Raw genomic sequence first — 89,577 nt, 5'->3', positions numbered from 1 at the left:
CCCCGCTCCCGCACCGCCTCTCCCCACCAACCCCCCACCCCCCCCCCCCCCCCCCCCCCCCCCCCCCCCCCCCCCCCCCCCCCCCCCCCCCCGCCCGCCCCCCCCCCCCCCCCCCCCCCCCCCCCCCCCCCCCCCCCCCGCCCGCTCTCAGCCGCCGAAGACCGAGCGGCGCTGCACCAGCAGCTTGTACAGGGTGTGCTGGATGGTCTCGCGGACCTGGTCGGTGAGGTCGAACACCAGCATCGGGTCCTCGGCGGCGTCCTTCGGGTACCGGTCGGTCGGGATCGGCTCGCCGAACTGGATGGTCCACTTGGTGGGCAGCGGGATCGCGCCGAGCGGGCCGAGCCAGGGGAAGGTCGGGGTGACCGGCAGGTAGGGCAGGCCGAGCAGCCGGGCCAGCGCCTTGAAGTTGCCGATCATCGGGTAGGTCTCCTCGGCCCCGACGATCGAGCAGGGCACGATCGGCACCCCGGCCCGCAGCGCGGAGGCGACGAAGCCGCCGCGGCCGAAGCGCTGGAGCTTGTAGCGGTCCGCGAACGGCTTGCCGATGCCCTTGAAGCCCTCCGGCCAGACGCCGACCACCTCGCCGCGCTCCAGCAGGGTCTGCGCGTCCTCGTTGCAGGCCAGCGTGTGCCCGGCCTTCCGGGCCAGCTCGTTGACCACCGGCAGGACGAAGACCAGGTCGGCGGCGAGCATCCGCAGGTGCCGGTCGGCGTGGTCGTGCACGGCGACCTGGGTCATCAGGGCGTCCAGCGGGACGGTGCCGGAGTGGTTGGCGACGATCAGCACGCCGCCCTCGGCCGGGACGTGCTCGGCGCCGCGGACCTCGACCCGGAAGTACTTCTCGGCGAGCGGCCGGAGCAGGGCGAGGAACACCTCCTCGGTGAGCTCCCGGTCGAAGCCGAAGTCGTCGACCTCGTAGTCGCCGGTGAGCCGGCGGCGCAGGAAGCCCAGGCCCTCGGTGGCGCGCTGCTCCCAGCCCTTGCCGAGCAGCCGGGTCGCGGTGGCGCCGAGCTGTCCGGCGAGCGCGGTGCCGACGCCGTCGGCGAGCCGGTCGGCCAGCCCGGGCCGGGGCTCGGGGGCGCTCCAGCTGGGGGCGGACTCGATCGGGATGACCTTGGCCGCCGGGTCGGCGGGCTCCCGGACGGCTGTCATTGCGGCCTCAACTCCTCGGTGTCGGTGGGGCGGTGGTCGCCGAGCAGGGCGGTCAGCCGGTCGGTGACGGCGGTCAGCCGGTCGGCGGGCAGCAGGCCGGGCGACTCGTGGGCGGCGAAGTCGGCGAAGGCTTCGGCGGTGGTCCAGCGCGGGGTGAAGCCGAAGCTGTCGCGCAGCCGGGCGGTGTCCACCACCCGTCCGTGGGTGAGCAGTTGGAGCTGCTCGGCGGAGAACGCGCGGTCCGCGGGGGCGGTCAGCCGCCGGGCCAGCTGGGCGACCGCGCCGAGCGCGGGCCGCAGCAGCGGGACGGTCGGCCGGCCGAGCCGCCGGGCGCACTGGGAGAGCAGCAGGACGCCGTCCCCGGCGACGTTGTAGGTGCCGGTGGGCGCGCCGAGCGCGGCCAGCCGGAGCACCTCCAGCGCGTCGTCCTCGTGGACGAACTGCAGCCGGGGGTCGTGGCCGAGCGCGGTGGGCAGCAGCGGCAGGCGGAAGTACGCGGCGAGCGGGGTGTCGCCGTCCCGGCCGAGGATGTTGGCGAACCGGAGCACCGTGACGTCGACGTCGGGGCGGCGGCGGGCGAAGCCGCGGGCGTAGCCCTCGACCTCGGCGGCGTCCCGGGCGAAGCCGCCGTCGGGCAGCGCCTTGGGCTGCATCCGCTCGCCGAACACGGCGGGGTCGCGGGGCGCGGAGCCGTAGACGGCGGTGGTGGACTTCACCACCAGCCGGCGCAGGCCGGGCGCCTTCTGGCAGGCACCGAGCAGCTGCATGGTGCCGATGACGTTGCTCTCCTTCACCGCGGCGCGGCCGCCGTGGCCGAGCGCGGTGACGTTCAGGTGCACGACGGTGTCGACCTCGTGCTCGGCGATCACCCGGGCGATCACCGGGCGGCGCGGGTCGACCTGGACGAACCGCACGCCGAGCGGGAGTTCGCGGGGCGGCGGCCCGGCGTCCACCCCCACCACCCGGTCCACCCCGGGCTGTTCGGCGATCTGCCCGGCGAACCGCGCGCCGAGCCGGCGCGCCACGCCGGTGACGAGCACGACCTTGCCCACGTTGCCCCGACCTCCCTGGAAGCCCGCCCTGGTCTGCACCGTACCGCGCGGACCGGTCGGACGCGGAAACGCCACTGCCCGCCCCGGGAACGAACCCGGGGCGGGCAGGACGGAAACCTGGAGGCGCGAGGCGACCGCAGGCGGTGTTACTTCTTGTTGCGACGCTGGACGCGAGTCCGCTTCAGAAGCTTGCGGTGCTTCTTCTTGGCCATACGCTTGCGACGCTTCTTGATGACAGAGCCCACGGAAATTCCTCGCTCACTCGGACCCGCGCCCGTGAGAGAACGGGAGTCCATACGACTGACGGAGGGCCTAGCCTACCGTCCGCGTCGCGTTTGCCGTAATCGGTGCCCCGTGGAAGGTTTCGACGCGGTGAAACCTACGCGCTCTGGAGGCGCACGTAGGACTCCTGGAGATACTCGTGCACCTTCTGCTCGGGCACCCGGAAGGAACGTCCGACCCTGATGGCCGGAAGCTCCCCGCTGTGCACGAGGCGGTAGACCGTCATCTTCGAGACCCGCATCACCGAGGCGACCTCGGCCACGGTCAGGAAGACGACATCCTGCAGGGGGCGCTCACCGGAACTCATGACCCATCACCCGACCCTTACCCGTGTGCAAGGCACCGGCTTCCCCTCCGGTGACTCCACCGGCACACGTGTATCCCCAGAGTAGTTATGCGTGGTACGGGTGGGAAGAGGGGGGGCCTCAGCTGTTGTACGGTGCGAGGTCCGCCCGTTGCAGTACGTAGTCACTCAGCGGTCTGTAGCAGTCCGGAGCCGAACCGTCCTCCAGCGGGACGACCACCTCGACCAGGCCGTCGGCCTCGGCGGCGAACGGGGCGACGTCGTTGCAGTCGGCGATGCCGCCCGCCGGGATGCCGAGCCGCCCGGCCCCGCAGAGCCAGCCGTGGTCGCCCAGCACCAGGTCGGGCGGGCGGTGGCCGGCGTCGGCGAGCGCGGTCAGGGCGAGCCGGACGGGCAGCGGGGAGTGGGTGTGCGCGAGGTCGCCGGGGCCGGGTCGGCCGGGGCGGTCCGGGCCGTCCAGGGCGCGCATCACCACGACCCGGTCGACCAGGTCCAGGTAGCGGGGCCGCTCCCCCTCGGGGGTGGGCTCGCGGAAGCGCACGCCCCGCGCGGGGGTGTGCACGGTGCAGCCCGCCGCCTCCAGCGCGCCCGCCAGCGCGTCGTGGAAGCCCGCGAGCTTGTGGGGGTGCCCGGTCCCGGCCAGCACGCTGCCGCGCTGGTCGGCGGTGCGGCGGACCAGCAGTGCCAGGCGGTCCAGCGCGGCGATCACCAGCTCCGGGTCGATCGAATCGGGGCCCTCCAGGTACGCCGGGTCCGGGTTCACGCCGACCCGCTCGACCATCAGCCGCAGCACCTCGGCCTCGTCCCGGCGGGGCTCCGGGGCCAGCCCCATCAGCGACCTGGGGTCGGCCTGCGCGAACAGCCGGTAGTGCCGCAGGTTGTTCTGCCGGGGCGTGGGGACCTCGGGCCCGGCCAGCCGGTGCTTCAGCAGATGGGCGCGGAGCCGGTCGCGGGCGCTCACGGGATCAGCCCGTGGTGCGGGAGGACGGCCCGGCGGGTGGCCAGGATCGCCTGGTCGAGCCGGTCGGCCGGGTCGTAGCCCCCGTCCTGGAAGTCCGACCAGCGCGGGTCGGCGCCGTCCGTCATCCGCTGCGGGGCGGGTCGGCGGGTCAGCCGGTACACCTCGGCCCGCCAGTCCTCCGGGGTCTCGGTGGCCGGGTCGACCGGCCGCCCGGCGGCGGTGGCCACCAGGTGCGTCCAGGCCCGGGGCACCACGTCCACCACCGCGTACCCGCCGCCGCCGGTGGCCACCCAGCGGCCGCCGGCGTGCTCGTGGGCCAGCCGGTGCACCGCCTCGGCGACGATCCGCTGCGCGTCCACCGTGACGGCGAGGTGCGCGAGCGGGTCCTCCACGTGGGTGTCGGCGCCGTGCTGACTGACGATCACCTGCGGGCGGAACGCCGCCACCAGCTCCGGGACCAGCGCGTGGAAGGCGCGCAGCCAGCCCGCGTCGCCGGTGCCGGCCGGGAGCGCCAGGTTGGCGGCGGTGCCCTCGGCGTCCGGGCCGCCGGTCTCGGTCGGCCAGCCGGTCTGCGGGAACAGCGTGGACGGGCTCTCGTGCAGCGAGACCGTCAGCACCCGGGGGTCGTTCCAGAACGCCTGCTGCACGCCGTCGCCGTGGTGCACGTCCACGTCGATGTAGGCCACCCGCTCGGCGCCCAGCTCCAGCAGCCGGGCGACGGCCAGCGCCGGGTCGTTGTACACGCAGAACCCGGACGCCTGTCCGGGCATCGCGTGGTGCAGCCCGCCCGCGAAGTTCACCGCGTGCGGGGCCTCGCCGCGCCAGACCGCCTCGGCGGCGGCCACCGACTGGCCGGCGATCAGCGCGGACGCCGAGTGCAGCCCCGGGAACGCCCAGTTGTCGTCCGTCCCCAGCCCGTGCGCCGGGTCGACGGTGGCCGGGTCGGCGGCGGCCCGCTTCACCGCCTCAATGTACTCCCCGGTGTGCACCAGCCGCAGCGTCGACTCCCCCGCCGCCGGGGCCGCCCGGACCCGCACCGAGGGCTGCTTCGTCAGCTCCAGCGACTCGATCAGACGCATCGTCAGCGCGAGCCGGGTCGGGTCCATCGGATGCCCGGGCCCGAAGTCGTAGCCGGTCTCGGCCTCGTCCCAGAACAACTGCAGTCCGCAGGTGGTTTCCGCCATGGCCCCCACCGTATCGGGAACGGCCCCGCGGACCGCCACGGACAGCTCGGACGGCCGACCGCTCCGGACCCCAACTGATCGAATGCGCACCGCATTTCGACCGCTTCGCCGGGCGGGTCACCGACGTGTTACGTTCCGCGACGACACGACGAAAAAGTTTTGCCCCGGCGGTGCTGGAACACCCCGGGGCACGGCTCAGGAGAGAACGCTCCCTTGCACATTCATCGTAGCGCCCACGCGCGCCACTTCACCGTGCTGCCCAACGAAATGCTGCAGCGCGCCGACCTCTCGCTCGCCGCCCGGGGCCTGCTCGGGTACCTGCTCTCCCGGCCCGACGGCTGGCGGGAGACCGCCGAGGAACTCGCCAAGCGCTTCGGCGCCAGCCTCGGATCGATCCGGCGGGCCCTGCGCGAACTGACCGCCACCGGGTACTACCAGGTCGTCAAGACCCGGCTGCCGCAGGGCCGGATCGTCTCCGTGCAGCACGTCCACGACGTCCCGCGACCGGCCCGCGCACCGGGTGGCGACTTTCCGGCCCCCGGTGCGCCGGACCCCGGTGGGCCGGACTCCGGTGCGCCCGCGCCCTCCAGGACAAAGGAACGGGAGAAAGAAACCACCCTCCCTCCCCGCCCCGCACCGGCTCCCCGCCCCGCACCGGCTCCCCGTCCTCCGCTGGACGACCGGACCCGCGACGCGGCCGCCGTCCTGCTCCGGGTCGTCCGCCCCGAACGACGCCTCCGGATCGGCCAGGCCGAGGCCGAACGCCTCGCCCCCCTGGTCGCCCGCTGGCTCGATCACGGCAGCACCCCGAGCGACCTCGCCGCCGCCCTCCTCCCCGGCCTCCCCGACCGGGTCCACTCCCCCGCCGCGCTCCTGCGCCGCCGCCTCACCGACAAACTCCCCCCGGCCCCCGTCCCCCGCACCGCACCGCCCGTCTGCCCCACCTGCCGCAACCCCGTCCCCCGCCCCGGCCCCTGCACCCCCTGCGCCCACACCCCGCCCACCCCCCACCTCCCCCCGGGCACCGGCCCCACCCACGCCCGCGAAGCCCTCCGCCTCACCCGCGAGGCCCTCCGCCACCGCCCCGCCGCCTGACGGAAGGTCACATACGAACAAGCTCAAGACAGTAAACCCGGGCAACTGCTACCTCGCTTGAACAGAAGCCAGTCTCGTGAAGCTCCGTCACATCGAGCTCGAAGGAACACCGGAGGAGCTGGACTCCTCCGAACTGGGCCGTGCCCTGCTGGCAGCCATCGGCGGCGGCACACGGACCCACTCCGCACCGGTGCCAACGGGGAAATGGCGGCTGGGCGATCCGGTCCACGGCGTCAAGCGGCAGAACCGGGACGCCGACGAGCCCTTGGACTACATCGCCGCAGCTGTGATCGCACCGGGTGCCGAGGCCGACGCCCGTGCTGCGCTGCGGGCCCTCCACGACAAGGACGGGCGTACGAACCGCAAGCTGCACTGGACGGAGATGGACCACCGGCAACGGACGGACGCAGCAGAGACGGTGGCAGCCCTGGGCGGGCTGCACGTGGTGGCGTTCGGCACACCGGTTCCGGCGAGACGGCAGGAACGGGCCCGGGCGAAGTGCCTCGGTGAGCTGGTCCGCGAACTGCACGGGTTCGGAGTGGACCGGCTGCACCTGGAGGCTCGGCAGTCGGCACTCAACGGCCGTGACGTGAAGACGGTCGCCGCCGCCCGTCGCTTCGAGCAGCTGGGCCGCAGTGCCTACTGGTGGCGGCTCAAGGACTGCGTGGTGGAACTCGACGTCGTTACGGAGTGCTGAGCCTCCCGGAAAAGCGCCGAGCCAGGCTCCCGGTCTGCCCCAGGTCACCTGGCTCCACGACTTCCGAAGGTCCGCGACCCTCGACGTCCCCTTCACTGTACCCAATCGAGCGGCGGAGACACCGGATGTCAGGCCGGGGTCCCGGCGAGGTCCGGGTGCCCGGTCGGGGCCGGGGCGAAGTGCGGGGCGAGGGGGATGATCGCGAGGATCAGGAGCATCGGGGCGCAGAGGGCCCAGCGGTAGGAGGAGGTCTGGGCGAGGGCGCCGACCAGGGGGGAGCCGACCAGGAAGCCGACGTAGTTGAAGAGGTTGAGGCGGGCCACGGCGGCGTCGCTGGCGTGCGGGAGGAGGCGGCCGCCGGCGGCGAAGACCTGCGGGATGATCGAGGAGATGCCGAGGCCGAGGACGGTGAAGCCGAGGATGCCGGCCCAGGTGCCGGGGGCCAGGGCCGCGATCAGGAAGCCCGCGCCGGCCACCGCGGCGCCGGTGCGGACCACCGGGATCGCGCCGAAGCGCTGCACGGCGCGGTCGCCGACGGTGCGGCCGAGCAGCATGGCGACCATGTAGCCGAGGTAGGAGAGCTTGGCCAGGTCCTCGCGGCTGTGCAGGCCGTCGGTGAGGTACTTGACGCTGTAGTTGGAGACCGAGGCGTCGGCGATGTAGGCGAAGGCCATCGCCGCGCACAGCGGCAGCAGCGGCCGCCACGGGATGCGGCGGGCGGCCAGCTCGGCGGCCTCCCGGACGGCGTCGCCGAGTTCGGCGGGCCCGGCGAACCGGCGGCCGACCAGCAGCGCGGCGGGGACCAGCAGCACGGCCGCGCCGCCGAACAGGACGGGGAGCCCGGCGTCCCAGTGCGCGCCGAGCCCGGCGATCGCGGCGCCGAGGATGCCGCCGAGGCTGAACGCGGCGTGGAAGCCGATCATGATGCTGCGCCCGTAGCGGTGCTGGAGGCCGACCCCGAGCATGTTCATCGAGGCGTCCAGCGCGCCGACCAGCAGGCCGAACAGGCCGAGCGTGAGGGCGAGTTGCCACAGCTGCGAGCCGAGGCCGGTGAGGGCGAGGGTGAGGCAGAGCGCGGGCTGGACGACCCGCAGGACGCCGCGCGCGGTGGTCCGCTTCACCAGCGTCTCGGAGCCGATCGAGCCCGCGCCGGCCAGGATCGGGACGGCGGCGAGGAAGACCGGCAGCAGCGAGTCGCTCAGGCCGTAGCGCTTCTGGAGCTCCGGGATGCAGGTGACCAGCAGCGCGAAGGTGGTGCCCTGGAGGAAGAAGGAGACCGCGAGCGCGACCCGGGCCTGCCGGAGTCGCGCCGTGGGTTCGGCCGCGGCCGTGACCAGCATCGGGACCTCGCTCACCACCGACGCTACCGGCCGGTACGAAGATGTTGGGCAGAGCGTAGGCGGTCGGCGGCGTCGGCGGGAGGGGTCCGACGGGATCAGTTCGGCAGCAGCGCGACCGCCTCGTCGAGGGCGCCGAGCAGGCCGGTCGCCCCGGCCGAGGTGAGCTTGGCCGGGTCGGTGAGCGCGGCGTACCCGTACACGTCCATGCCGGCGGCCCGGGCGGCCAGCACGCCGTTGCGGCTGTCCTCCAGGACCAGGCAGCGGGCCGGGTCGGCGCCCATGGTGCGGGCGGCGTGCAGGAACAGGTCGGGGGCGGGCTTGCCGACGCCGACGTCCTGGGCGGAGAACAGCAGCTCGTCGGTGAAGTAGCCGGACAGGCCGGTGAGGCGGTGCGCGGTGCGGATCCAGGAGTGGTGCGCGGAGGAGGCCACGCAGTACCGCAGGCCGCGCTCCCTCAGGTGCGTCAGCAGCTCCTCCGCCCCGGCCACCGGCCGGAGCTCGGCCTCGAAGGCGGCGAACACCCGGTCGTGGAACAGGTCGTCGAAGCCCTCCGGGAGGGTGGCCCCGTACCGCTCGGCGACCACGTCGTGCACGGTGTGCGCGGCGGTGCCCATGAAGTCGCGGTAGGAGTCCTCGACCGTGGTGGGGAAGCCCAGCTCGGTCAGGTACTCGGCGAGCACCCGGTTGGAGATCGGCTCGCTGTCCACCAGCACGCCGTCGTTGTCGAGGATCAGCAGGTCGTAGCTCACGTCGTCGCTCACGTGCACCGAGCCTACTTGCCGCCGCCGGCCAGCTCCCGGGAGCGGTCCCGGGCCGCCTCCAGGGCGCCCAGCATCGCGGCCCGGACGCCGTGGTTCTCCAGCTCGCGGATCGCGGCGATGGTGGTGCCGGCCGGCGAGGTGACGGCCTCGCGGAGCTTGACCGGGTGCTCGCCGGAGTCCCGCAGCATCACCGAGGCGCCGATCGCGGACTGCACGATCAGCTCGTGCGCGACCTGCCGGGGCAGGCCGAGCAGGATGCCCGCGTCGATCATCGCCTCGACCAGGAAGTAGAAGTACGCCGGGCCGGAGCCGGACAGCGCGGTGGCGGCGTCCTGCTGGCTCTCCGGGACGCGCAGCGCCTTGCCGACCGAGCGGAAGATCTCCTCGGTGCGGCGCAGGTGCGCCTCGGTGGCGTGCGAGCCGCCGGAGATCACGCTCATGCCCTCGTCGACCAGGACGGGCGTGTTCGGCATCACCCGGACCACGGGGGTGCCGGGGGCGAGCCGCTCCTCGAACCAGGCGGTCGGGATGCCCGCCGCGGCCGAGACCACCAGCTTGTCGGCGGCCACGTGCTCGGCCAGCTCCTCCAGCAGGACGCCCATGTCCTGCGGCTTGACGGCCAGGATCAGGGTGTCGGCGAGCTTCGCGGCCTCCGCGTTGGTCGCGGTGGCGACGCCGTACCGGTCGGCGAGTTCGGTGGCGCGCTCGGGGCGGCGGGCGGTGACCAGGACGTCCGCCGGGTCGGTGCCGGCCCGGAGCAGGCCGGAGAGCAGGGCCTCGCCGATCTTGCCCGTGCCGAGGAAGGCGATCCTCCGGCCGGCGGTGCTGCTGTCGCTCATGGTGCGTGCCTCCGTGCGCTGCGCGGTTCCTGACCGCCATCCTGCCCGGAACACCCCCGCCCCGGCACGGACGTCCACCCTGCGGGCGGCGCGGCGGGTCCCCGGCGACGTGCGCCGGTCCGACCGGACCCGGGAGAGAGGCCCTAGGGGGAATCTCAGGGGCCCCGGCACTGGATTCCGGCACCGGGCGGGGGCACCGTGGAGGCATGGGACACGGAGAGTTGTCAGGACGTGAGAGCCGCCAGGTCGCCGTCGCCGCGGCGACGCTCGGGCCGTGGCGGACGGCGACGGCGGTCGGCGCGGTGGTCGGCGGGGCCGCGCTCGGCGTGGACGTGATCACCGGCCACTGGTCGACGGACCTGCTGGCCGGGCCGGTCGGCCTGGGGCTGTTCTTCTTCTTCCTGGTCGGCACGGTCGGCGGTCGGCTGCGCGGGGGCGGCGACCGGCGGCTGCGCCGCTGGGCGGACGAGCACCCGTGGCAGTCGGCGCTGCCCGCGGCCGGGGCGCTGCTGGTGCTGAACACGGTGGCGCTCTGGTTCCTGAGCAGCGCGGGCCTGTTCGGGGCCTTCTTCACCTCGCTGCTGCCCGCCGGGCTGCTGCTGGTGGTCGCGGGCGTGGTCGGTTCGGTGAAGGCCGCCCGGCGGCGCTGACCGGACGTCAGCGGCTCTTCCGGCCCCCGGTGTCGGGCGTGTCGGTGATGGTCGGCATACTTCCGGCCGTGCCGACAATAGACGAGCCCGGACCGGGGACCGGCGGGCCGCAGGAACACGACCCCTTCGAGGGGCTGGTGCTGGACGAGGAGTTCGTCCGGGCCGCGGGAGTGAAGGAGCCGTCCGGACGGGCCCGGATGCTGGCGGCCCGCTGGAAGGACAACCCGCCGCCGGAGAACGCGGCCTGGCGGCCCGTCACCGAGGTCCGCCGCTCCCGCTGGCGGCGGCGGGCCCGCCGGGTCGGGGCCGCCGCGCCGCGCCGGCACGGGGTGCGCAACGCGCTGCTGGTGCTGCTGGTCCCGGTGCTGGTGCTGGTCGGGCTGGCGTTCACCGAGAAGCACAGCACCGGCGTGCCGGAGTCCGCCGCGCTGCCGACCCTCGGGGCCGCGACGGCGGTGCCGAGCAGCGCGCCGCCGGCCGTCGCGCCGGAGACCGCCACGCCGGAGCACCCGTGGGCGGGTTCGCCGGCCGACTCCTGGCCGGCCGGGCCGGACGGGCTGGCGCTGCCGACCGCGACCGCGGTCGGGGTGTTCGACCAGGACCGGGTGGCCAAGGACCTGGCACTGGCGAAGGCGTTCCTGGTGGCGGCCAACATGGACCCGAAGGTGATGGCGGGCGGGTATCCGCAGACCGCGGTGGACCTGACGGACCGCGGGACCGGCGACATCCTGACGAAGGAGCTGAGCCACCCGACCGAGGAGGACGACCCGGCGAGCTGGGCGAGCCGCTTCGACCCGGCTTTCGCCGTCCCGGTGACGGACGAGGTGAAGGTGCAGGGCCTGATCACCTTCGAGGGCGACGGCGAGCAGGGGATGCTGGTGCACGCCGACGTCACCTTCGTGTACGCGCTGCGGCCGGGCCCGCAGGTGGGGAGGGCGACGCCCTCGACCCCGGCGCCCGCGCAGCAGCAGCCGACCGGTGCCGGATCGGGCGCGAAGCCGGTGGGCCTGGTGCGGGCGGTTCCGGGCGCGGTGGACGTGCAGCGGGAGATCGTCCGCCGCAGGGTCGACTTCCGGTTCGCGGACCCGGCGCGCTACCAGGTGCAGAAGGACCGGCTCTGGCTGAAGCAGTGGTCCAGCGACCACGACAACACCCTCTGCGGGTTCAACGGCGGCTACCTGCGGCCGTCGTTCCTGGTCGAGCGGGGCGGCGCGAGCAGCGGCCCCTCGGGCGGGCCGACCATCGACCCGTACGACTGGAGCAAGCCGCTCGACGAGAACGGGGACCACAGGTGCGGGACCGTCAGCCGCAGCTGACGGACCGTCAGGCCCGCCGCCGGGCCGCCTTGCGGGCCTCCCGGTCCGCCCGGGCGGCCCGGCGGCGCTGCCAGGTGGCGGTCTCCTGGTCGAGGACGGCGCGCTTGAGGCCCTCGCCGGGGGCCTCGACCAGGCTGCGGGCGAAGTAGGCGGCGAGCGCCCCGGCGAAGCCGACCAGCCAGACCCCGGCCAGTGACTTCTCCTCGGCCATCCAGCCGGTCAGCGACTCCCGGCCCTCGGTGAGGATCTTCCAGTTCCGCAGCCCGGCCAGGGCGTTGCAGACGCCGATGGCGAGCATCAGCAGCAGCGAGAGCGGGGCGGCATCGGAGAGCTTCACGCCGGAGACGCCCAGCCGCAGGGCGAGCAGCCCGGCGGCGGTGGCCGCCAGCGCGCCGAGCGGGACCAGGGCGCGGCGCAGCCAGTAGGAGCCGTCGTGGTGCACCCAGGAGGTGCCGAAGAAGCGGATCGGAGCGGGGGCGGGGGCCCCGGTCGCGGTGGTCGCGGAGCCCGTCGTACGCGTCGTACTCACGGTCCGATTATCACCACGAGGGGCCGCCCGCCCCGGGACGGCGCGCGGGCGTCAGCCCAGCTTGGAGACGTCCCGGACGGCGCCCTTGTCGGCCGAGGTGGCCATCGCCGCGTACGCCTTGAGCGCGGCCGAGACGTGCCGCTCGCGGGTCTTCGGGCGGTAGCCGCCCTCGGACTCCAGCTTCAGCCGGCGCTCGTGCAGTTCCTCGAAGGAGACGTCCAGGCTGATGGTGCGGGCCGGGATGTCGATGGTGATCGAGTCGCCGTCCTCGACCAGGGCGATCGCGCCGCCGGAGGCGGCCTCCGGGGAGATGTGGCCGATGGAGAGGCCCGAGGTGCCGCCGGAGAACCGGCCGTCGGTGATCAGCGCGCAGGCCTTGCCCAGGCCGCGGCCCTTGAGGAAGGACGTCGGGTAGAGCATCTCCTGCATGCCGGGGCCGCCCTTGGGGCCCTCGTAGCGGATCACCACCACGTCGCCCTCGGCGATCTCCTTGCGGAGGATCTTGTCGACCGCCTCGTCCTGGGACTCGCAGACCACGGCCTTGCCCCGGAAGCGCCAGATCGACTCGTCCACGCCCGCGGTCTTCACCACGCAGCCGTCCTCGGCGATGTTGCCGTACAGCACCGCGAGGCCGCCCTCGACCGAGTAGGCGTGCTCGACGCTGCGGATGCAGCCATTGGCGGCGTCGGTGTCCAGGGTGTCCCAGCGCTCGGACTGGCTGAACGCCTCGGCGGAGCGCACGCAGCCGGGGGCCGCGTACCAGAGGTCGACGGCCTCGTCGGAGGCCGAGCCGCCGCGGATGTCCCAGGTCTTCATCCACTCGGCGAGCGAGTCGGAGTGCACGGTGTGCACGTCCTCGTGCAGCAGGCCGCCGCGGTACAGCTCGCCCAGGATGGCGGGGATGCCGCCGGCCCGGTGCACGTCCTCCATGTAGTAGGAGCCGTTCGGGGCGACCTTGGACAGGCAGGGCACCCGGCGGGAGACGCTGTCGATCACCCGCATGTCGAAGTCGACCTCGGCCTCCTGGGCGGCGGCCAGCAGGTGCAGGATCGTGTTGGTGGAGCCGCCCATCGCGATGTCCAGCGCCATCGCGTTCTCGAACGCGGCCCGGGTGGCGATGTTGCGCGGCAGCACCGACTCGTCGTCGCCGCCGTAGTAGCGGTTGGTGATCTCGACCACGGTGCGGCCCGCCTGCTCGTACAGGGCGCGGCGGCCGGTGTGGGTGGCCAGCAGCGAGCCGTTGCCGGGCAGCGAGAGGCCGATCGCCTCGGTCAGGCAGTTCATCGAGTTGGCGGTGAACATGCCCGAACAGGAGCCGCAGGTCGGGCAGGCGTTCTCCTCGATGATCGAGATGTCCGCGTCGGAGACGTTCTCGTTCACCGCCTGGGAGATCGCGTCCACCAGGTCCAGCTTGCGGACGGTGCCGTCGACCAGGGTGGCCTGGCCGGCCTCCATCGGGCCGCCGGAGACGAAGACCGTCGGGATGTTCAGGCGCAGCGCGGCCATCAGCATGCCGGGGGTGATCTTGTCGCAGTTGGAGATGCAGATCAGCGCGTCCGCGCAGTGCGCGTTCACCATGTACTCGACCGAGTCGGCGATCAGGTCGCGCGAGGGCAGCGAGTACAGCATGCCGTCGTGGCCCATCGCGATGCCGTCGTCGACCGCGATGGTGTTGAACTCGCGCGGGATGCCGCCCGCCTGCTTGATCGCCTCGGAGACGATCCGGCCGACCGGCTGCAGGTGGGTGTGGCCCGGGACGAACTCGGTGAAGGAGTTGGCGACCGCGATGATCGGCTTGCCGAAGTCCTCGCGGGCTACGCCCGCGGCGCGCAGAAGGGCGCGCGCGCCCGCCATGTTGCGACCTTGGGTGACCGTGTTGGACCTCAGCTGGGGCATCGTTGCCGCTCCTTCGGAGACTTTGCGGGGTCTGTCGAGCCTACGCCCGCACCGACCGCTTCCGGACACGGTGTCCGCGATGCGGTCAGCGCGAGCGGGGCCGGCCCGCTACGGGCGGCGGGCCGTGAACAGGTCGAGGTCGTACGGCTCGGGGATCAGCCCGTCCGGGAACTCGGCCAGCAGCGCGGCCCGCTCGGCGGCCAGCACCGGGGCCCGGCGCTCCTCGTCCAGCACCGCGAAGTAGGAGCGCGAGGTGAGGTCGGCGAGGTGGCTGTCCAGCGTCACCTGCCGCTCCCAGTGCAGCCGGGCGTGGCCGACCTCCAAGCCCGCGGCCGTCAACTCCTCGGCCCCCGCGATCACTCCCCCGTAGTAGTGGTAGCTGGGCAGCGCGGCGGACAGCCGCTCCTCCTGGGCCTTCACCCACGGGGCCCCGCGGTCCTTCACGTTCCACCACAGCGCCAGCGTGCCGCCCGGGCGGAGCACCCGCAGCGCCTCCGGGACCGACTTCTCCGGGTCGGTCCAGTGGAACGCCTGCGCGTACGTGACGAAGTCCGCCGAGGCGTCGTGGAACGGCAGTTCGTCGCCGCCGGCCTTCACCACCGGCGTCCCCGGCCCGGCCTCGCGGAGCACGGCCGCCATCTCGCCGCTCGGCTCCACCGCCACCACCCGGGCGCCGCGCCCGACCAGCAGCCGGGTCGCGATGCCGGTGCCCGCGCCGACGTCCAGCACGTCCGCGCCGCGCAGCGAACGGCCCGCCAGCCGCTCCAGCTCGTCGAACAGCCCGTCCGGGTAGGACGGCCGGGCCGCGTTGTACAGGGCCGCCACCGGCCCGAAGGACAGGGCGTGCGCCCGCAGTTGGTCCGTCATCGGATCTCCCTCTCAGCCCCAGGTCCGCGAGCTCAGCACCAGCCGGTACCCGTCCGGGTCCTCGACCGTGACGCCGAACTCGTCCCAGTACGGATTGTGCGCCGGCACCCGGCGGCCGCCCGCCGCCACCAGGCGGTCCACCAGGTCCCCGGGCACCGGCCCGCCGAGGTACAGCACGAACAGGTCGTCGACGGTCGGCGTCGGCTCCAGCGGGCGCTCCGGGTCACGGGTCAGCTCGAAGTGCCAGCCGCCGCCCGGGAATCCGACCATCACCAGGTCGTGCTCGCCCGGCACCCGCTCGGTGGTGCGCCACAGCACCGACAGGCCCAGGCCCTCGACCCAGAACCGCTCGGCGGCCGCCAGGTCCCGGGACGGACGGGCGTGCCGGACGTGCGCCGCCGGGCCGACCACGCCGCCGCCGGTCACGCCGTCGCCGGTCACGCCAGCTCCGCCCGCCACACCGGGCTGTCCACGTAGTGGTTGTCGTAGCGCTCGGCGGACTCCCGGATCTCCGCCGGGTCGGCCTCGCCGCGCATCACCCGGCCGAGCAGCCGCAGGTAGTCGAAGCGGCCGAGGCCCGGGGTGAAGGTGAACAGCACGTCCGCGGTGCGGCCCGGCGCGGCCGCGAAGGCGTGCGGGGTGCGCGGCGGCACGGCCAGGAAGTCGCCCTGCTCCAGCACCACCACCCGGTCGTCGACCAGCACCCGCAGCGCGCCGTCCAGCACGAAGAACAGCTCGCTGGCGCGGGTGTGGAAGTGCGCGGGGGCGCCGACCGCGCCCTCGGCGAAGCTCGAACGGTAGGTGGTGTGGTCCGCGTTCTCCGCGAGCAGCGTCATCACGCTGCTCGGGTCCGCGCAGGTCTCGGCCTCGTGGGCGCGCACCGGCTCGACCGGGCTCTCGTTGATCATGACCACGACTGTAGGCGCGGCCCCACGAACTGTCAGGCGATTTGCGGACGGACGGTCCGTCAACCGCCGGGCGCCGGACGGTCCGTCAACCGCCGGGCGCCGGGCGGACCGCGGCCAGGTGCAGCCGGGTGAAGGCGAGCGCCTCGGCGAGGTCGGCCTCGCGCTCCGCCGGGGAGCCGGACCGGCGGGTGTTGACCTCCAGCACCACGTGGCCGTCGAAGCCGCTGCCGGCCAGCCGCTCCAGCAGCTCCGCGCACGGCTGCTTGCCCCGGCCGGGGATCAGGTGCTCGTCCTTGCCGGAGCCGGAGCCGTCCGCCAGGTGCACGTGCGCCAGCCGGTCGCCCATCCGGTCCACCAGCTCCAGCGCGTCCAGCCGGGAGGTCGAGGCGTGCGACAGGTCGACGGTGAAGTGCCGGTACTCCTCCTCGGTGACGTCCCAGCCCGGGGCGTACGCCAGCACCTCGCGGTCCCGGTACCGCCACGGGTACATGTTCTCCACCGCGAACCGGACGTCGGTCTCCCCCGCCATCCGGCCGATGCCGGTCACGAAGTCCTTGGCGTACTGCCGCTGCCAGCGGAACGGCGGGTGCACCACCACGGTGTCCGCGCCCAGCCGCTCGGCGGCCTGCCGGGCCCGGACCAGCTTCGTCCACGGGTCGGTGGTCCACACCCGCTGGGTGATCAGCAGGCAGGGCGCGTGCACCGCCAGGATCGGCATCGCGTACTGGTCGGAGAGCCGCCGCAGCGCCTCCACGTCCTGGCTCACCGGGTCGTTCCAGACCATCACCTCGACGCCGTCGTAGCCCAGCCGGGCCGCCAGCTCGAACGCCGTCTCGGTGGTCGACGGGTACACCGACGCGGTGGACAGCGCGACCTTGGTGTCCGGCACGTGCAGGGCCGGGTGCGGCGGCAGCACCAGCCGGTCCGTGGTCCGCAGCAGCGGCGGCCGCTCCAGCTTGCGCCGCGCCGCCCGGGCGGCCCGGGCCGCCTTCAAGGGCAGCGGACGACGCCCCGCCCGCCGACCGTCCGCTGAATCCGCCACGCCTACCAGACTAAGCGCACCGCGCCGCGGGCCACTCCGTCCGGCGGTGTGCGCCGGGGCACTCACGCCGGGGGTCCACCGGGGGAGCCCCGTCAGACCTCGATCGCCACCCGGGGCTCGTGGCCGGTCAGCGCGTCGAGGCGGCGGAGGATGATGCCCTCGCGCAGCGCCCACGGGCAGATGTCCAGTTCCTCCAGGCCGAACAGGTCCATCGCCGCGTCGGCGACCAGCGCGCCGGCCAGCAGCTGGCGGGCCCGGCCGAGCGAGACGCCGGGGATCTGGGCCCGCTCGGCGGGCGTCATCGCGGCCAGCCGGGGCAGCCAGGCGGACAGGCCCGCCCTGGTCAGCTTGCGCGGGACGCGCACGCCCGCGCCCTCGGGGGCGGCGCCGGTCATCCGGGCCAGCTGCTTGAAGGTCTTCGAGGTGGCGACGGCGTGGTCCGGCGGCCCGAGCCGGGCGAAGTCGCCGACCACGCCGGCGATCTCGGCCCGGATGTGCCGCCGCAGCTCGCGCAGGTCCCCGGCGTCGGCGACCTCGCCGGGCAGCCGGGCGGTGAGGCGGCCCGCGCCGAGCGGCAGCGAGGTCGCCACGTCGGGCTGCTCGTCGATGCCGCAGGCGATCTCCAGCGAGCCGCCGCCGATGTCCAGGTCGAGCAGCCGGCCGGAGGACCAGCCGAACCAGCGCCGGACCGCGAGGAAGGTCAGCCGGGCCTCGTCCTGCCCGGAGAGCACGGTGAGCGCGACCCCGGTCTCGTCCTCGACCCGGCGCAGCACCTCCTCGCCGTTGGCGGCCTCCCGGACGGCGGAGGTGGCGAACGGCAGCAGGTCCACGACGCCCTTGTCCTCGGCCACCCGGATCGAGGAGGCGACCATCGACACCAGCCGCTCGACCCCGACCTCGCTGATCGCGCCGTGCTCGTCCAGCAGCTCGGCGAGGCGCAGCTCGGCCTTGTGGGAGTAGGCGGGCAGCGGGGCCGCGCCGGGGTGGGCGTCCACCACGAGGAAGTGGACGGTGTTGGAGCCTACGTCGAGCACACCGAGTCGCATAACCGTCCAACTTAGCCCAACCCGGTGACCACCGGGGATACGAACGACAGCCTGATCGCGGTCAGAGCAGCCCGGCCCAGAGCTGCTCGACCAGGACGGCCCACCAGTTCTCCGGGTCGCGCAGCGCCGTCCGGTCGAGTGCGGCGAGCGCCCACTGGAGCTCGGCGACGGCCGGGCCGGCCTGCTCCGGCGGGAGGTCTAGCAGGCGCGGGCGGCGTTCGGCGAACAGCGCCAGCGAACGGGTGAAGGCCGTCAGGTCGGCGTTGCAGTGCCGGGCCTCGCAGGTGTCGGGGTCGATCGCCCGGACCCGGCCCTGCGCGGTGTCGACGCTGATCAGCGCCCAGCCGTCGGTGCCGAGCAGGCGCTGCCCGAGCAGCGCGGTGCGGGCGGCGGCGGTGGCCCGGCGGCCCCGGCCGAGGGCGGCGAGCTGCTCGACGAGGTCGGGCAGCACCGGGTCGACCTGGTCGGTGATGCCGTCGCTCTCGGGGTGGTGCAGCGCGAACAGTCCGGGGACGACGCGCGGCAGGCCGGTCTGCCGGAGCGCCCGGGCGGCGGGCTCCGGCAGGTCGGCGGCGAGCACCGCGCCCTGCTCGAAGCGGCGGACGCCGTCCTCGCCGAACAGCGCGGCCAGCCGCTTGCCGAGCAGGGCCGGGTCCTCGGGCTGGGCGGGCGGCACGGCGAGCGGGAACGGCATCCGGTTGAACCGGCTGCCGGTGCGGGCCGCCAGGGCCCGCAGGGCGGCCGCCCGGTGGTCGTGGCGCGGACCGTAGGGCAGCTCGAACTCCAGCCGGACGGCCGGGAGTTCGGCGGCCACGGTGTGCTCGCTGTAGCTGCCGGGGAGCATCGAGAGCCGCAGGTCGGTGCGGAGCGCCACCAGGTCGGCGTCGGCGACGCCCTGCGCGGCGAGCTGCCGCCGGGCGAGCAGCGCGGGGTGCGGGCGGCCGTGCGCGGACTGCACGGTCAGCGACCGGACCTCGCCCGCGGCGTCCCGGTAACTGAGGGTGGCCCGGGTGCCGGGGCCGGTGACGGGCGGCAGCGCCGGGTTGTGGTGGCCCGCGCCGAGCCGGTCCCGGTACAGGCTCTCCACCACCGGGACCGGGACGGACGGGAAGACGGTCAGCTCGCCGCTGGCCCGGTCGACCACGGCGCAGGCCGCGCCGATCTCCTCGGGGGCGCGCCGGACGCCGGTGAGCGGGTCGGTGAGGACCGGCGCCGGCTCCGGCCAGAGCACCCAGCCGAGGTCGAACTCGTGGCACCTGACAGGCCGTGAACCCTCCTGCGGGAGGTCGCCGTTGACCCAGCGGTGGGCGAGGGCGAGGGCCTGTTCGCGGGTGATCATCGGCTGGTGCTCCCGGTGGTGCGGTGGATGGTGAGCCGGGAGCGCGGGGGCACCGCCGGGGCGTCGGCGGCCGGTTCCCCGGCCTCCGGGGCCCCGGCGGGCGCGCCGACCAGCGCGGGCTCCGGCTCCGGCTCCGGCTCCGGTGCCGGCGCGGCGGCCGGGACGGGGACGGTGGCGGGCAGCGGCGCGGTCAGGTCGATCGGCCGGTCCGCGGCGTCCACCGCGATCGCCCACAGGCCGTGGTCGGCCGGGTAGAGCGGGCCGGGCGCGGCGTAGCCGGTCTGGTGGTCCAGGTAGCTGAGCACGCCCTTGTGGTTGACGGCGTTCCAGGTGTGCGAGCGGCCGAAGGCGTCGACGGTGAGCAGCACCGCGCGGGTGCCGGTGCCGTGCGCGAGCAGCGCCCGGCCCAACTTGCCGTGCGCGTCGTCGCCGTCGCCGAGGTCGAGGAAGCGGGTGCCGAGTTCGAGTTCGGCGCGGTCGCGGCCGCCGCGCTCGCCGGCCGGGCCGTCGGGCAGCCGGGGCGCGGCGCAGGTCGGCACGCCGCCCAGGGTGTCGACGGCGGACAGCGCCACGTCCACGCAGTTGTTGGCGCGGCCGGTCTCGGCGTGGCCGCCGCCGTTCAGCACCTCGGTCCACTCGCCGACCATCGGGTCGGGCGCGGGCACGGGGGTGCGGCGGACCGCCTCCGCCTGGTGCGCGGGGTCGACCGGGCCGAGGCCGCCGGGCAGGCCGTAGGGGCGGCTGTCGGCGAGGGTGCGCTCGCGCTCGGCGGCGGGCAGCGGGCCGGTCGCGCCGAGCCGCCGCCCGTTGGCGATCACCAGCCAGGCCGCGGACGCCTGCCCGGGGTTGACCGGCAGGCCGGACTCGTCGAGCAGGTCGCGCCGCCGGACGTCCACGACCGGGTCGTAGCGGCCGGGGGCGCCGGGGGCGTGCTGGCCGAGGCCGCCGCCGCCCGCGGGCGGGACGGGGCCCGCCACCGGGCGGCCGGGGGCCGCCGGGTGCTGGCCGCCGACGCCGATCACGGCGGCCGAACCGCCGGGCGCACCGGGGGCGCCGGGAGCGCCGGGGGCGACCACGGCGCCGGCCGCGGAGCCCGCCACCGCGCCGGGCGACCCGGCGGGGGCGCCGGGCGCGCCCGGGGCACCGACCGGACCGGCCACCGGGGCCGCGCCGCCGACCGGGGCGGCCCCGACCGGACCGCCGCCCACCGGGGCGCCGCCGCCCATCGGCACGCCACCGCCCATCGGCCCCCCGCCGCCGGGCGCGGCCGGGCCGCCGACCGGGCCGAGCTGGATCGAGGAGCCGCCACCGCCGCCGCCCGAGCCGCCGAAGGCGGAGCCCAGGTCGGGGGCCCGGTGGCCGCCCCCACCGCCACCGCCACCGCCGGACCAGATGTCGCCGTTGCCGACCACCGGCGCGGCGCTCGGCGCGGGCGGGGCGTACACCGAGTCGACGTGCACCGAGACCGGGACGTGCGGGGAGGACGGCGGGGTGTAGCCGCCGCCACCACTGCCGCCACTGCCGCCACCGCCGGACCAGCCGCCCGAGCCGCCAGAACCCCCGTAGGAGGCACCGGAGTTGCCCGAGTAGCCGGAGCCGCCGTGCGAACCGCCGTACGAGGAGCCGGAGTTGTTCTGGTAGCCGCCGCCGCGGTGGCCGTTGTCCACCGGGGCGTGCTGCGGCTGGACGTCCTGGTCGCCGCCGAGCTGCACCTGCACGTCCAGCGGCAGGCCGGGGGCGGAGGCGGACAGCACCACCGGGCTCGCGCCGCCCGGGCCGTGCCCGTTGCCGTGGCCTTGACCGCCGGGGAAGCCCTGACCGCCGGGGAAGCCCTGGCCGTTGCCGTTCCCGCCCGGACCGCCGTGGCCGTGCTGGTAGTCGCCCGCGAACGGGCCGGTCTGCTGCTGGGCGCCGGCCACCGGGACCGGCCGGCCGTCCTGGCCGAACAGGTCGAGCGGGCGGCCGTCCGCGCCGAACTGGACGACCTGCCCGTTCGGGCCGACCGCCCGCAGGTTGGCGTCCACCGTAACGGGCTGGCCGCCGGCCCCGGCCAGCAGGTGGCCCTGCCGGTCCGCGACCAGGCCGGCCACCTGGCTGCCGTCGGCGCCCAGCATCACCGGGTGGCCGTCCGCGCCGAGCTTCGGGTGCCCGTCCCCGCCCAGCGCCAGCGTCAGGCCGGTGCCGATCAGCGCGCCGGTCAGGCCGACCAGCACCGGCTTCCCGGTGGTGCCGAGCAGCGGCTTGCCGTCCTCGCCGAGCGCCACGCCGGACACCGGGTTGCCCGCGGCGTCCAGCAACTGCTGCGAGCCGTCCGGACCCTGACCGACCGTCAGTCCCTCGACGCCCTTCACCCGCTGGCCGTCGGCGCCGACCAGCACCGGGTTGCCGTGCCGGTCGGTGCGGACCGTGCCGTCCGCCTTCACGTCCGCGTGCAGGGCCGTCACCCCGGCGACCTCCACCGAGCGGGCCACCCCGGACTTCGCCAGCGCCCCGGTGACCTGGCCCGAGCGGGCCGCCATCGAGGACTCCCGGCCCTCGCCGTGCAGGCCCCGGCCGTCCGCCTGGGCGATCCGCTCCAGCGCCACCACCGGCGGCTCGGCGGCCAGCGACTTCGCCGCCTCGCCCATGTCCCGGCCGAGCTGCTCCAGCAGGTGGCCGATCTTCAGCTTCGCCTGCTCGACGGCCGCGGCCTCGCCGACCTCGGCCGCCGCCTCCTTGACCGCGCCGACCGCCGCCCCGACCGCGCCGGTGACCAGGCCGCCGAGGCCGGTGGTCATCTCCTTGCCGGCCTGCGCCATGTCCGCCTTGGCCTTCGCCTCGGCCGCGTCCGCCGCCCGGATCTTCTCGGTCAGCTCGGTCAGCACCGCGACGATCTCCGCCTTGGCGTGGTCCACCGCCCCGGCCGCCTTGTCCAGCGCGCCCGCCATCAGGCCGGCCGCCGCCGAGGCGTCGTCCAACTGCCCGCGGCCCCCGCCGCTGAACTGCCGCCAGTGCTCCGAGAACGCGTCCACCGCCGGGCCGGAGTTCTCCCCCGCCACCCGCTGCGCGGACCCGGAACCGCGGCGCACCAGGGCGTCCGCCTCCGACCCGAACTCCCGCCACAGGCCCGCGGCCGACCGCAGCCCGTCCTCGTCCGCCTGCGGCCACGCATGGCCGGTCCGCGCCAGCGCGGGGGCGAGTTCCTCCGGCAGGTTCCTGGACACGTGCTCCCCCTTCGGGTGGTGCGGTGCGCGACGGCCGGGCGGAAACACCCGTCCGTGCTCTGACTCCGGTTCGGGCCCCGCCGGTTGCGGTCCGGCGGCCCGACGGCGGAACGGTTCAGGCCCGGCCGGGACCGGCCGGGTGGTTCAGCGAAGGCGCGTTGAAGTCCGCGCTGATGTCCTGATCGGTGCGGACCGTGTTGTCCGCCATCGTGTGCAGGCCCGCGCCGATCCGGCCCAGCCGCTCGGCCAGCCCCTGCAACCCGGCCAGCACGCCCTCCCGGGCCTCGCCGTACGAGGCACCGAACGGCTGCCCCGGGGCGTCCGAGCCCCACGGCGCGCCCAGCGCCGCCAGACCGCTCTCCAACTGCTTCGCCGCACCACCGAAATCGTTCGAGACACTCTCGAACTCCCGCCCCTCGCCGTGGAGTTCCCACGACCGGACGACGATCTGCTCGCCCATCTGCACTCCCCCGTGCCAGGACGCCGAAGCGCCCAACCTTCCCTCGGCTGGGCCATCCTAGGCCCGCACACCGCTCCGACCGCCCGGGCTGCGGCGCTTTTCACAGCCGTTTCACCCCGCACCACCACCGGCTACCCCCGGAAAACCGCCCCAACCGCCACGAACCACCGGCAAAGCCGCGCCGCCGCGCCCGTTCCCGCCCCCTCCAGGCCATACGCTTGCCGGGTGGCACCAGCTGAGAGCACCAAGAGCAAGAAGAAGAACGACAAGAAGCCCGGCAAGGCCGAGAAGTCCGGGAAGCCCGGGAAGAAGGGCACCGCCGTCGACCTGGCGATGCCCACCGTCCGCGAGGTCGCGCTCGACTTCCCGCGCGTCTGGGTCGAGTTCACCGACCCCGCCGACGAGGACCAGGTCTTCCGCTGCGACCTCACCTGGCTCACCTCCAACTGGGGCTGCATCTTCGGCAAGGGCTGCCACGGCATCCAGCCCGGCCGCGGCGCCTCCGACGGCTGCTGCACCCTCGGCGCGCACTACTCCGACGAGGACGACGAGCAGCGCGTCACCGAGCACGCCGCCCGGCTCACCCCCGACATCTGGGAGCACCACGCCGAGGGCACCGACGCCAAGGGCCGCATCCGCCGCGACGGCGGCATCACCATGTTCGACGAGGACGGCGACCGGCAGACCCGCCGCGTCAACGGCGCCTGCCTCTTCCTCAACAGCCCCGGCTTCCCCGGCGGCGCGGGCTGCGCCCTGCACGTGCTCGCCCTCCGCGAGGGCCTGGAGCCGCTGGAGACCAAGCCGGACGTCTGCTGGCAGCTCCCGATCCGCCGCACCTACGACTGGATCGACCGCCCCGACGACACCCGCTACCTCCAGGTCTCCATCGGCGAGTACGACCGCCGCGGCTGGGGCCCGGGCGGCCACGACCTCCACTGGTGGTGCACCAGCTCCCCCGAGGCCCACAAGGCCGCCACCCCGGTCTACGTCTCCTACCGCCCCGAACTCACCGAACTCATGGGCCCCGCCGCCTACGACCGGCTCGTCACCCTCTGCGAGGCCCACAACCCCCGCCTGGCCCCGCACCCGGCCGACCTGGCGTAGCGGTCAGCCCCCGTCAGGGGGTTTCGCCGGCCCGGGCGAGGCCGTTCTCGTAGGCGAGGACGACGGCCTGGACGCGGTCGCGGAGGCCGAGCTTGGCGAGGATGCGGCCGACGTGGGTCTTGACGGTTGCCTCGGAGAGGGTGAGGCGGGCGGCGATCTCACCGTTGGAGAGGCCCTGGGAGACCAGCAGGAAGACCTCGCGCTCGCGCTCGGTGAGCGGGGCGAGGACGGCGGCGCCGGGGGCGGCGGAGGGGGTGGGGAGGACCTCCGCGAAGCGGTCGATCATGCGGCGGGTGGTGGTGGGGGCGACCACCGCGTCGCCGCCGTGGACGGAGCGGATCGCGGCGACCAGTTCGGTCGGCGGCACGTCCTTGAGCAGGAAGCCGGACGCCCCGGCCTTGAGCGCGGCGAAGGCGTACTCGTCGAGGTCGAAGGTGGTCAGGATGAGCACCTTGGGCGCGCCCTCGACCGGGGCGCCGCGCTCGTCGAGGCAGATCCGGCGGGTGGCCTGGACGCCGTCGAGGCGGGGCATCCGGACGTCCATCAGGATGACGTCGACCTCGGCGGTGCGGAGCACCTCGACGGCCTGCTGGCCGTCGCCGGCCTCGGCGGCGATCTCGATGTCGCCCTGCGACTGCAGGACCATCCGGAAGCCGGTGCGCAGCAGTTCCTGGTCGTCCACCAGCATCACGCGGATGGGCATGGGCAGGGCTCCTTCATTTGGACACCTTCAGGGGGAGGACGGCCCGGATGCGGAAACCGCCGCCGGGCCGGGGGCCGACGTCCAGGCTGCCACTGACCATACCGACGCGTTCCCGCATGCCGATCAGGCCGTGGCCGAGCCCGTCGGTGCCGCCGGTGAGCTGCTCCCGGGTGGAGCCGCGGCCGTCGTCCTCGACCAGCACCTCCAGGTCGCCGGGGCGGAAGTCGACCGCGACCCTGGCGCGGGCGTCCGGGCCGCCGTGCTTGCGGACGTTGGTGAGGGCCTCCTGGACGATCCGGTAGACCGTCAGCTCCAGGCCGCGGGGGAGTTCGCGGACCTCGCCGGTGGCGGAGTACTCGACCGTCAGGCCGGCCGTGCGGACCTGCTCCAGCAGCTCCGGCAGCTCCTCGACGCCGGGCTGCGGCACGTACTCCTCCGCGGTGTCGGCGGTGCGCAGCACGCCCAGCAGGCGGCGCATCTCGGCGAGCGCCTGGCGGCCGGTGGAGGCGATGGTGTTCAGCGCCTCCTTGGCCTGCTGCGGGGAGGAGTCCAGCACGTAGGCGGCGCCGTCGGCCTGGACGATCATCACCGAGACGTTGTGGGCGACCACGTCGTGCAGCTCGCGGGCGATCCGGGCCCGCTCGGCGGCGACCGCGACCTTGGCCTGGGCGTCCCGCTCGCGCTCCAGCCGGGCGGCCCGGTCCTCCAGCTCGATCAGGTAGGCGCGGCGGACCCGGGTGAGCCGGCCCCAGGCCCAGCAGAGCACGAACGGGGTGGTCATCAGGACGGCCAGGAACACCGCCTTGTACGGGTCCTGCCGCTCGCTGGGCGGCGTCAGCCGCCAGAGCGTCAGCGGACCGGCGACCAGGCTCGCGGCCAGCGCCAGCCGGGACGTCCAGGCCCTGCCGAACGCGGCACCGGTGTACCCGAACACCAGGTAGGCGACGCTCGACATGCCGGGTTCGACCCGGGCCGCCACCTGGAACAGGCCGAGGGCGACCGCGGCCGCGGTGGTGGCGTCCGGCCAGCGGCGGCGCACCACCATCATCCCGGGCAGCACGAAGGCGATCACGATGCCGGTGTAGTGCCGCCAGGGCGCCATCGGGTCGGCGGGCGAGCCGGTCGTCTCCACCGCCGCCAGCACGCCGAGGGCGAGCACCAGGAGCGCCCAGGCGGAGTCCACCACCATGGGGTGTCTGCGGAGCCAGGCGTTGAGTCGATGCACACCTCAAGCCTAGGGAACGCGCGGGGCGGTTCAGGTCCGCCGGGAGGGCGATCCGCAGGTCGGCAGGTCGTCCCCAGGGTGGAGGGCCGGTCCGTCCCGGTAACGTCGCGCGCTATGACATGGATGCGGTGGCGGCCCGCGATCGAACACGCCCTGTACCGGCCCGACGGGGGCTTCTACCGCAGGCCGGAGGGCCCCGCCGGGCACTTCCGCACCTCCGTGCACGCCTCGCCGCGGTTCGCCGCCGCCGTCACCCGCCTCCTGGCGGGGGTCGACGCCGCGCTCGGCCGGCCCGCCCGGCTGCACTTCGTCGACCTCGGCGCCGGCCGCGGCGAACTCACCCTCACGGTGCGGTCGCTGCTGCCCGCGGAGCTGCGCGACCGGGTGGTGCTGCACGCCGTCGACCTGGCGGACCGCCCGCCCGGGCTGCCCGCGGACATCGCCTGGAGCGCCGAACCGCCGGCCGGCGTCGAGGGCCTGCTGTTCGCCAACGAGTGGCTCGACAACGTGCCGCTCGACCTCGCCGAACCGGACGGGGACGGCGTGCTGCGCTACGTCGAGGTCGCCCCCGACGGCACGGAGCGGCCCGGCCCGCCGCTGGACGCCGCCGACGCCCGGTGGGCCGCCCGCTGGTGGCCGGACGGCGAGAGGGTCGAACTGGGCGGCCCCCGGGACGCCGCCTGGGCCGCGGCGGTGGGCGGGCTGGCGCGCGGCCTCGCGGTGGCCTCCGACTACGCGCACCTGCGGGCCGCCCGGCCGCCGTTCGGCACCCTGACCGGGTTCCGGGCCGGCCGCGAGTGCGCCCCCGTCCCCGACGGCTCGTGCGACCTGACCGCGCACGTCGCGCTCGACGCGGCGGCCGCCGCCGGGCACCCGGCGCTGCTCACCACCCAGCGCGAGGCGCTGCGCGCGCTCGGCGTCAGCGGGGCCCGGCCGCCGCTCGCGCTGGCGAGCAGCGACCCGGCGGCGTACCTGCGCGCGCTGTCCGGCGCGGGCGAGGCCGCCGAGCTGACCGACCCGGCCGGGCTCGGCGCGTTCCACTGGCTGGTCCAGCCCGTCCGGATGCCGGTACCGGACGACCTGGCGGCCCTGCCGGGATGGCAGACTCTCCCCTCGTAGAAGGAGGCGACGGCCATGACGGAGACCACGGTCGGCATCGGCCCGGGCGCGCAGACGCTCCCCGGCGGACCCGGCAGCACCGACATGGTGCTCAACATCGGCCCCCAGCACCCGTCCACGCACGGCGTGCTGCGCCTGAAGCTGCTCCTCGACGGCGAGCGGATCACCTCCGCCGAGCCGGTGATCGGCTACATGCACCGCGGCGCGGAGAAGCTCTTCGAGGCCCGCGACTACCGGCAGATCGTCATGCTGGCCAACCGGCACGACTGGCTGTCCGCGTTCGCCAACGAGCTGGGCGTGGTGCTGGCCGTCGAGCGGATGCTCGGCATGGAGGTCCCCGAGCGGGCGGTCTGGCTGCGCACCCTGCTGGCCGAGCTGAACCGGGTGCTCAACCACCTGATGTTCCTCGGCTCCTACCCCCTGGAGCTCGGCGGCATCACGCCGATCTTCCACTCCTTCAACGGCCGCGAGGAACTCCAGCACGTCATGGAGGAAGCCTCCGGCGGCCGGATGCACTACATGTTCAACCGGGTCGGCGGCCTCAAGGAGGAGCTGCCGGCCGGCTGGCTCGGCCGGGTCCGCCGGGCCGTCGGCGTGGTGCGCGGGCAGCTGCCGGTCTTCGAGGAGCTCGTCCTCGGCAACGAGATCTTCCGCGGCCGCACCGCGGGCGTCGGCGTGCTCTCCCGCGAGCACGTCCACGCGTACGGCGTCTCCGGCCCGATCGCCCGGGCCAGCGGCGTCGACTTCGACCTGCGCCGCGACGAGCCGTACCTCGCCTACGGCGAGCTCCAGGACGTCCTGCGGGTGTCGACCCGTCAGGAGGGTGACTGCCTGGCCCGGTTCGAGTGCCTGCTGGAGCAGACCGCGAACGCGCTCGACCTCGCGGACGCGTGCCTCGACCGGCTGGACGGGATGGCGCCCGGCCCGGTCAACCTGCGGCTGCCCAAGGTCCTGAAGGCCCCCGAGGGCGAGACCTACGCCTGGACCGAGAACCCGCTCGGGGTGAACGGCTACTACCTGGTGTCGCGCGGCGAGAAGACGCCGTGGCGGCTCAAGCTGCGCTCCGCCTCCTTCAACAACGTCCAGGCCCTGACCGAACTCCTGCCGGGAACCCTGGTCGCCGACATGGTGGCGATCCTGGGCTCGATGTTCTTCGTGGTCGGCGACATCGACAAGTAACACCTCTCCGGACGGGAGAACCCGGGCCGCTCAATGCGGGATGCCGGCGATGATCTCGCGGGCGCCCTGACGGAGGAGTTCGGCGGCGACCCGGGCCCCGAGGACGGCGGGGTCCCCCTGGTGCTCGTCCCACAGCATCGCGTTGGCGAACTTGGAGCCCTCGCGGTCGAACACCATGCCGCGCAGCGAGAGCTGACCGTCCGGCTCGGTGGTGCAGTACCCGGCGATCGGGCTGTTGCAGTGCCCGCGGAGCCCGTGCAGCATGACCCGCTCGGCGGTCACCTCCCGCTGCGTCCTCGGATGGTTGATCTTCTCCAGCAGCGCCGCGGTGGTGTGGTCGTCCTGGCGGCACTCCAGCCCGAGCACGCCCGCGCCGACAGCAGGCAGCATCTCGTCCGTGCCGAACACGTAGCCGGGCCGCTCGATCCCGAGCCGGGCGAGTCCGGCCACCGCCAGGACCATCCCGTCCGCGTGAACGTCGATCTTCTTCGTCCCGTCCAGCTTCTCCAGCCGGCTCCCGACCGCCCCGCGCACCCGCACCACCTTGAGGTCCGGGCGGGCCCGCAGGATCTGGGCCTTCCGGCGGACAGCCGACGACAGGATGATCGCCCCCGGCGGCAGGTCGGCGAGCGTGCGGTACTCGGAGCCCTCGGGGAACAGCAGCACATCGCGCACGTCCGGCCGTTCCAGGTACGCGGCGAACACCAGGCCCTTCGGCAGCGGAACGTCCCCGGGCACGTCCTTCACGCAGTGGACGGCCATGTCCACCGTGCCCGCCTGGAGCATGGCGTCGATCTGCTTGGTGTACAGCCCCTTGCCGCCGAGCTGCGCGAGATCCCCTTGCCACAGGTCTGCCTCGGTGGTCACCGGTACCGTCTCGGCCACCAGGTCGGGCACGTGCTCGCGCAGCGCCGCGATCACCATTTCGGTCTGCGCGAGGGCGAGCGGCGAACTACGGGTGCCGATGCGCAGCGTCCTGCCGGGGTACTCGGCCGTCGTCATGGCGGTCCGTCCTTTCGGTTCGGGTCTCTTGACAGGTAACGCTTCCGGGCCACCGGAGAGGCGACCGAATCCGGGCAGCGACCGCGGGGTGCAGCAGCCGGCAGGCATCGTCCGGCCCCGCCCACAGGAACACGAGCCTGTCCCGGGCACCCTCGCGGAGAACGGCGTCAAGGGGCGACTCACCCGCCTCGACCACACCACCGGGAAGCTGCCACGCACCGGACCCGGCCGCCTGCACGATCAACAGACGGGACGCGGGGTCGGCGCACAGGACGTACGACGTGACCGGGTGACCGGGTGCTCTGCTCAACTCCGCTCCCTCGGGGGCGAGCAGTGCGACGACGACCGGTGCGGGCACTGCGGTCGCGGACACCGACAGGCTCCCCAGCTCACCAAGGGCAAGGACGCCACGGCGCGGCTCGCCCACGGGTCGTAGTCCGTCAGCGGGTCGGAGCCCACCGCGTCCCGGGCCGCCCGCCACTTCCGGCGGGCCCGGTCAAGCGGGCTGTAGTCCATACGGCACCTCCCCGTTCGCTGCCGGCGGCCTCCCCGCTGCAGTGGTCACCAAGATCTGACAGCCACCCGGGACGGTGGAACCTCCCGCAAAGGACGCTTCAGAACGTCCTGTGCGCGATAGAACGTCCCTGCAAGGGTCCGGGTCGTGCGGGGAGGCGGGCAGAATGCCGAACGAGAGACTGAAAGCCGTCATGACGTCGGGCGGTTGGACGTGCTCCGCTCTGGCGGAGAGAGCCGGTGTGGACACCAAGTCGGTCGAACGGTGGGCCAACCAGAACCGGACGCCCCGGCTGGGGACAGCCCGCCTGGCTGCCGAAGCGCTGGGAGAAGACATGTTCGCCCTGTGGCCGAGCCTGCGACAGCCGCGCGCCGCCCGGGCGATGAGTCCCGAACTGGTGGCGCTCTACGAGCAGCGCGCCGACCTGCCGGTGTCCGTGTTCGTGGATCTGATGGGGAAGGCCAGGGAACGCATCGACGTGCTGGTCTACGCTGCGGTCTTCCTCCACGAGGCGTACCCACGCCTGAACGACCTGCTTCGGGAGCGTGCTGCCGAAGGGTGCGAAGTCCGGATCGCGCTCGGCGACGCCGACAGCGAGAAGGTGCGACAGCGCGGGGAAGAAGAGCGGTTCGGCCACGGCATCGAATCCCGCTGCAGACTCGCGCTCCTGCACTACCGACCGCTGCTCAGTACCCCGGGAATCGAGGTTCGCACGCACGGAACCACGCTCTACAACAGCATCTACCGGGCGGACGACCAGGTGCTGGTGAACGCGCACGTATGGGGCGTCAACGCTTTCGCGGCCCCCGTCTGGCACCTGCGGCGGACCGGCGCGGGCAGGTTGTTCGACACCTACGCTGCCGGCTTCGACGCAGTGTGGAACGCCGCCCTGCCGGTGAAGGAGAGCTGATCACGTGGCACGCACCGAGTTCTACGACGACCCCGACGCACCCGAGCCGAACAGGTTGGTGGTGGCGGCGTCCGCAGTGGTGACCGACAGCGAGGGGCGGGTCCTGCTCCAACGTCGGGCCGACAACGGCCTGTACGCGCTGCCGGGCGGTGCCATGGACCTCGGCGAGTCGCTTCCGGGCACGGCGGTCCGGGAGGTCCGCGAGGAGACCGGCCTCGACGTGGAGATCACCGGACTGGTCGGCACGTACACCGATCCTCGGCACGTGATCGCCTACTCGGACGGTGAGGTGCGGCAGCAGTTCAACGTCTGCTTCACCGCACGCATCACCGGCGGGGAACTCCGGATCTCCGAAGAGTCGACCGATCTCCGATTCGTGGCACCGAACGGCTTCGCGGACCTGCCGATGCACCGCACCCAGCGGCTCCGGCTCCAGCACTTCCTGGAGCGGCGGACGACCCCCTACCTCGGATAGCCGCAGCACCACCCGTTCTCCCCTCCCCGCCCTCGCCGTTCACCCGGGCCGGGGGTGGGACGGCCGGAAACCCCCGTACCATTGACCGGTACGTCTGGTACCCGTCGAGGACTGGAACGCGAAGAGTGCTGTACGACGACTTCGGAGACCCCTCCGACCCCGGCAACCGCCCGGCCCGACTCGCCGTCGGCGTGGTCGGCACGGGGCGGGTCGGCCCCGCCCTGGGCGCCGCCCTCCAGCTGGCCGGCCACCGGGTGGTCGCCGCGTCCGGCGTCTCCGCCGCCTCGCGCCGCCGCGCCGAGGCGCTGCTGCCGGGCGTCCGCCTGGTGACGCCCCCTCAGGTGATGGCGGCCGCCGACCTGGTGCTGCTGACCGTGCCGGACGACGCGCTGCCCGACCTGGTGCAGGGCCTGGCCGCGACCGGCGCCGTCCGCCCGGGGCAGCTGCTGGCGCACACCTCGGGCGCGCACGGCGCCGCGGTGCTCGACCCGGCCACCCGCGAGGGCGCGCTCCCGCTGGCGCTGCACCCGGCGATGACCTTCACCGGGACCTCGGTGGACGTGGCCCGGCTGGCCGGCTGCCCGTTCGGCGTGACGGCCCCGGAGGAGCTCCGCCCGGTCGCCGAGGCCCTGGTGGTGGAGATGGGCGGCGAGCCGTCCTGGATTCCCGAGGACGTCCGCCCGCTCTACCACACCGCGCTCGCGCACGGCGCGAACCACCTGGTCACCCTGGTCGCGCAGGCGATGGAGCTGCTCCGCGCCGCGGGCGTCCAGGAGCCCGGCCAGATGCTCGGCCCGCTGCTCGGCGCGGCCCTGGACAACGCGCTGCGCTCCGGTGACCTGGCCCTGACCGGCCCGGTGGCGCGCGGTGACGTGGGAACGGTGCGCAAGCACCTGGAGCGACTCGCTACGGTGACCCCGGACATCGGCCAGGCCTACCGGGCGATGGCGAGGGCCACCGCGCAGCGGGCGGTGGCCAACGGCTCGCTGAAGCCCGAACCGGCGGCGGCGCTGCTGGACGTACTGAACGAGGAGAACCACTGATGGCACGCGACAAGCGCCCGGCGAAGGCCCCGAAGGCGGAGAAGGTCCGCAAGGCGGTGCTGACCCGCACCGTGGACGAGTTCGAGGCGGCCTTCTGGCCGGACGAGCAGCCGGTGGACAACGCCGTGGTGATGACGATGGGCGCGCTGCACGCGGGCCACGCCGCGCTGGTCCGCGAGGCCCGCCGCCGGGTCGGCAAGGACGGCCGGGTCGCGGTGACGGTGTTCGTGAACCCGCTGCAGTTCGGCGCGGGCGAGGACCTGGACCGCTACCCGCGCACCCTGGACGAGGACGTCGCGCTGGCCGAGGAGATGGGCGCGGACGTGGTGTTCGCCCCGTCCGCGGACGAGATGTACCCGAACGGCGAGCCGCTGGTCCGGCTGTCGGCGGGCCCGATGGGCGCGGGCTTCGAGGGCGCGTCCCGGCCCGGCCACTTCGACGGCATGCTGACGGTGGTCGCGAAGCTGCTGCACATCACCGACCCGGACTTCGCGCTGTTCGGCGAGAAGGACGCCCAGCAGCTGGCGATCGTCCGCCGGATGGTCGCCGACCTGGACTTCGACGTGGAGATCGTCGGCGTCCCGACCGTCCGCGAGGAGGACGGCCTGGCGCTGTCCTCGCGCAACCGCTTCCTCGCCGCGGACGAGCGCGCGCAGGCGCTCGCCCTCTCCCGCGCGCTGTTCGCCGGCCGGGACGCCGGCGCGCAGGGCCCGAAGGCCGTCCGCGAGGCGGCCGCCGCCGTGCTGGAGGGCGCGGACGGCGTCTCCCTCGACTACCTCGCCCTGGTCGATCCGCTGTCCTTCACCGAGGCGCCGGACGACTTCCGGGGCGAGGCGGTGCTGGCGGTCGCGGCCAAGGTCGGCTCGACCCGGCTGATCGACAACGTCGGCGTCATCGTCCGGTAGTAGCGCAGTTCCGCGGTCCCGCAGTACCCCAGTCCCGCGGTCCCGCAGTACCCAGAGTTCCCAGGCATGCACTCAGAGAGGCGTGACCCCATGCTCCGCACCATGCTCAAGTCCAAGATCCACCGTGCCACCGTCACCCAGGCCGACCTGCACTACGTCGGCTCGGTGACGGTCGACGAGGACCTGCTCGACGCCGCGGACCTGCTCCCCGGCGAGCTGGTCCACATCGTCGACATCAACAACGGCGCCCGGCTGGAGACGTACACCATCGCCGGGCCGCGCGGCTCCGGCGTCATCGGCATCAACGGCGCCGCCGCCCGCCTGGTCCACCCCGGCGACCTGGTGATCCTGATCGCCTACGGGCAGATGGACACCGCCGAGGCCAAGGCGTACCTGCCGAAGGTGGTGTTCGTCGACGGGGACAACCGGGTCACCGGCCTCGGCGGCGACCCCGCGGACGCCCCCGAGGGCAGCGGACTGCTGCGCGGGGACGCCGCGTACCGTGGTGCGAACGGCGCGGCCGACGCCGCCGCGCACTGAAGGAGCCACTGAATCCATGTCGCACCGCCTGACCGCCCCCGCCCCCGGCTGGACCACGAGCACCGACGTGGTCGTGGTCGGCTCCGGCGTGGCCGGACTCACCGTCGCGCTCAACGCCCGCAAGGCCGGCCTGCGGGCCATGGTGGTCACCAAGGCGGTGCTGGACGAGGGCTCCACCCGCTGGGCCCAGGGCGGCATCGCCGCCGCCCTGGGCGAGGGCGACACCCCCGAGCAGCACCTGCAGGACACCCTGGTCGCGGGGGCCGGCCTGTGCGACGAGGAGGCCGTCCGGACCCTGGTCACCGAGGGCCCGGACGCGGTGCGCCGGCTGATCGAGGCCGGCGCCGAGTTCGACCTCGACGCGGACGGCGAGATCGTGCTGACCCGCGAGGGCGGCCACCACCGCCGCCGGATCGCGCACGCCGGCGGCGACGCCACCGGCGCCGAGATCGAGCGCGCCCTGGTCGCCGCCGTGGAGGCCGACCCGGGCCTCGAACTGATCGAGCACGCCCTGGTGCTGGACCTGCTGACCGACGCCGGGGGCCACGCCGCGGGCGTCACCCTGCACGTGATGGGCGAGGGCCAGCGGGACGGCGTCGGCGCGATCCTGGCCCGGGCCGTGGTGCTGGCCTCCGGCGGCATGGGCCAGGTCTTCTGCGCCACCACCAACCCGGCGGTCTCCACCGGCGACGGCGTGGCGCTCGCGCTGCGGGCCGGCGCCGAGGTCACCGACCTGGAGTTCGTCCAGTTCCACCCGACGGTGCTGTTCCTCGGCGCGGACGCGCAGGGCCAGCAGCCGCTGGTCTCCGAGGCGGTCCGCGGCGAGGGCGCGCACCTGGTCGACGCCGACGGGGTGCGCTTCATGGTCGGGCAGCACGAGCTGGCCGAGCTGGCCCCGCGCGACATCGTCGCCAAGGCGATCATCCGCCGGATGCAGGAGCAGCACGCCCAGCACATGTACCTGGACGGGCGGCACTTCGGCGCCGAGATGTGGGAGCACCGCTTCCCGACCATCCTGGCGGCCTGCCGGGCGCACGGCATCGACCCGGTCACCGAGCCGATCCCGGTCTCCCCGGCCGCCCACCACGCCTCCGGCGGCGTCCGCACCGACCTGCACGGCCGGACCACCGTCCCGGGCCTGTACGCCTGCGGCGAGGTCGCCTGCACCGGCGTGCACGGCGCCAACCGGCTGGCCTCCAACTCGCTGCTGGAGGGCCTGGTGTTCGCCGAGCGGATCGCCGCCGACCTGGCCGCGCTGAACGCCGCCGGCCGACTCCCGGCCCGCACCGTCAACACCGACGCGGCGACCGCCGCCACCCCGGTCCCGCTGCTGGCGGCCGAAGGCCGGGGCGCGATCCAGCAGTTGATGTCCAACGGCGCCGGCGTGATCCGCTCGGCCGCCTCGCTGGCCGCCACCGGCAAGGGCCTGGGCGCCCTCACCGACGCCGCCGACCCGGCCTCCCCCTCGGTGGAGACCTGGGAGGCGACCAACCTGCACCAGGTCGCCACCGCCCTCACCGCCGCCGCCGCGCTCCGCGAGGAGACCCGCGGCTGCCACTGGCGGGAGGACTTCCCCGACCGTGACGACGCCCACTGGCGGCGCCACATCGTCCACCCGCTCGCCGGCTGACGAACCGCCGGTCCCGCCCCTACCGCCGAATACCGCCGAAACCTGGAGCCCCGCCACCATGTCCCACTCCGAACTCCCCCTCCTGTCCACCGAGTCCGAGGGCTGCGGCGACGGCTGCGCGTGCGGTGACGGCGAGGAGTACGAGACCGGGCTCGACCCGGCCCTCGCCGCGCTGCTGGAGGACGCGGGCCTGGACCCGGTCGAGGTCGAGGACGTGGCGATGATGGCGCTGTCCGAGGACCTGGCGGGCGGCGAGGACGTCACCTCGGTGGCGACCGTCCCGGCCGAGGCCGTCGCGACCGCCGACTTCACGGCCCGTCAGGCGGGCGTGGTGGCCGGCCTGCGGGTCGCCGAGGCGGTCGTCTCGCTGGTCTGCGAGGAGGAGTTCGAGGTCGAGCGGCACGTCGAGGACGGCGACCGGGTCGAGCCCGGCCAGGTGCTGCTCTCGGTGCGCAGCCGGACCCGCGACCTGCTGACCGCGGAGCGCTCCGCGCTGAACCTGCTCTGCCGCCTGTCGGGCATCGCCACCGCGACCCGCGCCTGGGCGGACGCCCTGGAGGGCACCGGGGCAGTGGTCCGCGACACCCGCAAGACCACCCCGGGCCTGCGGGCGCTGGAGAAGTTCGCGGTGCGCGCGGGCGGCGGCGCCAACCACCGGATGTCGCTCTCCGACGCCGCCCTGGTGAAGGACAACCACGTGGTCGCGGCGGGCGGCGTCGCCGAGGCGTTCACCGCCGTCCGGGAGGCGTTCCCGGAGCTGCCGATCGAGATCGAGGTGGACACGATCGAGCAGATCGAGCCCGTCCTGGCGGCCGGCGCGGACCTGATCCTGCTGGACAACTTCACCACCGGGCAGCTGCGCGAGGCGGTCGCCCTGGTGGCCGGCCGGGCCAAGCTGGAGGCTTCCGGCGGGCTGACCCTGGCCACCGCGCGCGAGGTCGCGGAGACTGGTGTCGACTACCTGGCCGTCGGCGCCCTGACGCACTCCGCGCCGATCCTCGACATCGGCCTGGACCTCCGCAGCTCCTGACCCTTCGAAGCAGAAAGCGCCCCATGCTCCTCACCATCGACGTCGGCAACACCCAGACCACGCTCGGCCTGTTCGACGGCGAGGAGATCGTCGAGCACTGGCGGATCTCCACCGATCCGCGCCGCACCGCGGACGAACTCGCGGTGCTGCTCCAGGGGTTGATGGGCGCCCACCCGATCGTCTCGGCCGACGACCGGGTGGCCGGCCTGGCGATCTGCTCCTCCGTCCCGGCGGTGCTGCACGAGCTGCGCGAGGTGACCCGCCGCTACTACGGCGACGTGCCCGCGGTGATCGTCGAACCGGGCGTGAAGACCGGGGTGCACGTGCTGATGGACAACCCGAAGGAGGTCGGCGCGGACCGGATCGTGAACGCGCTGGCCGCCAACCACCTGTACGGGGGCCCGTGCATCGTGGTCGACTTCGGGACGGCCACCACCTTCGACGCGATCAACGCGCGCGGCGACTACGTGGGCGGCGCGATCGCCCCGGGCATCGAGATCTCGGTCGACGCCCTGGGCGGCCGCACCGCGATGCTCCGCAAGATCGAGCTGGCCCGGCCGCGCAACGTGATCGGCAAGAACACCGTCGAGGGCATGCAGTCCGGCATCCTGTACGGCTTCGCCGGGCAGGTCGACGGGCTGGTCAACCGGATGGCCAAGGAACTCGCCAAGGACCCGAACGACGTCCAGGTGATCGCCACCGGCGGCCTGGCCCCGATGGTGCTCGGCGAGGCCGACTCGATCGACGTGCACGAGCCCTGGCTGACCCTGATCGGCCTGCGGCTGATCTTCGAGCGCAACCGCCCGGCCACCGCCGCCTCCTGACGTCCCGTCCGACGGGGCCGGCCGGGCGCGGGGCGCCGGACCGGCCCCGTCGCCGTTCCCCGGCCGAATGCACCATCTCATAGGCCAATCGGGACAAACACGTCATCAATCGTCATAAGTCGGACGCCCGAGACGTACTGTCGACCCATGCCAACGCCACACGGATCGCGCGGCGGCATGGCCTTCAGCGCCGATGAAGTCCGGGTGCTGCGCCGTGTCCTCGCCCAAGCCCTCTACCCGGCCGCGCCGGACCGGCTCCCGGCCCCCGCGCCCGACGACCTGTGGGCCGAGGACGTCCAGGACGCCCTGCGGCTGACCGAAGCCATCGACGAGGCGGTCCAGGAGGGCGGGCGACTGCGCACCTTCCTGCTGGCCGACCTGGCCCGCTACCGGGCCGCCCTGCCCGGCGGGGCCGGCGGCTACCTGGACCGCCTGGAGGAGGCCGTCACCGACGGCTACCTGCCCACCCCGGACGACCTGTCCGCCCTGCGCTCGCTCTCCCGCCAGCCGTGCGGCCAGCACGAGCAGGCCCGCCGCTCCCGGCTCGCCGGGCGCTGCCACGCGCTCGCCGAGGCCGAGGTCCGCGAGCGGCTCTCGCTCGGCACCGGGCCGCGCCACCTGACGGCCGTACCGAGCCCCGCGCCCGAACCCCTGCCCCCCACCCCTGCCGGAGGACGGTTCCCGATGAGCACCCAGCAGCCCCACGTCCCCGCCGACCGGCCCCGCCCGCGCCGGATGCCCACCCCCGCCGAACTCTTCGGCCGCCGCACCCACCAGCCCCCGCACCCCGAGCACCCCGCCGACGAGGAGCAGCAGCCCGAACTCGCCACCGGCACCGACGGCTGACGACCGACGACCGACGACCGACCGGCCGACCGACCGACCGGAAGCCCGCGAAGAGCCCCCTCCCCCCGGAGGGGGCTCTTTCAAGGTTTGGTCAAAAAATAGGACTGATACGAACACTCGTGCCCCAAGTGTCCGATTCTTTTCGGCCACTTGGTCGATTTCTCCCTCTAGGGTTCAGCCCGCACACCATGTGCACACGGACCCGTGGGGGGATCGCGCGTCCCGCGTTCCCGTTCTCCCGGCCCGGCACCGCAGCACCGGAGGAACCCCGATGAACCACCCCCGCTCCCGGGCGCTCGCCGCGTCCGCGACCCTCACCCTGCTCGGGCTCGGCGTCCTCGCCGCGCCCGCCGCGACGGCCGTCGCCGAGCACAGGCTGCTGATCGACGCGCCGGCCTCGGTCCAGATATCCAGCACGCCCAAGCAGCCCGCCCAGTGGGACGAGAACCTGCACCTGCGGGTCGGCCGCACCGGCACCGGCACCGTGAACGGCGTCAAGCTGGACTTCGACACCAGGGACCTGGCCGGCACCGCCCAGCTGACCGTCCCGGGCTGCGCCACCGCGGGCACCGTGGTCACCTGCGACGTCAACGACCTGCAGTTCGACTCGATCAACATCACCCACAACCCGTGGCTGTCCGCCGCGGCCGGCGCCAAGCCCGGCAGCAGCGCCGTGCTGCACCTGCGCCTGTACGGCGGCGGCACCGTCGAGGCGGCCAAGGACGTCCGGGTCGACGTGGGCGCCCCGCGGTTCAAGACCAAGGACCTCCAGCAGGTCACCGCCAGGACCGGCGACACCGTGACCCCCGAGGTGGTGTTCGCCAACCGCGGCGAGAGCGCCGCGACCGCGCTGTACGTCGAGATCACCGCCCTCTCCGGCCTGACCCCGGCCCAGGTGCCCGCCAACTGCGAGTACCAGGACAACCCCGACGGCGCCTACGGCGACCGGGGCTGGCCCGGCTCGGTGAACGTCGCCTGCGCGGTGGACGCCACCATCGGCGCCGGCCAGGTCTACAAGCTCAGCCCGTTCTCCTTCAAGGTCGGCCCGACCGCCCGGTACACCTTCGCCGACATCTCGCTCTTCCCGACCGTCGACGCCGAGACCTCCCAGCTCGCCGGCTGGCGCGCCAACGGCCCGCTGAAGCGCGGCACCGGCCCCGCCATGACGGTGGGCGGAGCGACCGACGCCGGACTGCTCACCGGCGAACTGCACGACTACGACAACCGGGTGGAGCAGGAGGTCAGCGCGGACAACCCGGCCGACTTCTCGGCGGGCGCCGCCTGGACCCCGGCCGACGGCGGCAAGAAGGGCACCCTGACCGTCGCCGAGGCCAACGCCGGCCCGGCCTCGATCTTCGACCGCAGCGGCGGCGAGTCCAGCCCGGGCGTGCGCGCGGTCCTCCCCGCCGGGGTCACCGCGACCAAGGTCCCCGACGGCTGCCGCGCCGTCGAGTGGGAGAACGGCAAGCACATCGACCACCCGAACACGTACGACTGCGGCGGTCCGTACTGGGTGCCCGCCGGCTACCTGAAGTCCTACGCGTTCGAGCTGGCGGTCGAGAACCCGGCCGCCGCGCCCAAGGCCGTCGTCTCGCTGCAGAACCAGACCAGCATCTACGAGCCCGGCCACCCGTCCGCGGTGATGGGCTGGGACCACAACGCCGCCAACGACCTGGTCGAGATCGCGCTCGGCGCCTCCGCGGGCGGCGGCCTCCCCGACCCGAAGCCCAGCACCACCCCGACCGGCGGCACCGGCGGCGGCACCGCCCCGACCGCCGCCCCGTCCGCCGCCCTGCCGACCGGCACCCCGTCCGGCCGGGCCACCGCCTCCGCCGCCCCGAGCACCACGGCGGCCGGCCGGACCACCGGCGGGCTGGCCTCCACCGGCAGCGACGGCAGCGGCACCCTGCTCGCCCTCGGCCTGGGCGCCGTCGGCCTCGGCACGGCCGCCGTCCTGGTCGCCCGCCGCAAGCGCGGCGCCCGCGCCTGACGCACCGTCACCCGTCCCGGAGCCCCCTCCTCGGAGGGGGCTCCGGCGTTCCGGCACCGGCCGTTCCGTGGCGATGTGTCGACATCGTCGGATGCGCCGGAACGGCGTCGGATCACGATTCGGTCACAGCTTCCGGCGATAGGTCGCCCCCCTCCCGAACTGTCCGGATTAACTCCGTTCGGCTGTCCGGAAACCGCTCTAGGGTCTGGCCGCTCGCATCCGAATGATCGAAGGACCAACGTGGGTAATACGCGTATCACGCGTCCGATCGCCCTCGGCGCGCCGCTCACCGCCGCCGCCGCGCTCCTCGCTCTCGGCACCGCACCGGCCCAGGCCGTCGCCGACGACGACGTCACGCTCCGCGTGCCGTCGGCCGTCTCGCTGCCGGGCGCGCCGGACACCGGTGCCGCCACCGCCGTCGGCCTGTACATCCCGGCCTCCGGGCACCTGGCCACCAACACGTCCCGGGACCTCGTCGTCACCTTCGACGCGACCGGTCTGAACGGCCTCGCCACCTTCAAGCCCGAAGCCTCCTGGGCCTCGAAGTGCACCACCGCGGGGCTGGTGTACACCTGCACCTTCAACCAGTACGGCGCCCCGCCGATGCAGGGCTCCTTCAACACCCAGTTCCAGCCGACGCTGACCGCCAACAAGGGCGTGCCGCACGGCATCCCCGGCCACCTGAAGGTCACCGGCGGCTGGGCCGGCGGCCCGGCCTCCAGCACCGACGTCTCGGTGTACGTGGGCGGCCCCAAGCTGGAGTTCGACGCCTCGCTCGGTCAGGACGACCACGAGGGCGGCAAGGCCGGCTCGACCTTCAAGGAGAGCCTGCGGGTCACCAACAACGGCTCGATGGAGAGCGGCCGCCTGGTCATCGGCGCCACCCTCTCCCCCGGCCTGAGCTTCCGCACCAAGCTCGCCAACTGCTCGTACGGCGTCCAGAACAACGGCTCCGGCCCGTTCGACCACACCGAGGCCGCCATCTGCACCATCAACACCTCGGTCAAGCCCGGCGAGAGCGTCACCGTCGACCCGCTGGAGATCGGCATCGACGCCGACTCGCTCTACCCGGACGTCGAGTACTACGTCGACTCGGGCGACTACGACACCTTCTCGTACCCGCGCCGGGCGTTCACCTTCACGCCCGCCTCCGGCACCGGCACCCGGCTCACCGCCGGCCTGCCCGAGACGGACGGCGCCAAGTCCGGCCCGCCGAACCTCGGCCCGGACGCGCACAGCATGACCATCGTCCAGTACCGGGTCGACAACCACGCGGACTTCTCGGCCCGCGCCGCCTGGGCCCCCACCGACGGCGGCAAGAAGGGTGCCCTGACCCTCACCGGGCACAACGGCGGCCCCGCCTCGATCGCCTACCTGCGCAGCGGCAACAGCATCGCCACCTTCCTGGTGACGCTGCCGGACGGCGTCGGCCTGGACGGCACCCCGGACAACTGCGGCGCCCGGAACGACGACCCGCACACCGTGGTCTGCTCCTTCCCGATGTGGCTGGCCAACGACGCGGACCAGACCTTCACACTGCCGCTCACGGTGGCCGACCCGGCCGCCGCCCCGAAGGTCACCGCCGCGCTGACCACCGAGTGGGCCGCGTACGAGAAGAAGGTCGAGCCGCTCCCGTACGACCAGGAGAACGGCAACAACACCGTCACCCTGGCGCTCGGCGGCACCCCCGCCACCGCCCAGCCCACCACCCCGGGCACCGGCGGCTCCACCCCGCCGAGCACCGGCACGCCGACCGGGCAGCCCACCGCGACCCCGACGGACACCAGCACCCCGACCGCCTCGCCGTCCGCCACCGGCACCGCCCCGACCGGCACCGACAACGGGACCGGCACCGGGACCGGCGGCAACCTGGCCTCCACCGGCAGCGACGGCAGCGGCACCCTGCTCGGCCTCGGCCTGGGCGCCGTCGGCCTCGGCACGGCGGCCGTCCTGGTCGCCCGCCGCAAGCGCGGCGCCCGCGCCTGACGCACCGTCGGGTGCCCCGGTCCGCCCCCCTCGGCGGACCGGGGCACCGGCACGTCCCGGGGCGGCGCGCGCGGGCACGGATATCCTGTGGCGGAAGCGGGCGTGAGCCTGGCTACCCTGGTGGGGTGAGCGATCAGAGCACTCTCCCCGCGACCGACGACCTTCCCGAGCAGATGCGCGTCCGGCGCGAGAAGCTGGACCGGCTCCGGGCGGCCGGCATCGACCCGTACCCGGTCGGTTTCCCCCGCACCACCACCATCGCCGACCTGCGTGCCAAGCACCCCGACCTGGCCCCGGACACCGCGACCGGCGAGCGGGCCGGCGTGGCCGGCCGCGTCGTGCTGGCCCGCACCGGCGGCAAGCTCTGCTTCGCCACCCTGCGGGACGGCTCCGGCGACCTCCAGGTGATGCTCTCCCTGGACAAGCTGGGCGAGGAGCGGCTCGCCGCCTGGAAGACCGACATCGACCTGGGCGACCAGGTCGGCGTCGAGGGCGAGGTGATCACCTCCAAGCGCGGCGAGCTGAGCGTGATGGTGGACCGCTGGGAGCTCACCGCCAAGTGCCTGCGCCCGCTGCCGGACAAGCACAAGGGCCTGACCGACCCGGAGGCCCGGGTCCGCCAGCGCTACGTGGACCTGATCGTCAACCCCGAGGCGCGCGAGATGCTGCACCTGCGCACCCGGGTGATCCGCTCGATCCGCCGCACCTACGAGGACCGCGGCTACCTCGAGGTCGAGACCCCGATGCTGCAGCCGATCCACGGCGGCGCCAACGCCCGCCCGTTCAAGACGCACATCAACGCGTACGACATCGAGCTGTACCTGCGGATCGCCACCGAGCTGTACCTCAAGCGCCTGGTGGTCGGCGGCGCCGAGAAGGTCTTCGAGATCAACCGGAACTTCCGCAACGAGGGCGCGGACGCCACCCACAACCCGGAGTTCACCGCCCTGGAGTCGTACGAGGCGTACGGCGACTACGACACCCAGGCCGAACTGATCCGGGCGATCATCGTCAACGCGGCCCGGGACGCGCTGGGCGGCACCGTGGTCAAGGGCGTCGGCCCGGACGGCACCGAGCACGAGATCGACCTGGCCGAGCCCTGGCAGGAGGTCTCGGTGTACCCGGGCATCTCCGCCCACCTGGGCACCGAGATCACCCCGGCCACCTCGGCCGAGGAGCTGCGGGCGCTGGCCAAGGCCCACGACCTGGACCAGTACCTGGACCCGAACTGGGACCACGGCCAGATCGTCCTGGAGCTGATCGAGCGCCTGCTGGAGCACCACGCGATCAAGCCGACCTTCATCAAGGACTACCCGACCTCGGTCTCCCCGCTGACCCGGCAGCACCGCTCGATCGAGGGCGTGGCCGAGAAGTGGGACCTGGTGATCTTCGGCACCGAGATCGGCACCGCCTACTCCGAGCTGATCGACCCGGTCGAGCAGCGCGCCCGCCTCACCGCGCAGTCCCTGCTGGCGGCCGGCGGCGACGTCGAGGCGATGCAGCTGGACGAGGACTTCCTGCGCGCCCTGGAGTACGCGATGCCGCCCACCGGCGGCCTCGGCCTCGGCGTGGACCGCCTGATCATGCTGCTCACCGGCAAGAACATCCGCGAGACGGTGCTCTTCCCGCTGGTGAAGCCCGAGAAGGCCGAGACGGCCCAGAAGACCGAGCAGGCCGCGGCCGGGGACCCCGGGACCGCGGAGACCACCGAGGAGTAGGCGATGGAGTACGTCAGCGCGATCGTTCCGCCGCTGGTGATGGCGATCGGTTTCGCCTTCCTGGTGCGGGCCATCATCCGCAGCCAGGGCGGCGCCCAGAAGGCCAAGGAGGACGCCGCGGCCGAGGCCATGGCCGCGCGTTCCGCGGCCGAATAGCGGACCGTCCCGGCCCGGCGTGCCGTTCCCCCTTCCCGGGGAACGGCACGCCGGGCCGTTCGACGTTTGCGGTCTTTTGTCCCCATCGGTCCTATCCTTGGCCGCACTATGGTGCGGCAACTCGGAGAACTCGAGAACGACATCATGACCAGGGTCTGGCGGTGGAACCGCCCGGTCACGGTTCGAGAGGTTCTGCAGGATCTGCGGTCGGAACGCGAAATCGCGTACACGACCGTCATGACGGTGCTCGACAAGCTGTATCGAAAGGGCTGGGTGCGCCGGGAGCGCGACGGACGCGCATACCGTTATGAACCGGTCTCCTCCCGCGAGGCATACACCGCCGCGCTGATGAACGACGCCTGGGGGACGAGTGACAATCCGGCCGCCGCGCTGGTGCACTTCTTCGGGATGATGTCGCCGGAACAGCGCGAGTGGCTGCGCGACGCCCTCCGGGTGGCGGGGGCCGATACCGAGGAGACCCGGCCCCCCGCGGCACGATAACGTTCCCCGGCATGGAGGTCACCATCCGCCGTGCGCGGACCACCGACGTGCGCGCCGTCCGCCGGCTCATCGACGCGTACGCGCGGAACGGCATTCTGCTCGACAAGCCGACCGTCACCCTGTTCGAATCCGTCCAGGAGTTCTGGGTCGCCGAGCGCGACGAGGACGGCCGGGTGGTGGCCTGCGGCGCCCTGCACGTGATGTGGGAAGACCTCGCCGAGGTGCGCACCCTGGCGGTCGATCCGGTCTGCAAGGGGCTCGGTATCGGCCACCAACTGCTGGACAAGCTGCTGGAGACCGCGCGCTGGCTCGGCGTCCGTCGGATTTTCTGCCTGACGTTCGAGGTGGCGTTCTTCTCGAAACACGGCTTCGTGGAGATCGGCGAAAACGACGATCGTACGGCAGACCCGGCGGCCGTGGCCACAGAAGTCTATGAAGAACTCCTGCGCTCGTACGACGAAGGCGTCGCCGAGTTCCTCGACCTGGAGCGGGTGAAGCCGAACACGCTGGGCAACTCGCGGATGCTGCTGCACCTCTGACTCATGCCCAGGGACGCGACCTGCGACACAGGGGTTTGTGTTTTCCGGGAAAAGACGCTTTCCTTTCTCTAGGCAATGGACCGTTATCGCGGAAAGGGAAGCCCGTGGCACAGAGGGTTCAGGTCATTCTGGAAGACGACCTCGACGGTGGATCCGCCGACGAGACCGTGACGTTCGCCCTCGACGGCGTGGCCTACGAGATCGATCTGAAAAGCGACAACGCGGAGAAGCTCCGCGGTCTGCTGGCCCCGTACGTCGACAAGGGCCGCAAGCAGAGCGGCCGGCTGACCGCGCCGCGCCGCAGCGGGGGCACCCGGGGTGCCGGGCGCGCCGCCGCGTCCGGGCAGGCCGACACGGCCAAGATCCGCAACTGGGCGAAGGAGAACGGCCACCCGGTCAACGACCGCGGCCGCGTCCCGAGCAACGTGCGCGAGGCCTACGAGCGGGCGCACGCCTCCTGACCCTCCGGGGTCACCGCGGGCGGCAGGCCCAGCCGGTCCCGCGCGCAGGCGTCCGCCAGGGCGTCGAGCAGGCAGAGCAGGTCGGGCGAGCGCAGGTCCAGCACGGGCCGCGGCGCGCCGGCCCGCAGCCAGTCCGAGGTCCGCGGTTCGGGCACCCGGGGGTTCCCCGGGTGCGCGGCGGCGCTCTCGACGGGCAGCCGCAGTTCGGGCCCCCAGCCGAGCCAGGCCAGCAGGTCGGGCACCGGCTCGGCGGTGCCGGGCGCGAGCAGGAAGACCGCCCGGCCGCGGTGCCGCAGCACCGGCCCGGCGTTCCGGCCCAGCCGCTCCAGCCGCTCCAGCGCGGCGAGCCCGGGGCCGAGCGGCGCGCTGACCCGGTCCGATCCGCGCCAGGTCCCCGGCGCCGCGCGGAGCGCGGCCGACGGGCGGGCGGGAGCCGGCGGCGGGCGGGTCACGGCCTGTGCAACGCCGGAGGGGCCGACCCGGTCACGGGACCGCCACCGGTATGGCGGTACGCCCCCCGCGGCCGACCTGATGATCCGTCAGCCCGGGCGTCGGGCCGGCCGACTTCTCGCCGGGCGAACACGCGCACCCCGGAAAGCACGCGAAACCCGCCGCGTTACCGGGTATGAATGCTGGTGGACGGGGTCGAAGGAGCCCGGACGCAGCACTTCGCGGGACCGGTCCGCCGGTTCGACCGGACCGTGTTCGCCGTTGGCGTAGCGGTATCCGGTGCATCGGGCCCGCGGCTGGGAACACCGTCTCCCAGCATCAGGTTGGGAAAGGTGTCGGCTGGTCGCGCAGCATGTTGCTCCCGCTCCGCGGGAGTTCCGTGGCCGCGCTGCTGAGCGGGACTAGCATGCGGAAGGACAGGGCGGGGACGGCCCCCGAACTGACCGACCGCTCTGAGGAGCGATTAACGATGTTCGAGAGGTTCACCGACCGCGCGCGGCGGGTTGTCGTCCTGGCACAGGAAGAAGCCCGGATGCTCAACCACAACTACATCGGCACCGAGCACATCCTCCTGGGCCTGATCCACGAGGGCGAGGGTGTCGCCGCAAAGGCGCTGGAGAGCCTCGGCATCTCGCTAGAGGCGGTCCGCCAGCAGGTGGAGGAGATCATCGGCCAGGGCCAGCAGGCCCCGTCCGGGCACATCCCCTTCACCCCCCGGGCGAAGAAGGTGCTGGAGCTGTCGCTCCGCGAGGCCCTTCAGCTCGGCCACAACTACATCGGCACCGAGCACATCCTGCTCGGCCTGATCCGCGAGGGCGAGGGCGTCGCCGCCCAGGTCCTGGTGAAGCTCGGCGCCGACCTGAACCGGGTCCGCCAGCAGGTCATCCAGCTGCTCTCCGGCTACCAGACCGGCAGCGGCAAGGAGTCGGCCACGGCCGGCGGCCCGGCCGAGGGCACCCCGTCGACCTCGCTGGTCCTCGACCAGTTCGGCCGGAACCTCACCCAGGCCGCCCGCGAGGCCAAGCTCGACCCGGTGATCGGGCGCGAGAAGGAGATCGAGCGGGTCATGCAGGTGCTGTCCCGCCGCACCAAGAACAACCCGGTGCTGATCGGCGAGCCCGGCGTCGGCAAGACCGCGGTCGTCGAGGGCCTGGCCCAGGCGATCGTCAAGGGCGAGGTCCCGGAGACGCTGAAGGACAAGCAGCTCTACACGCTGGACCTCGGCGCCCTGGTGGCCGGTTCGCGCTACCGCGGCGACTTCGAGGAGCGCCTGAAGAAGGTGCTCAAGGAGATCCGCACCCGCGGCGACATCATCCTGTTCATCGACGAGCTGCACACCCTGGTCGGCGCGGGCGCCGCCGAGGGCGCGATCGACGCCGCCTCCATCCTGAAGCCGATGCTGGCCCGCGGTGAGCTGCAGACCATCGGCGCCACCACGCTGGACGAGTACCGCAAGCACCTGGAGAAGGACGCCGCGCTGGAGCGCCGCTTCCAGCCGATCCAGGTCGCCGAGCCCTCGCTCCCGCACACCATCGAGATCCTCAAGGGTCTGCGCGACCGGTACGAGGCCCACCACCGGGTCTCGATCACCGACGCCGCCCTGGTCGCCGCCGCGACCCTGGCCGACCGGTACATCTCGGACCGCTTCCTGCCGGACAAGGCGATCGACCTGATCGACGAGGCCGGCTCCCGGATGCGCATCCGCCGGATGACCGCGCCGCCGGACCTGCGCGAGTTCGACGAGAAGATCGCCGACGTGCGCCGGGAGAAGGAGTCCGCGATCGACGCGCAGGACTTCGAGAAGGCGGCCGGCCTGCGCGACAGCGAGAAGCAGCTGCTGCAGGCGAAGGCCAAGCGCGAGAAGGAGTGGAAGGCCGGCGACATGGACGTCGTCGCCGAGGTGGACGAGGAGCTGATCGCCGAGGTCCTGGCCACCGCCACCGGCATCCCGGTCTTCAAGCTGACCGAGGAGGAGTCCTCCCGCCTGCTCCGCATGGAGGACGAGCTGCACAAGCGGGTCATCGGCCAGGAGGACGCCATCAAGGCGCTCTCCCAGGCGATCCGCCGCACCCGGGCGGGCCTCAAGGACCCGAAGCGCCCCGGCGGTTCGTTCATCTTCGCCGGCCCCTCGGGCGTCGGTAAGACCGAGCTGTCCAAGACGCTGGCCGAGTTCCTGTTCGGGGACGAGGACGCGCTGATCGCGCTCGACATGTCCGAGTTCTCCGAGAAGCACACCGTCTCCCGGCTGTTCGGTTCGCCCCCCGGCTACGTCGGCTACGAGGAGGGCGGCCAGCTCACCGAGAAGGTGCGCCGCAAGCCGTTCTCGGTCGTCCTCTTCGACGAGGTCGAGAAGGCCCACCCGGACATCTTCAACTCGCTGCTGCAGATCCTGGAGGACGGTCGCCTGACCGACTCCCAGGGCCGGGTCGTGGACTTCAAGAACACGGTCATCATCATGACCACCAACCTCGGCACCCGGGACATCTCCAAGGGCTTCAACCTGGGCTTCGCCGCCACGGGTGACGTCCAGGCCGGCTACGAGCGGATGAAGACCAAGGTCGGCGAGGAGCTCAAGCAGCACTTCCGCCCCGAGTTCCTGAACCGCGTCGACGACATCGTGGTCTTCCACCAGCTGTCCGAGGCGAACATCATCGAGATCGTCGACCTGATGATCGCGCGGGTGGACCAGCGCCTGAAGGACCGCGACATGGGCATCGAGCTCAGCGCGGAGGCGAAGAGCCTGCTGGCGAAGCGCGGCTACGACCCGATCCTGGGCGCGCGTCCGCTGCGCCGCACGATCCAGCGGGAGATCGAGGACCACCTGTCCGAGAAGATCCTGTTCGGTGAGCTGCGGTCGGGCCACATCGTGGTGGTCGGCGTGGAGGGCGAGGGCAAGAACGCCAAGTTCACCTTCCGCGGCGAGGAGAAGACCCCGGTCGCGGACACGCCGGCGGAGGTCACCGCCTCCGGGCCGGACCTGACCAAGTAATAGCACCGCAAAGCTCGTCACAAGTCGCCGCCCCCGACCGCACAGGTCGGGGGCGGCGGCTTTTCCGTTCCGGCTTTCAGTTGAAAAACTGTTTAGGTTTCCATGTGGTGTGAATCGGGGCACGCGGGCCGCCGAACGGGCGGGGTCCGTCGCGGTGCGGATGCGACCCACCGGTAAGTTGCCTGGTCGGCGAGAGGATTGACGATCCGTCAGCCCTGCGGGGCCGCCGGAGCATAGCGGCGTGACCATGCCATGGTCAAGGTCTTTCTTTTTTACCGCGCCTTGGGTCAAATGTCGTCCACCTGTCTTGCATTGGTTCACCGGTTCGGGCCAACAGCCGCGCCGGTAAGGGGAGGACGTCACCACGTTGAACATAACCAAGAGGGCTCTCGCGGCCTCCGCCGCCATCGCGGTGTCCGCCGCGCTGGGCGCCGGCATGCTGCCGGGCACCGCCACTGCCGCCCCGGTGACCCCGGTCGTCAAGGACCCGGCCGACGCCGCGCAGAACGACAGCGTTCCGCTCGAACTGCAGAGCCCGCTCGCGGCCAAGCAGCAGGCGCAGCAGAACGCCGCCGTGGAGCAGCTGGTCAACGGCAGTGCCAAGGTCGAGAAGCACGGCAGCGGCACCTCGGTGAAGCTGGGCCGCGACAAGTACGTCGAGCTGTCCCGTGAGCGCACCGACAAGATCTTCACCATCCTCGTCGACTTCGGCGACCAGGTGGACAACACCACCACCACGCCCGACGGCAAGGTGAAGTACGGCGGCACCCCCGGCCCGGCGAAGAACCAGATCGCCGCCCCGGACCGCGCCACCAACAACTCGACGGCCTGGCAGGCGGACTACAACCAGCAGCACTACCAGGACCTGTACTTCTCCCCGAACAAGCCCTCGCTGAAGACCTACTACGAGCGCCAGTCCTCCGGCCGGTACTCGGTCGACGGCCTGGTGACCGACTGGGTCCGGGTGCCGTGGAACGAGGCCCGCTACGGCTCGGACTACTGCGGCCAGCACGTCTGCGCCAACGCGCAGGACCTGATCCGCGACGGCATCAACGCCTGGGTCGCCGACCAGAAGGCCAAGGGCCGCACCGACGCCCAGATCAAGGCCGACCTGGCGCAGTACGACCAGTGGGACCGCTACGACTACAACGGCAACGGCAACTTCAACGAGCCGGACGGCTACCTGGACCACTTCCAGATCGTCCACGCCGGTGAGGACCAGTCGGCCGGCGGCGGCGTGCAGGGCACCAACGCCCTGTGGGCGCACCGCTCGTACGTCTACGCCAACCAGGCCGGCAAGACCGGTCCGGACAACAACAAGCTCGGCGGCACCCAGATCGGCGCCACCGGCCTGTGGGTCGGCGACTACACCATGCAGCCGGAGAACGGCGGCCTGGGCGTGTTCGCGCACGAGTACGGCCACGACCTCGGTCTGCCGGACCTGTACGACACCAGCGGCCAGGGCATCGACAACTCGGTCGGCTTCTGGTCCCTGATGTCGTCCGGCTCCTGGCTGGGCGAGGGCAAGAACGAGATCGGCGACATGCCGAACGACCTGGACATCTGGTCGAAGCTGAAGCTCGGCTGGCTGGACTACGACACCGCCAAGGCCGGCCAGTACTCGCTGCACCTGCTCGGCCCGACCGAGTACAACAACAAGCGCAAGCAGGGCCTGGTCGTCGACCTGCCGAAGAAGACCGTCACCACCGAGATCAACACCCCGTTCGCGGGTGCCAACGAGTGGTGGAGCGGCAGCGCCGACAACCTGAACGTCACGCTGACCCGCACCGTGGACCTGACCGGCAAGACCTCCGCCTCGCTCACCGCGAAGGCCTGGTACGACCTGGAGCAGGACTACGACTTCGCGTACGCCGAGGTCTCGGTCGACGGCGGCAAGAACTGGACCGCGCTGGCCGGCACCTTCAACGGCACCGCGCTCCCGGACAACGCCCTCAGCGGCTCCTCGAACGGCGCCTGGGGCGACCTGGCGTTCTCGCTGGACGCCTACGCCGGCAAGTCCGTGCAGGTCCGCTTCCACAACACCACCGACGGCGGCGTCCACAACAAGGGCCTGGCCCTGGACAACATCGCGGTGACCGCGGACGGCACGGCCGTGTTCAGCGACGGCGCCGAGAACGGCGACAACGGCTGGACCGCCGCCGGGTTCTCCCGGATCACCGGCAAGTTCAACAAGGACTACGACCAGCACTACCTGGTCGAGAACCGCCAGTACGTCTCGTACGACACCACGCTGAAGACCGGCCCGTACCTGTTCGGTTCGGCCGCCAAGCCGAACTGGGTGGAGCACTACGCCAACCAGAACGGTGTCCTGATCTGGCTGTGGGACTCCTCGCAGACGGACAACAACGTGGCGAACCACCCGGGCCAGGGTCTGATCCTCCCGATCGACATCCACCCGGACACCCTCAAGTGGAGCGACGGCACCCTGCTGCGCCCGCGTCTGCAGGGCTACGACTCCACGCTGAGCTTCGCCCGCACCGACGGCCTGAAGATCCACAAGGCCGACGTGCTCACCAAGATCCCGAGCTCGCGCGGCGTCACCGTGTTCAACGACCACACCACCAAGTACTGGTCGGCGGACAACCCGTACAGCAGCGTGCAGGTGCCCGACACCAAGACCCAGATCCAGGTGCTGTGGCAGTCCTTCAACGAGCTGGAGGCCCTGGTCTACGTCAAGCCCGTGAAGTGACGTAGCACCTGACGCTCCGGCAGTACCGGACACGAGTGCCCCGGCGGTTTCCGAACCGCCGGGGCACTTCGCCGTCCTGACGCCGGGTCAGCCCTTGTGCAGCAGGTCGAGGAACTCCTCCATGGCCGCGGCGACCTCGTCGGCCGTCCACTCCAGGGCGTCGGCCTGGACGGTCACCTCGGTCATCGACAGGCCGGGCAGCGGGCCGGGCTCCCACCAGCCGCCGAACAGCGAGGTGCCGCGCTCCTCGGCCTGCCGGTGGCCGGCCTCGTTCAGCCGCTCGGCCGGGTGGGGCAGCCAGAGCTGGAACTGGTGGGTGTGCGGCGGCTCGGGGTGGACCCGGGCGTCGGGGGCGGCGGCGGCCAGCGCGGCGGCGACCGTCCTGGCGTGCGCCGTGTAGGCGGGCAGCCGGGGCAGTTCGCGGTCCAGGCCGGCCAGCGCGGACAGCACGGCGGGCCACTGCTGCCAGATCTGGCCGCCGTAGCGGTGCCGCCAGACCTTGAGCCGGCGGACCCACTCCTCCTCGCCGGCCACCATCGCGCCGCTGTGGCCGCCCAGCGACTTGTAGAAGGAGACGTAGACCGAGCCGGCCCGGGCGCAGATCTCCGGCAGCGGGCGGCCGAAGTGCGCGGTGGACTCCCAGAGCCGGGCGCCGTCCAGGTGGACCGGGCGGCCCTGCTCCTCGGCCAGGTCGTACAGCGCGTCGAGCTCGCCCCAGGAGGGCAGCAGGAAACCCGCGTCGCGCAGCGGGAGCTCCAGCATCAGGACGTGGTAGGGCTCGTCGAGGGCGGCCAGCTCGGCCGCGGTGGGCAGGCGGCGCGCGGTGGTCAGCGGGACGGTGCGCAGCTCGGAGAGCACCCGGTGGGCGCCGCGCTCGTGCACCTCGGGGTGGGCCAGCGGGTGCATGCCGACCACCGGGCCGTGGGTGTCGGCCCAGGTCCGCAGGGCGGCCTGCTGGGCCATCGTGCCGGTGGGGAAGTAGGCGGCGTCGGGCTTGCCGAGCAGGTCGGCGACCCGGCGCTCCAGGGTGCGGACCAGGCCGTCGCCGTACTTGTCGACCGGTCCGTCCAGCGGGTGGGGGCCGTCGGCGAGGGCGGCCAGGTCGGCCAGGGACTCGCGGACGGTCTGGGGGCGGAGCCCGGACAGCAGGCGGTCGGCCTGGCGGCGCGCGGTGAACCGGCGGTCCGGGGGTGGGGTGTCGTTCATCAGCTGATCATCTCCGACGGTTCGGTGGATCGGATGGCGCAGCTGGTTCGAAAGCCCGTTCTACCCGGGCCGGTTCGGGCCCAAACCGGTCGGCCGCCGGTGGCGATGGTCACAGGCCGTTCGGGAAGTCCTACCCCCGATAGGAGGTTTGGGAGGAAAAAAGCCGTTCTGCCCGAAGCTCTCGGGGCCTCCTCCCCCCGCCGTCCGCACTATCCGCCGTCGTAGGTCACACCTTTGGGCCCGCGGGTCCGGTTCGTTTACACCGGAGTCGTTCCACCGGTCCGGCGAGCCCCTGCGGCTCGGCCCCGGTCCGGCCCCGTCCGTGAGGTCCCGACTCCCGATGCGACAGTTCCCCGCCACCGGCCGCCGGCTTCTCCAGGCGATCGGCGCCCAGCACGTCCGGTCCGCGCTGCGCCCCGACTCCCCCGCCGCCGTCCGCCGCGCCCCCGCCCTGGCGCTGGCCTCCGGCGCCGTCGTGGTCGCCTTCGGCGCGCTGCTGGTGCCCGGCGGGAACGCCGCCGCCCAGACCGCCCAGGCCGCGCAGGCCGTCGGGACGTCCGTCTTCACCGTCGAGGACGTGCTGCTGGGCCGGGCCGCCGACCAGCACGCCCAGCCGGCCGGGAAGGCCCACGACAGCGCCCACGACGCGATCGTCGCCAGCCTGGCCGACAGCGGGCCGCACCAGGACGCCGGCCACGACCCGGTCGTGGCGGGCCTGGTGCCCGCCACCGCGCCGCACCAGGACGCCCCCGCGCCGCAGGAGCAGGCCGCCTCCCGGAGCGAGCAGCGCACCGAACTGCCCGCCGCCGCCCCGGCCGCCCCGGCCGAGCAGCCGGCCCCCGCGCCCGCCGAGCAGCCCGCGCCGAAGCCCGCGTGGTCCTCCCCCGCGCCCGGCGCGAGCATCAGCAACCCCTACCACCGGACCAACGCCGCCTACGCGGCCGGCTACCACACCGGCACCGACTTCGCGGTGCAGGTCGGCACCCCGGTGCTCGCGGTCGGCGACTCCACCGTGGTCTCGGCCGGCTGGGCCGGGGCCTACGGCAACCAGGTCGTGCTGAAGCTCTCCGACGGCCGGTTCGCCCAGTACGCGCACCTGTCCCAGCTGGGCGTGAAGGCCGGGCAGCACGTCGACGCCGGGCAGCAGGTCGGCAAGTCCGGCAACACCGGCAACTCGCACGGCCCGCACCTGCACTTCGAGATCCGCACCGCCAACGCGTACGCGAAGGTGATCGACCCGGTCGCCTACCTGAAGGGCCACGGCGCGACCGACCTCTGATCCGCCGCCCCGGCCCTCCCGGGCACTCCCCCGTCGAGCCGTCCGCGCCTACCGCGCGGGCGGCTCGATGCGTGCGGCGACCTCCAGCGCGACCTCCAGGGCGGCCTCCATCGCCTCGTCCACGGTGGGGACGGGCTGCCCGGGCTCGCACAGGTCCGCCTTGAGCAGGAACATCGCCGAGTGCATCGAGGTCAGCGCGACGGTGGCGCGCAGCCGGTCGCGGAAGGTCGGCTCCGGCCCGTGCAGCAGGGTGATCATCCGGAGCATCCGCTCCTTGAAGGCCGTGCCGGCCGCGGAGTCGCGCAGCGCGGGCTGGTTCTCGTGGAAGAAGCGCAGCAGCGGGGCCCGCTCGCCCATCCCGGCGGCGAACCGGCGCAGCAGCTCGTCGCGCAGCTCCGTGGACCAGGGGCGGCCGTCGCCCCAGGCGATGGCGTCGTCCAGCGGGGCGGCCATCTTCTCGACGATGCCGCGGACGATGTCGTCCTTGGTCTTGAAGTGGTAGTACAGGGCGGCCTTGGTGACGCCGAGGCGGTCGGCGATCTCGCGGAGCGAGGTCTTCTCGTAGCCGTTCTCGGCGAACAGCTCCAGCGCCACGTCGATGATCCGCGCTCGGGTGTCGCTGCGGGGGCTCTGGGTGGTGGTCATCGCTGGCGGCCTGCCTCGGGAAGCGGGTGCGGGACGGGTCTTCGACGCCCGTTTCGATTCGCATTCTCCCTGCCCAGTGGGCCTGCGGCGAAACTGGCTTGACGACCGACTGGGGAACAACCTACCGTGCCGCACGGCGATTAACTAGCCGGTCGTCAAGTAAGTACGGCCGCGGACCACACCGCGGCACCTGCGCCCCGGGAGACGCACCATGACAACCCAGCAGTCCGAGGCGGCTCCGGAGGAGCCATCGACCGACCTCGGGAAGAAGCCCGAGGAGTTCGAGCAGCGCTCGCCGCGCGAGATCCGCCTGGTGATGGTGGGCCTGGTGATCACCATGCTGCTCGCCATGCTCGACAACCTGATCGTCGGCACCGCGATGCCGACCATCGTCGGCGAGCTGCACGGCTCCGAGCACATGTCCTGGGTGGTGACGGCCTACACCCTGGCCACCGCCGCCTCCACCCCGATCTGGGGCAAGGTCGGCGACCTGTACGGCCGCAAGGGCTCGTTCCTGGTCTCGATCGTGATCTTCCTGGTCGGCTCGGCGCTGTCCGGCCTGTCGCAGTCGATGGACCAGCTGATCGCCTTCCGCGCCGTCCAGGGCCTGGGCGCCGGCGGCCTGATGGTCGGCGTGATGTCGATCATGGGCGCGCTGGTCGCCCCGCGGGACCGCGGCAAGTACCAGGGCATGTTCGCCGCCGTCATGGCGCTGGCCACCGTCGGCGGCCCGCTGATCGGCGGCTTCATCACCGACCACCTGTCCTGGCGCTGGACGTTCTACGTCAACCTGCCGCTCGGCGCGGTCGCGCTGGCCTTCGTGGTGGTCGTGCTGAAGCTGCCCAAGGTCCGCTCGAACGCGAAGATCGACTACCTGGGCTCGCTGCTGCTGACCGTCGGCATCGTCTCGCTGGTCCTGATCACCACCTGGGGCGGCCACGAGTACGCCTGGGGCTCCAAGCAGATCCTCGGCCTGGCCGCGCTCGGCGTCGCCTCGCTGATCGGCTTCTGCTACGTCGAGCAGCGGGTCGCCGAGCCGGTCATCCCGCTCGGCCTGTTCCGCAACCTCAACTTCACCATGGTCTCGATCATCGGCTTCATCGTCGGTTTCGCGATGTTCGGCGCGGTGACCTTCCTGCCCACCTACCAGCAGATCGTCCAGGGCGCCTCGGCGACCAACTCCGGCCTGCTGCTGATGCCGATGATGTTCGGCATGCTGGTGGTCTCCCTGGTGGTCGGCCAGGCCATCACCAAGACCGGCAAGTACCGGATCTACCCGATCATCGGCACCGTGGTGATGACCGGCGGAACGCTGCTGCTCTCCACCCTCTCGGTGGACACCAAGAGCTTCACCTCTTCCTGCTACATGGTGGTGCTCGGCGCCGGCATGGGCTTCCTGATGCAGGTCACCATGCTGGTCGCGCAGAACAGCGTCGAGCTGAAGGACATGGGCGTCGCCTCCTCCTCCGCCACCCTGTTCCGCACCATCGGCGGCTCCTTCGGCGTCGCGCTGTTCGGCACCCTGTACACCAACCAGGTCAACGACAGCCTCCAGAAGCTGCCGCCGGAGGTGCTCGCCCACATGAAGCAGGGCGGCGGCGAGGGCATGTCGGCGATGAACCCGGCCACCCTGCAGCACCTGCCGGCGAACGTGCTGGACGCCTACCGGCACGGCATCTCCAACGGCATGCACACCGTCTTCCTGTGGGGCACCGTGATCTGCCTGGTCGCCGTGGCGGCCGCGCTGTTCGTCCGCGAGGTCGCGCTGCGCGGCGGCCCGGCCGCCGCCGAGGCCAAGGCGGACGCCGCCCTGGAGGGCGCGGTCTGACGACCGCCCGCAGCACGCCGAAGCGGCCCGGGGCACCCGCCCCGGGCCGCTCCGGCGTTCCCGCCCGCCGCTTCCCCGCCCGCCGCTGCCCCGCCGCCGCGCCGCGCGCCCGCTACTGCGGCAGCCGGTAGGTGCCCGGGCCGACCGGCTCCACCAGCCCGTCCGCGACCAGCCCGTCCAGCGCCCGGGCCCGCTGCACCGCGTCCGGCCACACCACGTCCAACTGCTCCTGGGCGACCAGCCCGTGGGACTCCCGCAGCACCGCCAGCAGCTTGCCGCGGACCTGCCGGTCGGTGCCCTCGTAGGTCTGCCCGCGCCGGGCCGGGCCCTCGTACGGCGGGCAGCCCGCCAGTTGCCAGGCGCACCGCGCCTTCAACGGGCAGGCGCCGCACTCCGGGCCGCGCGCGGTGCACACCAGGGCGCCCAGCTCCATCACCGCCACCGCCCAGGTCGCGGCCCGCTCCTCGCCGGCCGGCAGCAGTTCGGTCGCGGTCCGCCGCTCGGCCGCGGTGGTGGCGTTGGCCGGGTACTCGACGCCGGTGACCGCGCGGGCGAACACCCGGCGCACGTTGGTGTCCAGCACCGCGTGCCGCTGCCGGAACGCGAACGAGGCGACCGCCGCCGCCGTGTACTCCCCCACCCCGGGCAGCGCCAGCAGCGCCGCGTGGTCGGACGGCACCTCCCCGCCGTGCCGCTCGGTGATCGCCACCGCGGCGGCGTGCAGCCGCAGCGCCCGCCGCGGGTAGCCGAGCCGGCCCCACAGCCGGACCGCCTCGCCGGGCGTGTCCGCGGCCAGCGCGGCGGGGGTGGGCCAGCGCTCCAGCCAGGCCGCGTACGCGGGCAGCACCCGCTTCACCGGCGTCTGCTGGAGCATGAACTCGCTGACCATCACCGCCCAGGGCGAGGCGTCCGCGGTCCGCCAGGGCAGATCGCGGGCATGCGCCTCGTACCAGCCGATGACGGTCGAGTGCAGCGCCTGGAGGGCGCCGGGGGCGGGAGTCGAAGCAGTGGCAACCATGGCCCCCCGATCCTGCCACGACCACCCGCCGGGCCTTAAAGCCCCAGGTCGTCGAGCTCCTTCAGCAGGTCCGCGCGCGGGCTGACCGGCGCCGGCCCGATCTGCGGCTGCGCCGGGGCCTCCGCCGGGGCGGGCACCGCCCCGTTCCGGCGGGCCGCCGCGGCGGTGAGCGACGCCGGGGCCTTCGCGCCCCTGGTCCGGAAGATCCACGCCCCCGCCAGGCCGCCGACCAGCCCGCCCAGGTGCCCCAGCCAGGACACCCCCGGCGTGCCCGGCACCGCCGTGGTCAGGATGTAGGCGAAGGACGCGCCCATCGCCAGGCCGATCAGGGTGTCGATCAGGTTCCGGTCGAACACGCCGCGCAGCACCACGTAGCCGAAGTACCCGAAGATCACGCCGCTGGCGCCGACGGTCACCACGTCCGTCCGCTCGAACAGCCACACCGCCATGCCGCTGGTCACCACCACCAGCGCCGTCAGCCCGAGGAACTTGCGCACGCCCCGGTACGCGGCGAGGAACCCGAAGACGAACAGCGGGCCCGAATTGCCCTCCAGGTGCTGCCAGTTCAGGTGCAGGAACGGGGCGGTCAGCAGGTACCCGAGGCTGCCCGCGTCCCGGGCCCGGATGCCGTGCAGCAGCGCCAGCCGCTCGTCCGTCAGCCAGTTCACCAACTGGACCGCCCAGACCAGGCAGACCACCGTGAACACCGTGAAGAACGCCCGGCGCGCCTCGGCGATCAGTTGCGCGGGATCGAGGGTCGGGGGCGTACCGGGAGCGGGTTCGTGCGCGGGGGCCATGAGGGCGACTATAGGGCGACACGCCGGGCTGTCGAGTCCCCCTTACGGAGCAAATGGCGGATCATGTGAAAGAAGTGCTCCCGGTGCGGTGTTGATGCGTCAACAGGTCCACACCGTCTCGTAGAGTTTGCCCGTGCCTTCTCTGCGCCAGCCCGTCGGACCGCTGCCCGCCTCGATCTACTGGCGGCGCCGCGTCGTCGCCATGACCGTCCTCGCGCTGGTCCTGCTGCTGGTGGGCTGGCTCGTGTTCGGCCGGGACGGCGGCGGCGATCCGAAGAAGGCCGGCAGCGGCACCCCCCTGCCCGCCCCCGCCCAGTCCATCGACCCGGGCGCGTCCCCCAGCGGCCCCGCCATCACCACCCGCCCCGGCGGCACCGGCGGGTCCTCCACCGGCGGGTCCTCGACCGGCGGCGGCGCGGGCGGCGACATCAGCGTCACCGGCGGCGGCAGCACGGGCGGCGGGTCCTCGACCGGCGGCTCGGGCGGCACGGGCGGCGGCAACTCCCGCCCCGGCGGCGGCGCCTCGCCCGCCGTCAACACCCCCGAGGTGATGGCCCTCCCGGTCTGCACCACCTCGCAGCTGACGCTGGAGCTGGCCTCGGCGCAGAACGCGTACGCGGTGAAGGACAAGCCGCGGCTGGCCCTGACGGTCCGCAACTCCTCCGGGTCGGCCTGCCGGGTCAACCTCTCCCGGGAGAACTCGGCGATCACCGTGACCTCCAGCTCCAACGAGCGGGTCTGGTCCTCCGCCGACTGCGTCCCCGAACGCGCCGACGCCTGGGCCCAGATCGCCGGCAACAGCGGCGTCACCGAGACCTTCACCTGGGACCGCACCCGCTCCAAGCCCCAGTGCGCCACCCCCGACCCCACCCCGGCCCAGCCCGGCAACTACCTCGTCCAGGCCGACCTCACCATCCCCCCGGCCGGGCCGCTCTCCGCCCGCACCTCGATCCGCCTCGAGAACTCCTAGGCGGAGAGCCCCCTCCAGGGAGCCCCGTCAGGGGCCCGGGGAACGGCGGCGCCGAGGGGCTGATGCCCGACGGGCCGCGAGGCGCTGCCCCGTTTCGGGCCGAAGGTCCTCGGCGGAAGCCCCGTGGCGCCCCACCGTGTCCCGGCCCGAAGCCTCTCGGCCCCGCCGTTCCCCGGTCCCCTGATTGTTCCCCTGCAGTTGCCTAAGAGTTCCAGCTCGTCCCCCGCAGACCCCGCCCCAGCGTGGCCGGGAGGAGGGCCGCGGCGAGGGCGGTGGCGAGCAGCAGGAGGACGGTGTCGGCCGCGAGGTGGTCGAGGAGGAGGCCGGCGGTCATGCTGCCGATCGGGAGGCCGCCCATCAGGAGGGTCATCGTTCCGGCCACCGCGCGGCCGCGCATCTCCTCGGGGACGCGCTGGAACACCAGCACGTCGAGCATCACCCGCAGCGCGGGCACGCCCAGCGACATGACGGTGAGCGCGGCGAAGACCACCACCGGCCCGCCCGCGAACGCCGGGAGGGCGAACATCAGCGCGGCGATCCACCCGACGGCGAGCAGCAGCGCGCCGGGCGCGAGCCGCCCGTGCAGGCGGGAGACGAACAGCGCGCCGAGCAGGCCGCCGACGGCCTCGCCGGTGAGGACCAGGCCGGTGCCGACCTCGGAGGTGCCGCCGTCGCGGAGCAGGACCATGACGGCGAGCAGCATCGCCGAGCCCGCCACGTTGAGCGCGACCACGACCAGCACGGTGGCCCGCAGCACCGGGCTGCGGAACAGGTGGCGCAGGCCCGCGAACGCCGCCCCCTTCTCCTTCCGGGGCGTCGCGGCCCCGTCGCGCGCCGGGCTGTCGAAGCGGACGGCGACCGAGGCGCCGAGGGCGAGCGCCGAGGTCAGGACGGTGGTGAGGAAGGGCACGGCCCGGCCGAGGCCGAGCAGCAGGCCGGCCAGCGGGGGGCCGGCCAACGCGGCGCCGTTGACCCGGAGTTCGTCCTGGGAGAGGGCCTGGCGGAGCTGCTCGGGCGGGACGACGGCGCGCAGCGCGAGCATCCGGGAAGGGGCACCGTAGGCCATGGTGGCGCCGATGACGGCGGCGGCGAGCAGGGTGTGCGGGACGGTCAGCCGGTGCAGCAGCAGGGCCACCGCGACGCTGAGCGCGGTCAGCAGCCGGACGCTGTCGGCGAGGATCAGCACCCGGCGCCGGTCGTACCGGTCGGCGACGACGCCGCCGTGCAGGCCGAACAGGACGGAGGCGCCGAACTGGCAGGCGCCGAACGCGCCGGCCAGCGTCGGGGAGCCGGTCATGGCGAGCAGCAGCAGCGGGTACGCGGTGTCGGCGACGCAGGTGCCGAGCATCGAGGAGGCCGAGCCGGCCCACAGGGTCTGGAAGCGCCAGTTGCGGCGCAGCGGCACCGGCTCCACCGCGGGAGCCGCCACCTGTTCGTCGGTCACCGTCATCACTGCCACCCCGTCAGTCCCACGCGTGCGCACGTTCACTACGGCAGCAACGTTCACGCACTCACAACCATTCACGCTTGCGTGAATGGTTGCACGGCCGTGAACAATTGCGCAAGCGTTGACGCTGTGGCTGAATGTGGACGTGGTGGAGCAGATGAAGGAGCGCGAGGTCACGGACGTCGCGACGCTGAAGGCCCTGGCGGACCCGTTGCGGCTGGGCGTCCTCGGGGCGCTGATGAGGCACGACCCGGAGCCGCTCTCGGTGAAGGAGATCGCGGCCGAGCTGGACGAGGCGCCGACCAAGCTGTACCGGCACGTCAAACAGCTGGAGCAGACGGGGCTGGTGTACGTCGCCGAGACCCGGGTGGTGTCGGGCATCGTGGAGAGCCGCTACCGCTCGGCCCAGCAGTCACTGCGGCTGTCGCCGGAGGTGTACGCGGAGGACGACGGCGAGCCGTCGGCCGCGCTGAACGCGATGCTCGCGGCGATGGACCTGGTGCGGGCCGACTTCCGGCGGTCCTTCCTGGCGGGCCGGGTCGACCTGACCCCGGCCGCGCAGGGCAACCCGCGGCCGGGCAAGTTCGCGCACTCCAGCACCCGGATGACGCTCGACCAGCTGCGCACCCTGCGGGCCCGGATCGACCAGGCGCTGGACGAGGTGTTCGAGCAGGGCGAGTCCGACGACCCCGACGCGGTCGAGGTCAACCTGTTCCTGCTGCTCTACGCCCTGAAGCCGCAGGCGGACTGACGGTCCGTCAGACGTACCGCTCCAGGATCGAGGACTCGGCGAGCCGGGACAGCCCCTCGCGCACCGAGCGGGCCCGGGTCTCGCCGACGCCCTCCACCGTCTGCAGGTCGTCGATGGACGCGGCGAGCAGCTTCTGCAGCCCGCCGAAGTGGTCGACCAGCCGCTCGATGACGGTGTTCGGCAGCCGCGGCACCTTCGCCAGCAGGCGGTAGCCGCGCGGCGAGACCGCCGAGTCCAGCGACTCGGGGGTGCCGGTGTAGCCGAGCGCCTTGGCGACCGTCTGCAGGTCGAGCAGCTCGGCGTGGGTCAGCGCCTCCAGGTCGGACAGCACCTCGGTGACGGTGCGGCCCTTCTTCGCCGCGCGGTCCGGGAAGTAGTCGCGGACCACGAGTTCGCGCTCCGGCTCGACGCCCGCGATCAGCTCGTCCAGCTGGAGCGAGAGCAGCCGGCCGTCGGTGCCGAGCTCCAGCACGTACCCGGCGATCTCGCCGGCGATCAGCCGGACCATCTCCAGGCGCTGCACCACGGCCGAGACGTCCCGGACGGTGACCAGGTCCTCGATCTCCAGCGCCGAGAGGGTGCCCGCCACCTCGTCCAGCCGGAGCTTGTAGCGCTCCAGGGTGGCCAGCGCCTGGTTGGCGCGGGACAGCACGGTGGTGGAGTCCTCCAGCACCCGGCGGGCGCCGTTGACGTAGATGGCGATCAGCCGCATCGAGTGCGAGACCGCGACCACCGGGAAGCCGGTCTGCCGGTTGACCCGCTCCGCGGTGCGGTGCCGGGTGCCGGTCTCGTCGGTGGGGATGTTGGCGTCCGGCATCAGGTGCACGCCGGCCCGGAGGATCTTGGTGATGTCCTTGTCCAGCACCACCGCGCCGTCCAGCTTGCACAGTTCGCGCAGCCGGGTGGCGGTGAACTCGACGTCCAGCACGAAACCGCCGGTGCAGAGCGCGTCCACGCTCTTGTCGAAGCCGAGGACGATCAGGCCGCCGGTGTTGGCCCGGAGCACCCGCTCCAGCCCGTCCCGCAGCGCCGTGCCCGGCGCGATCGCACTGAGGGAGGCCCGCAGCAGGGCCTCCTCGCGGGAGGACTTGTCCGCCCGGTCGATGGCTGCCACGTGACTCCTTGGGCCGACCCGGACCGTGTGCCGCGGCGGCCGACGGTCTGTCTGTTGTTCCTGCTGCTGTTCCTGCGATTGATACCAATCAGCAGGTGAAGTCTAACTGCGCGCGGCGGCGGCGGGACGTGGGTCAGCCCAGTTCGTCCGGGTCGACCGGCTCCCAGCCCGCCATCAGCTCCTCCGGATACGCCTGGACGGGGGCCTGCGCCCGGGACCGGACGGGCGGCGCGGCGTCGGCGCCGGCACGACCGGCCGGGGGACGGCCCGCGGCGCCCTCCTCCTGACGGGCCTTCGCGCGCGGCCGGCGGCCCGGGATCGCGCGCAGCGCCTCGCCGATGTCGGCGACCTCGACCACCTTCATGCCCGCCGGGACCTTGCCCGGGTCCGGCGGCACCAGGGCGTGCGTGAACCCGAGCCGGTGCGCCTCCGCCAGGCGGCGCTGCACGCCCGTCACCCGCCGCACCTCGCCCGCCAGGCCGACCTCGCCGATCGCCACCAGGTTGCTCGGCAGCGGCGTGTCGGTCGAGGAGGAGGCCACCGCCAGGGCGATCGCCAGGTCCGCCGAGGGCTCGGTGAGCTTCACGCCACCGACCGTCGCCGTGTAGATGTCCTGCTTGCCGAGCTTCACGCCGCCGTGCCGCTCCACCACCGCCAGGATCATCGCGATCCGCGGCGACTCCAGGCCCGAGGTGGTCCGCCGCGGCGAGGGGATCTGCGAGTCCACCATCAGCGCCTGCACCTCCGCCACCAGCGGGCGCTTGCCCTCCAAAGTGACCGTCAGGCAGGTGCCGGGGACCGGCTTGTCACGGCGCGTCAGAAACAGGCCGGACGGGTCGGCCAGGCCGACGATGCCCTCGTCGTGCAGTTCGAAGCAGCCGACCTCGTCGGTCGCGCCGTAGCGGTTCTTGACGCCGCGGATCAGCCGGAGCCGGGCGTGCCGGTCGCCCTCGAAGGAGAGCACCACGTCCACCAGGTGCTCCAGCAGGCGGGGGCCGGCGATCTGGCCGTCCTTGGTGACGTGGCCGACCAGCAGCGTCGCCATGCCGCGCTCCTTGGAGGCGCGGATCAGCGCGCCCGCCACCTCGCGGACCTGCGCGGGGCCGCCCGGCGCGCCGTCCAGCTCGGCGGAGGCGATGGTCTGCACCGAGTCCAGGATCAGGAGCGAGGGGTTGACCGCCTCGATGTGGCCGAGCACCGCGCCCAGGTCCTGCTCGGCGGCCAGGTAGAGGTGGTCGGAGAGCGCGTTGATCCGGTCCGCGCGCAGCCGGACCTGCCCGGCCGACTCCTCGCCGGTGACGTACAACGTGCGGTGCCGCTCGGAGGCGGCCTTCGCCGCGACGTCCAGCAGCAGGGTGGACTTGCCGACGCCGGGCTCGCCCGCCAGCAGCACCACCGCACCCGGCACCAGGCCGCCGCCGAGCACCCGGTCGAGCTCCGGCACGCCGGTCGAGCGCGCCGTCGCGACCTGCCCGTCGACCTGCCCGATCGGCTTGGCCGCCGAGGAGACCGGCCCGGCCGCCGTGGTGCGGATCGGCACCGCGCCGTACTCCTCGACCGTGCCCCAGGCGTTGCACTCGGGGCAGCGGCCGACCCACTTGAGCAGTTGGGTCCCGCACTCGGTGCAGCGGTACGAGGAGCGCGGCTTGGCGGTGGTCTTGGTACGGGCAGCCATGCGGGCCACGGTAGCGCCTCGCACCGACAACGCCCGGACGTCACCCGAACGGCGTCGAACGGGCGAACAAGAAATCGGTCCTGTTACCCGAAAGAAGGACAAACGGCCGAAACCCTCCGGGCGGCGGGTTTCGGCTGCCTAACGTCGACGACGTGACCACCGGCCAGCCCCACCCCGTCGACGCCCCCTCCGACGCCTCCCCCGCCCTGCGCGCCTACGCCGCGTGCGTCGACGGCCTGTTCACCTACTGCCTGTCCGTGCTCTGCGAGCACGACGCGGCCGCCGCCGCCGTCCTGGAGGTCCGCGACCTGGCCCGGCGCCACGGCGACCGGCTCACCGACCCGGAACTGCTCCGCGCCTGGCTGTACGCGCTGGCCCGGCACCGCTGCCTGGCCCGGCTGGACGGCCCCGGGGCCGCCGACGCGCCCCTCGCCGCCGCCCCGTCCGCGCTGTCGGCGCTGTCGGCACCGCCGCCCGGCACCGCCCGCGAGCGGCGCCGCGAACTCGCCTCGCTGGCCTGGCCGGAGGCCGCCGGCACCGACCCCGAGCAGCGCGAGGCGCTGGAGCTGGCGGTCCGGCACCGGCTGGCCGGCCCCGAGGTCGCCGCGGTGCTCGGCCTCACCCCCGAGGACGCGGCCGCGCTGCTGGACGCGGCCGGCGCCGAGGTCGGCCGGACCAGGACGGCGCTGCTGGTGCTCGGCGTCGGCTCCTGCCCCGAGCTGGCGCAGCTCGGCGGGGTCGGCGCGGAGTCCTGGCGCGGCTGGGTGCTCGGCCCGGCGCTCCGCCGCGAACTGGTGCTGCACCTGGTCGAGTGCCCGACCTGCCGGGGCACCGCGGAGCGCGTCGCCGGCCAGCTCGGGCACGGCCTGGCCGGGCTGCCGGGCCTGCCGCTGCTGGCCGCGCCGGGGCCGCTGCGCCCCGCCGCGGCGAGCGGCGGCACCGCCTTCCTGGCGGGCGCGGCGGCCGGCCGGCGGGCCGCCCAGGGGCCGGCCGAGCCGCGCTTCGACCGGCAGGGCTTCCCCCGGCACCGGCTGACGGCGCCGCCGCGCCCCTCGGCGGTGCGCCAGCGGGTGGTGACCACCGGGGTGCTGGCGGCCGTGCTGGCCGCGCCGGTGGTGGCGCTGTGGGGCGCGCACCGGGACGGCGGGGCGGAGCCGGCCTCGGCGGTGTCCTCGGTCCGGGTGGACGCGCCGACCGGGCAGCGGGTGCCGGTGCCGGAGCCCACGGCGGTAGCGGCGCTGCCGCCCGCGACGGGCACCCTGCAGTTGGCGGGCGCGGTGGCCGCAGAAACGTCCCTGCCGACGTTCCAGGGTCCGGTGGTTCCGGTGCCCTCGCACCGCTCCACCCCGCTCTCCAACCCCGCCCTGACCGCGGAGCCCGCCCCGCCCGCCTCGGTCGCCGACCAGCTGACCGTGGAGGCCGGCGAGTACGGCAGCCGCACCGTCCTCACCCTCACCAACTCCGGTGGCGACACGCTCTCCTGGCACGCCGTGCTGGACGTGGACTGGCTCCGGCTGAGCCGCGACTCCGGCTCCCTGGCCCCCGGCCAGCGGATCACCGTCACCGTCACCGTGGACGAGACCCGGGCGCCCCGGTCGAAGTGGACGGCGCACGTGGCGCTGCCGCCGTCCGAGGCGGTGGTGACCCTGGAGGGCGGCACCGACCAGCGCGGCGTCCCCACCCCGGAGCCGACGCCGACCCCGTCGTCGGGCCCCTCCGACCCGGCGGCCTCCCCGTTCCCCTCGTCCCCCTCGACCGGCACGCCCAGCGCCCCCGCCACGCCCTCCTCGCCGGGCCCGTCCGACACCCCGTCCGCACCGGCGTCGTCCACCCCGCCCTCCTCCGCGCCGCCCGCCTCCGGGTCCCCGGCCCCGCCCGGGCCGACCGGGTCGCCGGACGCCTCCCCCTCGGGCTCCGCCACGCCGTCCTCCTGAAGCCTGAAGGGGGCCGCCGGGACACCGGACGGGGTCGGCGGGAACGACTCCGTCCGGGCCGCACCGGGGCGCCGGGGACCGGCCCGAGCCGTCCGCCGTGGGCGAAACCGCTCTGCCGACGGGAGAAATCCGGACTCCCGGCGGATGCTTCGGGAACGCTCCACGGCATGGACATCCTTCTGCTCGGCGGTTCCAAGTTCCTCGGCCGCGCCTACGCCGCCGAGGCCCTCGCCCGCGGCCACCGCGTCACCACCTACAACCGCGGGGTCAGCCGCACCGACCTACCCGGCGTCGAGGCCGTCCACGGCGACCGCGGCAGCCTCGACGACCTGCGCCGCCTGGTCGACGGCCGGCAGTGGGACGCCGTGGTCGACACCTCCGGCCAGCAGCCGCACGACGTCGCGCAGACCGCCCGCCTGCTCTCCGGCCGGACCGGGCACTACGGCTTCGTGTCCTCGGTGCACGCCTTCGCCGACTGGCCCGCCCGGCCGGTCGGCCCGGAGTCCGAGCTGCTGGCGTGCGCCGGCGACCTGCCGCCCGACCAGCCCTTCGCCACCGCCCTCAAGGCGGGCTGCGAGCGCGCCCTGCTGGAGAACCACGACGGCCCGAGCGTGATCCTCAACTGCGGCCTGCTGATCGGCCCGCACGAGCCGATCGGCCGGCTCCCCTGGTGGCTCGACCGGGTCGCCCGCGGCGGCCGGGTCCTCGCCCCCGGCGCCGCCGACCGCCCGATCAGCCTGATCGACGCCCGCGACTTCGCCGCCTTCGGGCTCGACCTCGCCGAGCGGCGCGCCACCGGCCGGTTCGTCACCACCGCGCCGCCCGGCTCCGCGACCACCGGCGAACTCCTCGACGCCTGCCGGGCCGCGACCGGCTCCGACGCCGAGTTCGCCTGGACGGCGGACGCGACCCTGCTCGGCGCCGAGGTCGCGCCGTGGACCGAACTCCCGCTCTGGGCGCCCGCCGCCGAGGGCTGGCTCGGCACCTGGCAGGCCGACTCGACCGCCGCCGTCGCCGCGGGCCTGCGGATCCGCCCGCTCGCGGACACCGTCCGCGACACCTGGGCCTGGCTGGAGTCCGGCGGCCGCGCCGAGGTCGCCTACCGGCAGCTGGAGACCCCGCTCGGCCTCGACCCCGCCAAGGAGCAGTCCCTGCTCGGCAGTTGACGAACCGTCAGGTCGAGGCGGCCGTCAGGCCGGGCGGACCAGTCGGCTCTCGTAGGCGAAGACCACCGCCCGGCTCCGGTCCCGCAGCTCCAGCTTCTGCAGGACCCGCCCCAGGTGCGACTTCACGGTCGCCTCGGCGAGGTGCAGCACGGCCGCGATCTCCGCGTTGGACAGGCCCCGGCCGACCTGGACCAGCACCTCGCGCTCCCGGGCGCTCAGCCGCGCCAGCCGCTCCTCGTGCCCGGTGGCGGCCGCGCCCGGCAGGTGCGGGCGGCAGCTCTCCAGCAGGCGGCGGGTGATCCTCGGCGACACCACCGCGTCGCCCGCCGCCACGCTGCGGACCGCCGCCAGCAGCTCCTCCGGCCTGGTGTTCTTCAGCAGGAAGCCGGAGGCCCCGGCCGCCAGCCCGGCGAAGGCGTACGCGTCCAGGTCGAAGGTGGTGAGGATCAGCACCCGGCAGCGCGGCCGGTCCGCGACGATCCGCCGGGTCGCCTCGATCCCGTCCGTCCCCGGCATCCGGACGTCCATCAGGACGACGTCGGGGCGCAGCTCGCGGGCCAGCCGGACGGCCTCGGCGCCGTCCGCGGCCTCGCCGACCGCCGCCATGTCGGGCTGGGCGTCCAGCACGGTGCCGAACGCCATCCGCAGCAGCGCCTCGTCGTCGGCGACCAGGACCCGGATCGTCATGCCGCCGCCACCGGGTCGCCGCCGAGCAGCAGCCGGGTGCGGACCTCCCAGCCGCCGTCCGGGCCCGGCCCGGCCCGCAGCGTCCCGCCGTAGGCGGCGGCGCGCTCGCGCATCCCCGCCAGGCCGTGGCCGCCGGACGGGGCGGCGGGCCGCGCCGCCCGGGGGCCGCTGTCGGTGACCGCCACCTCGACCGCCACGGCCGAGCAGTCGACCCGGACCTCGGCCCGCGTCCCGGCGGGGGTGTGCCGGAGGGCGTTGGTCAGCGCCTCCTGGACCAGCCGGTAGACGGTGAGCTGGGCGGTCGCCGGCACGCCCCCGCCGCCGTTGACCGCCAGCCGGGTCGGCAGCCCGGCGGCGGTCATCTGCTCGGCCAGCGCCCCGAGTTGGGCGAGGCCGGGCAGCGGGTGGCGGGCCGCGTCCGGCTCGTCGGCGCGCAGCACGCCCAGCACCCGCCGCATGTCGGTCAGCGCCTGCCGGCCGGTCTCGGCGATCTGCCGCATCGCGGCGTCCGCCCGCTCGGGCGCGCGGTGCCGGACGTGCACGGCGGCGTCGGTCAGCGCGACCATCACCGACAGGTTGTGGGTGACGATGTCGTGCATCTCCCGGGTGATCCTGGCCCGCTCCTCGGCGACGGCCAGCCGGGCCCGCCCCCGCTGGTCCTGCTCCAACTGCGCGGCCCGCTCCCGCAGCGTCGCCAGGTGGGCCCGGGTCGTCCAGGCGTTCACGCCGAGCACCGCGGCGGCCACCGTGCTCGCGACGGCCGCGACCAGCAGGGTGGCGAACGCCCCGTCCGCCGCCCAGCGCAGACAGGCCAGCACCGCCCCGGCCGCCACCACCGCCCCGGCGAGCAGCGCCCCGCGCCGCCCGGTCTCGGCGGCGACCGTATACAGAGCCACCAACAGGGCGACGTCCGCCGGAAGTTGGACTCCCGTCAGCCACTGGACGGCCGCGGCGGCGGCCACCGCCGCGAACACCGCGCGCGGGGCGCGGCGGCGCCACAGCAGCGGCAGCGCCAGCGCGGCGGTCAGCGCGGCCGCGAGCGGCAGCTCCCGGGCCGGGTACGCGACCGGCAGGTGCAGCAGGAGCAGGACCGGCAGCACCGCCTCGCGCAGCAGCGGCGGCGGCCGGAGACCCGGGAGCCGGGCGGCCTCGGTCATCGTGCACGTCCCTGTCGTCTCGGCGGCGCGCTGGCCCCGCCCACGCTAGGCCGCCGGCCGGGCCCGGCGCATGGGCCCACCGGCCGAGAGCGGCCGCCCCGGGTACGACCGCAGGAGGAGGCCGGGGGCCGACCGGGGTCGCAACGCGGCCGCCCGCCCCGGCCCCCGGCTGCCACCCGGGTCGGTGCCCGGTCGGGCCCGCGGGCCGATGCGGCGGACCGGTGCCGGTTCGCAGGATGGCCGGGTGACCGAGACCCTGCCGGGACTGTTCCTGTCCCTCCCCGAACTCCTCGCCCTGCTGGGCGCCCTGGCGCTGGTGCTGGTGCGCTGGCTGCCCGCCGCCGCCCGGCCCCGCACCGCCGTCGCGGCGGGCGCGGTGCTGCTGCTGTCGGCGGCCGCCCTGGCCGTCCTGGGCCTGCGCTGGCAGCTGCTGCCGGTGCTCGCCGCCGGCGCCCTGGCGCTGCCGCCCGCGCTCTCCCCCGTGCTGCGGCGGTGGCGCGGCGCCCGGCCGGCCCGACGGGCCCCCCGCTGGCTGGCCCTGCCGGGCACGGCGGCCTGCCTGGGCCTGCTCGCGGCGGGCCCGGCCGCCGCCTGGGCCTTCCCGGTGCCGGTGTTCCCCGAACCCACCGGGGAGTTCGCGGTCGGCACCCGGGTCCTCCAGTGGACCGACCCGCAGCGCCCCGAGACCTTCACCCCCGACCCGGACGACCACCGCACCGTCGTCGCCCAGCTCTGGTACCCGGCCGCCCCGAGCCCCGCGGGCACCCCGCGGGCCCAGTACCTGGGCCGCACCGCGCAGGAGGCCCGGACCGTCTCCGCGGCCCTCGCCGGAGGCGTCGGCCTGCCCGCCTTCCTGGTCGACGGCGTCCCGGAGGCCCGCAGCCGGGCCGTGTTCGACGCCCCCGTGGCGAGCGGCGGCGGCCGCTTCCCGCTGGTGCTGTTCTCACCCGGCTCGGGCGGCGTCCGCACCCAGAACACCGCCTGGGCCGAGGAGTTGGCCAGCCACGGCTACCTGGTCGCCGCCCTCGACCACCCCTACGACTCGGCGGCCGTCGTCCTCGCCGACGGCCGCACCGTCACCGGCGCGACCTCCTCCAGCGGGGACGCCGACCGGGACGCGGAACTCGCCGCCGACTGGACCGCGATCCGGGCCGCCGACCTCGGCTTCGCCCTCACCCGGCTGGAAGCCCTCGACCGCGGCGAGGGCCACGACCCGCTGGCCGGCCGCCTGGACACCGCCCGGGTCGCCGCCGCCGGCCACTCGATGGGCGGCGCGGCCGCCCTGCAGGCCACCCGCCAGGACCCGCGCTTCGCCGCCGTCATCGACCTCGACGGCTTCCCGCACGGCCCCACCACCCCCGCCCTGACCCGCCCGGCCCTCGCCCTCACCCAGGCCCTGACCCCCGCCACCGACCCGCGCTACCTGCCGCGCCTCACCGAGGTCCTCGACACCGACACCGCCACCACCTACCGCCTCACCGTCCCCGGCGCCGCCCACCTCACCTTCATGGACGGCCCGCTCTACCTCCCCCCGGTCCCCCCGATCGTCGGCACCCTCGGCCGCACCGCCGCCCCCCGCATGGTCGCCGCGACCACCCTCGCCTTCCTCGACGCCACCCTCCGCGACCACCCCGCCGACCTGGCCCGCACCCTCACCGCCTACGGCGACCTGACGGTCCACCAGGGAAAGTGACCGGGCTTCCGTGCTCCGGGGCTTCGCTCTTCCGGGCTCCGGGGCTTCGCTCTTCCCGGGCCCGCCGGGAGCGAAGCTCCAGGGGCCCGGGGAACGGCGGTGCCGAGGGGCGGGTGACCGACGGGCCGCGAAGCGCCGACCCCGTTCCGGGCCGAAGGTCCTCGGCGAAAGCCCCGTGGCGCCCCGCCGTTCCCCGGGCCCCTGACTGCTCCCCTGCGCCTAGAAGGTCCGGCGGGTGACGAGTTCCGCGAGGGCGAGGAGGTCGTCGGTGCGGGCCGGGTCCGGGACGGCGGCGGCCAGGTGGCTGATCGCGGCGGCCATCCGGTCGCAGCTCTCGGTCTGGGCCCAGCCGCGCCCGCCCGCCCGGTCCACCGCGTCCGCGGCGGCGGCCAGTTCGGCGGGGCTGAGCGGCCGCCCGTTGGCGTACAGCTCGGCGAGCTCGGCACCGGCGGCCGTCCCGGAGGAGAGCGCGTGGACGACGGGGAGCGACTTCTTCCGGGCGGCGAGGTCGGCGCCGACCGGCTTGCCGGTGACCGCGGGGTCGCCCCAGATGCCGATCAGGTCGTCGATCAGCTGGAAGGCCAGGCCGATCTCGCGGCCGAAGGCGTCCATCGCGTCGGCGGTCTCCCGGTCGGCCCCGGCGTAGAGCGCGCCGATCGCGCACGCGGAGCCGAGCAGGGCGCCGGTCTTGCCCTCCGCCATCACCAGGCACTCGTCGAGGGTGACGTCGGTGCGCTGCTCGAAGGAGCAGTCGGCCTGCTGCCCGGCGCACAGTTCGACCACGCAGTCGGCGAGCCGGCGGACCGAGGCGGCCGCGGCGGGGTGCGGGTCCTCGGCCAGGACCCGCAGCGCCAGCGAGTGCATGGCGTCGCCGGCCAGGATCGCGCCGGTGGTGCCGAACACCCGCCAGGCGGTGGCCCGGTGGCGACGGGTGTGGTCGCGGTCGAGGACGTCGTCGTGCAGCAGGGTGAAGTTGTGGACGAGCTCGACGGAGGCGGCGGCCCGGACGGCGTCCTGCGGGCGCCCGCCGACGGCGGTGGCGGCGGCGAGGACCAGCGCGGGGCGGATCGCCTTGCCCGCGCCGACCGCGCTGGGCGTGCCGTCGGCCTCCAGCCAGCCCAGGTGGTAGCCGGAGATCAGCCGCATCGAGTCGGGAAGGGTGTCGACGGCGGCGCGGATCGCGGGGTCGACGACGGTGCGGGCGCGGGCGAGCAGGGCGAGCGCTTCGGCGGTGTCGCGGCCGTTCTCCGGCGCGGCGACGTCCTCCCCGTGCTGTTCGCGTTCGGGCACGGTGATGGCCATGGTGGGTCCTCCCCCTGGGCCGGCCCCGGCGGCGGGGCGGCGGAACGGCGCGCGGACGGGGTGTCGGCGCGCGGGGCGGGGCGGGGGGGGCCCCGCCGGGGGGGCCGCCCCCCCCGGGGGGGGGGGGGGGGTCTGGGGGGGGGGGGGGGGGGGGGGGGGGGGGGGGGGGGGGGGGGGGCCCCGGGCGGGGGGCCCCCCCCGCCCGGGGCGGTCAGTGGTGCCAGTGCGCGGTGTCGACGTTCTCCAGGACGCCGATGGCATCGGGGACGAGGACCGCCGCCGAGTAGTAGGCGCTGACCAGGTAGGAGATGACCGCCTTCTCGTCGATGCCCATGAAGCGGACGTTCAGGCCGGGTTCGACCTCGTCGGGCAGCGCGCCCGGACGCAGGCCGACGACGCCCTGGTTGTCCTCGCCGACCCGCATGGCGAGGATCGAGGTGGAGCCGTTGACCATCGGGATCTTGTTGCAGGTGAGGATCGGGACGCCGCGCCAGCTCGGCACGGTCTTGCCCTCGAAGAGGATCGACTCGGGGTACAGGCCGCGCGCGGTGCACTCCCGGCCGAAGGCGGCGATCGCCCGGGGGTGGGCGAGGAAGAACCTGGTGCTGCGGCGGCGGCAGAGCAGGTCGTCCATGTCGTCGGGGGTGGGCGGGCCGGAGTGGGTCTGGATGCGCTGGTCGTAGCCGGTGTTGGCGAGCAGGCCGAACTCCGGGTTGTTGACCAGCTCGTGCTCCTGGCGCTCGCGCAGCGCCTCGACGGTCAGCCGGAGCTGGTGCTCGGTCTGGTCCATCGGCTGGTTGTAGAGGTCGGCGACCCGGCTGTGCACCCGCAGGACGGTCTGGGCGACGCTCAACTCGTACTCGCGCGGCGCGAGTTCGTAGTCCACGAAGGCGGTGGGCAGTTCGAACTCGCCCTCGTGCCCGGCCGACATGCCGATCGCCGCCTCGCCCTTGTGGGTCTGCGGGAGCTGCGAGTCGGCGATGAAGGCGAGGATCTGGTCGCGCAGCGCCTCGGAGCGGTCGGCGAGTTCCTGGAACGCGGGCCAGGCCAGCACCATGGCGGTGCCGGAGGTGGTGGCCCGCACGCTGTACGGCCAGCGGCGGTCGGCCATGGTGAGCGCCTCGTCGCCGAGGTGGTCGCCGTCGGCGAGGGTGCCGAGCACGGTGTCGTCGCCGTACTTGCCGGTGCCGACCTTGTCGACCTTGCCGTGCGCGATCAGGTAGACCTCGTCGATCTCGCGGCCCTGCTCGATCAGCGACTCGCCGGCCGCGAAGTCGCGCTGGACGAAGCGCCCGGCGAGCTCGGCCAGCAGCGCGTCGTCCTCGAAGCCGCGCAGCACCGGGACCTCGCGCAGGGTGGGCGCGACGACGGAGACCCGTCCGGCCGTCTGCTCGAAGCCGACCCGCCCGCGGCCGACCGCGTAGGACAGCCGCCGGTTGACCCGGTAGGTGCCGCCGGAGACCTCGACCCAGGGCAGCGCGCGCAGCAGCCAGCGATTGCTGATCTCCTGCATCTGCGGTGCGGACTTGGTGGTCGAGGCGAGGTTCTTGGCGGCCGCCACCGAGAGGCTGGTCTGCTGCCCCGTCTGCGGAATCCCGGCGGTGGTTTCGGTCGTCATTTCGAAGGGGCCCCTGATCGTGTCGACGGCACGTTGCGGCAACCATGCTGACGGCCGTTCAGGTGACCAGGCAATCACTCGTGGGGGTGATTCGGGGGCACGGAGGGCATGGCGCGACCGGGTCCGGGAGCGGCCCGCCGGACCTGTCCGGAACCCGTCACGGAGCCCCGGTCCGAGGTCCGGTTCGAGGCCCGCGCGCTGCTCACCCACCCCCTGTTCGAATCAGGGCGGAACAGCGCTATGGTGGCCCCCTCACCGCGTGGTGGACGCCGCCGCAGCGCAGGCGAACCGGTCGGTGAACCTCCCATTGGCACGCCCTTCTCCGGGGAGAGCTCCGTGACCGCGCCCGTCCGCGTCTGGCTGAACCGCACCTACGCCGAGAACGTCTTCTTCATCGACCTGCTGCGGGCCGCGCCCCGTCCGGTGCACGTCCTGGCCACCCACGTCGATCCCGACTCCCCCGTGCTCGGCGCCGCCGACCTGGGCCTGCTGGAGCCCGACGGCCTGTCGGCCGAGGAGTACCTGGGATTCGCGCTGGAATTCTGCGCCCGCCACGACGTGGACGTTTTCCTGCCGCGCCTGCACCAGCTGGCGATATCCCTGCACCGGCGCGACTTCGAGGCGCTCGGCACCGTGCTGATCTGCCCGCCCGCCCCGGCGATCTCGCTGTTCGCCAGCAAGGTCGACGGCTACCGGGCGCTGGACGCGGCCGGGCTGCCCACCCCGCTGTGGCGGCAGGCCGACACCGCGGCCGAACTGCTCGCCGCGGTCGAGGAGATCGAGGCGACCGGCGCGCAGCCCTGCCTGAAGCCCGCCACCGGCGCCGGCGGCGAGGGCTTCCGCATCCTCACCCGCGAGCCGTTCAGCCTCCGCCGGCTCGCCGGCTACGTCGACACCAGGGTCCAACTCGACCAGGTGGTGCAGGCGTTGGAGTTCGCGGACGGCCCGGCCGAGCTGCTGGTGATGCCGTACCTGAACGGCCCCGAGGTCTCGGTGGACTGCCTGGCCGCCCCGGACGGGCGGCTGCTGGCCGCGGTCGGCCGCAGCAAGCAGGGGCGGCGGCGGGGCTTCACCGTCGAGCCGCAGTACCTGGAGCCGACCCGTCGGCTGGTCGAGCGGTTCGGCGTCGGCCACCTCTCCAACGTCCAGTTCCGGCACGAAGCGAACGGCCGCCCGGTGGTGCTGGACATCAACACCCGCCCCTCCGGCGGCCTGCACCAGCTCCGGCTGTGCGGCCTGAACCTGCCCGCCGCCGCCCTCGAACTCGCCCTCGGCGCCCACCCGTTGCTGCCCGCCCCGGAGGAACTGGAGCTCGGCGAGTACACCCTGGTGCCGAACGCCCGGCCGGTGCTGCCCCGGCAGCCCGCCGCGCCCGCGCTGGAGCGGATCGACGTCCCGGCCGCGCTCCGGCCCGCCGCCGTCGCGCTCTGACCGCCCGGGAGTCCGTCAGTCCGTCGGCCCGGACCAGTCCAGGGTCGGCGGCAGCACCCCTTCCAGGGTGAGCAGCCAGCGCTTGACCTCGATGCCGTGCCAGGCCCCGCCGAAGCCGCCGAGCCCGTCCGCGGCCACCACCCGGTGGCAGGGCACCAGCAGCGGCAGCGGGTTGGCGCCCATCATCTGCCCGACCGTCCGGGCCGGTACCCCCGGCTCGGTCGGATCGGTGAACACCCCGCTGCGGGAGGCGAGTTCGCCGTAGGTGACGGTCTGCCCGAACCCCACCCCGGCCTGCAGGCAGCGCAGCACGGCCAGGTGCGGCCCGGTGGCGAAGCGCCAGTCGATCGGCAGCTCCAGCTCCCGCCGCCGCCCGGCGAAGTACTCGTCCACCCGGGCCCGGACCAGCCCCGCCCGACGCTCGTCGGCGCACTCCGGGACGCCGATCGGCCGCCCCGCGAAGGTGTCGCCGGCGTAACTGGCCGCCGCGACGCCCCGGGCGGTGACGGCGAACCGCATCGGGCCGCTGGGCAGCGGGGTCGGGACGGTGACCCAGGAGAGCTCCATCCGTCCAACGTACTGCCCGGGCCGCCCGGCCCGGGGCGGTTCGGGGGTGGTCGCGGGGCGGCTCAGAGGTGGTCGCGGAGGTACCCGGACAGGCCGCGGCACCAGGTGGCGAGTTCGGCCCGGTCCGGGGCCTCGCCGCGGCCGAGGGCGGCGAGCTGCTCGGCGGGCAGCCGGCCGCCGGCGGACAGCTCCGCCAGTCCGGCCAGCAGCGCGCTCAGGCGTTCGGCGTCCGCGTGGCTGAGCATCACCAGCGCGTCGGTGTGGCCGATGGTCATCGATCCGGGCATCGCGTCCTCCTCGGTCCGTCCCCCGCGCCCCTTGCCTGCTTCCGCCCCCTCGTCCACCGTACGGCCGCCCGGGCGGCACCGCGCGGGCGTGCCGTCCGCCCGTTCGGCCCGTCCGGGTGGCCGGTCCCGGCCGGGCGGCGGAGGGTCGGGGCACCTGTGCCCGACACCCCGGGGCGGGCGCGGGCAGGTGGAGCAGGGCCGAGCCGGACAGCCGGACCGGACAGCCGGACCAGACAGGGAGCGCAGATGCCGCAGCAGGCCGCCGGTCCGTCCCAGCCGCCCAGCCTGCGCGAGCTGCTCCGCAGCCCCGGGTACGGGCGGCTGCTGCTGGTGTCGGCGCTGGTGGGCGTGCCGGTGTCGCTGGCGGCGTTCGGCTTCGTCAGTCTGGAGCACGAGCTGCAGCACTGGGTGTGGGAGTCGCTGCCGCACCGCCTGGGCCACGACCGGGCGCCGTGGTGGTGGCCGCTGCCGGCGCTGCTGCTGGCGGGTCTGCTGCTGGCGCCGATCGTGACCAGGATGCCGGGCCGCGGCGGCCACACCCCCGTCCTGGGGCTGGGCGGCCCGCCGACGCTGCCGGCCGAGACGCCCTCGGTGGTGCTGGCGGCGCTGGCCTCGCTGCCGCTGGGCGCGGTGCTCGGCCCGGAGGCGCCGCTGATGGCGATGGGCAGCGGGCTGGCGCTGCTGACGGTGCGGGCGGCGAAGCGGGCGGCCAGCCCGATGCTCGGGCCGATGCTGGGCGCGGCCGGGTCGTCGGCGGCGATCGCCACCATCTTCGGCAGCCCGCTGGTGGCGGCGGTGATGATGATCGAGGCGGCCGGCCTGGGCGGGGCGCAGCTGACCATGCTGCTGCTGCCCTGCCTGCTGTCCTCCGGCATCGGCGCGCTGGTGTTCACCGGCTTCGGCCACTGGACCGGCCTGTCGATCGGCGCGCTGAGCCTGCCGTCGGTGCCGAAGGCCGTGCTGCCGGACGCCGGGGACTTCCTCTGGGGGGTGCCGCTGGCGGTGGTGATCGCGCTGGTGGTGGTCGCGGGGCAGAGCCTGGGCCACCGGTTCGCGTCGTTCACGGCGACCCGGACGGCGTCCCGGACGGTGATCAGCGCGGTGCTGGTGGGCGTCTGCCTGGCCGGGTACGCGCTGGTGACGGGGCGGACCCCGGAGGAGGCGGCGCTGTCCGGGCAGGCGACGCTGGGACAGCTGGCGGCCGATCCGCACGCCTGGTCGGTGGCGGCGCTGCTGGCGCTGGTGCTGTTCAAGGGGCTGGGCTGGGGCGTCGCACTGGGGTCGATGCGCGGTGGCCCGATCTTCCCGGCGGTGCTGCTGGGCGCGGCCCTGGGCGTGGCGGCGGGCGGCCTGCCCGGGATGGGCACGGAGGCGGGCCTGGCGGCCGGGCTGGCGGCGAGCGGCGCGGCGGTGACCAAGCTGCCGGTGACCAGCACGGTGCTGGCGACCATGCTGCTGGGCGATCAGGCCGCGGACTCGATGCCGTTGCTGATCGTGGCCTCGGTGGTGGCGTTCCTGACCGCGACCTTCGTGCACCGGCTGGCCCCGGCCGCACCGGAAGGGCACGCGTCCGCCTCCCCCGCCGCGGATCGCTCCGCGGGCTGACGTTCGCGTACCGCTCCCGGTGGCGGCGTCGGCACGGCGGTCCCCTCGGCCGCCGTGCCGGTGGTCCGTGTCCTCCCCGCGGGCGGCTGAGCGGCAGGCCGCGGTCGGGAGGTCACGGGTCGCGAGCCGGTGCCCGGCGGCACCGGCGTCGCGGGTCGGTGGGTCAGGACCAGACGGTGTCCTGCCGGTTCGAGCGGATGCGGTGGCTGCTGTGCGATGCGCGCGTCATGGCGTTCTCCCCGTCGTGTGTCCGGCCGGTGTCGGAGGGTGTTCCGACCGGCCGTCCTGCCTGGGGTCCAGCATGGGTGACCGCGCTAATCGGTCGATAACATCGCCCTAACGTGTGCCGACGGGGAGTCGGGCCGGACGCACGCGGCGCGGGGGGCGAGCGGGTGCGCTTCGGACTACTGGGGAGCCTGACCGTCCACGACGGCGGCCGTGACCTCCCGGTCCGCGGCCCGCTGGCCCGGACCCTGCTGGCCGTCCTGCTCCTGAACGCCGACCGCCCCGTCCCGCTGGACGCGCTCACCGACGCCCTGTGGGGCGCGCACGCCCCCGCCACCGCCGAGGCCTCCCTGCGCAACCTGGTCTCCCGCCTGCGCCGCACCCTCGACGACGAACGCGGCGACCGCCTGCGCGCCACCCCCGCCGGCTACCGGCTCCACCTCACCGACGACGAACTGGACACCCGCCTGTTCGACGCCGCGATCCACCGCGCCCGCACCGCCCGCCACCAGCACGACCACGCCACCGTCCGCGCCGAGACCGCCACCGCCCTCGGCCTCTGGCGCGACGACCCCCTCACCGGCCTGGCCGAACTCGCCCACCGCACCCCGCAGTGCGCCCAGTGGCGCGAACACCGCCTGCAGGCCCTCGAATGGCGCCACGACGCCGAACTCGCCCTCGGCAACCCGCAGGTCCTGATCCCCGACCTCACCGCCCTGACCGCCGAACACCCGCTGCGCGAGACCTTCCACCTCCAGCTGATCCGCGCCCTCGACGCCGCCGGCCACCGCGCCCGGGCCCTGATCGCCTACCAGCGCCTGCGCACCACCCTGCGCGAAGAACTCGGCGCCGAACCCGGCCCCGCCGCCCGGGAACTGCACCGCACCCTGCTCGCCGAACCGGGCCCGGCAGCGGCACCGGCCCCGGCTTCGACCCCGGCACCGGCACCGGCACCGGCTGCTCCGGCCCGCCCCGCGCCCTCCCAACTCCCCACCCCCGCCGCCCACTTCATCGGTCGCGACACCCAACTCGCCCACCTGCTCGACGCCCTGACCGCCCCCGCCGACCGGCCCGCCGTCGCCGTGGTCAGCGGCATGGCCGGCGTCGGCAAGTCCGCCCTCGCCGTCCGCACCGCCCACCGGCTGCGCGACGCCTTCCCCGACGGACAGCTCTTCCTCAACCTGCACGGCGCCACCCCCGGCCTCACCCCCCTCACCCCGCTCGCCGCCCTCACCACCCTGCTGCGCGCCCTGGGCACCGCCCCCGGCACCGTCCCCGACGACCCCGGCGCCGCCGCCGCGCTCCTGCGCGGCGCCCTCGCCGGCACCCGCACCCTGCTCGTCCTCGACGACGCCGCCGGCCTCGCCCAGGTCCGCCCCCTGCTGCCCGCCACCCCGGGCTGCGCCGTCCTGGTCACCAGCCGTAGCCCGCTGCCGGCCCTCGACGCCGCCCTGCACCTGCGCCTGGACACCCTCACCGAGCGGGAGAGCATCGCCCTGGTCGAACGCGCGGCCGGCCGCGCCACCGCCGACCGCACCGTCCTCTCCCTCGAACAGAACGACCTGGCCCGCCTGGTCCACCTCTGCGGCCGCCTCCCGCTCGCCCTGCGCATCGCCGCCGCCCGCCTGGCCGCCCGCCGCCACCTCCCCGTCCGCGGCCTCGCCGACCGCCTCACCGACCCCCGGGACCGGCTCGACGAACTCGAACTCGACGACCTCAGCATCCGCCGGTCCCTCGCCCTGAGCCACGAATCCCTCCGCGCCTCCCCCCGCGCCACCGACCGCCGCGCCGCCGACGCCCTGCTCGCCATCGGCGCCCTCGACCTCCCCGCCTACTCCGCCCCCCAACTCGCCGCCGTCCTCGACCTCACCCCCGCCCGGGCCGCCACCGCCCTCGAACGCCTCACCGAGGCCGCCCTCCTCGACGAGATCCGGCCCGACCACTACGCACCCCACGACCTGGTCCGCGACTACGCCCGCGAACTCCCCGACCCCGAGCAGCGCCACCGCCTCACCCGCACCGCCCTCGGCTGGTACCGCGACCTCGGCATCCGGATCTCCCACGCCCTCGACCCCACCCAGCACACGGCACGCCTGCTGCTGCCGCCGCCCGCCGACGGCGAGCCGCTCGACCGGGACGGCGCGCTGGCCCTCGGCAACGAGGAGTGCGAGAACCTGGTGGTGCTGGTCGAGCAGTTCGCCGAGGAACCCTGGGCCGCGGCCGAACTCTCCACCCTGGTCCGGGGGTTCTTCACCTACCTGCGCACCCGGGGACGCGTCGCGGAGACCGTCCGGCTGAACGAGATCGTGCTCCGGGTCGCCCGCCGGGCCGGCGACCCGACCGCCGAGGGCTACGCACTGGGCGACCTGGCCGGCACCAAGTTCGCCACCGACCGGTACGAGGACGCCCTCACCCTGATCACCGACGCGCTGGCCGTCTGGCGGCAGGTCGGCAACCCCGAGCGGGAGCGCAACGCCCTGAACAACCGCGGGCTGCTGCTGAGCCACCTCGGCCGCACCGAGGAGGCGGGGGCCGCCCTGGAGGAGGCGCTGGAACTGGGCGTACGGGCCGGCGACCACCGCGGCCAGGCCGTCGTCCTGAGCGCCCTCGGCAACCTGGTCGAGGCCGAGAGCCCGCACCGCGCCATCGCGTACCACCGGCGCTCGATCGAGGCCGGTCGGCGCTGCGACCACCCGGACACCCAGATGGCCGGCCTCACCAACATCGGCTTCGCCCACCTCAAACTCGGCGACCCGGTCGCCGCCCTGCACCACTTCGACCTCGCCACCGCGGTCCCGAACGGCAACGTCGCCTGGATCATCGAACTGGAGACCTGGCGCGGCCGGATCGAGGCCCTGCGCCGCCTGCGCCGCCTCGACGAGGCCCTCGACTCCAGCCGCCGGATGCTGGACCGGGTCGCCGCCGATCAGGACGGCCACGGCACCGGAATGATCGAACACGCCCACGGCCTGGTCCTGCGCGACCTCGGCCGGCACGCCGAAGCCCTCGCCGTCTGGCACACCGCCCTGACCCGCCTCACCGGCTCCGACCACCCCGTCGTCGCCGAACTCCGCGCCCTCCTCGCCGCCGAATCCGCCTGACGCCCCCTCACCCTCCGCCCGCCCCGACGCCGACGGGCCGACCCCGAGGATCACCCTCCGGACCGGCCCGCTCGCCACGACTCGCCTGCGGAGCCCCCTGTCGGGTTCGAACCGACGACCCCCGCTTTACAAGACGAACCCGGATCATGACGGGGCGTGACGCCTGATGCCGCGTGGCGCTGAACCTGCAGGTCAGCGCCACGCGGCTGGTTTCGTGATCCAATTCCAGGCAGCTCGTGTTGCCCCGTCCGCTCACGCATCGCTCACGCGGAACCCAACCGCAGAAGGCCGTCGTCCTCAGGACGTGCCGGTCTGGTGGCCTTCAGGGCGTGCCTGGCCAGGAGGATGCGGGGCAGCCCCGCACCTGATACGTCGCCAACGCGCATCATCTGTCCGCCCCGACTACTGCACCTCATGGTTGCCAAGCACTCCTTGGGCTGCCGGGCCACGGCTCCACGTAAGCAAGCTCCACGGCCAGTTCCCCGCAGGCCGAAGCTCCGCGGTCGGCTGCTGACACCGCTCGGACATCAGGCCGACCCATTGCACAATCTTGTGCGGCAAGGAGCCACGCGAGATGCCCCCTGCCGATAGGATGAAGATGCCCGAGTCGAGGCGTCAATCCTGAGACAAGGCGGTTCCTGGTGAGCGAAGCCATTGACGAAGTTCTACCCGAAGCTCTCGATCGCAGGAACCTGCGTTTCACCAGCCTACATGTGGGCAATTGGAGAAACTTTACGAATTTTTCGGTAGATCTACAGCAGCGAATGTTTCTCGTCGGGCCCAATGCGGCAGGGAAGTCGAACTTTCTCGATTGCTTTCGATTTCTATCGGATATTGTCTCCGTCGGCGGAGGGTTCGAGGCTGCAGTCGCACGCAGAGGCGGCGTAAGCATGATCAGATCATTTGCTGCGCGCCGATACCCATCCATTTCCCTTCGGGTCACGCTTGGCAACGATCAGGTCCCCGCCGAGTGGACTTACGAATTGAAGTTCAAGCAAGATAATCAACGCCGCCCCATCATTGAGTCCGAGGTGGTTCTTTATCGAGGCCGCCAGCTTCTAAATCGACCCGACGTGGATGATGACGGAGATCTCGACAGGTTGAGGCAGACACACCTCGAACAAGTAAACGTCAATCGAGACTTCCGGCTAGTGGCGGAGTTCTTTTCCAGTGTCAATTACCTGCATATCGTTCCTCAGCTTGTTCGCGAACCCGATAGGTCCGTTGGGAAAAAGGATGATCCATTTGGTGGCGATTTTCTAGAGAAGATTGCCAGCACGCCCAAGCGCACACGAGATGCCCGCCTTCGGAAGATTGTAGAGGCGCTGCGAGTAGCGGTCCCGCAGTTGCAGGAACTGGAGCTACAAGCAGACATCCGTGGAGTTCCGCACCTGCGTGGAAAGTACCAACACTGGCGGCCACGGGGAGCTTGGCAGACTGAAGACCACTTTTCCGATGGTACCCTTCGGCTTCTCGGTCTCCTCTGGGCCGTCGCAGAGTCCACCGGCCCTCTACTACTGGAGGAGCCGGAGCTCTCACTTCACCCAGAAGTGGTGACCCACATTCCGCAAATGTTTGCACGTGTTCAGCGAAGGTCGAATCGGCAAATCCTGGTGAGCTCGCACTCTCCCGAAATTCTGAACGACGAGGGCGTGGGAACCGATGAGGTTCTCGCCCTGCTGCCCGAAGCCGAAGGGACGGCCGTCACCCGCATTTCAGACCGGAAAGATCTTCAGAGTATGCGGGATGCAGGAATTCCCTTGGGGGATATTCTGCGAGGACTTACTGCACCTGAAGAGGCTGGACAGCTTAGCTTCTTCGTGGGGTGAACGTGAATAAGGTGACAGTCGCAATCGAAGGGCACTCCGACGAAGGGGCCGTCCGGGCAATCCTGCGAGAATGCGGACTATCTGTTGCGATGATTCAGGGGAGGAATGGACGCGACAGCATCCTCAAGAAGCTTCCCGCATACAATAACGCAGCAAGATTTTCCCCCTGGTTTGTACTGGTGGACCTGGACTCCAGCGACGCCTGCGTCGTGGAGCACCTAAATGATTGGCTTCCCGAACCATCAGATCTCATGGTTTTCCGTGTCGCGATCTCAGAGATCGAATCCTGGCTCCTAGCGGACGCGGAAAGAATCTCCGAGTTCCTTGGTGTGTCACGCGCAAAGATTCCACGAGACCCCGACAGCCTGGCCGATCCGAAGCAATGCATTGTGAACCTTGCACGCAATTCCAGGAGACGAGAAATCAGAGAGGGGCTTGTCCCACGGCCACGCAGTGGAACCTCCATCGGCCCCACATACGTGTCAGATATCAGAGAATTCGGCCAGGCCCAATGGCGACCACGAGTGGCCGCCGAGGAGTCTCCCAGTCTGAGTCGCTGCATCAAGCGACTTGAGGAATTGGAGCGGAAGCTCCGTGGTTAACTTTGGGAACAGCAGGAAGCCCATTTCATGGCTTGCCAGCGCAGCCTGGTCCGGACATATGGCGCCACACTTCTAATTCTGGGGCACTGCCTTGGTTCTCCGTAGCCAGCAGGGCAGGGTTTTGAGGATTTAAAACCGGCACGTCAGAATTCCGCCACGGCAAGTGATCTTGAATGACCCTTCAGTTTCGATGGTAGATGCGACGATATCGTGCGCCCTGGAGACTGTTTCATTAAATGGGACGCAACATTGCTCAGCCCATGCTTCGTAGGAGGCCAGATGGGCGATTATCGGGTCTGGGTCGGTGACCTCGATGACCCCAGGCAGCTCCCGAAGTCGAATCGCACCAAACTCCTTCGAGAGGTAGCCGGGTGCCTTCTCCAGGGAGAATCGTGAGCTGAGCGAGACTCGCGCGGGCCCTTCAGAGATGCCCAGGATGTCACCCGCGGCCCTGGCCCACAGCCGATCCAGTTCCTGCTTGTCAGTGTCGCTGTTCGTTGAGGCGATGAGTACGCCACCAGGGCGCAGGACCCGAGCCAACTCCTTGATCGTGGCCGCGATGTCGCTGACGTGGTACAGCATGTGCAGGGCCAGCACGGCATCGGCGCTGTCGTCGGCAAAAGGCAGAGCCTGGGCGTCGGCCACCAGGACCGGCTTCTCGACGTCGGCGAGGATGCCCGCCGAGATGTCCATCCCGACGCCCTGAAGGTCAGGGCGGTCCTTGTGCAGGCGGCTGACGAACTTGCCGTTGCCGCAGCCGATATCGAGGACGATCCCGCTGGTGCCGGCCAGCTCTTCGAGGACGATCCCGGGCAGGTCGTACTGCGGCTGCTGCCACCGGTAGATCGACTGGCGGGCGGCCAGGTGGCGTCCGTCAGCGTAGGCGCTGTTCGCGAGGATGGACTTGTCGGCGACAGCGGCGTCCTGCTGTGCGGTGTTGCTCGTCACTGTGGCAGCTCCGGAGGGTTCGTGAGTGCGGGTCGAGAGCAGGCTTCTCTGACATTCTCACGGAGACTCAGGACGATCGGGGAGCCTGCGTAGGCGGGCTCGGCGAGACGGGTACTCAGCGCCCGAAGGCGGCTGGAGATGCTCGCTGTTCGCCGGTCCGGTGCGGCGTCCAGCACCACCGAGAGCTTCTCCTGCACGCCGTCGAGGTCACCGTGGGCGAGGTGGGCGTTGGCGAGGTCGAGGTGGGCGGCCAGCAGATCGCCGAAGGACTGTTCCTGCTGCGGCGCGGACTCGTACAGGACGATGGCCCTGGAGGACGCCTCGATAGCGCGGTTCACGTGACGCTGGCTGCCCAGGGCAAGGAGGGCGGTGCCAGCGTAGGTCCATTGCTTGGCCTCGGGAAACGTGAATACGCCGGGAAGATCCACGGCGGCTACGGCGCTCCGTGCCGCCTCGGCAGCTTCCACGGCCCATAACGCGCTCGCGCTGTCGCCGAGCGCGGCAGTGGCCCGAGCTTCGAGACTGAGCAGGCGGGCTGCGATCGTCCCGCTGTCCGCGTACGGCAGTCCGGATCTGGCCAGCTCGGCGGCCTGGTGGTGGTCCTGCTGCCAGTAGGCGATCAGGGACTGGACGGATCGAATCCAGGCCCGGAGACCGTTGTGGCCGGCTGACTCCGCGCAGCGCCAGGCAGTTCGCGAATGCGTAGCCGCAGCTGTGTACTGGCCGAGGTCGAGGGCGACGTGAGTGGCCAGGCCACAGAGGCGCCCGGCCTGCAGGTAGAGATGACCTGTCTGGTAAGGGTGTTGACGGCCTCGGAGCAAGTCGAACACCCCTCGTCGAAGGGTTCCGATGTCGTGGAAGAGCTCGGACACCGGCTTGCTCACGTAGTCCCCTGCCAGCCTCGCAATGTCCGCGTCGATCTGTTCAAGCAGCGTGTCGTCCACGTTGGACGCGCTCGCGAAGCGAAGGAAGAGCGCGGACTCTGCCGAGTCGGCTGCCACGGCCACTACGAGATCGTTGTCGTGGTCCGTGCGCCGGGCAGGCACAGGAGGCAAGGCGTCGCCGACGCTGCTGGACGGTGGAACTGCTCCGGAGGCTGCAGGGGGCGCTGCCAGTAGGTCGGCCAACTGGTTGACCGAGAGTTCCAGGGCGCGGGCGAGCTTCGGCCGCATCCAGGGCTGTGGGGTGCCCCTGCCGCTCTCCCATCGCCCCACGGTCGTACGGTCCACGTCGAGGGCTTCAGCCAGGGATTCCTGGGTGTGGCCGACAGCCTCCCTGCGCTGGATCAGCCGGGACCTCCTGGATGCCATCCCGCGTCCTCCAGAGGTACGTCAGTTCGTCCGTAGCCATAACAGGCCAGGTCATGCCCGGGTTTGCAGCACGGATACCTCATTGCCGCATCAATTCTGCTCTGGTTCACCGGCGTTGGAGACGGTTCTGTAGATACCTGCCGGGTGAATCCCGGCGCGAATCGGCCCGCTGCCGACCTCGTCCCGGTGAAAGGTCCGCGCTCATGTCCGTCGCCACCCGCCAAGCCATCACCCCCGCCCCGTTCGGCTTTCGCGTGCTGCCCAGCGCCGAGGCGGTGCCGAACGCCCGGCGGCGGGTGATACAGGCCGTGCGCGGTTGGGACCTGCCGCTCGCGGAGGACACGCTCCGCGATGTCGAGTTGCTGTCCAGCGAGCTGATCACCAACGCCGTGTCCCACACCCACGCCCCGTGCGTCGTCTGCGTGTCCTGGGACGGTGACCGACTGCGCGTCGAGGTGACGGACATTGGCCACGAACTGCCTGCTGCTGGTGGGATCGATCTCGACGCCACCGACGGGCGAGGGTTGTTCCTGGTGGCAGCGCTCGCGACGGCCTGGGGTGCCGAGCCGGACCCCGCTGGCAAACGGATCTGGTTCGAGGTCGGCACCACCGCCGCCGTCTCGGGCGACGAGCGGCTCACCGCGCTAGTGAGGGCCGCGGCCCCGAAGGCACGGGACGTAGTCCCTATCAGTGCCTGACAAGACTTCCTCCTGCCCCGACGCGGGCTTGGGGGATGCAGGTGGCCGCGCTGGTCAACAGCCACGCGGCAAAAGCACCCGAGGTTCCTTGCCAACGGCTTGCCCTGGCAACGGATCCATCGCTGCACCCACGACGGGGCTGGGCAGTCGGCCCGTCCCATGAAACCGAAGGAGTGCTTCATGCCCGAGAACCTGACGACTGGCGCCGAGCTGGAGGGCGACGGCCTGCTGGTCGCCCGTACGAAGGTCGCCGCGGCCCGCTCGCGTGGCGAGCAGCCGTCGGACGGCGGCTCCACCGGCCGAACCGACACCAACGACTGACGGCTGCATCACGATGACCGCCGAGCACTTCTCGGTGGTTGAGCGTCTGGGCGGGGATGACTTCCTCGCCCAGACGCTCGGCCGCAGCTTCAAGGTCGCACGCGGCGAAGCCGCGTCGCTCGCCGGGCTGATGAGCTGGGATAACCTCAACGCCATCCTGACCCACCACCGGTTCGAACCCCCTCGCTTCCGCCTCGCCGCCAACGGGGAGCAGGTGCCCGCGCACACCTACTCCCGGCCGATCACCACCCGGCGGAGCACCGTCTGGCACCAGCTCCAGCCCTCCGAGCTGCACCAGCGTCTCGCCGAGGGTGCCACGCTGGTCCTGGACGCCGTCGACGAGCTCCACCCCGGCATCAGTGCCCTGGCCGGCCAACTGGAGCGCTGGCTGCGGACCGGCGTGCAGGCCAACCTGTACGCCTCCTGGACTGGGACCGAGGGCTTCGGCGTCCACTGGGACGATCACGACGTGGTCGTCGTCCAGCTCGACGGCGCGAAGCGCTGGCGCATCTACGGCCCCACCCGCGCGTTGCCGATGCACCGCGACGTCGAAACGCCCGAGCCACCGCCCGAGGAGCCCGTCGCCGATCTGGTGCTCACCGCCGGCGATGTGCTCTACCTGCCTCGGGGCTGGTGGCACGCCGTCGCCGCCTCCGAGGGCGAGCACTCGCTGCATGTCACGTGCGGGCTGCAGAGCACGACGGGTGCCGACTTGATCACCTGGCTGTCGGAGATGCTGCGTGCCCACGAGGCCGTCCGAGCGGACATCCCGCGCTTCGGGACCGCCGAGGAGCAGCGAGCCTTCCTCGACACGATCGACAAGCTCATCGAGACCGAGCTGGAGAGCGACGACCTGATCGCCCGCTTCTCCTCCGCCCGCGACGCCACCGAGCGAGCCCGGCTCTCACCGTCGTTGCCCCACATCACGGCGGCCCCACCGGATGCCGACCTGCAGGTGCGCCTGGTCACCACGCGGCCCGCGCTCGCGGCCATGCCCGACGGCACAGTCCGGCTTACCGCCGGAGGCGAGGAGTGGACCTTCGCCGCCAAGGCCGAGCCGATGCTCGCGCTCCTCGCCGACGGGGAACCTCACCGGCTGGCCGATCTCGCTCAGGCCGCAGGCATCACTCTCGGCCAGGCGGCCGGTGTCGTGACGGAGCTGGTCGACGGCCAGGCCGCTGCGATCGGAGGCCCACGATGACCGCCCAGCTGGGCCTCGGCACTTACCGCTGTCACGATGTGGCCGAGGCCGCAGTGAGGGCCGCTTCCCGGGGTGCCAACTGGGTGGATACCGCGCCCAACTACGGGGGTGGTCGGGCGGAGGCGGCACTGGCCCTGGTTCTGGCGGCGTATCCGCATCTTCGCGTCTCCACGAAGGTGGGTTTCGTCCCTCCCAGTGCCAGGCGGATCGGCGTGCGCGCTGGTGCGCTGTCCGCCGGTGATGCCAAGCGCGGGCACTGCCTGGCACCTGACTACATCGCCTGGCAGGTCGCCCGTAGCAAGCGCATGCTCGGCCGCGTCCCCGACGTGGTGTTCCTACACAACCCGGAACACGACTGCCAGGAGGGCGCGATCGCCGACCAGCTCTTTGCTGCGTTCCTCGCCTTGGAGGAGGCGTGCAATCAGCGCGTCATCAGTTCCTACGGAGTGGCTACCTGGCGCGGCTTCAGCAGCGGGCTCTTCGACGTGCCTGCCCTGCTCGAACTCGCGGCCAAGGCCGGCGGCCCGCAGCACCACCTGCGGGCCATCCAACTCCCTGTCTCCCTCGTCCACCTCGCGCCGGTCGCCCAGGCGCTCGACGGACACGGCCCGCTGGTCGACGCCTTGGACGCGGGGCTGGAGGTGTTCGCCTCCGCCCCGCTCCACGGTGGCGAGATCCCCGGCATCCTGACCCGCGAGCTGACCGACCTGATCAGCCCCGACACCACGCCCGCGCAGGCTGCCCTCGCCGTCGTCGCCTCGACCACCGGAGTGAAACGCGTACTTCTGTCGACGGGGAATCCGGAACACTGGACACAGGCCGCCGATGCCGTCGGCCGTCCGTCATTGTCTCCGGACGTGCTGCGAAGGGTCGTTGATGTACTCGGAACCTGAGCCGGACATCGCCGAGCGGATGCGCGGGATGCACGCCACAGCCGCAGCGGCGCTCGACGCGACGCCGACCGGCTCGTGCGAAGCGTGGGGCTGGCGTGGGCGTACCCTCAGCCGCCCGGTTACCACGGCGTCCGGCGAGGTCTGGCTCCGCTTAGTGTCCGCCCCGGCCGACAAGGCCGGCGGAAAGCTCTGGGAGGGACCGCAGGAGGCGGAACGGCTCATGCCTCCTGCGGTACCCAGACCGCGCCTGCGGGAGCGGCGTACCTGGACCGAGGACGGGCACGGCTACCTGGCAGAGCTGTACGACAAGGTCACTGCCTCCACCATCACGACCCACGAGCCGATCCTCCGGGAAGCGCCTGACCTGGACGACGCCTGGTGGGACGGGCTCAGCACCGCCCTCGAAGCCATTGCCACCGTTCCCAGCGACCGGGTAGCGGTCCGGCAGGAATACCTGGATCGCGCGATGCCCCAGTACCTGGGCATCCCGATCGACACCAAGGTGCCCGTCTGGACGACGGCCCACGGTGACCTGCACTGGGCCAACCTCACGAGTCCGGCCCTTACGGTGCTCGACTGGGAAGGCTGGGGCATCGCGCCCGCCGGGTACGACGCGGCGCTGCTGCACTCGTACAGCCTCCTCGTGCCGGACACCGCCGCCCAGGTCCGTCACCGACTCGCCCACATCCTCGACACGCCAGCCGGGCAGTTCGCCGAACTGGTCGTCATCACTGAACTGCTGCAGACCACTACTCGAGGCGACAACCTCGACCTCGAGGAGCCCCTACGAAGGCGGC

Annotated in this window: 80 protein-coding genes and 1 tRNA gene (1 of these 81 only partly in view); 41 read left to right on the top strand and 40 right to left on the bottom strand. The window is 73.4% G+C overall.

Features of this window, described 5'->3' with window-relative positions:
* Positions 1 to 147 precede the first annotated feature (147 nt).
* The 6 genes from ACIQBJ_RS12860 to ACIQBJ_RS12835 form a co-directional block, all read right to left on the bottom strand.
* Positions 148 to 1,155, bottom strand: a complete 1,008-nt coding sequence (locus ACIQBJ_RS12860; RefSeq protein ID WP_400708013.1) for a lysophospholipid acyltransferase family protein — start codon at positions 1,153 to 1,155, stop codon at positions 148 to 150.
* The gene (locus ACIQBJ_RS12855) at positions 1,152 to 2,207 is read right to left on the bottom strand and encodes an NAD-dependent epimerase/dehydratase family protein (RefSeq protein WP_400708012.1); all 1,056 of its coding nucleotides are present in this window, start codon (positions 2,205 to 2,207) and stop codon (positions 1,152 to 1,154) included. Before ACIQBJ_RS12855 ends, ACIQBJ_RS12860 begins: the two co-directional genes overlap by 4 nt.
* A gap of 146 nt (positions 2,208 to 2,353) precedes the next feature.
* Complete coding sequence (locus ACIQBJ_RS12850) at positions 2,354 to 2,452, bottom strand: 30S ribosomal protein bS22 (RefSeq protein WP_003948845.1); 99 nt, start codon at positions 2,450 to 2,452, stop codon at positions 2,354 to 2,356.
* Positions 2,453 to 2,586: 134 nt separating this feature from the next.
* Positions 2,587 to 2,796, bottom strand: coding sequence for a helix-turn-helix domain-containing protein (locus ACIQBJ_RS12845; protein WP_099900174.1), 210 nt, complete (start codon positions 2,794 to 2,796; stop codon positions 2,587 to 2,589).
* 118 nt (positions 2,797 to 2,914) lie between these two features.
* Positions 2,915 to 3,754: a phosphatase gene (locus tag ACIQBJ_RS12840; RefSeq protein WP_400708009.1), complete on the bottom strand. Its 840-nt coding sequence runs from the start codon at positions 3,752 to 3,754 to the stop codon at positions 2,915 to 2,917.
* On the bottom strand, positions 3,751 to 4,938 hold the full coding sequence (locus tag ACIQBJ_RS12835) for an acetoin utilization protein AcuC (protein WP_400708007.1): 1,188 nt from the start codon (positions 4,936 to 4,938) through the stop codon (positions 3,751 to 3,753). Before ACIQBJ_RS12835 ends, ACIQBJ_RS12840 begins: the two co-directional genes overlap by 4 nt.
* 213 nt (positions 4,939 to 5,151) lie before the next feature.
* Between ACIQBJ_RS12835 and ACIQBJ_RS12830 the strand changes: the two genes are divergently transcribed.
* The gene (locus tag ACIQBJ_RS12830; RefSeq protein ID WP_400708005.1) at positions 5,152 to 6,033 is read left to right on the top strand and encodes a helix-turn-helix domain-containing protein; all 882 of its coding nucleotides are present in this window, start codon (positions 5,152 to 5,154) and stop codon (positions 6,031 to 6,033) included.
* 76 nt (positions 6,034 to 6,109) lie between these two features.
* On the top strand, positions 6,110 to 6,730 hold the full coding sequence (locus tag ACIQBJ_RS12825; protein ID WP_400708003.1) for a hypothetical protein: 621 nt from the start codon (positions 6,110 to 6,112) through the stop codon (positions 6,728 to 6,730).
* 128 nt (positions 6,731 to 6,858) lie between these two features.
* Here ACIQBJ_RS12825 and ACIQBJ_RS12820 read toward each other — a convergent pair whose 3' ends face one another.
* From ACIQBJ_RS12820 to proC, 3 genes are all read right to left on the bottom strand, one after another.
* Positions 6,859 to 8,070: an MFS transporter gene (locus tag ACIQBJ_RS12820; RefSeq protein ID WP_400708160.1), complete on the bottom strand. Its 1,212-nt coding sequence runs from the start codon at positions 8,068 to 8,070 to the stop codon at positions 6,859 to 6,861.
* A gap of 95 nt (positions 8,071 to 8,165) precedes the next feature.
* Positions 8,166 to 8,819: an HAD family hydrolase gene (locus tag ACIQBJ_RS12815; RefSeq protein ID WP_400708158.1), complete on the bottom strand. Its 654-nt coding sequence runs from the start codon at positions 8,817 to 8,819 to the stop codon at positions 8,166 to 8,168.
* A gap of 23 nt (positions 8,820 to 8,842) precedes the next feature.
* Positions 8,843 to 9,670 (bottom strand): pyrroline-5-carboxylate reductase, encoded by an 828-nt coding sequence (gene proC, locus ACIQBJ_RS12810; RefSeq protein WP_400708001.1) that lies wholly within the window; start codon positions 9,668 to 9,670, stop codon positions 8,843 to 8,845.
* A 221-nt stretch (positions 9,671 to 9,891) separates the two neighbouring features.
* On the opposite strand from proC, the gene ACIQBJ_RS12805 reads away from it, so the two are divergent.
* Both ACIQBJ_RS12805 and ACIQBJ_RS12800 read left to right on the top strand, forming a co-directional pair.
* Positions 9,892 to 10,320: a hypothetical protein gene (locus ACIQBJ_RS12805; protein WP_400707999.1), complete on the top strand. Its 429-nt coding sequence runs from the start codon at positions 9,892 to 9,894 to the stop codon at positions 10,318 to 10,320.
* A gap of 68 nt (positions 10,321 to 10,388) precedes the next feature.
* Complete coding sequence (locus ACIQBJ_RS12800; protein ID WP_400707997.1) at positions 10,389 to 11,636, top strand: hypothetical protein; 1,248 nt, start codon at positions 10,389 to 10,391, stop codon at positions 11,634 to 11,636.
* A gap of 7 nt (positions 11,637 to 11,643) precedes the next feature.
* Here ACIQBJ_RS12800 and ACIQBJ_RS12795 read toward each other — a convergent pair whose 3' ends face one another.
* The 10 genes from ACIQBJ_RS12795 to ACIQBJ_RS12750 form a co-directional block, all read right to left on the bottom strand.
* A complete protein-coding gene (locus ACIQBJ_RS12795; protein WP_400707995.1) occupies positions 11,644 to 12,165 on the bottom strand; it encodes a hypothetical protein in 522 nt (173 codons plus the stop codon).
* Positions 12,166 to 12,216: 51 nt separating this feature from the next.
* A complete protein-coding gene (gene ilvD / locus ACIQBJ_RS12790; RefSeq protein ID WP_400707993.1) occupies positions 12,217 to 14,061 on the bottom strand; it encodes a dihydroxy-acid dehydratase in 1,845 nt (614 codons plus the stop codon).
* A 108-nt stretch (positions 14,062 to 14,169) separates the two neighbouring features.
* A complete protein-coding gene (locus ACIQBJ_RS12785) occupies positions 14,170 to 14,928 on the bottom strand; it encodes a class I SAM-dependent methyltransferase (protein WP_400707991.1) in 759 nt (252 codons plus the stop codon).
* Between the two features lie 12 nt (positions 14,929 to 14,940).
* Positions 14,941 to 15,369, bottom strand: coding sequence for a VOC family protein (locus ACIQBJ_RS12780; RefSeq protein ID WP_400707989.1), 429 nt, complete (start codon positions 15,367 to 15,369; stop codon positions 14,941 to 14,943).
* Complete coding sequence (locus tag ACIQBJ_RS12775; protein WP_400707987.1) at positions 15,366 to 15,836, bottom strand: cupin domain-containing protein; 471 nt, start codon at positions 15,834 to 15,836, stop codon at positions 15,366 to 15,368. The genes ACIQBJ_RS12780 and ACIQBJ_RS12775 overlap by 4 nt, the downstream gene beginning before the upstream one ends.
* A gap of 85 nt (positions 15,837 to 15,921) precedes the next feature.
* Positions 15,922 to 16,731, bottom strand: coding sequence for a sugar phosphate isomerase/epimerase family protein (locus ACIQBJ_RS12770; RefSeq protein WP_400708156.1), 810 nt, complete (start codon positions 16,729 to 16,731; stop codon positions 15,922 to 15,924).
* Between the two features lie 239 nt (positions 16,732 to 16,970).
* A complete protein-coding gene (locus ACIQBJ_RS12765) occupies positions 16,971 to 17,924 on the bottom strand; it encodes a Ppx/GppA family phosphatase (RefSeq protein WP_400707985.1) in 954 nt (317 codons plus the stop codon).
* 61 nt (positions 17,925 to 17,985) lie between these two features.
* The gene (locus ACIQBJ_RS12760; RefSeq protein ID WP_400707983.1) at positions 17,986 to 19,263 is read right to left on the bottom strand and encodes an SUKH-4 family immunity protein; all 1,278 of its coding nucleotides are present in this window, start codon (positions 19,261 to 19,263) and stop codon (positions 17,986 to 17,988) included.
* Positions 19,260 to 22,466 carry a toxin glutamine deamidase domain-containing protein gene (locus ACIQBJ_RS12755; protein WP_400707981.1) on the bottom strand — a complete coding sequence of 1,069 codons (3,207 nt, stop codon included), beginning with the start codon at positions 22,464 to 22,466 and terminating at the stop codon, positions 19,260 to 19,262. The genes ACIQBJ_RS12760 and ACIQBJ_RS12755 overlap by 4 nt, the downstream gene beginning before the upstream one ends.
* Before the next feature lie 115 nt (positions 22,467 to 22,581).
* The gene (locus ACIQBJ_RS12750) at positions 22,582 to 22,926 is read right to left on the bottom strand and encodes a WXG100 family type VII secretion target (RefSeq protein WP_400707979.1); all 345 of its coding nucleotides are present in this window, start codon (positions 22,924 to 22,926) and stop codon (positions 22,582 to 22,584) included.
* A gap of 225 nt (positions 22,927 to 23,151) precedes the next feature.
* On the opposite strand from ACIQBJ_RS12750, the gene ACIQBJ_RS12745 reads away from it, so the two are divergent.
* Positions 23,152 to 24,030: a hypothetical protein gene (locus ACIQBJ_RS12745; RefSeq protein WP_400707977.1), complete on the top strand. Its 879-nt coding sequence runs from the start codon at positions 23,152 to 23,154 to the stop codon at positions 24,028 to 24,030.
* A 13-nt stretch (positions 24,031 to 24,043) separates the two neighbouring features.
* Here ACIQBJ_RS12745 and ACIQBJ_RS12740 read toward each other — a convergent pair whose 3' ends face one another.
* On the bottom strand, positions 24,044 to 24,733 hold the full coding sequence (locus ACIQBJ_RS12740) for a response regulator (RefSeq protein ID WP_400707975.1): 690 nt from the start codon (positions 24,731 to 24,733) through the stop codon (positions 24,044 to 24,046).
* 13 nt (positions 24,734 to 24,746) lie between these two features.
* On the bottom strand, positions 24,747 to 25,958 hold the full coding sequence (locus ACIQBJ_RS12735) for a sensor histidine kinase (protein ID WP_400707973.1): 1,212 nt from the start codon (positions 25,956 to 25,958) through the stop codon (positions 24,747 to 24,749).
* A 114-nt stretch (positions 25,959 to 26,072) separates the two neighbouring features.
* Here ACIQBJ_RS12735 and ACIQBJ_RS12730 point away from each other — a divergent pair, with 114 nt between their 5' ends.
* Together ACIQBJ_RS12730 and ACIQBJ_RS12725 are read left to right on the top strand one after the other, a co-directional pair.
* Positions 26,073 to 27,077, top strand: coding sequence for an SAM-dependent methyltransferase (locus tag ACIQBJ_RS12730; protein WP_400707971.1), 1,005 nt, complete (start codon positions 26,073 to 26,075; stop codon positions 27,075 to 27,077).
* Positions 27,078 to 27,092: 15 nt separating this feature from the next.
* Complete coding sequence (locus ACIQBJ_RS12725; RefSeq protein ID WP_400707969.1) at positions 27,093 to 28,256, top strand: NADH-quinone oxidoreductase subunit D; 1,164 nt, start codon at positions 27,093 to 27,095, stop codon at positions 28,254 to 28,256.
* 30 nt (positions 28,257 to 28,286) lie between these two features.
* On the opposite strand, the gene hemC is transcribed toward ACIQBJ_RS12725, so the two are convergent.
* Positions 28,287 to 29,258: a hydroxymethylbilane synthase gene (gene hemC, locus ACIQBJ_RS12720; protein WP_400707967.1), complete on the bottom strand. Its 972-nt coding sequence runs from the start codon at positions 29,256 to 29,258 to the stop codon at positions 28,287 to 28,289.
* On the bottom strand, positions 29,209 to 29,616 hold the full coding sequence (locus ACIQBJ_RS12715) for an NUDIX domain-containing protein (RefSeq protein WP_400708155.1): 408 nt from the start codon (positions 29,614 to 29,616) through the stop codon (positions 29,209 to 29,211). The genes hemC and ACIQBJ_RS12715 overlap by 50 nt, the downstream gene beginning before the upstream one ends.
* A 322-nt stretch (positions 29,617 to 29,938) precedes the next feature.
* Here ACIQBJ_RS12715 and ACIQBJ_RS12710 point away from each other — a divergent pair, with 322 nt between their 5' ends.
* The 16 genes from ACIQBJ_RS12710 (at position 29,939) to ACIQBJ_RS12635 (ending at position 45,326) form a co-directional block, all read left to right on the top strand.
* A complete protein-coding gene (locus ACIQBJ_RS12710) occupies positions 29,939 to 30,682 on the top strand; it encodes an XRE family transcriptional regulator (protein WP_400707965.1) in 744 nt (247 codons plus the stop codon).
* 4 nt (positions 30,683 to 30,686) lie between these two features.
* The gene (locus ACIQBJ_RS12705) at positions 30,687 to 31,157 is read left to right on the top strand and encodes an NUDIX domain-containing protein (protein ID WP_400707963.1); all 471 of its coding nucleotides are present in this window, start codon (positions 30,687 to 30,689) and stop codon (positions 31,155 to 31,157) included.
* A 125-nt stretch (positions 31,158 to 31,282) separates the two neighbouring features.
* Positions 31,283 to 32,200, top strand: coding sequence for a Rossmann-like and DUF2520 domain-containing protein (locus ACIQBJ_RS12700; RefSeq protein WP_400707962.1), 918 nt, complete (start codon positions 31,283 to 31,285; stop codon positions 32,198 to 32,200).
* Positions 32,200 to 33,105 carry a pantoate--beta-alanine ligase gene (gene panC / locus ACIQBJ_RS12695; protein ID WP_400707960.1) on the top strand — a complete coding sequence of 302 codons (906 nt, stop codon included), beginning with the start codon at positions 32,200 to 32,202 and terminating at the stop codon, positions 33,103 to 33,105. The genes ACIQBJ_RS12700 and panC overlap by 1 nt, the downstream gene beginning before the upstream one ends.
* Positions 33,106 to 33,195: 90 nt before the next feature.
* On the top strand, positions 33,196 to 33,645 hold the full coding sequence (panD, locus tag ACIQBJ_RS12690) for an aspartate 1-decarboxylase (RefSeq protein ID WP_400707958.1): 450 nt from the start codon (positions 33,196 to 33,198) through the stop codon (positions 33,643 to 33,645).
* A gap of 16 nt (positions 33,646 to 33,661) precedes the next feature.
* A complete protein-coding gene (locus tag ACIQBJ_RS12685) occupies positions 33,662 to 35,275 on the top strand; it encodes an L-aspartate oxidase (protein WP_400707956.1) in 1,614 nt (537 codons plus the stop codon).
* 58 nt (positions 35,276 to 35,333) lie between these two features.
* The gene (gene nadC, locus ACIQBJ_RS12680) at positions 35,334 to 36,305 is read left to right on the top strand and encodes a carboxylating nicotinate-nucleotide diphosphorylase (protein ID WP_400707954.1); all 972 of its coding nucleotides are present in this window, start codon (positions 35,334 to 35,336) and stop codon (positions 36,303 to 36,305) included.
* A gap of 23 nt (positions 36,306 to 36,328) precedes the next feature.
* Complete coding sequence (locus tag ACIQBJ_RS12675) at positions 36,329 to 37,129, top strand: type III pantothenate kinase (RefSeq protein WP_400707952.1); 801 nt, start codon at positions 36,329 to 36,331, stop codon at positions 37,127 to 37,129.
* Between the two features lie 147 nt (positions 37,130 to 37,276).
* Positions 37,277 to 37,975 (top strand): hypothetical protein, encoded by a 699-nt coding sequence (locus ACIQBJ_RS12670; RefSeq protein ID WP_400707950.1) that lies wholly within the window; start codon positions 37,277 to 37,279, stop codon positions 37,973 to 37,975.
* A gap of 271 nt (positions 37,976 to 38,246) precedes the next feature.
* Entirely contained in the window at positions 38,247 to 39,965 is a 1,719-nt protein-coding gene (locus tag ACIQBJ_RS12665) for an LPXTG cell wall anchor domain-containing protein (protein WP_400707948.1), read from the top strand.
* A 240-nt stretch (positions 39,966 to 40,205) separates the two neighbouring features.
* Positions 40,206 to 41,951 carry an LPXTG cell wall anchor domain-containing protein gene (locus tag ACIQBJ_RS12660; RefSeq protein ID WP_400707946.1) on the top strand — a complete coding sequence of 582 codons (1,746 nt, stop codon included), beginning with the start codon at positions 40,206 to 40,208 and terminating at the stop codon, positions 41,949 to 41,951.
* Positions 41,952 to 42,076: 125 nt separating this feature from the next.
* Positions 42,077 to 43,669: a bifunctional lysylphosphatidylglycerol synthetase/lysine--tRNA ligase LysX gene (gene lysX, locus ACIQBJ_RS12655; protein ID WP_400707944.1), complete on the top strand. Its 1,593-nt coding sequence runs from the start codon at positions 42,077 to 42,079 to the stop codon at positions 43,667 to 43,669.
* A 3-nt stretch (positions 43,670 to 43,672) separates the two neighbouring features.
* Entirely contained in the window at positions 43,673 to 43,825 is a 153-nt protein-coding gene (locus ACIQBJ_RS12650) for a hypothetical protein (RefSeq protein ID WP_400707942.1), read from the top strand.
* Positions 43,826 to 43,933: 108 nt separating this feature from the next.
* Positions 43,934 to 44,326 (top strand): BlaI/MecI/CopY family transcriptional regulator, encoded by a 393-nt coding sequence (locus tag ACIQBJ_RS12645; protein WP_400707940.1) that lies wholly within the window; start codon positions 43,934 to 43,936, stop codon positions 44,324 to 44,326.
* Positions 44,327 to 44,337: 11 nt separating this feature from the next.
* Positions 44,338 to 44,865 (top strand): amino-acid N-acetyltransferase, encoded by a 528-nt coding sequence (locus tag ACIQBJ_RS12640; RefSeq protein ID WP_400707938.1) that lies wholly within the window; start codon positions 44,338 to 44,340, stop codon positions 44,863 to 44,865.
* 104 nt (positions 44,866 to 44,969) lie between these two features.
* Positions 44,970 to 45,326, top strand: coding sequence for an Lsr2 family protein (locus tag ACIQBJ_RS12635; RefSeq protein WP_400707936.1), 357 nt, complete (start codon positions 44,970 to 44,972; stop codon positions 45,324 to 45,326).
* Here the strand turns inward: ACIQBJ_RS12635 and ACIQBJ_RS12630 are convergent.
* Positions 45,302 to 45,778 carry a hypothetical protein gene (locus ACIQBJ_RS12630; RefSeq protein ID WP_400707934.1) on the bottom strand — a complete coding sequence of 159 codons (477 nt, stop codon included), beginning with the start codon at positions 45,776 to 45,778 and terminating at the stop codon, positions 45,302 to 45,304. The genes ACIQBJ_RS12635 and ACIQBJ_RS12630 overlap by 25 nt on opposite strands.
* A gap of 467 nt (positions 45,779 to 46,245) precedes the next feature.
* Between ACIQBJ_RS12630 and ACIQBJ_RS12625 the strand changes: the two genes are divergently transcribed.
* Together ACIQBJ_RS12625 and ACIQBJ_RS12620 are read left to right on the top strand one after the other, a co-directional pair.
* Positions 46,246 to 48,765, top strand: a complete 2,520-nt coding sequence (locus ACIQBJ_RS12625) for an ATP-dependent Clp protease ATP-binding subunit (RefSeq protein WP_400707932.1) — start codon at positions 46,246 to 46,248, stop codon at positions 48,763 to 48,765.
* Positions 48,766 to 49,201: 436 nt separating this feature from the next.
* Positions 49,202 to 51,475, top strand: coding sequence for an immune inhibitor A domain-containing protein (locus ACIQBJ_RS12620; RefSeq protein WP_400708153.1), 2,274 nt, complete (start codon positions 49,202 to 49,204; stop codon positions 51,473 to 51,475).
* An 87-nt stretch (positions 51,476 to 51,562) separates the two neighbouring features.
* Here ACIQBJ_RS12620 and ACIQBJ_RS12615 read toward each other — a convergent pair whose 3' ends face one another.
* Positions 51,563 to 52,681, bottom strand: a complete 1,119-nt coding sequence (locus ACIQBJ_RS12615; RefSeq protein ID WP_400707930.1) for a threonine aldolase family protein — start codon at positions 52,679 to 52,681, stop codon at positions 51,563 to 51,565.
* A 340-nt stretch (positions 52,682 to 53,021) separates the two neighbouring features.
* On the opposite strand from ACIQBJ_RS12615, the gene ACIQBJ_RS12610 reads away from it, so the two are divergent.
* Positions 53,022 to 53,960 (top strand): M23 family metallopeptidase, encoded by a 939-nt coding sequence (locus ACIQBJ_RS12610; protein ID WP_400707928.1) that lies wholly within the window; start codon positions 53,022 to 53,024, stop codon positions 53,958 to 53,960.
* Positions 53,961 to 54,008: 48 nt separating this feature from the next.
* Here ACIQBJ_RS12610 and ACIQBJ_RS12605 read toward each other — a convergent pair whose 3' ends face one another.
* Positions 54,009 to 54,605, bottom strand: coding sequence for a TetR/AcrR family transcriptional regulator (locus ACIQBJ_RS12605; protein WP_400707926.1), 597 nt, complete (start codon positions 54,603 to 54,605; stop codon positions 54,009 to 54,011).
* A 211-nt stretch (positions 54,606 to 54,816) separates the two neighbouring features.
* On the opposite strand from ACIQBJ_RS12605, the gene ACIQBJ_RS12600 reads away from it, so the two are divergent.
* Positions 54,817 to 56,433 carry an MDR family MFS transporter gene (locus ACIQBJ_RS12600; RefSeq protein WP_400707924.1) on the top strand — a complete coding sequence of 539 codons (1,617 nt, stop codon included), beginning with the start codon at positions 54,817 to 54,819 and terminating at the stop codon, positions 56,431 to 56,433.
* Between the two features lie 112 nt (positions 56,434 to 56,545).
* Here ACIQBJ_RS12600 and ACIQBJ_RS12595 read toward each other — a convergent pair whose 3' ends face one another.
* Both ACIQBJ_RS12595 and ACIQBJ_RS12590 read right to left on the bottom strand, forming a co-directional pair.
* Positions 56,546 to 57,451 carry an A/G-specific adenine glycosylase gene (locus ACIQBJ_RS12595; protein WP_400707922.1) on the bottom strand — a complete coding sequence of 302 codons (906 nt, stop codon included), beginning with the start codon at positions 57,449 to 57,451 and terminating at the stop codon, positions 56,546 to 56,548.
* Positions 57,452 to 57,486: 35 nt separating this feature from the next.
* The gene (locus ACIQBJ_RS12590; RefSeq protein WP_400707920.1) at positions 57,487 to 58,248 is read right to left on the bottom strand and encodes a rhomboid family intramembrane serine protease; all 762 of its coding nucleotides are present in this window, start codon (positions 58,246 to 58,248) and stop codon (positions 57,487 to 57,489) included.
* Positions 58,249 to 58,381: 133 nt separating this feature from the next.
* On the opposite strand from ACIQBJ_RS12590, the gene ACIQBJ_RS12585 reads away from it, so the two are divergent.
* A complete protein-coding gene (locus tag ACIQBJ_RS12585; RefSeq protein WP_400707918.1) occupies positions 58,382 to 59,218 on the top strand; it encodes a hypothetical protein in 837 nt (278 codons plus the stop codon).
* Positions 59,219 to 59,420: 202 nt separating this feature from the next.
* On the opposite strand, the gene ACIQBJ_RS12580 is transcribed toward ACIQBJ_RS12585, so the two are convergent.
* Positions 59,421 to 60,668, bottom strand: coding sequence for an MFS transporter (locus ACIQBJ_RS12580; RefSeq protein ID WP_400707916.1), 1,248 nt, complete (start codon positions 60,666 to 60,668; stop codon positions 59,421 to 59,423).
* A gap of 118 nt (positions 60,669 to 60,786) precedes the next feature.
* Here ACIQBJ_RS12580 and ACIQBJ_RS12575 point away from each other — a divergent pair, with 118 nt between their 5' ends.
* On the top strand, positions 60,787 to 61,416 hold the full coding sequence (locus ACIQBJ_RS12575) for a helix-turn-helix domain-containing protein (protein ID WP_400707914.1): 630 nt from the start codon (positions 60,787 to 60,789) through the stop codon (positions 61,414 to 61,416).
* Between the two features lie 7 nt (positions 61,417 to 61,423).
* Here ACIQBJ_RS12575 and disA read toward each other — a convergent pair whose 3' ends face one another.
* Together disA and radA are read right to left on the bottom strand one after the other, a co-directional pair.
* Positions 61,424 to 62,530: a DNA integrity scanning diadenylate cyclase DisA gene (gene disA / locus ACIQBJ_RS12570; protein ID WP_400707912.1), complete on the bottom strand. Its 1,107-nt coding sequence runs from the start codon at positions 62,528 to 62,530 to the stop codon at positions 61,424 to 61,426.
* A 133-nt stretch (positions 62,531 to 62,663) separates the two neighbouring features.
* Complete coding sequence (radA, locus tag ACIQBJ_RS12565; RefSeq protein WP_400707910.1) at positions 62,664 to 64,205, bottom strand: DNA repair protein RadA; 1,542 nt, start codon at positions 64,203 to 64,205, stop codon at positions 62,664 to 62,666.
* Positions 64,206 to 64,357: 152 nt separating this feature from the next.
* On the opposite strand from radA, the gene ACIQBJ_RS12560 reads away from it, so the two are divergent.
* On the top strand, positions 64,358 to 66,139 hold the full coding sequence (locus ACIQBJ_RS12560; protein ID WP_400707908.1) for a hypothetical protein: 1,782 nt from the start codon (positions 64,358 to 64,360) through the stop codon (positions 66,137 to 66,139).
* A gap of 167 nt (positions 66,140 to 66,306) precedes the next feature.
* Positions 66,307 to 67,305 carry an NAD-dependent epimerase/dehydratase family protein gene (locus tag ACIQBJ_RS12555; protein WP_400707906.1) on the top strand — a complete coding sequence of 333 codons (999 nt, stop codon included), beginning with the start codon at positions 66,307 to 66,309 and terminating at the stop codon, positions 67,303 to 67,305.
* Positions 67,306 to 67,329: 24 nt separating this feature from the next.
* Here ACIQBJ_RS12555 and ACIQBJ_RS12550 read toward each other — a convergent pair whose 3' ends face one another.
* Both ACIQBJ_RS12550 and ACIQBJ_RS12545 read right to left on the bottom strand, forming a co-directional pair.
* Positions 67,330 to 67,992 (bottom strand): response regulator, encoded by a 663-nt coding sequence (locus ACIQBJ_RS12550; RefSeq protein WP_400707904.1) that lies wholly within the window; start codon positions 67,990 to 67,992, stop codon positions 67,330 to 67,332.
* Complete coding sequence (locus ACIQBJ_RS12545) at positions 67,989 to 69,149, bottom strand: sensor histidine kinase (protein WP_400707902.1); 1,161 nt, start codon at positions 69,147 to 69,149, stop codon at positions 67,989 to 67,991. Before ACIQBJ_RS12545 ends, ACIQBJ_RS12550 begins: the two co-directional genes overlap by 4 nt.
* 244 nt (positions 69,150 to 69,393) lie before the next feature.
* On the opposite strand from ACIQBJ_RS12545, the gene ACIQBJ_RS12540 reads away from it, so the two are divergent.
* The gene (locus tag ACIQBJ_RS12540) at positions 69,394 to 70,842 is read left to right on the top strand and encodes an alpha/beta hydrolase family protein (protein WP_400707900.1); all 1,449 of its coding nucleotides are present in this window, start codon (positions 69,394 to 69,396) and stop codon (positions 70,840 to 70,842) included.
* Positions 70,843 to 71,061: 219 nt separating this feature from the next.
* On the opposite strand, the gene ACIQBJ_RS12535 is transcribed toward ACIQBJ_RS12540, so the two are convergent.
* Positions 71,062 to 72,144: a family 2 encapsulin nanocompartment cargo protein polyprenyl transferase gene (locus ACIQBJ_RS12535; RefSeq protein WP_400707896.1), complete on the bottom strand. Its 1,083-nt coding sequence runs from the start codon at positions 72,142 to 72,144 to the stop codon at positions 71,062 to 71,064.
* 211 nt (positions 72,145 to 72,355) lie between these two features.
* Positions 72,356 to 73,762 carry a family 2B encapsulin nanocompartment shell protein gene (locus ACIQBJ_RS12530; RefSeq protein ID WP_400707894.1) on the bottom strand — a complete coding sequence of 469 codons (1,407 nt, stop codon included), beginning with the start codon at positions 73,760 to 73,762 and terminating at the stop codon, positions 72,356 to 72,358.
* Positions 73,763 to 74,098: 336 nt separating this feature from the next.
* Here ACIQBJ_RS12530 and ACIQBJ_RS12525 point away from each other — a divergent pair, with 336 nt between their 5' ends.
* Entirely contained in the window at positions 74,099 to 75,193 is a 1,095-nt protein-coding gene (locus ACIQBJ_RS12525; RefSeq protein ID WP_400707892.1) for an ATP-grasp domain-containing protein, read from the top strand.
* A gap of 15 nt (positions 75,194 to 75,208) precedes the next feature.
* Here ACIQBJ_RS12525 and ACIQBJ_RS12520 read toward each other — a convergent pair whose 3' ends face one another.
* Entirely contained in the window at positions 75,209 to 75,760 is a 552-nt protein-coding gene (locus ACIQBJ_RS12520; RefSeq protein WP_400707890.1) for a methylated-DNA--[protein]-cysteine S-methyltransferase, read from the bottom strand.
* A 62-nt stretch (positions 75,761 to 75,822) separates the two neighbouring features.
* Complete coding sequence (locus tag ACIQBJ_RS12515; protein WP_400707888.1) at positions 75,823 to 76,047, bottom strand: hypothetical protein; 225 nt, start codon at positions 76,045 to 76,047, stop codon at positions 75,823 to 75,825.
* Between the two features lie 246 nt (positions 76,048 to 76,293).
* Here ACIQBJ_RS12515 and ACIQBJ_RS12510 point away from each other — a divergent pair, with 246 nt between their 5' ends.
* Together ACIQBJ_RS12510 and ACIQBJ_RS12505 are read left to right on the top strand one after the other, a co-directional pair.
* Entirely contained in the window at positions 76,294 to 77,652 is a 1,359-nt protein-coding gene (locus ACIQBJ_RS12510; protein WP_400707886.1) for a chloride channel protein, read from the top strand.
* 392 nt (positions 77,653 to 78,044) lie between these two features.
* A complete protein-coding gene (locus ACIQBJ_RS12505; protein WP_400707884.1) occupies positions 78,045 to 80,978 on the top strand; it encodes a BTAD domain-containing putative transcriptional regulator in 2,934 nt (977 codons plus the stop codon).
* Positions 80,979 to 81,069: 91 nt separating this feature from the next.
* On the opposite strand, the gene ACIQBJ_RS12500 is transcribed toward ACIQBJ_RS12505, so the two are convergent.
* Positions 81,070 to 81,156 (bottom strand) — tRNA-Thr (locus ACIQBJ_RS12500).
* Positions 81,157 to 81,619: 463 nt separating this feature from the next.
* On the opposite strand from ACIQBJ_RS12500, the gene ACIQBJ_RS12495 reads away from it, so the two are divergent.
* Positions 81,620 to 82,807 carry an AAA family ATPase gene (locus tag ACIQBJ_RS12495; RefSeq protein WP_400707882.1) on the top strand — a complete coding sequence of 396 codons (1,188 nt, stop codon included), beginning with the start codon at positions 81,620 to 81,622 and terminating at the stop codon, positions 82,805 to 82,807.
* Positions 82,808 to 83,538: 731 nt separating this feature from the next.
* Here ACIQBJ_RS12495 and ACIQBJ_RS12490 read toward each other — a convergent pair.
* On the bottom strand, positions 83,539 to 84,357 hold the full coding sequence (locus ACIQBJ_RS12490; protein WP_400707880.1) for a class I SAM-dependent methyltransferase: 819 nt from the start codon (positions 84,355 to 84,357) through the stop codon (positions 83,539 to 83,541).
* On the bottom strand, positions 84,354 to 85,667 hold the full coding sequence (locus tag ACIQBJ_RS12485) for a helix-turn-helix transcriptional regulator (protein WP_400707878.1): 1,314 nt from the start codon (positions 85,665 to 85,667) through the stop codon (positions 84,354 to 84,356). The genes ACIQBJ_RS12490 and ACIQBJ_RS12485 overlap by 4 nt, the downstream gene beginning before the upstream one ends.
* Before the next feature lie 203 nt (positions 85,668 to 85,870).
* On the opposite strand from ACIQBJ_RS12485, the gene ACIQBJ_RS12480 reads away from it, so the two are divergent.
* The 5 genes from ACIQBJ_RS12480 to ACIQBJ_RS12460 all read left to right on the top strand — a co-directional run.
* Positions 85,871 to 86,365 (top strand): ATP-binding protein, encoded by a 495-nt coding sequence (locus ACIQBJ_RS12480; protein WP_400707876.1) that lies wholly within the window; start codon positions 85,871 to 85,873, stop codon positions 86,363 to 86,365.
* A gap of 180 nt (positions 86,366 to 86,545) precedes the next feature.
* Positions 86,546 to 86,686, top strand: coding sequence for a hypothetical protein (locus ACIQBJ_RS12475; protein WP_400707874.1), 141 nt, complete (start codon positions 86,546 to 86,548; stop codon positions 86,684 to 86,686).
* Positions 86,687 to 86,699: 13 nt separating this feature from the next.
* Positions 86,700 to 87,887, top strand: a complete 1,188-nt coding sequence (locus tag ACIQBJ_RS12470) for a cupin domain-containing protein (RefSeq protein ID WP_400707872.1) — start codon at positions 86,700 to 86,702, stop codon at positions 87,885 to 87,887.
* Positions 87,884 to 88,780 carry an aldo/keto reductase gene (locus tag ACIQBJ_RS12465; protein ID WP_400707870.1) on the top strand — a complete coding sequence of 299 codons (897 nt, stop codon included), beginning with the start codon at positions 87,884 to 87,886 and terminating at the stop codon, positions 88,778 to 88,780. The genes ACIQBJ_RS12470 and ACIQBJ_RS12465 overlap by 4 nt, the downstream gene beginning before the upstream one ends.
* Positions 88,764 to 89,577, top strand: partial view of a hypothetical protein gene (locus ACIQBJ_RS12460; protein ID WP_400707868.1) — the 5' portion only. Its footprint extends 20 nt past the window's final position; the window shows 814 of its 834 coding nt (coding positions 1-814); the start codon lies at positions 88,764 to 88,766; the stop codon falls past the right edge of the window. The genes ACIQBJ_RS12465 and ACIQBJ_RS12460 overlap by 17 nt, the downstream gene beginning before the upstream one ends.

The organism is Kitasatospora sp. NPDC088391 (assembly GCF_044753345.1).
Classification (GTDB): domain Bacteria; phylum Actinomycetota; class Actinomycetes; order Streptomycetales; family Streptomycetaceae; genus Kitasatospora.
The sequence above is the reverse complement of the archived record's forward strand: the minus strand, read 5'-3'. Positions and strand labels throughout refer to the sequence as shown.

What these genes read in the sequence shown, in the direction of transcription:
- ACIQBJ_RS12860 (WP_400708013.1), bottom strand. Translation starts at nt 1,155, where the DNA reads ATGACAGCCGTCCGGGAGCCCGCCGACCCGGCGGCCAAGGTCATCCCG.
- ACIQBJ_RS12845 (WP_099900174.1), bottom strand. Translation starts at nt 2,796, where the DNA reads ATGAGTTCCGGTGAGCGCCCCCTGCAGGATGTCGTCTTCCTGACCGTG.
- ACIQBJ_RS12835 (WP_400708007.1), bottom strand. Translation starts at nt 4,938, where the DNA reads ATGGCGGAAACCACCTGCGGACTGCAGTTGTTCTGGGACGAGGCCGAG.
- ACIQBJ_RS12820 (WP_400708160.1), bottom strand. Translation starts at nt 8,070, where the DNA reads ATGCTGGTCACGGCCGCGGCCGAACCCACGGCGCGACTCCGGCAGGCC.
- proC (WP_400708001.1), bottom strand. Translation starts at nt 9,670, where the DNA reads ATGAGCGACAGCAGCACCGCCGGCCGGAGGATCGCCTTCCTCGGCACG.
- ilvD (WP_400707993.1), bottom strand. Translation starts at nt 14,061, where the DNA reads ATGCCCCAGCTGAGGTCCAACACGGTCACCCAAGGTCGCAACATGGCG.
- ACIQBJ_RS12785 (WP_400707991.1), bottom strand. Translation starts at nt 14,928, where the DNA reads ATGACGGACCAACTGCGGGCGCACGCCCTGTCCTTCGGGCCGGTGGCG.
- ACIQBJ_RS12775 (WP_400707987.1), bottom strand. Translation starts at nt 15,836, where the DNA reads ATGATCAACGAGAGCCCGGTCGAGCCGGTGCGCGCCCACGAGGCCGAG.
- ACIQBJ_RS12765 (WP_400707985.1), bottom strand. Translation starts at nt 17,924, where the DNA reads ATGCGACTCGGTGTGCTCGACGTAGGCTCCAACACCGTCCACTTCCTC.
- ACIQBJ_RS12760 (WP_400707983.1), bottom strand. Translation starts at nt 19,263, where the DNA reads ATGATCACCCGCGAACAGGCCCTCGCCCTCGCCCACCGCTGGGTCAAC.
- ACIQBJ_RS12750 (WP_400707979.1), bottom strand. Translation starts at nt 22,926, where the DNA reads ATGGGCGAGCAGATCGTCGTCCGGTCGTGGGAACTCCACGGCGAGGGG.
- ACIQBJ_RS12740 (WP_400707975.1), bottom strand. Translation starts at nt 24,733, where the DNA reads ATGCCCATCCGCGTGATGCTGGTGGACGACCAGGAACTGCTGCGCACC.
- ACIQBJ_RS12730 (WP_400707971.1), top strand. Translation starts at nt 26,073, where the DNA reads ATGACATGGATGCGGTGGCGGCCCGCGATCGAACACGCCCTGTACCGG.
- ACIQBJ_RS12725 (WP_400707969.1), top strand. Translation starts at nt 27,093, where the DNA reads ATGACGGAGACCACGGTCGGCATCGGCCCGGGCGCGCAGACGCTCCCC.
- hemC (WP_400707967.1), bottom strand. Translation starts at nt 29,258, where the DNA reads ATGACGACGGCCGAGTACCCCGGCAGGACGCTGCGCATCGGCACCCGT.
- ACIQBJ_RS12710 (WP_400707965.1), top strand. Translation starts at nt 29,939, where the DNA reads ATGCCGAACGAGAGACTGAAAGCCGTCATGACGTCGGGCGGTTGGACG.
- panC (WP_400707960.1), top strand. Translation starts at nt 32,200, where the DNA reads ATGGCACGCGACAAGCGCCCGGCGAAGGCCCCGAAGGCGGAGAAGGTC.
- panD (WP_400707958.1), top strand. Translation starts at nt 33,196, where the DNA reads ATGCTCCGCACCATGCTCAAGTCCAAGATCCACCGTGCCACCGTCACC.
- ACIQBJ_RS12685 (WP_400707956.1), top strand. Translation starts at nt 33,662, where the DNA reads ATGTCGCACCGCCTGACCGCCCCCGCCCCCGGCTGGACCACGAGCACC.
- nadC (WP_400707954.1), top strand. Translation starts at nt 35,334, where the DNA reads ATGTCCCACTCCGAACTCCCCCTCCTGTCCACCGAGTCCGAGGGCTGC.
- ACIQBJ_RS12675 (WP_400707952.1), top strand. Translation starts at nt 36,329, where the DNA reads ATGCTCCTCACCATCGACGTCGGCAACACCCAGACCACGCTCGGCCTG.
- ACIQBJ_RS12670 (WP_400707950.1), top strand. Translation starts at nt 37,277, where the DNA reads ATGCCAACGCCACACGGATCGCGCGGCGGCATGGCCTTCAGCGCCGAT.
- ACIQBJ_RS12665 (WP_400707948.1), top strand. Translation starts at nt 38,247, where the DNA reads ATGAACCACCCCCGCTCCCGGGCGCTCGCCGCGTCCGCGACCCTCACC.
- ACIQBJ_RS12650 (WP_400707942.1), top strand. Translation starts at nt 43,673, where the DNA reads ATGGAGTACGTCAGCGCGATCGTTCCGCCGCTGGTGATGGCGATCGGT.
- ACIQBJ_RS12645 (WP_400707940.1), top strand. Translation starts at nt 43,934, where the DNA reads ATGGTGCGGCAACTCGGAGAACTCGAGAACGACATCATGACCAGGGTC.
- ACIQBJ_RS12640 (WP_400707938.1), top strand. Translation starts at nt 44,338, where the DNA reads ATGGAGGTCACCATCCGCCGTGCGCGGACCACCGACGTGCGCGCCGTC.
- ACIQBJ_RS12625 (WP_400707932.1), top strand. Translation starts at nt 46,246, where the DNA reads ATGTTCGAGAGGTTCACCGACCGCGCGCGGCGGGTTGTCGTCCTGGCA.
- ACIQBJ_RS12620 (WP_400708153.1), top strand. Translation starts at nt 49,202, where the DNA reads ATGCTGCCGGGCACCGCCACTGCCGCCCCGGTGACCCCGGTCGTCAAG.
- ACIQBJ_RS12615 (WP_400707930.1), bottom strand. Translation starts at nt 52,681, where the DNA reads ATGAACGACACCCCACCCCCGGACCGCCGGTTCACCGCGCGCCGCCAG.
- ACIQBJ_RS12610 (WP_400707928.1), top strand. Translation starts at nt 53,022, where the DNA reads ATGCGACAGTTCCCCGCCACCGGCCGCCGGCTTCTCCAGGCGATCGGC.
- ACIQBJ_RS12605 (WP_400707926.1), bottom strand. Translation starts at nt 54,605, where the DNA reads ATGACCACCACCCAGAGCCCCCGCAGCGACACCCGAGCGCGGATCATC.
- ACIQBJ_RS12600 (WP_400707924.1), top strand. Translation starts at nt 54,817, where the DNA reads ATGACAACCCAGCAGTCCGAGGCGGCTCCGGAGGAGCCATCGACCGAC.
- ACIQBJ_RS12595 (WP_400707922.1), bottom strand. Translation starts at nt 57,451, where the DNA reads ATGGTTGCCACTGCTTCGACTCCCGCCCCCGGCGCCCTCCAGGCGCTG.
- ACIQBJ_RS12590 (WP_400707920.1), bottom strand. Translation starts at nt 58,248, where the DNA reads ATGGCCCCCGCGCACGAACCCGCTCCCGGTACGCCCCCGACCCTCGAT.
- ACIQBJ_RS12580 (WP_400707916.1), bottom strand. Translation starts at nt 60,668, where the DNA reads ATGACGGTGACCGACGAACAGGTGGCGGCTCCCGCGGTGGAGCCGGTG.
- radA (WP_400707910.1), bottom strand. Translation starts at nt 64,205, where the DNA reads ATGGCTGCCCGTACCAAGACCACCGCCAAGCCGCGCTCCTCGTACCGC.
- ACIQBJ_RS12555 (WP_400707906.1), top strand. Translation starts at nt 66,307, where the DNA reads ATGGACATCCTTCTGCTCGGCGGTTCCAAGTTCCTCGGCCGCGCCTAC.
- ACIQBJ_RS12550 (WP_400707904.1), bottom strand. Translation starts at nt 67,992, where the DNA reads ATGACGATCCGGGTCCTGGTCGCCGACGACGAGGCGCTGCTGCGGATG.
- ACIQBJ_RS12545 (WP_400707902.1), bottom strand. Translation starts at nt 69,149, where the DNA reads ATGACCGAGGCCGCCCGGCTCCCGGGTCTCCGGCCGCCGCCGCTGCTG.
- ACIQBJ_RS12535 (WP_400707896.1), bottom strand. Translation starts at nt 72,144, where the DNA reads ATGGCCATCACCGTGCCCGAACGCGAACAGCACGGGGAGGACGTCGCC.
- ACIQBJ_RS12530 (WP_400707894.1), bottom strand. Translation starts at nt 73,762, where the DNA reads ATGACGACCGAAACCACCGCCGGGATTCCGCAGACGGGGCAGCAGACC.
- ACIQBJ_RS12520 (WP_400707890.1), bottom strand. Translation starts at nt 75,760, where the DNA reads ATGGAGCTCTCCTGGGTCACCGTCCCGACCCCGCTGCCCAGCGGCCCG.
- ACIQBJ_RS12515 (WP_400707888.1), bottom strand. Translation starts at nt 76,047, where the DNA reads ATGCCCGGATCGATGACCATCGGCCACACCGACGCGCTGGTGATGCTC.
- ACIQBJ_RS12510 (WP_400707886.1), top strand. Translation starts at nt 76,294, where the DNA reads ATGCCGCAGCAGGCCGCCGGTCCGTCCCAGCCGCCCAGCCTGCGCGAG.
- ACIQBJ_RS12485 (WP_400707878.1), bottom strand. Translation starts at nt 85,667, where the DNA reads ATGGCATCCAGGAGGTCCCGGCTGATCCAGCGCAGGGAGGCTGTCGGC.
- ACIQBJ_RS12480 (WP_400707876.1), top strand. Translation starts at nt 85,871, where the DNA reads ATGTCCGTCGCCACCCGCCAAGCCATCACCCCCGCCCCGTTCGGCTTT.
- ACIQBJ_RS12475 (WP_400707874.1), top strand. Translation starts at nt 86,546, where the DNA reads ATGCCCGAGAACCTGACGACTGGCGCCGAGCTGGAGGGCGACGGCCTG.
- ACIQBJ_RS12470 (WP_400707872.1), top strand. Translation starts at nt 86,700, where the DNA reads ATGACCGCCGAGCACTTCTCGGTGGTTGAGCGTCTGGGCGGGGATGAC.
- ACIQBJ_RS12465 (WP_400707870.1), top strand. Translation starts at nt 87,884, where the DNA reads ATGACCGCCCAGCTGGGCCTCGGCACTTACCGCTGTCACGATGTGGCC.